105 protein-coding genes, 1 tRNA gene, 2 rRNA genes and 1 other annotated feature (2 of these 109 running past the window's edge) are annotated in these 115,343 nt (G+C 38.5%); of the genes, 20 read left to right on the forward strand and 88 right to left on the reverse strand.

Annotated elements, in window-relative coordinates; translation table 11 throughout:
• The 6 genes from IGL17_RS11195 to IGL17_RS11220 all read right to left on the reverse strand — a co-directional run.
• A 23S ribosomal RNA gene (locus IGL17_RS11195) occupies nucleotides 1–860 on the reverse strand (it extends 2,053 nt beyond the left edge of the window).
• A 176-nt stretch (nucleotides 861–1,036) separates the two neighbouring features.
• Nucleotides 1,037–1,109 (reverse strand) — tRNA-Ala (locus tag IGL17_RS11200).
• A gap of 79 nt (nucleotides 1,110–1,188) precedes the next feature.
• Nucleotides 1,189–2,749 (reverse strand): 16S ribosomal RNA (locus IGL17_RS11205).
• The 16S and 23S rRNA genes sit together here with 1 tRNA gene alongside, the layout of an rRNA operon.
• A gap of 433 nt (nucleotides 2,750–3,182) precedes the next feature.
• Nucleotides 3,183–3,431 (reverse strand): hypothetical protein, encoded by a 249-nt coding sequence (locus IGL17_RS11210; RefSeq protein WP_002392518.1) that lies wholly within the window; start codon nucleotides 3,429–3,431, stop codon nucleotides 3,183–3,185.
• The gene (locus tag IGL17_RS11215; RefSeq protein ID WP_002385270.1) at nucleotides 3,415–3,786 is read right to left on the reverse strand and encodes a hypothetical protein; all 372 of its coding nucleotides are present in this window, start codon (nucleotides 3,784–3,786) and stop codon (nucleotides 3,415–3,417) included. Before IGL17_RS11215 ends, IGL17_RS11210 begins: the two co-directional genes overlap by 17 nt.
• Nucleotides 3,787–3,850: 64 nt before the next feature.
• The gene (locus IGL17_RS11220) at nucleotides 3,851–4,219 is read right to left on the reverse strand and encodes a CvfD/Ygs/GSP13 family RNA-binding post-transcriptional regulator (RefSeq protein WP_002365178.1); all 369 of its coding nucleotides are present in this window, start codon (nucleotides 4,217–4,219) and stop codon (nucleotides 3,851–3,853) included.
• A 183-nt stretch (nucleotides 4,220–4,402) separates the two neighbouring features.
• On the opposite strand from IGL17_RS11220, the gene IGL17_RS11225 reads away from it, so the two are divergent.
• Nucleotides 4,403–5,569: a MalY/PatB family protein gene (locus IGL17_RS11225; protein ID WP_002368299.1), complete on the forward strand. Its 1,167-nt coding sequence runs from the start codon at nucleotides 4,403–4,405 to the stop codon at nucleotides 5,567–5,569.
• Nucleotides 5,570–5,631: 62 nt separating this feature from the next.
• On the opposite strand, the gene IGL17_RS11230 is transcribed toward IGL17_RS11225, so the two are convergent.
• The 3 genes from IGL17_RS11230 to IGL17_RS11240 form a co-directional block, all read right to left on the reverse strand.
• Nucleotides 5,632–6,776, reverse strand: a protein-coding gene (locus IGL17_RS11230; RefSeq protein ID WP_202255333.1) for an IS3 family transposase whose coding sequence is annotated in 2 segments (ribosomal slippage) — nucleotides 5,632–6,503 and nucleotides 6,503–6,776 — 1,146 coding nt in all. Because the reading frame shifts where the segments join, the coding sequence is not laid out codon by codon here.
• Nucleotides 6,777–6,934: 158 nt separating this feature from the next.
• The gene (locus tag IGL17_RS11235) at nucleotides 6,935–7,141 is read right to left on the reverse strand and encodes a DUF3955 domain-containing protein (RefSeq protein ID WP_002355151.1); all 207 of its coding nucleotides are present in this window, start codon (nucleotides 7,139–7,141) and stop codon (nucleotides 6,935–6,937) included.
• A gap of 164 nt (nucleotides 7,142–7,305) precedes the next feature.
• Entirely contained in the window at nucleotides 7,306–7,896 is a 591-nt protein-coding gene (locus IGL17_RS11240; protein WP_002355150.1) for a peptidylprolyl isomerase, read from the reverse strand.
• Nucleotides 7,897–8,100: 204 nt separating this feature from the next.
• On the opposite strand from IGL17_RS11240, the gene IGL17_RS11245 reads away from it, so the two are divergent.
• Both IGL17_RS11245 and IGL17_RS11250 read left to right on the forward strand, forming a co-directional pair.
• Nucleotides 8,101–9,111, forward strand: coding sequence for an NAD(P)/FAD-dependent oxidoreductase (locus tag IGL17_RS11245; RefSeq protein ID WP_002368301.1), 1,011 nt, complete (start codon nucleotides 8,101–8,103; stop codon nucleotides 9,109–9,111).
• Between the two features lie 148 nt (nucleotides 9,112–9,259).
• Nucleotides 9,260–10,222, forward strand: coding sequence for a phosphoglycerate dehydrogenase (locus tag IGL17_RS11250; protein ID WP_438760351.1), 963 nt, complete (start codon nucleotides 9,260–9,262; stop codon nucleotides 10,220–10,222).
• Nucleotides 10,223–10,286: 64 nt separating this feature from the next.
• Here IGL17_RS11250 and IGL17_RS11255 read toward each other — a convergent pair whose 3' ends face one another.
• From IGL17_RS11255 to efrA, 19 genes are all read right to left on the reverse strand, one after another.
• Nucleotides 10,287–11,840, reverse strand: coding sequence for a bifunctional metallophosphatase/5'-nucleotidase (locus IGL17_RS11255; RefSeq protein ID WP_016617846.1), 1,554 nt, complete (start codon nucleotides 11,838–11,840; stop codon nucleotides 10,287–10,289).
• A 97-nt stretch (nucleotides 11,841–11,937) separates the two neighbouring features.
• Complete coding sequence (locus IGL17_RS11260) at nucleotides 11,938–13,218, reverse strand: extracellular solute-binding protein (protein WP_002359172.1); 1,281 nt, start codon at nucleotides 13,216–13,218, stop codon at nucleotides 11,938–11,940.
• Nucleotides 13,219–13,241: 23 nt separating this feature from the next.
• Nucleotides 13,242–14,531 (reverse strand): MBL fold metallo-hydrolase, encoded by a 1,290-nt coding sequence (locus tag IGL17_RS11265; protein ID WP_016617847.1) that lies wholly within the window; start codon nucleotides 14,529–14,531, stop codon nucleotides 13,242–13,244.
• Complete coding sequence (locus IGL17_RS11270) at nucleotides 14,515–15,333, reverse strand: carbohydrate ABC transporter permease (protein WP_002355144.1); 819 nt, start codon at nucleotides 15,331–15,333, stop codon at nucleotides 14,515–14,517. Before IGL17_RS11270 ends, IGL17_RS11265 begins: the two co-directional genes overlap by 17 nt.
• A gap of 4 nt (nucleotides 15,334–15,337) precedes the next feature.
• Nucleotides 15,338–16,213 carry a carbohydrate ABC transporter permease gene (locus tag IGL17_RS11275; protein WP_002355143.1) on the reverse strand — a complete coding sequence of 292 codons (876 nt, stop codon included), beginning with the start codon at nucleotides 16,211–16,213 and terminating at the stop codon, nucleotides 15,338–15,340.
• Nucleotides 16,213–17,346, reverse strand: coding sequence for an ABC transporter ATP-binding protein (locus tag IGL17_RS11280; protein WP_002385276.1), 1,134 nt, complete (start codon nucleotides 17,344–17,346; stop codon nucleotides 16,213–16,215). The genes IGL17_RS11275 and IGL17_RS11280 overlap by 1 nt, the downstream gene beginning before the upstream one ends.
• A 146-nt stretch (nucleotides 17,347–17,492) precedes the next feature.
• Entirely contained in the window at nucleotides 17,493–18,431 is a 939-nt protein-coding gene (locus tag IGL17_RS11285; RefSeq protein ID WP_002373102.1) for a glycosyltransferase family 2 protein, read from the reverse strand.
• Nucleotides 18,432–18,638: 207 nt separating this feature from the next.
• Complete coding sequence (locus tag IGL17_RS11290; RefSeq protein ID WP_002355140.1) at nucleotides 18,639–18,968, reverse strand: HesB/YadR/YfhF family protein; 330 nt, start codon at nucleotides 18,966–18,968, stop codon at nucleotides 18,639–18,641.
• A 54-nt stretch (nucleotides 18,969–19,022) separates the two neighbouring features.
• On the reverse strand, nucleotides 19,023–19,688 hold the full coding sequence (locus IGL17_RS11295; protein WP_002355139.1) for a potassium channel family protein: 666 nt from the start codon (nucleotides 19,686–19,688) through the stop codon (nucleotides 19,023–19,025).
• Nucleotides 19,689–19,791: 103 nt separating this feature from the next.
• On the reverse strand, nucleotides 19,792–20,424 hold the full coding sequence (locus IGL17_RS11300; RefSeq protein WP_002355137.1) for a response regulator: 633 nt from the start codon (nucleotides 20,422–20,424) through the stop codon (nucleotides 19,792–19,794).
• On the reverse strand, nucleotides 20,399–21,502 hold the full coding sequence (locus tag IGL17_RS11305; RefSeq protein ID WP_002365182.1) for a sensor histidine kinase: 1,104 nt from the start codon (nucleotides 21,500–21,502) through the stop codon (nucleotides 20,399–20,401). The genes IGL17_RS11300 and IGL17_RS11305 overlap by 26 nt, the downstream gene beginning before the upstream one ends.
• Nucleotides 21,499–22,230, reverse strand: a complete 732-nt coding sequence (gene liaF, locus IGL17_RS11310; RefSeq protein WP_080119813.1) for a cell wall-active antibiotics response protein LiaF — start codon at nucleotides 22,228–22,230, stop codon at nucleotides 21,499–21,501. The genes IGL17_RS11305 and liaF overlap by 4 nt, the downstream gene beginning before the upstream one ends.
• A gap of 150 nt (nucleotides 22,231–22,380) precedes the next feature.
• Nucleotides 22,381–22,860: a transcription elongation factor GreA gene (gene greA, locus IGL17_RS11315; RefSeq protein WP_002355133.1), complete on the reverse strand. Its 480-nt coding sequence runs from the start codon at nucleotides 22,858–22,860 to the stop codon at nucleotides 22,381–22,383.
• Nucleotides 22,861–23,120: 260 nt separating this feature from the next.
• Nucleotides 23,121–24,506 carry an endolytic transglycosylase MltG gene (gene mltG / locus IGL17_RS11320; protein ID WP_002415850.1) on the reverse strand — a complete coding sequence of 462 codons (1,386 nt, stop codon included), beginning with the start codon at nucleotides 24,504–24,506 and terminating at the stop codon, nucleotides 23,121–23,123.
• Between the two features lie 207 nt (nucleotides 24,507–24,713).
• Nucleotides 24,714–25,391, reverse strand: a complete 678-nt coding sequence (locus tag IGL17_RS11325) for an HAD family hydrolase (protein ID WP_016617849.1) — start codon at nucleotides 25,389–25,391, stop codon at nucleotides 24,714–24,716.
• 72 nt (nucleotides 25,392–25,463) lie between these two features.
• On the reverse strand, nucleotides 25,464–26,615 hold the full coding sequence (gene wecB / locus IGL17_RS11330; RefSeq protein ID WP_016617850.1) for a non-hydrolyzing UDP-N-acetylglucosamine 2-epimerase: 1,152 nt from the start codon (nucleotides 26,613–26,615) through the stop codon (nucleotides 25,464–25,466).
• Nucleotides 26,616–26,628: 13 nt separating this feature from the next.
• Nucleotides 26,629–27,120, reverse strand: coding sequence for a gamma carbonic anhydrase family protein (locus IGL17_RS11335; protein WP_002355129.1), 492 nt, complete (start codon nucleotides 27,118–27,120; stop codon nucleotides 26,629–26,631).
• Between the two features lie 243 nt (nucleotides 27,121–27,363).
• A complete protein-coding gene (gene efrB, locus IGL17_RS11340) occupies nucleotides 27,364–29,133 on the reverse strand; it encodes a multidrug efflux ABC transporter subunit EfrB (RefSeq protein WP_002365186.1) in 1,770 nt (589 codons plus the stop codon).
• A complete protein-coding gene (gene efrA, locus IGL17_RS11345) occupies nucleotides 29,130–30,857 on the reverse strand; it encodes a multidrug efflux ABC transporter subunit EfrA (protein ID WP_033624311.1) in 1,728 nt (575 codons plus the stop codon). Before efrA ends, efrB begins: the two co-directional genes overlap by 4 nt.
• A gap of 228 nt (nucleotides 30,858–31,085) precedes the next feature.
• On the opposite strand from efrA, the gene IGL17_RS11350 reads away from it, so the two are divergent.
• The 3 genes from IGL17_RS11350 to rnjA all read left to right on the forward strand — a co-directional run bounded on the left by IGL17_RS11350 (nucleotide 31,086) and on the right by rnjA (nucleotide 33,676).
• Nucleotides 31,086–31,472: a YbaN family protein gene (locus IGL17_RS11350; RefSeq protein ID WP_016617852.1), complete on the forward strand. Its 387-nt coding sequence runs from the start codon at nucleotides 31,086–31,088 to the stop codon at nucleotides 31,470–31,472.
• Nucleotides 31,473–31,776: 304 nt separating this feature from the next.
• Nucleotides 31,777–31,989, forward strand: coding sequence for a DNA-directed RNA polymerase subunit epsilon (locus tag IGL17_RS11355; RefSeq protein WP_002355123.1), 213 nt, complete (start codon nucleotides 31,777–31,779; stop codon nucleotides 31,987–31,989).
• A gap of 1 nt (nucleotide 31,990) precedes the next feature.
• Nucleotides 31,991–33,676 carry a ribonuclease J1 gene (gene rnjA / locus IGL17_RS11360; protein ID WP_002355122.1) on the forward strand — a complete coding sequence of 562 codons (1,686 nt, stop codon included), beginning with the start codon at nucleotides 31,991–31,993 and terminating at the stop codon, nucleotides 33,674–33,676.
• Between the two features lie 105 nt (nucleotides 33,677–33,781).
• On the opposite strand, the gene IGL17_RS11365 is transcribed toward rnjA, so the two are convergent.
• From IGL17_RS11365 to IGL17_RS11380, 4 genes are all read right to left on the reverse strand, one after another.
• Complete coding sequence (locus IGL17_RS11365; RefSeq protein WP_002355121.1) at nucleotides 33,782–33,982, reverse strand: cold-shock protein; 201 nt, start codon at nucleotides 33,980–33,982, stop codon at nucleotides 33,782–33,784.
• Between the two features lie 153 nt (nucleotides 33,983–34,135).
• Nucleotides 34,136–34,834 carry a RadC family protein gene (radC, locus tag IGL17_RS11370; RefSeq protein WP_078126865.1) on the reverse strand — a complete coding sequence of 233 codons (699 nt, stop codon included), beginning with the start codon at nucleotides 34,832–34,834 and terminating at the stop codon, nucleotides 34,136–34,138.
• A gap of 55 nt (nucleotides 34,835–34,889) precedes the next feature.
• A complete protein-coding gene (locus tag IGL17_RS11375; protein WP_002398690.1) occupies nucleotides 34,890–35,549 on the reverse strand; it encodes an HAD family hydrolase in 660 nt (219 codons plus the stop codon).
• A complete protein-coding gene (locus IGL17_RS11380) occupies nucleotides 35,533–36,855 on the reverse strand; it encodes a bifunctional folylpolyglutamate synthase/dihydrofolate synthase (RefSeq protein ID WP_002355117.1) in 1,323 nt (440 codons plus the stop codon). Before IGL17_RS11380 ends, IGL17_RS11375 begins: the two co-directional genes overlap by 17 nt.
• Nucleotides 36,856–37,103: 248 nt before the next feature.
• Between IGL17_RS11380 and IGL17_RS11385 the strand changes: the two genes are divergently transcribed.
• Nucleotides 37,104–39,668 (forward strand): YfhO family protein, encoded by a 2,565-nt coding sequence (locus tag IGL17_RS11385; RefSeq protein ID WP_016618038.1) that lies wholly within the window; start codon nucleotides 37,104–37,106, stop codon nucleotides 39,666–39,668.
• Nucleotides 39,661–40,260 carry a TVP38/TMEM64 family protein gene (locus tag IGL17_RS11390; protein WP_002355114.1) on the forward strand — a complete coding sequence of 200 codons (600 nt, stop codon included), beginning with the start codon at nucleotides 39,661–39,663 and terminating at the stop codon, nucleotides 40,258–40,260. Before IGL17_RS11385 ends, IGL17_RS11390 begins: the two co-directional genes overlap by 8 nt.
• Before the next feature lie 45 nt (nucleotides 40,261–40,305).
• On the opposite strand, the gene IGL17_RS11395 is transcribed toward IGL17_RS11390, so the two are convergent.
• From IGL17_RS11395 to IGL17_RS11425, 7 genes are all read right to left on the reverse strand, one after another.
• Nucleotides 40,306–42,948, reverse strand: a complete 2,643-nt coding sequence (locus tag IGL17_RS11395; protein WP_002397611.1) for a valine--tRNA ligase — start codon at nucleotides 42,946–42,948, stop codon at nucleotides 40,306–40,308.
• Nucleotides 42,949–43,050: 102 nt separating this feature from the next.
• Nucleotides 43,051–43,290: a binding site (T-box leader), on the reverse strand.
• 49 nt (nucleotides 43,291–43,339) lie between these two features.
• Nucleotides 43,340–43,828, reverse strand: coding sequence for a thiol peroxidase (gene tpx, locus IGL17_RS11400; RefSeq protein ID WP_002367321.1), 489 nt, complete (start codon nucleotides 43,826–43,828; stop codon nucleotides 43,340–43,342).
• 63 nt (nucleotides 43,829–43,891) lie between these two features.
• Nucleotides 43,892–44,539: a redox-sensing transcriptional repressor Rex gene (locus IGL17_RS11405; RefSeq protein ID WP_010817644.1), complete on the reverse strand. Its 648-nt coding sequence runs from the start codon at nucleotides 44,537–44,539 to the stop codon at nucleotides 43,892–43,894.
• Nucleotides 44,540–44,668: 129 nt separating this feature from the next.
• Nucleotides 44,669–45,883 carry a tRNA uracil 4-sulfurtransferase ThiI gene (gene thiI, locus IGL17_RS11410; RefSeq protein ID WP_010707108.1) on the reverse strand — a complete coding sequence of 405 codons (1,215 nt, stop codon included), beginning with the start codon at nucleotides 45,881–45,883 and terminating at the stop codon, nucleotides 44,669–44,671.
• A 158-nt stretch (nucleotides 45,884–46,041) separates the two neighbouring features.
• On the reverse strand, nucleotides 46,042–47,355 hold the full coding sequence (locus tag IGL17_RS11415; RefSeq protein WP_002355107.1) for an NCS2 family permease: 1,314 nt from the start codon (nucleotides 47,353–47,355) through the stop codon (nucleotides 46,042–46,044).
• A gap of 180 nt (nucleotides 47,356–47,535) precedes the next feature.
• Entirely contained in the window at nucleotides 47,536–48,273 is a 738-nt protein-coding gene (locus IGL17_RS11420) for an SDR family oxidoreductase (RefSeq protein ID WP_002359155.1), read from the reverse strand.
• On the reverse strand, nucleotides 48,273–48,854 hold the full coding sequence (locus IGL17_RS11425; RefSeq protein ID WP_002375707.1) for a DapH/DapD/GlmU-related protein: 582 nt from the start codon (nucleotides 48,852–48,854) through the stop codon (nucleotides 48,273–48,275). Before IGL17_RS11425 ends, IGL17_RS11420 begins: the two co-directional genes overlap by 1 nt.
• A gap of 107 nt (nucleotides 48,855–48,961) precedes the next feature.
• Here IGL17_RS11425 and IGL17_RS11430 point away from each other — a divergent pair, with 107 nt between their 5' ends.
• Nucleotides 48,962–49,846, forward strand: coding sequence for a LysR family transcriptional regulator (locus tag IGL17_RS11430; RefSeq protein WP_002370030.1), 885 nt, complete (start codon nucleotides 48,962–48,964; stop codon nucleotides 49,844–49,846).
• Nucleotides 49,847–49,865: 19 nt separating this feature from the next.
• On the opposite strand, the gene rbsU is transcribed toward IGL17_RS11430, so the two are convergent.
• From rbsU to rbsR, 4 genes are all read right to left on the reverse strand, one after another.
• Nucleotides 49,866–50,753, reverse strand: coding sequence for a ribose/proton symporter RbsU (rbsU, locus tag IGL17_RS11435; RefSeq protein WP_002414144.1), 888 nt, complete (start codon nucleotides 50,751–50,753; stop codon nucleotides 49,866–49,868).
• A gap of 20 nt (nucleotides 50,754–50,773) precedes the next feature.
• Nucleotides 50,774–51,169 (reverse strand): D-ribose pyranase, encoded by a 396-nt coding sequence (gene rbsD / locus IGL17_RS11440; protein WP_002355102.1) that lies wholly within the window; start codon nucleotides 51,167–51,169, stop codon nucleotides 50,774–50,776.
• A 15-nt stretch (nucleotides 51,170–51,184) separates the two neighbouring features.
• The gene (rbsK, locus tag IGL17_RS11445) at nucleotides 51,185–52,102 is read right to left on the reverse strand and encodes a ribokinase (protein ID WP_002381157.1); all 918 of its coding nucleotides are present in this window, start codon (nucleotides 52,100–52,102) and stop codon (nucleotides 51,185–51,187) included.
• Between the two features lie 91 nt (nucleotides 52,103–52,193).
• Nucleotides 52,194–53,189: a ribose utilization transcriptional repressor RbsR gene (gene rbsR / locus IGL17_RS11450; RefSeq protein ID WP_002370032.1), complete on the reverse strand. Its 996-nt coding sequence runs from the start codon at nucleotides 53,187–53,189 to the stop codon at nucleotides 52,194–52,196.
• A gap of 211 nt (nucleotides 53,190–53,400) precedes the next feature.
• On the opposite strand from rbsR, the gene IGL17_RS11455 reads away from it, so the two are divergent.
• Entirely contained in the window at nucleotides 53,401–54,375 is a 975-nt protein-coding gene (locus IGL17_RS11455; protein WP_002410038.1) for an alpha/beta hydrolase, read from the forward strand.
• A 62-nt stretch (nucleotides 54,376–54,437) separates the two neighbouring features.
• Here IGL17_RS11455 and IGL17_RS11460 read toward each other — a convergent pair whose 3' ends face one another.
• The 26 genes from IGL17_RS11460 to IGL17_RS11585 form a co-directional block, all read right to left on the reverse strand.
• Nucleotides 54,438–55,805: a PTS ascorbate transporter subunit IIC gene (locus IGL17_RS11460; RefSeq protein ID WP_002355097.1), complete on the reverse strand. Its 1,368-nt coding sequence runs from the start codon at nucleotides 55,803–55,805 to the stop codon at nucleotides 54,438–54,440.
• A gap of 14 nt (nucleotides 55,806–55,819) precedes the next feature.
• Complete coding sequence (locus tag IGL17_RS11465) at nucleotides 55,820–56,119, reverse strand: PTS sugar transporter subunit IIB (protein WP_002367331.1); 300 nt, start codon at nucleotides 56,117–56,119, stop codon at nucleotides 55,820–55,822.
• Nucleotide 56,120: 1 nt separating this feature from the next.
• On the reverse strand, nucleotides 56,121–58,130 hold the full coding sequence (locus IGL17_RS11470) for a BglG family transcription antiterminator (RefSeq protein WP_010713778.1): 2,010 nt from the start codon (nucleotides 58,128–58,130) through the stop codon (nucleotides 56,121–56,123).
• Nucleotides 58,131–58,295: 165 nt separating this feature from the next.
• The gene (locus tag IGL17_RS11475; RefSeq protein ID WP_002415869.1) at nucleotides 58,296–58,520 is read right to left on the reverse strand and encodes a hypothetical protein; all 225 of its coding nucleotides are present in this window, start codon (nucleotides 58,518–58,520) and stop codon (nucleotides 58,296–58,298) included.
• A 46-nt stretch (nucleotides 58,521–58,566) separates the two neighbouring features.
• The gene (locus IGL17_RS11480) at nucleotides 58,567–58,968 is read right to left on the reverse strand and encodes an LPXTG cell wall anchor domain-containing protein (protein ID WP_016616802.1); all 402 of its coding nucleotides are present in this window, start codon (nucleotides 58,966–58,968) and stop codon (nucleotides 58,567–58,569) included.
• The gene (locus IGL17_RS11485) at nucleotides 58,949–60,082 is read right to left on the reverse strand and encodes a DUF916 and DUF3324 domain-containing protein (RefSeq protein WP_010707083.1); all 1,134 of its coding nucleotides are present in this window, start codon (nucleotides 60,080–60,082) and stop codon (nucleotides 58,949–58,951) included. Before IGL17_RS11485 ends, IGL17_RS11480 begins: the two co-directional genes overlap by 20 nt.
• 87 nt (nucleotides 60,083–60,169) lie before the next feature.
• Nucleotides 60,170–60,859, reverse strand: a complete 690-nt coding sequence (locus IGL17_RS11490; RefSeq protein WP_010713776.1) for a WxL domain-containing protein — start codon at nucleotides 60,857–60,859, stop codon at nucleotides 60,170–60,172.
• A gap of 426 nt (nucleotides 60,860–61,285) precedes the next feature.
• Nucleotides 61,286–62,257, reverse strand: a complete 972-nt coding sequence (locus IGL17_RS11495; RefSeq protein WP_010707081.1) for a dimethylarginine dimethylaminohydrolase family protein — start codon at nucleotides 62,255–62,257, stop codon at nucleotides 61,286–61,288.
• Between the two features lie 111 nt (nucleotides 62,258–62,368).
• Complete coding sequence (locus IGL17_RS11500) at nucleotides 62,369–63,814, reverse strand: alkaline phosphatase (protein ID WP_002381148.1); 1,446 nt, start codon at nucleotides 63,812–63,814, stop codon at nucleotides 62,369–62,371.
• 87 nt (nucleotides 63,815–63,901) lie between these two features.
• The gene (locus tag IGL17_RS11505; protein WP_406943509.1) at nucleotides 63,902–65,815 is read right to left on the reverse strand and encodes an endonuclease MutS2; all 1,914 of its coding nucleotides are present in this window, start codon (nucleotides 65,813–65,815) and stop codon (nucleotides 63,902–63,904) included.
• Nucleotides 65,816–66,161: 346 nt separating this feature from the next.
• Nucleotides 66,162–66,905 (reverse strand): 2-dehydro-3-deoxy-phosphogluconate aldolase, encoded by a 744-nt coding sequence (dagF, locus tag IGL17_RS11510; protein ID WP_002361094.1) that lies wholly within the window; start codon nucleotides 66,903–66,905, stop codon nucleotides 66,162–66,164.
• A 3-nt stretch (nucleotides 66,906–66,908) separates the two neighbouring features.
• The gene (locus IGL17_RS11515; protein WP_002389182.1) at nucleotides 66,909–68,012 is read right to left on the reverse strand and encodes a DgaE family pyridoxal phosphate-dependent ammonia lyase; all 1,104 of its coding nucleotides are present in this window, start codon (nucleotides 68,010–68,012) and stop codon (nucleotides 66,909–66,911) included.
• A gap of 11 nt (nucleotides 68,013–68,023) precedes the next feature.
• Entirely contained in the window at nucleotides 68,024–68,875 is an 852-nt protein-coding gene (locus tag IGL17_RS11520; RefSeq protein WP_002359140.1) for a PTS system mannose/fructose/sorbose family transporter subunit IID, read from the reverse strand.
• Nucleotides 68,875–69,624, reverse strand: a complete 750-nt coding sequence (locus tag IGL17_RS11525) for a PTS mannose/fructose/sorbose/N-acetylgalactosamine transporter subunit IIC (RefSeq protein WP_002355079.1) — start codon at nucleotides 69,622–69,624, stop codon at nucleotides 68,875–68,877. The genes IGL17_RS11520 and IGL17_RS11525 overlap by 1 nt, the downstream gene beginning before the upstream one ends.
• A gap of 23 nt (nucleotides 69,625–69,647) precedes the next feature.
• Nucleotides 69,648–70,142, reverse strand: coding sequence for a PTS system mannose/fructose/N-acetylgalactosamine-transporter subunit IIB (locus IGL17_RS11530; RefSeq protein ID WP_002355078.1), 495 nt, complete (start codon nucleotides 70,140–70,142; stop codon nucleotides 69,648–69,650).
• Between the two features lie 19 nt (nucleotides 70,143–70,161).
• Nucleotides 70,162–70,563 (reverse strand): PTS sugar transporter subunit IIA, encoded by a 402-nt coding sequence (locus tag IGL17_RS11535; protein WP_002367343.1) that lies wholly within the window; start codon nucleotides 70,561–70,563, stop codon nucleotides 70,162–70,164.
• Nucleotides 70,564–70,634: 71 nt separating this feature from the next.
• Nucleotides 70,635–73,448, reverse strand: a complete 2,814-nt coding sequence (locus tag IGL17_RS11540) for a sigma 54-interacting transcriptional regulator (RefSeq protein WP_025193355.1) — start codon at nucleotides 73,446–73,448, stop codon at nucleotides 70,635–70,637.
• A gap of 121 nt (nucleotides 73,449–73,569) precedes the next feature.
• Nucleotides 73,570–74,097: a histidine phosphatase family protein gene (locus IGL17_RS11545; protein WP_002359138.1), complete on the reverse strand. Its 528-nt coding sequence runs from the start codon at nucleotides 74,095–74,097 to the stop codon at nucleotides 73,570–73,572.
• 65 nt (nucleotides 74,098–74,162) lie between these two features.
• Nucleotides 74,163–75,611: an amidase gene (locus tag IGL17_RS11550; RefSeq protein ID WP_016618233.1), complete on the reverse strand. Its 1,449-nt coding sequence runs from the start codon at nucleotides 75,609–75,611 to the stop codon at nucleotides 74,163–74,165.
• 96 nt (nucleotides 75,612–75,707) lie between these two features.
• Nucleotides 75,708–76,373 (reverse strand): helix-turn-helix domain-containing protein, encoded by a 666-nt coding sequence (locus IGL17_RS11555; protein ID WP_002359135.1) that lies wholly within the window; start codon nucleotides 76,371–76,373, stop codon nucleotides 75,708–75,710.
• A 379-nt stretch (nucleotides 76,374–76,752) separates the two neighbouring features.
• Nucleotides 76,753–77,961: an ABC transporter permease gene (locus tag IGL17_RS11560; protein WP_002367350.1), complete on the reverse strand. Its 1,209-nt coding sequence runs from the start codon at nucleotides 77,959–77,961 to the stop codon at nucleotides 76,753–76,755.
• Nucleotides 77,958–78,632, reverse strand: coding sequence for an ABC transporter ATP-binding protein (locus IGL17_RS11565; protein ID WP_002365285.1), 675 nt, complete (start codon nucleotides 78,630–78,632; stop codon nucleotides 77,958–77,960). Before IGL17_RS11565 ends, IGL17_RS11560 begins: the two co-directional genes overlap by 4 nt.
• Nucleotides 78,625–79,791, reverse strand: coding sequence for an efflux RND transporter periplasmic adaptor subunit (locus IGL17_RS11570; RefSeq protein WP_016618235.1), 1,167 nt, complete (start codon nucleotides 79,789–79,791; stop codon nucleotides 78,625–78,627). The genes IGL17_RS11565 and IGL17_RS11570 overlap by 8 nt, the downstream gene beginning before the upstream one ends.
• 171 nt (nucleotides 79,792–79,962) lie before the next feature.
• Nucleotides 79,963–80,262 (reverse strand): rhodanese-like domain-containing protein, encoded by a 300-nt coding sequence (locus IGL17_RS11575; RefSeq protein ID WP_002355066.1) that lies wholly within the window; start codon nucleotides 80,260–80,262, stop codon nucleotides 79,963–79,965.
• Nucleotides 80,255–81,904, reverse strand: coding sequence for an FAD-dependent oxidoreductase (locus IGL17_RS11580; RefSeq protein WP_078126722.1), 1,650 nt, complete (start codon nucleotides 81,902–81,904; stop codon nucleotides 80,255–80,257). Before IGL17_RS11580 ends, IGL17_RS11575 begins: the two co-directional genes overlap by 8 nt.
• Complete coding sequence (locus IGL17_RS11585; protein ID WP_002367354.1) at nucleotides 81,905–82,219, reverse strand: rhodanese-like domain-containing protein; 315 nt, start codon at nucleotides 82,217–82,219, stop codon at nucleotides 81,905–81,907.
• 168 nt (nucleotides 82,220–82,387) lie between these two features.
• On the opposite strand from IGL17_RS11585, the gene IGL17_RS11590 reads away from it, so the two are divergent.
• Nucleotides 82,388–82,648 carry a metal-sensitive transcriptional regulator gene (locus tag IGL17_RS11590; protein WP_002355063.1) on the forward strand — a complete coding sequence of 87 codons (261 nt, stop codon included), beginning with the start codon at nucleotides 82,388–82,390 and terminating at the stop codon, nucleotides 82,646–82,648.
• Nucleotides 82,649–82,696: 48 nt separating this feature from the next.
• Here the strand turns inward: IGL17_RS11590 and IGL17_RS11595 are convergent, their stop codons facing one another.
• Nucleotides 82,697–83,956, reverse strand: a complete 1,260-nt coding sequence (locus tag IGL17_RS11595) for an MFS transporter (protein ID WP_002368361.1) — start codon at nucleotides 83,954–83,956, stop codon at nucleotides 82,697–82,699.
• A gap of 97 nt (nucleotides 83,957–84,053) precedes the next feature.
• Nucleotides 84,054–85,262, reverse strand: coding sequence for a pyridoxal-phosphate-dependent aminotransferase family protein (locus tag IGL17_RS11600; RefSeq protein WP_002355061.1), 1,209 nt, complete (start codon nucleotides 85,260–85,262; stop codon nucleotides 84,054–84,056).
• A gap of 171 nt (nucleotides 85,263–85,433) precedes the next feature.
• Between IGL17_RS11600 and IGL17_RS11605 the strand changes: the two genes are divergently transcribed.
• Nucleotides 85,434–87,059 carry a PucR family transcriptional regulator gene (locus IGL17_RS11605; protein WP_002361079.1) on the forward strand — a complete coding sequence of 542 codons (1,626 nt, stop codon included), beginning with the start codon at nucleotides 85,434–85,436 and terminating at the stop codon, nucleotides 87,057–87,059.
• A 117-nt stretch (nucleotides 87,060–87,176) separates the two neighbouring features.
• Here IGL17_RS11605 and allE read toward each other — a convergent pair whose 3' ends face one another.
• The 11 genes from allE to sylA form a co-directional block, all read right to left on the reverse strand.
• The gene (gene allE, locus IGL17_RS11610; RefSeq protein WP_002384779.1) at nucleotides 87,177–87,962 is read right to left on the reverse strand and encodes a (S)-ureidoglycine aminohydrolase; all 786 of its coding nucleotides are present in this window, start codon (nucleotides 87,960–87,962) and stop codon (nucleotides 87,177–87,179) included.
• Nucleotides 87,963–87,983: 21 nt separating this feature from the next.
• Entirely contained in the window at nucleotides 87,984–89,207 is a 1,224-nt protein-coding gene (gene allC / locus IGL17_RS11615) for an allantoate deiminase (protein WP_010707067.1), read from the reverse strand.
• Nucleotides 89,208–89,388: 181 nt separating this feature from the next.
• Complete coding sequence (allB, locus tag IGL17_RS11620) at nucleotides 89,389–90,753, reverse strand: allantoinase AllB (protein WP_002367359.1); 1,365 nt, start codon at nucleotides 90,751–90,753, stop codon at nucleotides 89,389–89,391.
• Entirely contained in the window at nucleotides 90,754–92,250 is a 1,497-nt protein-coding gene (allW, locus tag IGL17_RS11625; protein WP_078126723.1) for an allantoin permease, read from the reverse strand.
• Nucleotides 92,251–92,830: 580 nt separating this feature from the next.
• Nucleotides 92,831–93,067: a hypothetical protein gene (locus IGL17_RS11630; protein ID WP_256856917.1), complete on the reverse strand. Its 237-nt coding sequence runs from the start codon at nucleotides 93,065–93,067 to the stop codon at nucleotides 92,831–92,833.
• A 183-nt stretch (nucleotides 93,068–93,250) separates the two neighbouring features.
• On the reverse strand, nucleotides 93,251–93,850 hold the full coding sequence (locus IGL17_RS11635; protein WP_016618241.1) for a hypothetical protein: 600 nt from the start codon (nucleotides 93,848–93,850) through the stop codon (nucleotides 93,251–93,253).
• Nucleotide 93,851: 1 nt separating this feature from the next.
• Entirely contained in the window at nucleotides 93,852–95,309 is a 1,458-nt protein-coding gene (locus tag IGL17_RS11640) for a T7SS effector LXG polymorphic toxin (protein WP_104674554.1), read from the reverse strand.
• Nucleotides 95,300–95,662: a hypothetical protein gene (locus IGL17_RS11645; RefSeq protein WP_078126725.1), complete on the reverse strand. Its 363-nt coding sequence runs from the start codon at nucleotides 95,660–95,662 to the stop codon at nucleotides 95,300–95,302. Before IGL17_RS11645 ends, IGL17_RS11640 begins: the two co-directional genes overlap by 10 nt.
• 9 nt (nucleotides 95,663–95,671) lie before the next feature.
• Nucleotides 95,672–95,926 carry a hypothetical protein gene (locus IGL17_RS11650; protein ID WP_002372909.1) on the reverse strand — a complete coding sequence of 85 codons (255 nt, stop codon included), beginning with the start codon at nucleotides 95,924–95,926 and terminating at the stop codon, nucleotides 95,672–95,674.
• Between the two features lie 277 nt (nucleotides 95,927–96,203).
• The gene (locus IGL17_RS11655) at nucleotides 96,204–96,716 is read right to left on the reverse strand and encodes a GNAT family N-acetyltransferase (protein WP_002403403.1); all 513 of its coding nucleotides are present in this window, start codon (nucleotides 96,714–96,716) and stop codon (nucleotides 96,204–96,206) included.
• Nucleotides 96,717–96,734: 18 nt separating this feature from the next.
• Nucleotides 96,735–97,187, reverse strand: a complete 453-nt coding sequence (sylA, locus tag IGL17_RS11660; RefSeq protein WP_016618045.1) for a transcriptional regulator SylA — start codon at nucleotides 97,185–97,187, stop codon at nucleotides 96,735–96,737.
• 192 nt (nucleotides 97,188–97,379) lie between these two features.
• Between sylA and IGL17_RS11665 the strand changes: the two genes are divergently transcribed.
• Complete coding sequence (locus IGL17_RS11665; protein ID WP_002406031.1) at nucleotides 97,380–98,072, forward strand: hypothetical protein; 693 nt, start codon at nucleotides 97,380–97,382, stop codon at nucleotides 98,070–98,072.
• Between the two features lie 71 nt (nucleotides 98,073–98,143).
• Here IGL17_RS11665 and IGL17_RS11670 read toward each other — a convergent pair whose 3' ends face one another.
• Nucleotides 98,144–99,805, reverse strand: coding sequence for a SulP family inorganic anion transporter (locus IGL17_RS11670; RefSeq protein WP_016618047.1), 1,662 nt, complete (start codon nucleotides 99,803–99,805; stop codon nucleotides 98,144–98,146).
• A gap of 176 nt (nucleotides 99,806–99,981) precedes the next feature.
• Between IGL17_RS11670 and IGL17_RS11675 the strand changes: the two genes are divergently transcribed.
• Nucleotides 99,982–101,049 (forward strand): choloylglycine hydrolase family protein, encoded by a 1,068-nt coding sequence (locus IGL17_RS11675; RefSeq protein ID WP_010823971.1) that lies wholly within the window; start codon nucleotides 99,982–99,984, stop codon nucleotides 101,047–101,049.
• A 103-nt stretch (nucleotides 101,050–101,152) separates the two neighbouring features.
• On the opposite strand, the gene IGL17_RS11680 is transcribed toward IGL17_RS11675, so the two are convergent.
• Entirely contained in the window at nucleotides 101,153–102,565 is a 1,413-nt protein-coding gene (locus tag IGL17_RS11680) for a glycoside hydrolase family 1 protein (RefSeq protein ID WP_010713756.1), read from the reverse strand.
• Nucleotides 102,558–103,859: a PTS sugar transporter subunit IIC gene (locus IGL17_RS11685; RefSeq protein WP_010713755.1), complete on the reverse strand. Its 1,302-nt coding sequence runs from the start codon at nucleotides 103,857–103,859 to the stop codon at nucleotides 102,558–102,560. Before IGL17_RS11685 ends, IGL17_RS11680 begins: the two co-directional genes overlap by 8 nt.
• Before the next feature lie 111 nt (nucleotides 103,860–103,970).
• On the opposite strand from IGL17_RS11685, the gene IGL17_RS11690 reads away from it, so the two are divergent.
• Nucleotides 103,971–104,723, forward strand: coding sequence for a helix-turn-helix domain-containing protein (locus IGL17_RS11690; RefSeq protein WP_002372894.1), 753 nt, complete (start codon nucleotides 103,971–103,973; stop codon nucleotides 104,721–104,723).
• A 46-nt stretch (nucleotides 104,724–104,769) separates the two neighbouring features.
• Here the strand turns inward: IGL17_RS11690 and IGL17_RS11695 are convergent, their stop codons facing one another.
• Nucleotides 104,770–105,978, reverse strand: a complete 1,209-nt coding sequence (locus IGL17_RS11695; protein ID WP_016618049.1) for a chloride channel protein — start codon at nucleotides 105,976–105,978, stop codon at nucleotides 104,770–104,772.
• Between the two features lie 207 nt (nucleotides 105,979–106,185).
• Nucleotides 106,186–107,844, reverse strand: a complete 1,659-nt coding sequence (locus tag IGL17_RS11700; RefSeq protein WP_016618050.1) for a PucR family transcriptional regulator — start codon at nucleotides 107,842–107,844, stop codon at nucleotides 106,186–106,188.
• A 127-nt stretch (nucleotides 107,845–107,971) separates the two neighbouring features.
• On the opposite strand from IGL17_RS11700, the gene IGL17_RS11705 reads away from it, so the two are divergent.
• From IGL17_RS11705 to IGL17_RS11725, 5 genes are all read left to right on the forward strand, one after another.
• The gene (locus IGL17_RS11705) at nucleotides 107,972–108,838 is read left to right on the forward strand and encodes a DUF2877 domain-containing protein (protein ID WP_010713751.1); all 867 of its coding nucleotides are present in this window, start codon (nucleotides 107,972–107,974) and stop codon (nucleotides 108,836–108,838) included.
• Nucleotides 108,816–110,375: an acyl-CoA synthetase FdrA gene (gene fdrA / locus IGL17_RS11710; protein ID WP_016618051.1), complete on the forward strand. Its 1,560-nt coding sequence runs from the start codon at nucleotides 108,816–108,818 to the stop codon at nucleotides 110,373–110,375. The genes IGL17_RS11705 and fdrA overlap by 23 nt, the downstream gene beginning before the upstream one ends.
• On the forward strand, nucleotides 110,362–111,786 hold the full coding sequence (locus tag IGL17_RS11715; protein ID WP_002355045.1) for a DUF1116 domain-containing protein: 1,425 nt from the start codon (nucleotides 110,362–110,364) through the stop codon (nucleotides 111,784–111,786). The genes fdrA and IGL17_RS11715 overlap by 14 nt, the downstream gene beginning before the upstream one ends.
• A gap of 43 nt (nucleotides 111,787–111,829) precedes the next feature.
• The gene (locus IGL17_RS11720) at nucleotides 111,830–113,011 is read left to right on the forward strand and encodes a hypothetical protein (RefSeq protein ID WP_078126726.1); all 1,182 of its coding nucleotides are present in this window, start codon (nucleotides 111,830–111,832) and stop codon (nucleotides 113,009–113,011) included.
• 100 nt (nucleotides 113,012–113,111) lie between these two features.
• A complete protein-coding gene (locus tag IGL17_RS11725) occupies nucleotides 113,112–114,551 on the forward strand; it encodes a helix-turn-helix domain-containing protein (RefSeq protein WP_016618053.1) in 1,440 nt (479 codons plus the stop codon).
• Nucleotides 114,552–114,556: 5 nt separating this feature from the next.
• Here the strand turns inward: IGL17_RS11725 and IGL17_RS11730 are convergent, their stop codons facing one another.
• On the reverse strand, nucleotides 114,557–115,343 hold the final stretch of the coding sequence (locus IGL17_RS11730; protein ID WP_016618054.1) for a cation-transporting P-type ATPase. It continues 1,766 nt past the right edge of the window; 787 of the gene's 2,553 nt are visible here — the last part of the coding sequence; its start codon lies beyond the right edge, outside the window; it ends in the stop codon at nucleotides 114,557–114,559.

Consider the following 115,343-nt stretch of genomic DNA (forward strand, 5'->3'; position numbering starts at 1 on the left):
TTTCGGAGAGAACCAGCTATCTCCAAGTTCGTTTGGAATTTCTCCGCTACCCACACCTCATCCCCGCACTTTTCAACGTACGTGGGTTCGGTCCTCCAGTGCGTTTTACCGCACCTTCAACCTGGACATGGGTAGATCACATGGTTTCGGGTCTACGACTACATACTCATTCGCCCTATTCAGACTCGCTTTCGCTGCGGCTCCGTCTCTTCGACTTAACCTCGCATGCAATCGTAACTCGCCGGTTCATTCTACAAAAGGCACGCCATCACTCATTAACGAGCTTTGACTTGTTGTAGGCACACGGTTTCAGGATCTATTTCACTCCCCTTCCGGGGTGCTTTTCACCTTTCCCTCACGGTACTGGTTCACTATCGGTCACTAGGGAGTATTTAGCCTTGCGGGATGGTCCCCGCGGATTCCGACGGAATTTCTCGTGTTCCGCCGTACTCAGGATCCTCCTAGGTGTTGTTAGCATTTCGTCTACGGGGCTTTCACCCTCTTTAGCGGAATTTTCCAAATCCTTCAACTATACTAACAGACTACCATATTGGAGTCCTACAACCCCAACAAGCAAGCTTGTTGGTTTGGGCTCTTCCCGTTTCGCTCGCCGCTACTCAGGGAATCGAATTTTCTTTCTCTTCCTGCAGGTACTAAGATGTTTCAGTTCTCTGCGTCTACCTCTAATCAGCTATGTATTCACTGAAAAGTAATATCCTATAAAAGATATTGGGTTCCCCCATTCGGAAATCTCTGGATCATAGCTTACTTACAGCTCCCCAAAGCATATCGGTGTTAGTCCCGTCCTTCATCGGCTCCTAGTGCCAAGGCATCCACCGTGCGCCCTTATTCACTTAACCTTATCAACCTTACGGTTGGGTCTTGATCACTTCTTCTAGCGATAGAAGGTTAATCAATAAATAAGCAATTGAACTTATTAAAAAACTCATTCAACGCGGTGTTCTCGGTTTGTTTTGATTCTTTTTACTTCAATATCCAGTTTTCAATGAACGAATCTGATAGCAAAAGCTATCAATGGAGCCTAGCGGGATCGAACCGCTGACCTCCTGCGTGCAAAGCAGGCGCTCTCCCAGCTGAGCTAAGGCCCCGAATTTATTTGATTGAGAGTAGACCTCTCAAAACTGAACAAAGTAAAGACGAAATGTGTATTTCCGTAATATTCCTTAGAAAGGAGGTGATCCAGCCGCACCTTCCGATACGGCTACCTTGTTACGACTTCACCCCAATCATCTATCCCACCTTAGGCGGCTGGCTCCAAAAAGGTTACCTCACCGACTTCGGGTGTTACAAACTCTCGTGGTGTGACGGGCGGTGTGTACAAGGCCCGGGAACGTATTCACCGCGGCGTGCTGATCCGCGATTACTAGCGATTCCGGCTTCATGCAGGCGAGTTGCAGCCTGCAATCCGAACTGAGAGAAGCTTTAAGAGATTTGCATGACCTCGCGGTCTAGCGACTCGTTGTACTTCCCATTGTAGCACGTGTGTAGCCCAGGTCATAAGGGGCATGATGATTTGACGTCATCCCCACCTTCCTCCGGTTTGTCACCGGCAGTCTCGCTAGAGTGCCCAACTAAATGATGGCAACTAACAATAAGGGTTGCGCTCGTTGCGGGACTTAACCCAACATCTCACGACACGAGCTGACGACAACCATGCACCACCTGTCACTTTGTCCCCGAAGGGAAAGCTCTATCTCTAGAGTGGTCAAAGGATGTCAAGACCTGGTAAGGTTCTTCGCGTTGCTTCGAATTAAACCACATGCTCCACCGCTTGTGCGGGCCCCCGTCAATTCCTTTGAGTTTCAACCTTGCGGTCGTACTCCCCAGGCGGAGTGCTTAATGCGTTTGCTGCAGCACTGAAGGGCGGAAACCCTCCAACACTTAGCACTCATCGTTTACGGCGTGGACTACCAGGGTATCTAATCCTGTTTGCTCCCCACGCTTTCGAGCCTCAGCGTCAGTTACAGACCAGAGAGCCGCCTTCGCCACTGGTGTTCCTCCATATATCTACGCATTTCACCGCTACACATGGAATTCCACTCTCCTCTTCTGCACTCAAGTCTCCCAGTTTCCAATGACCCTCCCCGGTTGAGCCGGGGGCTTTCACATCAGACTTAAGAAACCGCCTGCGCTCGCTTTACGCCCAATAAATCCGGACAACGCTTGCCACCTACGTATTACCGCGGCTGCTGGCACGTAGTTAGCCGTGGCTTTCTGGTTAGATACCGTCAGGGGACGTTCAGTTACTAACGTCCTTGTTCTTCTCTAACAACAGAGTTTTACGATCCGAAAACCTTCTTCACTCACGCGGCGTTGCTCGGTCAGACTTTCGTCCATTGCCGAAGATTCCCTACTGCTGCCTCCCGTAGGAGTCTGGGCCGTGTCTCAGTCCCAGTGTGGCCGATCACCCTCTCAGGTCGGCTATGCATCGTGGCCTTGGTGAGCCGTTACCTCACCAACTAGCTAATGCACCGCGGGTCCATCCATCAGCGACACCCGAAAGCGCCTTTCACTCTTATGCCATGCGGCATAAACTGTTATGCGGTATTAGCACCTGTTTCCAAGTGTTATCCCCCTCTGATGGGTAGGTTACCCACGTGTTACTCACCCGTCCGCCACTCCTCTTTCCAATTGAGTGCAAGCACTCGGGAGGAAAGAAGCGTTCGACTTGCATGTATTAGGCACGCCGCCAGCGTTCGTCCTGAGCCAGGATCAAACTCTCATAATAAAAGTTAGAACAATCTTGCGATTGTTAAGCTCAATTTGTTTGCTAGCATATTGCTTGCTTGTTAAAAATGTTTGTTGTCTTGAATTGAATCAAGACGCCCTACACATTTGGTTCGTCTATTCTTTGTTCAGTTTTCAAAGGTCTACGTTACCTCGCAGCAACTTTTATATCATAACAAACTTTCGTTTGAATGTCAAGAACTTTTTTTAAAAAGTCTTTTAAGTCGTTTTGCTCGGTTGTTGTTGTCTGTTGTGACAACTTCTATATCTTATCATCTCGTTTGTTATTTGTCAACAACTTTTTTGTTGTTTTTTCAAACTTTTTTAGAGAGATTTGAAATCAAGAATTGTTATTTAATTATTGATTTCTGAATCGCTCAGCTGTGTGACCCGCCTTGCGACATGTAATAATATATCAAGATTTTGATGTTTGGTCAACACTTTTTTTCAAAAAAATTAAAAGAAGTTTTCAATCTGTTTTCATTCTTTTCAATTATTTCGTTTTTAAACTTTTTAAATCCTAATTGTCTATCAAAACAGTTTAATTCCTTACTAAAAATCGAACAATTTGAATCATATATTTGAAATAGTTCGATTAACTTTTTTACGTACAACATAAAAAAAGAAAGAATCTGTTCGATTATCGACAGATTCTTTCTTTTTTGTTTAAAACATTGGGACACCTTCAATATGATATTTTGACCAAATCGTTTTTAATTCTGCAGGTGCTACCCATGTATAGTCTTTATCCATTTCATTTTTAAGTGCTTGTTCATCCATCTCGAAGACAAACAGCGGAACATTTTCTTTATTGATATGCGCGTTAGTTAATTCTACTAAGCTAATTGAAGTAACGTCCAATTGAACCTCTTCTTTGAACCATTGTAGCATACTAGCTAAACCCGTCATCTCATCAGAAACTTTTGCCATCGCAAACTCAATCGCTTCACCTATTGGATGCATCAAAAATTTTTTACTACCATCGTTTAAGTTCAGTATGATTGTTCCAGCGACTTTTTTGTTAGACACGACATCCACCTCAATTAATTTTTAGATTCACTAACAAAAGAAATTGTAACACACTTTCTGAAAAAATACAGAATTATTTTTCAAGCAACTTATCCATTGCTTCATCAATCCATTCTGGAAGTTCTTTGTCTAAGGTTGCAAAGCCAATTTTTTTATTCTTATCCGTAAAATATTTTTTGCGTCGATGGTTCACTGAATGAACTTTGTCTTCAAGGGTTCGTAAAGATAAGCTAATCTTTTGAGAATATTCATCAACATCAATAACTTGAACGGTTACTTTTTGTCCAACGGTTAAGAGTCCATGGATATTTTTAGTAAAGCCAGCTTGTACTTCCGAAACATGAATCAGTCCTTGTGTTTCTTCGTCTAAAGAAACAAATGCGCCATATGGTTGAAGTCCGGTAATTGTGCCAGAAAGTACCATACCAATTTTGTACTTCATCAAATTTCCTCTTTTCATACGATAAATTTCTTTTTCCGTTTCTACTCATTTAAAATAATAGCATTTTTTCAACGTTTGTGCATTATTTCTTCCCTAGTTGTTAAAACTATTGTTTCATCTTTTAAGCAAAATCTACTATACTATAGGAAGTAAGACTTTATATAGAAGAAAAGGAGTTATCTTATGTTTAATTTTAATGAAACCATTGATCGTCGCCACACGAATTGTGTTAAATGGGACACCGTTGAAACGAGTTACCACGAAAAAGATTTACTACCTTTATGGGTTGCTGATATGGATTTCAAAGTGCATCAGCCTATTCTTGATGCTTTGTCACAAGTTATTGAACAGGGCATTCTAGGATATGCGATTGCACCTAATGAACTGTATCAAGCAATTCAAGATTGGCAACGGCAACACCATCAATTGATTGTTGAAAAAGAAGAAATTTTGTTTAATAGTGGCGTGGTACCCAGTTTGGCCACAGCCGTTCAAGCGTATACAGCACCTGCTGATTCTGTCATGATTTGTGATCCAGTCTACCCCCCTTTTGCAGATGTGGTAAAACAAAATGAGCGTAGACTTGTGCGCCATTCTTTACTAGAAGTTAACGGACATTATGAAGTTGATTTGGTTAAAATGGAACAACAGATAATCGAAGAAAAGGTGAAACTGTTACTTTTTTGTAATCCCCATAATCCTGGTGGACGTGTTTGGACAAAAGAAGAATTGCTAGCAATTGGCCGTTTATGCCAAAAACACCAAGTAACTGTGGTTAGCGATGAAATTCATCAGGATTTGATTTTCAAACCGCATACCTTCACTTCCTTCACTGTCGCTGATGAAGCATTTAAGGAATTCACTGTTACCTTAACCGCGGCAACGAAAACCTTTAATTTAGCGGGGATTAAAAATTCAATGCTGTTCATTCCTAATGAAAAACTACGGCAATCTTTCGTATCTTTACAAGACAAAAATCATCAAGGCGGTATCAATACTTTTGGCTACGTGGGAACGGCAGCTGCCTATCAAACAGGGGAAGAATGGCTAACGGCGTTACTGGATTATTTAAAAGAAAATATTGATTTTGCCCTTTCCTTTTTCCGTGAAGAGATGCCTAGCGTTCGTGTAATGGAGCCTGAAGGAACCTATCTTTTATGGTTAGACTTTAGTTCTTATTCGCTAACGGATCGGGAACTTCGCGATACCTTAATTCATAAGGGGAAAGTGGTTCTAAATCCAGGAATTAGTTTTGGTCCCCAAGGTTCTCAACACATGCGTTTAAACTTAGCTTGTTCAAAAGAAACTCTCGAAGAAGGCCTTTTACGTATCAAAAAAGCCTTTAATTAAAAACAGCTGTCCTAGTTTGGAACTGACCTAAGATTGTGAGACAGGAATAAAAAAGCATTTTCCTAGACTGCTGATTTCCGATAATCTATCGGCGATTGGTAGTCTAGTTTTTGTTGAATTCGACTTTCATTATAATAAGTAATGTATTTTTTTACAATTTCTATTACAATAGATGTAGGTTCATTTGTGAGCCCATCTAAGTAGAACGTTTCAGACTTTAGTGAGGCATGAAACGATTCGATGCAGGCATTATCTGAAGGTGTCCCTTTGCGGGACATACTCATGGTAATGCCTTTTGTTTTTATTTGATTCTGGTAGTCAAAAGAAGTATAAACAGAGCCCTGATCACTATGCAATAGACAATCCGTTGTTTGGGGCAATTGATCAAGTGTATCCAGAACAAAAGCCGTATCTTGCTTATCACCGATGGTATAGGCGATAATTTCACCATTGTATAAATCCATAATTGAAGACAAATACAATTGCTTTTGACCAAAAGGCAGATAAGTAATATCTGTTACCAATTTCTTTAAAGGAGCGTCTGAAGAAAATTGTCTATTTAGCTTGTTCTCGACAACCGTGTAAGGTTGTCCCACTTTACTGCGTTTCTTCATTTTCACGCGACAATTCCAATGATATTTCTGCATAATCTTTTGTACGGTGTTTTTGTTTACTTTGTATTCCTGATTAATCAACGCAGTAATCTTTCGATAGCCATATCGAAACTTATGCTGGAAGCAAAGTCGACGAACGGCTTCTTCAAGAGGTGTTAACTTTCCCAAGTCTTTTCGATGAGTCCAACGATAATAAGTAGCTCGCGAAACGCCGAAAAGTTGACACAATGCAGTAATGGTTATTTTTCCTTTCATTTTTTTAACTAATTCTACAAATATTTCTGGCTCCACGTCCTTTCCAATTCTTTGTACTTTTTTAGCACCTCAATATGCATTTTTAAATAGTTATTTTCATTTCTAAGCTGTTGTTCATTTGATCGAATTTCTGGACCTTTTCCATAAGCATATTGTTTTCCAACGGGTTGAACCAGACGATGATTCTCGCCATTACGGTACCAACGCCACCATGTTTCAATTTGTGTTTTGTTTTTAATGCCTAATTCTTCCATAATCATTTTTACAGGAATATTCTCTTTTTTCATCTGTATAGCCATTTCTTTGATGTGAATCGGATAAGACACTCGATTTCCCATTGAAAAAGCACCTCCTAGTTAAATTCATTTTAACGTGAATTCAACAAGAGGTGCTTTTTTATTTTGTCTCAGTTTATTGGGTCAGTTCAATTCAACAAGAGGTGCTTTTTTATTTTGTCTCAGTTTATTGGGTCAGTTCATTTTTAGGACAGCTGTTTTTAATTCTTTCTTTTGCGTTTAGCTAAATAAACTCTGACGAACCAGATACCTGAAAATAGAAGTAAAATTTCTCCAATTATGATTGTATAAAATCCTGGTTCATGAACGATTCCTTGCTGATCTACATACGTAAAAAACGTTCCTATAAATGGGAGTATTACTGCAAACAAAGCCAAGGCCATTGGATATCTGTATTTTTCTAACAAATTTGCTTCCTCTCCTTCTATTCTTTCACTCAGTATCCTATAAAGACTTCATTAAAAGAAGCGATTTGGACGCTTTTAAAAAAAAGTTAGTCGTTTTAAGAAAAAAATAAAGAGTACCAACGAATTTGTCCCTCGTTGGTACTCTCTTTTTCAATTGGTTAAACTTATTCACCAATGATTTCAACTGTGTCCATCACGACGTCAAATGTTGGACGGTCTTGGGCATCCCGTTGGACTCCACCAATTTCATCCACTACATCCATACCATCAACCACATGACCAAAAACAGTATGACGGAAGTCTAACCAAGGTGTTCCGCCTTGTTTGTAAGCTTCAATAATTTCTTCTGGAAAACCAGCATCTTCTAACTGACTCATCATTTGAGCTGGAACATTTTGATTAGTAACAACAAAGAATTGGCTGCCATTTGTGTTAGGACCAGCATTTGCCATTGACAATGCGCCACGCAAATTGAAAACATCCCGAGAAAATTCATCCTCAAATGCTTCTCCATAAATACTTTCGCCGCCCATTCCTGTTCCGGTTGGGTCACCGCCTTGAATCATAAAATCAGGAATCACACGATGGAAAATAACGCCATCATAGTAGCCCTTTTTCGCTAATTCAACAAAATTTTTAACCGTTTTAGGCGCTTGTTCTGGGAATAATTGAACAGTGATGTCGCCTCGGTTTGTTTTAATGACAGCTTTTGGGCCTTTAGCATTTTCTAAATCTAATTGTGGAAATTGTGACATGAGAATGTCCTCCTAGATAATTATTTTATAGTTCCATCATATCGAAAAATGCTGAAAATTGCTATGATCTTTTTCCAATGATTAAAGAATGCTTTGATTCGTTAGCCAAACTTGCTTTTTTCGAAAAGCCGTGCTATTTTGTGAAGTGTTCGCAAAACGATCAATAGTTGTCTCAACCCTAAATGAATTAGGAGGAATTTTCAAATGTCTGATGAAAAAGATATTTATGATTTAACGATTATCGGCGGCGGTCCTGTTGGATTATTTGCCGCTTTTTATGCGGGAATTCGTAAAGCGAAAACGAAAATCATTGATAGCCTGCCACAATTAGGTGGTCAGCTAACAATGCTGTATCCCGAAAAATATATTTATGATATTCCTGGATTCCCTGCTATTAAAGCCGGTGAGTTAATTGCCAATTTGGAAAAACAGATGCAGCCATTTCAGCACGATGTTTGCTTGGAAGAAGAGGTCACACACCTTGCACAGGAAGCAGATGGACTTTTGCGCTTAGACACAACTAAAGGCACACATTATTCTAAAACGGTTATCTTTGCGATTGGTAACGGCGCTTTCCAACCTCGACGTTTAGCTATCGAAAATGTTGAAGCCTTTGAAGGTGAGTCAATCCATTATTATGTGACTGACATGAAAAAATTCGCTGGCAAAAAAGTTGCGATTGCTGGTGGCGGCGATTCCGCAATTGATTGGGCTTTAATGCTAGAAAACGTTGCAGAAGAAGTATCTATTATCCATCGTCGCCCACAATTTCGCGGCCACGAACATAGCGTGGAACAACTGGAAAAATCTAGCGTTTCTATCAGAACTCCTTATATCATTAGTGATATTTTAAAGGAAAATGAAACGTTCACAGGCATCCAATTAACGGAGACAAAAGGTGACCAAACATTGGATCTCCCTCTGGATGATTTAATTATCAATTATGGCTTCACTTCTTCTTTAACACACCTCAAAGAATGGGGATTAGACGTTTCTAGAAATGCTATTAATGTTCATTCCGATATGTCAACTAACATTCCTGGTGTATACGCTGTAGGGGATATCTGTTCCTATGAGGGAAAAGTGAAATTAATCGCTACAGGATTTGGTGAGGCACCTACTGCCGTAAATAATGCTTTACATTACTTACGGCCCGATGCTCGACGTCAACCAGTTCATAGTACAAGTTTATTTGAAAACGGCGTACCTAAATAAGGTTAGCACTGGACTTTAGCAGTTTTTAAGCCAAGGACAAAAATCTAAATCGGATTTTTGTCCTTGGTTTTCTGCTTTACTGAAAAGCCTTTCTTTTTCTCTTTTAAATTTATTTTTGATACAATAAAAAGTGCTAGGAGGAAGAAAGATGAACCAACCAATTATTTATTTAAATGAAGTATTCAACGAAGAACAACTGGAACAAGTGAAAGCTGTGGCACCCAATTATCTAGTTAAAACATCTACCGATTATTTATCCTCTGCTGAAGAAGAGGCCATCGAAATTATGTTAGGCTGGCATAAAGAAATTGGTCCGCGTTTATTAGCCTCTGATACTAGTCACCTAAAATGGATTCAGCTCATTTCTGCTGGTGCTGATTATATGGATTTTGATAAATTAAGAGAAAAGGGCATTCTGTTGTCTAATGGTAGCGGAATCCATAGTGTTTCTATCTCAGAACATGTTTTAGGCGTTTTATTAGCACATACCCGCGGACTGCAAGAAAGTATCCAACAACAAATGCAACACACATGGAATCAAACAGCCCCTTCCTATCAACAACTTTCTGAGCAAAAAATGTTAATCGTAGGCACCGGGCAAATCGGACAACAATTAGCTAAATTTGCTAAAGGTTTAAATCTTCAAGTTTATGGCGTGAATACCTCTGGACATGTGACGGAAGGCTTCATTGAATGCTATTCACAGAAGAATATGAGTAAAATTATCCATGAAATGTCCATTGTTGTGAACATTCTTCCTTTGACTGAAACAACAAAACATTTATACAATCAGGCACTTTTTGAAAAAATGGCTCCTGAAACAATTTTCGTAAATGTTGGTCGCGGCGCCTCAGTAGCAACGAACGATTTGATAACTGCCTTAAACAATAAAACCATTGCTTTTGCTGCCTTAGATGTCTTTGAAGAAGAACCTCTTCCCGAAGATAGCCCTTTATGGGAGATGCAGAATGTTTTATTAACACCTCATATTTCTGGCATGACACCGAAGTTCAAATCAAAATTACTGGCGATTTTTATTCCAAACTTAAATCAATTTGTGACGGATCAGACCCTCGTCAAAAACCAAGTTTCCTTAAAAAAAGGCTATTAACTCAAAAAAGGCCTTCAACCATCTTTCAAGTAATTGCATGGTTGAAGGCTTTTTTTGCTATTTTTTACCAGATAACCTTGAAGTTATCATTTGTCGACGCTTGAATGATTGGATGTTTTTTTAAATATTCTGCAATCAGTTCCGTCATATCAATTTGGATTTCTCGAATAATTTTTTCAGGTTGGAACATTTGATAGTTTCCGCCACCGACTGCACGGTATTGATTTGTCACGATTTCCAAAACATCTTCTGCTTGCACTGCATTACCATGATAATTAAGTTTCGTCACTCTTTCACCAAACGGTTGTCTTAAATCAAGCGTATACTCAATGCCTTCATACATATCATAATTATAGTATTGTGGTTTTGGATCAACATATTTCGGGTTAAAAATTGGTTGGCCTTTTTCTAACACAAAATAAGTAGCGCTTTGTTCTAACGCTTCACGGAGGTCTTGTCCAGTGACACGCAATACAGCCAAGGTATTTGGATAAATATAGTTAGTAATGATATCGCGCATCGTAATTTGGTTATTAAACCCTTTGCCTTCATTGTTAAAAAGTGCAGTCCCTGAAATATCCGTTCCGCTTGAAGCCATTTGGACGTTATTAATAAATTCTATATATGGATGTTCTTTGAGGCGTACGGCATTCGGATTTTGAATCGTCATATCCCCTTCCACATTTCCCACTGGTTGATCAAGCCACTCTTCTACCTCGTCATGTAACGCTGTTGTCAAAGCTAAAACTTCTGCATCTGGTTGTTCGTTTCCAACAGGATGAATAGCTGCGTCACTTCCAATAACGCGATAGCCTTTAGCCATAGGTTCAATTTCTAAAGTAATTTCTCCAACGAAAGCTCCTCGAAAACCTGGTTGAATCACAGGTATTCCATTCAGTTTTGTAGCAATTTCTCGATGTTGGTGACCAGTGACTAAGGCATCAATCCCAGGAACTTTTTCCAATAAATCGTAGCCTTCATTTTCTCCTGTTAGTAATTCCGTGGGTTCCCCTGTTTCTAAATCTTTTTCAAAACCGCCATGGTAAGCGACAACAACTAGGTCCGCTTCTTCCCGCAGTTTTGGCACGTATTCCGCCGCTGTTTCAACGACACTTTTAAACGTTAAATCTTTGACTGTTGCCGGCTGTTCCCAATGAGGAATATATTGAGTCGTCACGCCAAGGATGGCTACTTTAACCCCTTGTTTTTCTATGATGACATACGGCTGACCGAAATAAGGTTGTCCATCTTTACCAAGAATATTGGCAGCTAAAACTGGCTGTTGATAACTGGCAATTGTTTCCTTTAAATAATCTAATCCGTAATTAAATTCGTGGTTACCTAAAATGCTAACATCATAATTCATTTGATTAATGATTTTAGTGATGGCTTCCACTGAATGTGTTTCTGCTTTTCTTACGTAGTAACTAAGCGGCGAACCTTGAATAAAATCCCCATTTTCAATTTGAAAAACTGGTCCTTTGGCAGACGCCCGTAACTTTTTCAGCATGGTTGCTGCTTTTGCGGTTCCAAAAGGTAAATCCATCTTTTTTTCACTATAACTTGTTGGCATAATGTACCCATGCATATCACTTGTTGCTAAAATTTTTATTTGCATTTTGTTTCTCTCCTTCTTCCGCCCAAAAGAACAGGAAGGTTAGAACACGAGCCATAACGACTCAGATCCCAACCTCCCACGTCTGTTTATTTATTGATTATTGGTTCCATGCTTGTTCAAATTGTGATGTTGCATCTTTCAATAATTTTTTCGTGTCTTTATTTGATGAAGCAAAAATACTTTCCATAATTGTCCGCATTTCATTATAGGCTGAATCAGCATTTTCTTCTACTGGGATAGCGAATAAATCTTTTACTGCGTTTTCAAGTTGTGCAGGTACTTTGGTTGTCTTAGAATTTTTGTACTCATCACTGTGTAAAACAGATTCTAAAATTGGCATATAACCTGTTTGTTGTGCCCAGTACAATTGTGAATCAGGAGTAGCTAAGAATTTCATGAATTCAAATGCCGCTGTCCGTTGTTCTGGCGTAGCACTATCGAACATATAAATATCTGTTCCTTGTTGTAAGTTGATTTTTTCAGGACGTGGTGCAACACCGTATTCATAGCCACCAGCTTCAGCATCTTTTTGAACAAAACCAGCACCAGCAATACTACCGACAAACATTGCTACCTTTTTGTTTGCAAATGGGCCAGATAAATATTTATCTGAACCAGCTGTGCGGAAGTAACCTGCTTCGATACCATCACGGTAATAGTCCACGACTTCTTGTGAATCTTTGCTTGTTAAATCTAAGTCTTTATTAAAATCAACGCCTTTGTTTTTCATTCCAATTGCGTAATAGTTATTTAACGAGTCAAAACCAGCACCAACGACTTCTTTGTTGGATTTTTCGTAAATTGTTTTAGAAGCTTCTTTTAATTCCTCTAATGTTTTCGGTACTTCAACACCATATTCTTTCAACAAATCAGCATTATAAAATAACATTTCTGTCGATTTATTAAATGGAATGCCGTATTGTTTGCCGTCGATTTTGGCGCCGTCTAACAATACTTCACGAATTGGTTCTGCATCTTTCCAGCCGATTGTGTCATCATCCATATATGGTTTTAAGTCCACTAACATTTCATCTTGTGCAGCATTCCATAACCAGCCTGGGTACGCTTGCGTAATTGTTGGTAAATCTTTTGGTGAAGTTAAAGTCGAATTGATTTTGGCTTGTAAATCAGGGTAAGCAGATTGATTTTGTAATTCCACTTTAATTTTTGGATTTTCTTTCATGAAGTCTTTCGTTAATTTTGTTAACGCTTCTTCTTGAACCCCATTCATTGCATGCCAGAAAGTGATTGTCGTATCTTCCTTCACTTCTTTCACAATATCGTTTGATTCTTTGGCCCCATTACCGTTACCACAAGCCCCCAATGCGAAAATAGCTGCGGTTGCTAACACTGTTGTTGCTAGAGTTTTGAACTTCATTTTTTTCTCTCCCTTAAAAAAATTTATAAAACAATTTGCTCGCCACGTTCTGGCAATATTCTTTCACCATACGGGTTTTCCAGTTTTTCTGGTTTTAACGTATGGATTGGAACCAATACTTGAGGTTCAATCAATGCAATAATTTTATCCAGATCTTCTGGAATTGCATGTCCTGAACAAGCTAAACGGACAAAAGTAATGTCTTTTTTAGCCAACAAATCTAAAAACACGCGATACTGTGGATCAAAGTCCCCTAACGGTTGCGCATCACTGTGAATGTATAAACTACCTTCTTTGAGGTTGTCAAACTGGTTCACAACTTGCCACAAATAGTCTGTTTTGTCCTTTAGTAACGTGTCATACGGGATTTCTAACGCTGGATTCAATTCTGGTATTTTACCAGATTCAGCATAATAATAACGAACTTCTATTCCAAATACTTCAAGTAACAACGCAGCCATATTTGCTTCTAAAACGACTGTACGTGGTGACTTTTCAATAATCTTAGCAAAACGTTCCACGTTTGCTGGATAACCATTAAAGGTAATTTGTCGATTCGGGTTTTCTAGTTCTAAACGAACCAAGTGCTGAACAAGATCTTCTTCACTGACAACCGCTATTTGGGCTGGATCTGGTTCACGTTCTGGGAAGCTAATGCTTACGCCTTCCATCATTAATAATTCAGTATGTTTAGCTTTTTCACAAAAAGCTAAAGTCTCTTCACGATTATGGCCATGTAAGCGCAAATCACCTGTGTATGTGATGAAATGGTCAGGCGTGCGAATCAGTAATGCCGAAGCACCGTACGCATCATGATCAACAGGCACGATTTCCACTGAAATTTCGCCAACTTTAATCACATCGTTTTTATTAAGACCAATCATTTCTCGGGTAAAATTCTTTTCTTCAAACGGTGATGGAATCAAAAAATCACCTTTGCGATTTAAACTATTTAGAATCATTTTCGTTTCTTTTAGGGTGTACAACGGAACAGCTGGGTCTAAATAATTAATCATGCGTGAATGATCTAAGTGGGCATGAGATAAGAAAACAGCGGTGTGTTGATACTCTTTGTCTTCTGCACCATGATATTCATAACCTAAACGTGGATCATATAAGTCTTTTAATTCTGGCACTAAACGATTATTAATTAAGGTTTCAATGTGATCATCGGGCAAATCTAATTCTGGTCGAAATTCTGTACCAAAATCAAAGAAGATGTGGGCATCTTTATACGCCACTTCAATCACGGTTCCTCCAATTGTTAAAATGCCACTGTGAAAAGTCACAGTTGTTTTAGCCTTTGATTCCATTTTTTGCAACTCCTCTGATAATTTCTTTTCTGAAAATCAAGTAAATAATTAAAATTGGAATAACGGTTAATGTTGCAGCAGCCATTTGTAAATGTACGTCACTACCGCTCTCTGTCGCAAAGGCCGATAGTCCATTATTCAATAAACGGTATTTTTTCTCGTTCGTCACCAACAATGGCCACAAGAAAGAATTCCAACTAGAAATAAATGTTAAAATCCCTACTGTTACCAACGCTGGTTTTGACATTGGTACTAAAATACGCCAAATGTATTCTAAATCACTAGCGCCATCAATCTTGGCAGCCTTGTAAAAAGTATCAGGAATACCTTTTAAATAACCGTTTAAATAGTAAATATAAAAAATACTAGTTAAAAATGGAATAATTAAGGCGCTGTAAGTATTTAACAAACCTAATTGCGCAATCGTTTGATAATTGGTAAAAATAATAGATTCATACGGAACCATTAACAACGAAATCATCAAAGCAATGACCACATTTTTAAAACGGAACTTCAAACTCGTTAACGCGAATGAAGCTAAAACGGCGGTGACTACCGTAGCAATCGTTGTAACGCCTGAAACAAAGACTGTGTTCAAGAAATACCGAAGAAAGGGTGCTTTTTGAAAGACCTCTGTGTAGTTTTGCCATTGTGGTTGTTTCGGAAACATGGTTGGCGGCATGCTGGTCGCTTCAGAGTAACTCATTAAACCAGCTAAAATCATATAGACAAATGGAAATAACGTAATAACGGCTAAAATGCCTAAGAAAACAAATGCGATAATCGTTAAAACTTTTTTCATTGGCTTATTGCCCCACTTTCTTTAAGAGTTTATTTTGTAAGAAAGTGACCACTAAAATAATCACAAATAAAATCACTGTGGCGGCCATCGCAATTCCGGGACGCCCTGCAATGTGGAATTTGTCATAAATATAGTACACTGCGGTTGTGGCACTGTTGGCAATCCCCGCACGACCACCGAATAAAGCATAAACTTGTGTATAAACTTTAAAGGCGCCAATTAAATTGACCGTTAATAAAAAGGCAATGGTCGGGACTAGCTGCGGAAACGTAATACGTCGGAAAATTTCGCCGTCTGAGGCGCCAAACATTTTTGCAATTTTAAAATGTTCTTCATCAATATTTCTCAAGCCCGCCAACAAAATAATAATATTAAATGCTAAACTCGTCCAAACCCCAAAAATAATCAATGTCGGCATACTCATTTGAACATTATCTAGCCAGTTGACAGAAGGAATGCCGAAAAAGCCTAAGACGTAATTGACAATTCCATAATCGCCATTAAAGAAGTAACGGAAGACAATCCCAATGGCAATCGTACTCGTTACATAAGGCATAAAGAAAATCGTTTCAAAGAAACTCTTATGTTTAACTTTTTCAAAGATAATCCAAGCAATTGCTAGGGAAATTATCAAGGCAATCGGTACCACAGCAAATGCATAGAGCGCTGTATTTTTTAACGCTTTATAGAAGATTGGATCATTCAATACACGTTGATAATTTTCTAAACCAGCGTAGCGTTGGTTAATTAAGGAACCTTTTTGGAAGCTCATCCACAAAGAACGAAACAGCGGATAAACGCTAAACAGTAAAATGATTCCTAATGATGGCAGAAGGAAGAGCCATGCTTTTGGTTGATTTTCTGGATTGTATTTTTTCATTAGTAAACCCGGTCTCCCGCTTCGTTAAAGATAAATACTTTTTTATATGAAAAATCAAAAGATAAAGTGTCTCCTTCTTCAATCGCTTCTTCTACACTTACAATTGATTTCACTTGTTCATTTCCTAATGTAAATCGTAAAATACGTTCTCGACCAATCAATTCCACTAAATCTGTCGTTGTGGTAAAGAGACCTGTTTCAGTTGGTACCACATCTTCTGGACGAGAAGCAAACGTATATTTCCCGTCAGTCATTGGCATTTTAAAGCGTGCTTGCTCAAAACGCTCAAGCGGAATTTCAAAACTTTCGTGGTACATTTTGCCGTCTTTCACTTCAACAGACAATAAATTAATAATTGGGTTACCTATGAACTGAGCAACAAATAAGTTATTTGGTTCTAAGTAAAGGTTTTGAGGTTCATCATTTTGTTGAATAACCCCTTCGTTTAATAAAATAATTTTATCACTGATTGATAGCGCTTCCTCTTGGTCGTGCGTTACAAAGATTGTTGTAATGCCTACTTCTTTCACCAAGCGGCGGATTTCTTCACGAATTTTCAAACGCAAACGTGCATCCAAGTTACTTAAAGGCTCATCTAATAATAAAACATCTGGTTTTTGAACTAACGCCCGGGTAATCGCAACACGCTGTTGTTGACCACCAGAAAGTGTGCCTGGCTTTTTATGGCTTAACTCTTCAATATTCGTTAGTTTCATATATTCTTCGGCAATAGCTTGTGCCTCTGCCTTGGGAACTTTCTTACTTCCTACCGTCAAAGGAAACATTACGTTTTCTAGAACAGTCATATGTGGATATAAGGCATAGTTTTGAAAAACGAACCCGATGTTCCGATCTTTTGGTGCTGTTTTGACAACCGATTGCTGTCGAAACTGAATATCTCCATCACTTGGATGTAATAAACCTGCAATTAAGTTTAAAATTGTGGATTTCCCACACCCACTTGGTCCTAACAAACAAACCAAGTCCCCTTGCTCAATCGTAAAATTGACCGATTTTAACGCTTCAAACCCATTATCGAATACTTTTTTCAAGTCGATAACTTCTATCATGACCCAACCTCCAAAAAAACATTTAATAGCATACCTTTTGATTTTAACATTTATTTCTTGCAACCGCGAGAGCAAAGCTGTTTCATTAAGATAAAAATAGGTAAAGTTAATGTATTTTTTATGTAAAAAATGTTGTTTTTCTGAAAAGTCTATTCACACTTTTTTTAATGCGCAACAAAAAAACAGAGAATTTTTCTCTGCTTTTTTGGTTATTTTTTAGAATCTTTTTCTGATTCCTTTACAATATAAATTGGTCGTTTTTTCGTTTCTAAGAAAATTTTGCCGATATATTTGCCAATAATTCCTAAACATAATAGTTGCAAACCACCTACAAAAAGTACAATACAAACCATTGAAGGCCAGCCGCTCGTTGGATCACCATTAACTAATGTTCGAAAGATAATCACTAACATTGCTAGTGCAGAACCAATACACGAAAAGGCGCCAACGTATGAAGCAATATTCAATGGTGTTTCTGAAAAATTGACAATCCCGTCAATTGAATAACTTAATAGACTCCAGAAAGACCAAGAGGTTTCTCCAGCAATTCGTTCTCGATTTTTAAATTCAATATATTCTGTTTTAAAACCGACCCAACTAAAAATCCCTTTTGAAAAACGATTATACTCAGATAACTCTAAAATCGCATCGACCATTTGTCGGGTCATGACACGGAAGTCACGGGCACCATCCACCATTTCCGTCTCAGCAATTCGATTAATGAGTTTATAGAACATCCGTGCAAAAAAGCTACGAATGGGCGGTTCGCCGTCTCTTGTTATGCGTCGTGTGCCAACACAATCTAAATCTGTACTGGTTTCAATCATCTCAATCATTTGAGGTAATAACTCAGGCGGGTCTTGTAAATCAACGTCCATGACTGTCACTAAGTCACCTGTTGCTTCTTTTAAACCAGCGTATAAGCCCGCTTCTTTCCCAAAATTTCGTGAAAAAGAAAGATAACGGACCTTCTCTGGATGTTCGCGATAAAGCTGTCTTAAAACAGCTAACGTATTATCTTTTGAGCCATCATTCACAAATATATATTCTACTGAATGAGATAGTTGCTGGCTAATTTTTTCTACTTCTTCAAAAAACAGCGGAATCGCTGCTTCCTCATTATAACAAGGGACAACAATTGATAGCATTTTATTTCCTCCACACTTCAGTTAATTATCATTATACCATATGATAGCCTTATTAAATAACGATATCCAATTAAGAATAGCTTAATTAAATAGAAAGAACCTGAGAAAAAATCCAAAACGATTTTTTCTCAGGTTGACTAGCGGTTAAACGAAAGCAACAGAAATAGTCCTACGCACTACTTCAGCCTCTTTTGTTTAGCACTAAATTTATTTTGTTAAATCTTCTTGGTTCGCTTCAAATTGATAACGCGGTTCATCATTCTTTTCATCATAATCAACAATTAAATCATACCCTTTAAAGAACCAATCATCTGTTTCTTCAATAAAATAGGTAATCCCATCTAGGTTCTCTTTAATCATTGGCTCATCTGGCGCTTCTACAGACATCGCAATGGAAAAACCATCATGAACAGGTGTTTTTCCATAAATTTTTCCGAAAAAACGAATGCCTGTCTCAGGCTGAACCCCGGTTTCTTCTTTAAACCATTGTTGGGCTTTCGGTGTCACTTCTAATTTCATTCTTTGTTCCTCCTTCACATCTCTGTCGCCATTTATTGTAGCACAGCGCAGTGCTTTTAGAGAATAAAGTGCTTAGCCATTCATTTTTTCATCTAATAAATCCACGTCTGCGGTATCACCGATAACTAACAAATTGTCGTTTTCTCGAACAATTTCAGAAGCATCTGGCGAAGCAATTACTTCTGTTTTCGAGCGGCGAATCGCTACCACAGTTAAACCAAATCGTTGACGGAAATTTAATTCTGCTAAGGTTTTATTGTAAAATTTAGGATTGGTGACCCGAACCTCAGCTAATGAAAATTCGCTAGATAATTCAATATAATCTAAAATATTGCGTGAAACAAGTTTGTGAGCAATTCGAATACCCATATCTCGCTCTGGGTGAACGACCATGTCTGCCCCAATTTTATCTAAGACACGGGCATGATATTCATTGACTGCTTTGGCTAAGACATTGGGAACCCCCATCTCTTTAACCATTAGTGTCACTAAAATACTCGCTTGAATATCTTCACCAATTGCCACCACTACGTGATCAAAATTCCGAATTCCTAAAGAACGCAACGTCATTTCATCTTGGGCGTTAGCCACCACTGCATGCGTTGCAATATTCATATATTCATTGACACGGTCTTCACTGCTGTCAATGGCCAAAACTTCTTGACCAGCTTCCACCAAAGTTTGGCATATGCTGCCGCCAAAACGTCCTAAACCAATAATTGCAAAATTTTGTTTCATTTCTTCTGACCGCTCCTGTCTGTTCGTTAAAATTAGTATAACAAATCCATAAATAAATTCCTAGAAGGATTTCCTAGAATTTATTTATGGATTTATCTGATATTTATTTGGCTAAACCATGTTGAAAAGCATAAATCGCCGCTTGGGTCCGATCATCCACATCTAGTTTTGCTAAAATGTTTGAAACATGTGTTTTAACTGTTTTCAAAGTGATAAAGAGTTCATCAGCTATTTCCTGATTACTTTTACCTTGTGCAATCAACATTAAAATTTCGTGTTCTCGATTTGTCAAATCTTCATGCAACACCGGCTCTTGTTTTTTTGTTAACCGTTCCATCATCTTATGCGTCACTTCAGGCTCCAACACACGCTCTCCGCGATAAGTCGCCCGAATTGCATCAGCAATCTCATGTGCTGTTGATGTTTTTAATAGGTAGCCCGCTGCACCAGCTTCAATCGCCGGATACACTTTTTCATCATCAATAAAACTCGTCACAATAATAATCTTGGCTTCTGGCCAATCTTTCAAGATCGCTTTGGTTGAATCAATGCCATCCATTTCTTCCATTACCAAATCCATCAAAATAACATCTGGACGTAGTTCCAATGCTTTTTCATAGCCAATCTTACCGTTTTCTGCTTCGCCTACGACTTCTATATCCTCTTGAATAGATAAATATGATGAAACGCCTAAACGGACCATTTCATGGTCATCCACTAACATTACTTTGATCACTTGCAGTTTCCTCCTTTATGACAGGAACTTTAATTTCAACGCTGGTTCCCTGCCCTTTAAAACTAATAATTTTAACTGTACCGCCCATGCCGACAACACGTTCTCGGATATTATTTAAGCCATAACTACCGGCTTTATTACTTTGTTCCTTCATATCAAAGCCGACACCATCATCAACAATACGCAATAACACGTTTTTATCGACTTGGTGTAAGTATACCTCTAATTCCTTTGCTTTGGCATGTCTTAAGGTATTTGAAAGTAATTCCTGCACAATTCGGAAAAGATGATCCTCAATGCTGCTATTTAAATGAACATCTTCAACATCCCAAATCAATTCAATTTTAATTTTTGTTTGTAGTTCTTTCAGTAATTGTTCAATACCTTTACGCAAACTTTTTCCTTCTAGACTGATAGGACGCAAGTGCAATAGTAACGCGCGCATTTCCGATTGGGAGGCATTAATGATTTCTGCCACCATGGCTAGTTGTTTACGATATGGTTCCGGGGTTTCTGTTCGTTGTGCTTGTTCATTTAAGGCAGACAACATCATCATGGCTGCAAAAAGTTGTTGACTGACTGAATCATGCAACTCCCGCGCCAAACGATGCCGCTCGTTCTCTAAAATTTCTTCTTTTGTTTGCCCATCCATTAATTGCGGCCGACTGTTTAATAATTGCAATTCTTTAGACATCTCTAATAATTTATTTTTAATCGACCAAATATCTTGTTCGACTTCGGTTAGATAATGGTCTTGATTTTCACTGGTCGTTGGTTTGTTTAAGACTGGACTTTCATAATTACCGTTGGCCAATAACCGAAGTTTTTCTTCAATCCGTCCATATTGCCCTTTTTGAACCAATGAAATCAGTAAAAAGGTCAATAAGCCTATTAGTAAGGATATGAGAACAATGTGCACAATTAGTGGTAAATAAAAGACTTTTCTCTGAAGAAGCTCTAATAACCACCGGTTTTGTTTAATCGAATGAAAATATGAAAACAATGTAATTAAGATAACAATAAAGGTGCTAAGGGACGCATATAATGAAATCATGCGCCTTGAAATCCGATCGGTCATACACGGATCACCTCAACATCTCCTACTAAAGTGTTCGTCATAATTTTCAAACGACGAAGATTGGTATCGTAATCATTGCTGTAAATTTTTAATGATTCGTTTTTCAATTGATATTTTTCTTCTTCAAAACGTACCGTTCCGTAAAACGTTGAATGTTCTAACAAAATAGCTACACCTAACGGTACTAGGATTCGCGTGCGGCCAAAACCTTTACGAATAATAATAATATTGTTTTCTTTCGGTAGTAGCGTATTACCTAAATCAATAATGGTGTCCCCAGAGATTAAATCAATATTGATGTCGTCCCATTCATAGATATTGTTGCCAATACGTTCGTTGGCAAACCAACGGCGTTTAAATCGTTTGCCATTTTTCGGTTCTTTGGCCGCCGTTTCCACCATAATCATTTGTTTTTTACGCCAAGGTGCTCGTTCAGCTATATCCACGCCTGAAATCTCAAAACCTTTTAAGCCGATAAAGAGTACGCCAAAAATCAACATAAACCAAACAGCCGTGCTGTTCATTGCACCAATGACAATAAAAACAACGCCGAGGACGAATTGAAAGTTGTTAAAATGTGTTTTAGATGCTTTCCTGGAAACGTAGGCCACAAGTAAAACGCCAATTGTTAATAAAACAGCTAATCCAGGATTATGTACAATTTGCCATAACGCCAGAATAAAAAGTAATGCTTCTGCGACGATAAAAAAGCGCCAAGGGTTATTCATAGATTTGCCTCCTCCCTCTGTCATTTATTTTACTCGTTTATTTTATTTAATCATAGTGGTTTGCGCCTCAGGTTACCATAGGACTTTAGCCCTAAATGTCTTAGATTGCGAAAGGACAGGCCTTGGAAGCTGCCTGCCCTACTCAATTATTTAGTTTGCTTCAACTTTTGTAATTTTAACTGTCATGTCGCCACCAGGTGTTGCAATAATCACTTGGTCGCCTAATTGTTTACCAATTAAGGCTTGTGCAATCGGTGAATCGTTAGAAATTTTACCAGAAAATGGATCGGCTTCGGCACTTCCTACGATTGTGTATTCCTCTTCTTCTCCGTCAGGTAACTCTTGGAAAGTAACTGTTTTACCGATGGAAACTTCGTCTTGGTCCACGCCATCATTATCGATGATTTCTGCAAAACGAATCATATTTTCTAACGTTGTAATACGTCCTTCAACGAAAGCTTGTTCATCTTTAGCTGATTCATACTCTGAGTTCTCTGAAAGATCCCCAAAGCTACGAGCGATTTTAATACGCTCTACGATTTCTTTACGTTTAATTGTTTTTAATTCTTCTAGCTCTTGTTCTAATTTTTCTTTTCCTTCAAGAGTCATTGGATATACTTTTTCTACCATGTTAATTCTCCTTTTTCGCTTAACGATACGTAGTTCTTGGTTGGTTATTGAAAAAAATTCCGCTTTCAATCCACAAAAGAGTACCACGCTTTTTCTAAATTGTAAATATAATTATTGAATTTTTGTGATTTTGCTAAATTTTATTTATATAAATTTCTAGTTGCTACTCTTTCCCTCTGCTAAACAGATTACTTTTTGAGTATCTAAAAGCTTGGTGAATCATACAAAATTGATTCACCAAGCTCTTTTATGTTTTCATTTTATTCACTACTTGAATTATTGACATACTGATCTACTAATACTTGATGTTCTTCATATGTTTTTGAGAAGTATACTTTTCCTGTAGAAATATCTGCTACAAAGTATAAATAGTCACTTGGTGTCGGATTCAAGACTGCTTTAATTGACTCCTCACTTGGGCTATCTAATGGTCCTGGTCCATAACCAGTATTTTTATACAAGTTATAAGACGAGTCCACTTCCAAGTCAGCATACGTTACAGTTTCTTTGTGTTCTCCTAGAGCATACAAAATAGAAATATCTGATTGGATTGGCATATCAGCAGCCAAGCGGTTAAAGAATACTTGCGCAATTTGTTTGCGGTCTGCTTCTTTGACTCCTTCTTTTTCAACCAATGAAGCTAACGTTAAGACTTGCTGATTGGTTAAATTCTTTGCATGAATTGTCGGCGTATATTGTTCCATTACTGTGTTCATTTTAGCAACCATCTGTTCGACAAATTCAGGAAGTGTTGCTTTTTTGTAGTAATCATAAGTCGCCGGGAATAAATAGCCTTCTAAGCGATAACGAACACCTTCTGCGGTTGCAGCACTTTCAAGTAAATCAGGATACTTAGCCTTCATTTGATTGAAGAAGTCTTCATTTTTCATTAATGCAATGAAATCTGCTTTCTTGAAATCCGTATTTTTTTCAATGGCTTCGCCAATTTTATCTATATCGTAGCCTTCAGGAATCGTTACTTTGCCATCTGCGATTTTAGTTGGTTCTGGCGTGCCTCCTTCTTTTAGCATTTCACCAATTTCATCGAGTGTCATGCTTGGAGACATTTGATAATAGCCCGCTTGAAAATCTGTTAAGTTTTTAAATTTTACGTAGTAGTTAAAAACCATTCCGCTTTTAATGACGTTGCTTTCTTCTAAAACCGCAGCAATTTGCTTATTAGAAGATCCTTCTGGGATATGCACTTGAACAAGCTTCTTATTGTTCTTGTCTAGTGGTTGTAGCCCAGCGTCTACATATTTATAAAAAGTAAACCCAAAGATTGCCATCATTAAAACCAATACAGAAACTACAATTAACACGATACGACCGACTAAACGATCTTCTTTTTTACGTGTTTGTTTTTTTGTATTTGTTGGCTTTTCGTCTGTTTCAATCGGGGTTGGCTCTTCGACTGTCTGTGTTGTCTTGTCTTTCCCACGTCTTCGAGCAGCTCTAGAACCTGCACGTGTTTGTGTTGTGCGGCTCGCTGTTTCTTGTGATTCATCAGATGAAGGTTGGGGAGACCTATCATTTTTTTCAGAGGAATCAGGTTGATCGCCATCATTTCTACCTTTTAAAGACCCAGTTACTTGATCTCTAAGCGAAGATTTGGGATCTTGGTTATTTTGGTTATCATTAGCCAAAACTAACCCTCCTTACTATTCTATCGTTTATGACTGAAACTATTATACATGAAACCTCTTTAAAATTAAATGTTTTTAATAAAAAGACCGTCATTCCCCGATAAAAAATTCATCATTGACAACGTTTAAAGCCTATGATGGCGCTTTTCTATTGAAACGATAATAATTCTTAAAATCCTCCTAAATTTATCGAAAATCCATTTTCTATTAAGAATTTTGTAGCAAAATAGCACCTAAGTCTTTAGGCGATTGTACTAGGAATGTCGCTCCCGCCTCTTGTAATTCTGTTTCTTCACCAAATCCATACAAGACACCTATACTATCTAAGCCATTTTGTTGAGCACCAATAATGTCATAATTACGATCACCAACCATGATAATTGCTTCTTTGGTTGGGTCTAATTGAGCTTCCGTTAATGCATACTGAATCACATCTGCTTTTTTAGAACGATGACCGTCCATACTCGCTCCATAGATGCCTGTAAAATAACGATCTAAATCAAAATGAGTAATAATCTTTTTTGCAAATTCTTCTGGCTTGGAAGTCGCAATGTATAACTTTGCTCCCGCTTCCTTTAACCTTGTTAGTACCTCTGGGATCCCTGGATACACATGATTTTCAAACATACCTTTTCTCTGATAATACGCTCGATAATGACCCACGGCTTGTTGCGCTGCTTCAGCTGAAGGCGCCATGTGCAAAAACGACTCATATAAAGGCGGCCCTATGAAAGAACGTAACGTCTCCTCGCTAGGAGCTGGCCAGCCTAATTGTTCTGTTGCGTATAAAATAGAACGCATAATGCCGCTACCAGAATCCGTAATTGTGCCATCTAAATCAAATAAAATCGTTTGATACATCTTCACTTCACTACTTTCTAGCATTTTTGTCTAATTGATTCTTCAAAATAAGATACGCAAAAGAAGCACCTTTTCAGCGCTTCTCTGCCTTTTTATTTATTTTGCTGTAAACGTATCTGGTTTTTTATCTGATTGCTGCATTTCATAGGCAATGGCTTCAACGATTCGGCGGCTAGCTTGACCATCCCCATACGGATTTTGTGCATGCGCCATCGCGTGGTAAGCATCAGAATCAGTCAATAATGTTTTCGCCTCTTGATAGACTACTTGTTCGTCTGTACCAACCAATTTCAATGTTCCTGCCGCTACGCCTTCTGGACGTTCCGTTGTATCTCGTAAAACTAAAACTGGCACACCTAAGGAAGGAGCTTCTTCTTGCACACCGCCAGAATCAGTTAAAATTAAAGCACTTTTCGCTGCAAAATTTTGAAAATCTTTGACGTCCAATGGTTCAATTAAATGCACACGAGCTAATTCACCTAAGTGTTCCGCTACTATTTCACGGACTTTGGGATTTTTGTGCATAGGGAAAATGACTTCAATTTCTGGATGTTCCATTACAAGTCGACGAACAGCTTTAAACACATTTGCCATTGGCAGGCCTAAATTTTCACGACGATGCATTGTAATTAGCACGATGTGCTGGTCTGTAGGGATTTTTTCCAATAAATCATTTTGATAGTGGGCATCAACGGTGTACGCCATCGCGTCAATCGCTGTATTGCCAGTCACATAAATATGTTCTTCTGGATGATTTTCTTTGATTAAATTGTCCTTACTTTGAGTAGTTGGGGCAAAATAAATATCAGTTAACACGTCTACCAGTTGACGATTCATTTCTTCCGGAAACGGAGAATATTTTTGCCAGGTCCGCAATCCTGCTTCCACATGTCCCACTGGAATCTGTTGATAAAAAGCAGCCAATGCAGCCGCAAATGACGTGGTTGTATCGCCATGAACCAAGACAATATCCGGCTGTTCTGTCACAAGAACCTCAGTTAATAAATTCAAAACACGACTTGTAATATCTGTTAAGGTTTGCCCATCTTTCATGATATTTAAATCATGATTCGGTGTAATTTGAAAATCTTCTAACACTTGATCCAACATTTGGCGATGTTGCGCTGTTACGACTACTACAGAGTCAAATCCTTGACTTTGCTCTTCTAAAACTTTGATTAAAGGGGCCATTTTGATTGCTTCTGGCCGTGTTCCAAAAACCGTCATTACTTTAATTTTCTTCATCATTTTCCTCCTAATTCTATGTTAGTTTCGGGTATTTTTGTTGGCGAAATTCTTCTGCTCGTTGAATATAATGTAAGGCGTTCGTATGATTACTGGCTATTTCTGCTGCCGTTAACGGACGGATAACCTTCGCGGGTCGACCAAATGCTAAAACATTTGGCGGGATAATTTTGCCTTCTGTCACTAAAGAGCCCGCACCAATCAGGCTGTTTTCTCCAATAATGGCGTTATTTAGAATGGTTGAACCCATGCCAATCAAAGCACCATCACCGATTTTACAACCGTGTAACATGCATTGATGGCCCACCGTTACATACTTGCCTACAATTGTCGGGGCATCTTCATCAACATGAATAATCGTGCCATCTTGAATATTACTACCTTCACCAATGGTAATTGTGTTACTGTCACCTCTTAAGACCGACTGAAACCAAATATTACTATCCTTCGCTAGTTGTACGTTTCCATAGACATCTGCACTAGCAGCAATAAAATACTCTTTTTTCAAACTCTGTCACCTCTTTTCATTAAGTATAGACAAGAATCCCTCACTTTCATAGTAAAAAAGACAAGAAAAGAGCGTGGGACAAAAATCACTTTGGATTTTTGCTCCACGCTCAAAAACTGATAAACGGCGGGAACAAAAGCAACTCCTTCGGAAATAAGCCGGAATTCTCCAAAAATTACAGAACAATTTTCGGAAATTCCTTCTTATTTCTCGGAGTTAAACGCTTCTGTCCCGACCTCATTTTTATTCCTCATAGTCGCCTTCTTCAGCAAATTGACTATTGTATAGTTTTTCATAGAAGCCACCTTGTTCCAGCAACTCATGATGCGTTCCTTTTTCAATGATTTCTCCTTGTTTCATAACAAGAATTAAATCAGCTTCACGAATAGTTGATAGGCGGTGGGCAATAACGAAACTCGTTCGTCCTTCCATAACACGATCCATTGCTTTTTGAATTAAGGCTTCCAAGCGTGTATCGACTGAACTAGTCGCCTCATCTAAAATCAAAATTTTTGGATCAGAAATTACCGCTCGGGCAATGGTCAACAATTGTTTTTGACCAAGGGAAACGTTATCTCCCTCAGAATTGATTTCCATTTCATACCCGTCTGGCATTGTCCGAATGAAGTGATCCACATTGGCCGTTTTCGCTGCATCCACAACTTCATAATCCGTGGCATCCAATTTCCCAAAACGAATGTTATCGGCAATGGTACCTTTATACAACCAAGCATCTTGCAATACCATTCCAAATACAGATCGGACATCACTACGGTTCATTTTTTTTGTGTCAATACCATCAATTTTAATGGCGCCTTCTGTTACATCATAAAAACGCATCAGTAAGTTGATTAAGGTTGTTTTCCCAGCGCCAGTTGGTCCCACAATCGCAACCATTTGGCCCGCATCAACTTTAAAGTTCAAATTACGAATTAACGGTTTTTCTGGGTCATAACTAAAGCTGACATTTTCAAATTCAACAGAGCCTAAAATAGGTTCTGGTAAAGGAACATCTTGTTCGTTAAGTTCTTCTTCTGGTTCATCTAGGATTTCAAAAATCCGCATGGTCGAAGCTGAAGCGCTTTGTAAAGCTGCAGACAACTGCGTAATATTCCCCATTGGTTGGCTAATTTGCCAAATATATTGAATAAACGCTTGTAACTGCCCCACTACGATCACACCAGCAACCACATAGTAACTACCAAGGACAGCTACCCCGATATAGGTCCCATAAGCGGTCATTTGAACCAATGGCAACATTAATCCTGAGATAAAGGATGCTTTGAAACCAAAACCATTTAAACGATGATTGACTTGTTTAAAGCCTTCAAGGGTTTCTTTTTCCCGACCATATAGTTTTAAAACACTGAACCCAGTCATATTTTCTTGGACATAACCATTTAAGTCTCCTAAAGAATTTTGCATTCCTTGGAAATATTTCTGGGAGATTTTAACAATTGTTCTGGAAATAATCAGAGACAACGGAATCATAATCACTGAAAAAATCGCCATCAGCGGATTGATTAAGAACATCATCACTACCGCCATCACAATCCCTAGGACTGCCGAAACAATATTAATAAAACTTTGTTGCATCGCATTGCTGACAGCATCCACATCGTTCGTCACCCGTGACAAAATATTTCCTTGTTGGTTCTTATCAAAATAAGAAACTGGCAAACGATTGATTTTTTCTTCAATATCGCGACGTAAATCGCGCATGGATTGTTGAACGACATTCGTCATTAAAAAACCTGACAAAAATTGTGCCACACAATAACCTGTTCCCACAACTAAAATCCAAATTAAACATTGGATTACATAATCAAAGTTGATTGATTCACCGGCCGCAATATTACGGCTAATTTCTGTCGTTGGTAATCCAGTCAAATAAGGCAGCGCTGCATTAAAGGCAACGGTTAATATGGTAAATAAAATAACTAAATAAAACGTCACTCGGTACGGTTTAATATAGCGACCGATTCGTTTCATAGAAGAAAAGGCGTGTTTCATGCTAATTCCTCCTCTGACAATTGAGAAGCCGCAATATCATAGTAAATTGGACAAGTCTCAAGTAATTCACGATGTGTGCCAATTCCGACCACGTCGCCTTCGTTTAAAACAACAATGCGGTCCGCATGCATAATTGTTCCAACACGTTGTGCCACAATTAAAACAGTGGATTCTGTTGTTTCTTTTTTCAGACGCGCTCGTAAATTTGCATCTGTTTGATAATCTAACGCAGAGAAACTATCATCAAATATATAAATTTCCGGATTGCGAATAATCGCCCGTGCGATAGCTAAACGTTGTTTTTGACCACCAGAAAAGTTCGTGCCACCTTCTGAAAGAGGTTCATCATAGCCTTGCGGTTTTTGTGAAACAAATTCTGTAGCTTGAGCAATGTCAATTGCTCGTTCCATTTCTTCTAACGTCGCATCTTCCTTACCGTAGCGAAGATTATCAGCAATTGTACCAGTAAAAAGTAACGCTTTTTGTGGAATATAGCCAATCTTATTGCGTAATGCACTAAGTTGGTAATCTTTTACGTTCACTCCATCGATTAAAATTTCACCTTCTGATACATCATAAAACCGTGGAATCAATTGAATTAATGTTGATTTTCCACTACCTGTGCTCCCAATGAAGGCCACTGTTTCACCAGGTGACGCCTTAAAACTTACATTGCGGATGACTGGGCTTTCCGCATGTCCAGGATAGGCAAAGGTTACATTTTTAAACTCTAGATAGCCTTTAGTAGCTGTTTCTGTTACGCCTTCTTCTTCACGAATAGCTGGTTCCATGTCTAAGGCTTCTTGAATCCGTGAAGCCGAAACCGCAGCCCGTGGATACATCATAAAGACACTGGCAAATAACATAAACGAGAACAGCGCATGGAAAATATATTCAATAAAAGCAATTAAATTCCCAACTTCTAAATCCCCATTGCTGATTTGAACAGTCCCGCTCCAAATGATTAAGACCATCACAATATTAAATAAGAAAAAGAAGCCTGGTTGGGCTGCTGCCATTAAACGAAACAGACTTTTTGAACTTTTAGTGTAAGTTTCATTGACTTTATTAAAACGAGATTCTTCAAATTTTTCATTAACAAATGCACGTATTACCCGCAATCCAGAAAGATTTTCTCTTAAAATCCCATTGATTCCATCTAAGTTCTTTTGTTGCTTTTTAGATAACGGTTCTGACAAACGAGCAATTCCGACAACTGCTAGCAGCAGAAAAGGCAAGGCACCTAAAACGTACATTCCTAACGACGGACTCGTTCGCATCACCATGTAAAGACTGGCAATAAACATCACTGGCGTCATAAAGCCAAGACGTAAAATATTTCCCATGAAGAGCATAATTTGGTATGCATCATTGGTCGTTCGCGTAATTAAGGAAGAAACCCCAATACTTTCATATTCACTATGTGAGAAAGTTTGAATCTTTTCAAATAAATCATCACGAATATCACGAACAATGTTTGTTGTAATTCTGGCACCAAAGTACCCCAGCAAAATATTCATTGCGACACCAATAATCGTAATTACAACCATCCAAATCCCTTGCTGATAAATATAGTCCATATCTTTAGGAATAATTCCTTTGTCAATCATTCGTGCTAAAATGGTCGGCAAGCCTAATTCAATTAAAATAAAACCAAACACACAAATAAAATCAGCGAAAAGTAATTTCTTATAACGCATTGTGTAACGCCACATTAACTTCAATTAATCATCTCCTTCTTATCTTACTTTAAATTTTCTAGTACCCCCACTGTATCAAAAAGAAATCGGTAATACAAGCTGTCTGGCTAGAAAAAACAGCCTTTCTCTTTCTATCCTTTCTCTTTTAGATTTTCTAAAAAATAGATAATTTTAATGATTTACTTATACGATTAAAATTGCTACTTCCTTTTGATTGTGCCATAATTGGGAAAAACTGAAAGGACCCTTTGAATGAAAAAATTATTCTTCATTTTTCTCGGTTCCTGTACGTTTGCTTTAGGCACGTTAGGAATCTTTTTGCCGCTTTTACCCACCACTGGTTTTTATTTATTAACGGCCTTTTTTTGGATGCGTAGTTCAGATAAACTTTATAACAAATTTTTAGCTTCTTCTTATTATCAAAAATATATCCAAGAAGCCTTCTTTGAGAAAAAAATTACTCGTAAAGGCAAATGGAAACTATTTATTTCCATGTTTCTTTTATTTGCCATTCCGTGTTTAATTGTCCGAAATACGTTGATGACTACGACTTTAGCGATTGTTTATTTAGCTCACGTGATTGGCTTAAGTTTGTATTGGCGTCCTAAAAAAAAGGCACTCGAGCTTGATCAAGAATAAGGCGAAACAAGAAGTTTGTTTTTTTTAAAAGTCCAGTGAGTGTTTCTATACTTCCTTATCATTCTATGATAAAATAAGCTTAATTGTTGTTATTCACAACACACGGGACGGTTGAAAAAGAACACATAAAATCAAATACCCAGAATGAAGCAAAGTCGAGGCTTCATTTCATCATTAACAGATGTTTTTGATGAGCATTCTTTTTTAGGTGATCAGCACCTCGTTTTGTTGTGTTTAATTTTCTGTCTTAAAATGAAAAAAACTATAAATTGCTACTATTAGTAGCTGAAGGAGAAATGAATCGATGATTTACAAAGTATACTATCAAGAAACAAAAATCAGAAACCCAAAAAGAGAAGACACAAAATCTCTTTACATGGAAGCCGATAGCGATGTAATCGTGCGCCAATTAGTTGAAGAAAATACCCCATACAATATTGAATACGTTCAATTATTAGACGAAAAACATCTTGCTTACGAGCAAGAACATGCGGACTTCACTCTAACGGAGTTTTAACATGAAAGTAAACATAAAAAATAACGAAACTGGCGTTTTTGCAATCGGTGGTTTAGGCGAAATTGGAAAAAACACATATGGGGTACAATTCCAAGATGAAATTATCATTATTGATGCTGGGATCAAATTCCCAGAAGATGATTTACTTGGGATTGACTACGTGATTCCAGATTATAGCTACATCGTTCAAAATTTGCATAAAGTCAAAGCACTCGTTATTACCCACGGTCATGAAGACCATATTGGTGGCGTTCCTTATCTTTTACGTCAAGCGAATATCCCAATCTATGCGGGACCACTAGCCTTGGCTTTAATTACCAACAAACTAGATGAACATGGTTTATTGCGAGAAGCGGAATTACACGAAATTAATGAAGATACGGTGATTCGTTTTAGAAAAACAGCGATTAGCTTTTTCCGGACGACTCACAGTATTCCTGATGCCTTGGGCGTTGTGGTTAAAACGCCTTCTGGTAACATTGTCGCAACAGGTGACTTTAAGTTTGACTTTACACCCGTTGGTGAGCCAGCCAACTTACACAGAATGGCGAAATTAGGTGAAGAAGGCGTCCTTTGTCTTCTTTCAGACAGTACCAATGCTGAAATACCCACCTTTACAAAATCCGAAAAAACAATTGGGACCTCTATTTTAAAAATCTTTGAAAAAATTGATGGTCGGATTATCTTTGCCAGTTTTGCTTCAAACATTTTCCGTTTACAACAAGCTGCTGATGCAGCCGTGAAAACAGGTCGCAAAATTGCTGTTTTTGGTCGTAGCATGGAAAATGCCATTGTCAATGGCGAACGCTTAGGCTACATCAAAGTGCCAAAAGGAACGTTTGTCGATGCGGCGGAACTGAATCAATTGCCAGCAAATGAAACAATGATTTTATGTACTGGCTCTCAAGGAGAACCTATGGCCGCGCTTAGTCGGATTGCTAACGGTACACACCGCCAAATTAGTATTCAACCAGGCGATACGGTTGTTTTCTCAAGTTCACCAATTCCTGGGAATACGACAAGCGTTAACCGTTTAATCAACTTATTATCTGAAGCCGGTGCAGAAGTTATCCACGGAAAAATCAATAATATCCATACTTCTGGTCACGGTGGACAAGAAGAGCAAAAATTAATGCTTCGTTTGATGAAGCCTAAATATTTCATGCCTGTTCATGGTGAATTTAGAATGTTAAAAATCCATGCTTCGCTCGCTCAAGATACAGGGGTTCCTGAAGAAAATTGCTTTATCATGGGCAACGGCGATGTCTTAGCTTTAACGGCTGATAGCGCACGTCCTGCTGGTCACTTCAACGCTAATGACGTGTACGTTGATGGAAATGGTGTCGGTGATATCGGGAATGTTGTTTTACGCGATCGTCGTATCTTATCTGAAGAAGGTTTAGTTTTAGCGGTAGCAACGGTTGATATTAAAAATAAAGAAATTATGGCTGGTCCAGACATTCTTTCCCGTGGTTTTGTCTACATGCGTGAGTCTGGTGATATGATTCATGAAGGCCAACGTCTTTTATTCAATGCTCTACGTGAAGCAATGAAAGATAAAAACTGTACCGAAGCAAAATTAGGCGAAGCCATGACGACCGCTTTACAGCCTTTCTTGTTTGAACAAACAGAACGTCATCCAATGATTCTGCCAATGATTATGACTGCCACAGTTAGTGATCAATAAAGCTCTCATTTAATAGAGAAGAAAAATGGACAAACATTTTTCTTCTCTATTTTTTCTAACAAAAAAACACCTAACATGCGTTAGGTGTTTTTGGATTATTTTTTATTAGTTTTTTTCTACGTTAACTGCTTGAGGGCCACGGTCTGAATCTTCAACATCAAAAGTCACTGCTTGACCTTCTTCTAAAGTTTTGAAACCATCACCTTGGATAGCTGAGAAGTGTACGAATACGTCGCTTCCGTCTTCGCGTGAGATAAACCCAAAACCTTTTTCTGCGTTAAACCATTTTACTGTTCCTTGTTCCATTCTTTTGTTCCTCCTCGTGCATTTGCACATAAATAGTCGTAACTTTGCTCGCTTCCAATAGAATATTTAAAAAAATTTAAAAAGTCTACATAATTCCAAACAAGATTACCCTTTCATTTTACACGTGATAAAATATTTTTGCAAGAATTGTCCTCATTCTGAAGCAAAAAAATTCTCTTCTCTCAAACTAATGTATCCGCTATCACCAACAATAATATGATCCAACAATTGAATCCCCATCATTTCGCCACATTCTTCCATTCGTTTGGTAAATTGAATATCTTGTGGAGACGGTGTCGGATTGCCAGATGGATGATTATGAGCTAATAGTATGCGAGCAGAAGAATATTTAACCGCTTCCCGAAAAATTTCGCGTGGATGAGCAATACTTTGATTCAGTGATCCTTTGAAAATCGTTCTCTGTTGGATAATGTCATTCTTGGTATTCAAGTAAATACAAATTAAATGTTCTTGTTGCAGCCCCTTCATCTCTTGGAGTAATCGTTGAGCGACTTGTTGACTGGACGTAACTTTGCCAAATTTGATTTGACTACTTTGATAAATTCGACACCCCAATTCAATGGCCGCACGTAATTCAATGGCTTTCACTTGGCCAATGCCTTTAATAGCCATTAACTCGTTCAATGTGGCTTGCTGGAAATAAGAAAGTTGCTTAAACTGTTTTAATAGCGTTGCGGCAACAGTCATCACGTCTGCTTCTTTTGAGCCAGTTCGTAACAGAATCGCCAACAACTCTTGATTCGATAATGCTTTTTCTCCTATCGCTAAGAGCCGTTCTCGTGGTAAACAATCACTCGGCATCTCGCGAATAAACAGATCCGATACTTGCATAAAAAAACCTCCTTTGCTAGTCATTAATAAACTACGCAAAGGAGTGTTGTTTTTATTATTTTAAATAATGTGGCGCTTGATGTAAACTCTCCAAGACATGTAATGTTTTCTCTTGGATAACTTCAGTTGGTTGCAATAAATCAGGTACCATGATCACTGGAATGCCCGCACTATGAGCCGCACTTACCCCATGAAATGAGTCTTCGAAAATCAAGGTTTTCGGGGCTTCTGTTCCTAAAAGTTGACGAGCTTTTTGAAAAATTTCTGGGTCCGGTTTTGCTCGTTTAACATCCTCTGCTGAAACAATTCCTACAAAACGATCCTGAATCCCAGCATGGCTTAATAACATTTCAATTGCTGGACGGACGTTACTTGAAGCAACCAATCGAGGAATTTTTTGATCATCTAAAAAGTCGAGGAATTCCACCACCCCTGGTTTTAAAGGGACGTTACCAGATTGAAACTCTTGCAAGGTATCATCATAAGAACGGCGGATAAATTCTTCCACTGTGTCGTGACCATAGGATGCATAAATACGTCGGTAATTCTCTTGTACTTCTTCATCGGAAATCCCAACATAGTCTAAATAGACTTCTTTACTATATGGTAACCCCATTGCATCTGCTACTTTTTGAGTAGATGTATAGTAAATCAACTCCGTATCAAAAAGCAACCCATCCATATCAAAAATTACGCCATCAAATTTCTTCATCATTTCCTCCTATAGTTAAAAGTAATTCTCTTACTTGAGAAACAAAATATAATGAACCTGTTACTAATAATAAATCATCTGTCGACATTTTTTCTAAAATTTCGCCTAAACCAAATTGCCATAAAGACACAATTTCTGTTAAATCGTCTTCATATTTTTCCATTTCTGTAAGTGCAATAGCTTTAGGGTAATCAAAGCTAGTTAAGTAAAGATGCGCATTCGGTACTTGCTTTAAGTCCTGAATCATCTCATCCACATCTTTAGTTGCTAAAGCTGAAAATAAAATATGAATCGTGTGTTGCGGAAACTCTTTGCGCAAGTTTTCAACTAAGCGTTTTACTGCATGATCATTGTGGGCACCATCTAAAACAATCAACGGTTCATCACTAAGACGTTCCATTCGAGCTGGCCATTGCGCTTTAGCTAACCCTTGAGTAATGTCTCGTTCTTTAAACGGCAAATGTTGTAGTTGGCAATACTTGTCAAATAATTGAATAGCTACCGCCGCGTTTTCTACTTGGTGACGCCCCAACAAGGGAACTTTAATTTTTGTCAGTTTGCCCATTTCTCCATAGAAATTAAATACTTCCCCCCATTGTGTGTCAGGGTGTAGATATTCCACTTGATACTCTTTGCCAAAACGAAAAATTGGACTCTGTTTTTCTTGTGCGACTTTTTCAATGACTGCTAGCGCATCAGCACAAATATTGCCTGTTACTACTGGGACTTTTTCTTTAATAATACCTGCTTTTTGATAGGCAATTTCAGCAATTGTTTCACCTAAAATTTCTGTGTGATCCTTCCCAATTGTCGTAATTCCCGTCAATAATGGCTTCACGACATTGGTGCTATCAAGTAATCCACCTAAGCCAACTTCAACAACTGCGATATCCACTTGTTCATTCACGAAATAGTCCAAGGCCATTCCTGTCAATGTTTCGAATTCTGTAATTCCAGCCACTTCAGTGATCTGGTCTAATTCTTTAATGATTGGTTGATACTTTTCCACATAGGTAATCAATTGTTCGTCTGAAATTGGTTGACCATTTATCGCAATTCTTTCATTAAATGATTCAATATAAGGAGAGGTAAAGGTTCCGACTTTCAAGCCCATTTCTTCTAATAGGCAGCGTAAATATGTCACGGTTGAGCCTTTACCATTGGTTCCTGCGATATGAATCGTTGGCACTTTGTTTTCTGGATGATCAATTTTTTCTAATAACGCATTGATCCGATCCAAACCAGGTCTTGAACCAAAGGGTAACCGGCTATGAATCCATTCAATGGCTTCTTCTATTGTTAATTGCATCTTGTCCAACTCCTTGTCTTCTTCTACATTATAACTAAGTTAGGTGACTTTTTCACTAATAACCAATTGAAACTTTTTCTTGAAAACTTTTTGCATTTTTCATAATTTTGCGTTATTAGCGGATACATTAATGAACTTATGGTAAACTAACATTCTGGATGGTTCATTCCAGCCAGCCAATTAAAAACTATTTTTAGAGCGTTCAACACGCTTATTCATGATTTTTTTATAAAGGTGGACTTATTTTGATGAAAAACAAATCGAAGCTTTTATGGTTAGGAAGTTTTTTCTTGCCGTTTTTACTTCTGTTGCTTGTATGGATGACATTACAACTTGCGCCTTTTGGTGACAACAACTTATTAGTTAGTGATTTAGGCACACAATACATGCCTTTCTTGAGTTTTTTAAAACGCTCTTTTCACGAGGGAATAACTACATTCTACTCTTTTTCCAATGAGATTGGTGAGTCGATTGTTCCTTTGGCAGCCTATTACTTACTGAGCCCTTTTAATGTGTTGGCTTTCTTTTTTCCTTATGAACAATTACCTATAGCAATTTTATGGATTATTACCTTAAAACTTGCCTTGATGGGCACGACGATGTTTAGCTATTTAAAATACACCTATCAAAAAGTTGATGGCACCACGTTACTTTTTTCAACGTCCTATAGTTTCTGTGGCTTTGTCACCGTCTATAGCCAAAACTTTATGTGGTTGGATGCACTGATTCTATTCCCGCTTATCTTATTGGGACTCCAACGTTTATGGGATCAACGCAAATGGGGTTTATACAGTATCACCCTGTTTTTAGCGATTGTGACAAATTACTACATGGGTTATATGATTTGTCTCTTTGCTGTTTTGTACAGTATCTATTGGTTCTTTAAAAAGAATACCCAAGCCCATGCTATTCGGCAATTTTTTAAACAAAGTCCGTTATTCATCCTCGTTTCTTTTTTAACAGGAACCGCAACTAGCTTTTTATTATTACCTGCAGCAGAAGGGATGCTCTATACAAAAAAAGCAGATTTTGATGTCTCGACGTTCTTTTTAACGCCTAAGTTCAACACTTCGTTCTTCTCGCAATTAGGCTTAGGTTCTATTAATTATGAGTTGCGTTTAGACCATTTACCAACCGTTTTTGCTGGATTATTTGTGACACTCCTCTGTGTTGCCTATTTTCAAACGAAACAAATTGCGTTAAAAGAAAGAATAGCTTCAGCAATTCTTTTATTCATTCTCTTTTTAAGCTTTTGGTTAGAAGCCTTTAACACTGTGTGGCACATGTTTCAAAGCCCAGCTGGGTTCCCTTACCGAAATGTCTTTATCTTTAGCTTTTTATTGATTGTCTTTGCCTATGAAGTTTGGCTTAAAAAAGTGACCATTCCTTGGACCGCACCTATTATTTTTAGTCTGCTGTTAGTCATTGGCTACGGATCTTTGTATTATGGTCCACAAAAGAATCTCTTAATTTCGATCAATTATTTATGGCTAAGTTTACTTTTTATTTGGTTGATTTTCGTTTGCTTGCGTTTAGCACACAAAAAGGCCTTAAGAAACTATGTAGTCGTGGCTTTATTCTTACTGGTCAGCACAGAATTAACAACGAATTTCTGGATTTCTTTTAAACACATGCCCTTTGGTAGCCAAGCGACATTTGCCCAAGATTACCGAAAACACAGCCAATTAATCGATGAAAAAATGGCCTCAGCACCAGAACTTTATCGCATGAAACAAGTCATTCCTTCCAAAGAAACAGGGTTCCGTGAAATCAATAACGGCTACAACAATCCTTTACTTTATGGCTATGCTGGCGTTTCTAGCTATACTTCGACTTTAACTGCCACTACCCAAGACACATTAAGTGCGCTAGGTTTATATCGAAAAAATGATCGCCGGATTGCCTATGTGGATAATTCACAACTAACCAATTTACTTTTAAATGTGAAATATGACTTTTTACCAATTGAAAAACCTACGAGTGAAAAATTGCTAAAAACAGTTGGTTCCACGAAAATCATGGAAAATGATGAAGCGATCGGTATGGGCTTTTTGGCGCCAACCGCATTAACCAAGTTAAAATTAGCAAAAAATAATCCTTTAGATGCCCAAGAAGAACTCCTGCAAACGCTCGTGCCGACGGATAAACCTTACTTTAAAACAGCTTCGTTGATAAATGAACCTCATCATACCAACGAAACAATTGAAGCAACCTTTAAAGTGAATAGCACTGGTGACTTGCATCTTTATATTCCGAATTTAAAATGGAAAAAGGTTACACAATTGAAGGTAAACCAACAAGTTATCTCGACGCCGATTTATATTGCAACCAATCAACTGTTCAATTTAGGGCATTTTGAAAAAGGAACTACCGTGACCCTGTCACTAACTGCTGAACAAGTGGTTGATTTAACCAATTGGCAACTTCAAACTTTAGACCAAACAGCCTTTAATCGTGCGGTTGACAAATTACGTCAACAAGCTCTTCACGTGAATGCAACTAAAAAAGGCCATTTAAATGGCGCACTGAATGTACCTGGAAATGACACTCAGTTACTGTATACGTCCATTCCTTATGACCAAGATTGGCAAGTCAAATCGTCGGTACAAAAAGAACCCTTAAAAACACAACGCATTCTAGGTGGCTTTTTAGCTGTTGAAGTCCCAGCTGGCAAACAGCAGTTAACCTTTGCCTATCATCCAAGAATGATTTATCTCGGCACTGCCGTCAGCGGAACGATTTTACTGGGAACGGCTGGTTATCTTGGCTTTAAAAAATACCGTCGAAAACGTCAGGAGGCCACTCATGACTAATCAGAAAAAATTTTTAAATGGACTCATTCGGTGGTTACCCCTAGTTGGACTGGTGCTTTTCTTCGGCTTAATTTTATGGGGATATTCCAGAGGAATTTTTCATTCTGTTGCTTCCTTGCAAGCTTTTATTAAACAGTTTGGTAACTATGCGGTTCTATGTTTCATTCTTTTACAAATCGTCCAAGTGATTATCCCTATTCTACCTGGAGGAATTTCTTCTGTTGCAGGAATGTTGATGTTTGGCAATTTGCAAGGCCTTTTGTATAGCTATCTTGGATTGATTATTGGTGAGTTTATTGGCTTTTTACTGGTTCGTTACTATGGACGTAGCTTTGTAAAAATAATCCTTTCACCCAATAAATACAAAAAATTTGAAGAGATTTTAGACAAAAATGAACACAATGTCAAAAAGCTCTTAATCTTTACTATGTTAGTCCCCTTCGCTCCAGATGATATTGTTTGTTTAGTGGCGGGAATTACAGATATTTCTTTAAAAGAATTCATGAAAATTGTTCTTTTATTGAAATTCTGGTCTGTGGCTACTTACAGCTACTTAATGTTGTATTTGTTTCAATTATTTGGCAAATTATAACAAAAAGACAACAAAACCAACGTTTGGTTTTGTTGTCTTTTCTTTTTAGATTGAACGTAATTGGGCAATCCGTTCTTTGACAGCCTCTTGTTTTTCAAGGTAGTCTTTTTCTTTTGCACGTTCTGCTTCCACGACCTCATCTGGTGCATTTGACACAAAACGTTCATTTGAAAGTTTGCCTTGCACACGTTTGACTTCTTTTGTCCATTTGTCTAATTCTTTTTCTAAGCGAGCAATTTCTTCCTCGATATTAATCAACCCAGCTAATGGTAGGAATAGTTCTGCGCCTGTTAATACAGCGGACATGGCTAATTCTGGCGCTTCTATTTCACGACTGATGACTAATTCCTCTGGGTTACAGAAGCGTTCCAAGTAGCTAGTATTAGCTGTTAAAAATTCTTCTACTTCTGTATCGTTTGTTTTAATTAACAAGGTAATTGGTTTAGAAAGTGGTGTATTCACTTCTGCTCGAATATTCCGAACCGAACGAATAACTTCTTTCAGAACTTCCATTCCTCGAGCTGCTGCTTCATCGTTAAATTCTTCATGAACAACTGGGTACTCTGCCACAACCAATGACTCACCTTGATGCGGAATTTTTTCCCAAATTTCTTCTGTTACAAACGGCATAATTGGATGCAATAAGCGTAAGATTTGATCCAATGTGTACACCAAGATGCTCCGTGTTGTTTGTTTAGCTGCTTCATTTTCTCCGTAAAGAATTTCTTTACTCATTTCAATATACCAATCACAGAAATCATCCCAGATGAAGTTGTATAATTGGCGACCTGCTTCACCGAATTCAAAGCGATCAAATAATTCTGTCACACGGGCGACTGTTTCGTTTAAGCGCGTTAAAATCCAACGATCAGCGACAGTCTTTTCACCACTAAAGTCAATATCTGCAGCAGTCATACCTTCTACATTCATGATAACGAAACGACTTGCATTCCAGATCTTATTGATAAAGTTCCAAGAAGCATCCATTTTTTCATAACTAAAACGAACATCTTGACCAGGTGCTGAACCATTTGATAAGAACCAACGTAACGCATCTGCGCCATATTTTTCGATGACATCCATTGGATCAATCCCATTCCCCAATGATTTACTCATTTTGCGTCCTTGCTCATCACGAATTAAGCCGTGAATTAAGACATTTTGGAAGGGACGTTCACCTGTAAACTCTAAGCTTTGGAAAATCATACGACTTACCCAGAAGAAGATGATGTCATAGCCAGTAACTAATGTGCTTGTTGGGAAGTAACGTTGATAATCTTCGCTTGCTTCATCTGGCCAACCCATCGTTGAAAATGGCCATAAAGCAGAACTAAACCATGTATCTAAGACGTCACTATCTTGAACCCAGTTTTCACTGTCGGCTGGCTCTTCCATCCCAACATACATCTCGCCCGTTTCTTTGTGATACCAAGCAGGAATTTGGTGGCCCCACCATAATTGTCGCGAAATAACCCAGTCATGTACATTTTCCATCCAACGTAAAAATGTTTGATTGAAGCGTGGTGGATAAAATTCAACAGCGTCTTCTGTTTCTTGATTTTTCATTGCTTTTTCAGCTAATGGTCCCATTTTTACAAACCATTGGGTCGATAAACGTGGTTCCACGACAACACCTGTTCGTTCTGAATGACCCACGCTGTGATTCATTGTTTCGATCTTAATTAAGCGACCTAGTTCTTTCAAGTCAGAGACAATCGCTTTACGTGCGGCAAAACGATCCATTCCTTCGTATTTTCCAGCCAGTTCATTCATCGTGCCGTCTTCGTTCATAACATTTACTCGAGGTAAGTCATGACGATTACCGACTTCAAAGTCATTTGGATCATGGGCAGGTGTGATTTTTACAACCCCTGTTCCAAATTCCATATCTACATAGTCATCTGCAATAATTGGAATTTCTTTATCGACTAATGGCAAGACAACTGTCTTACCAATAAGTTCCTGATACCGTTCATCTTCTGGATGGACCGCAATCGCCGTATCTCCCAACATTGTTTCAGGACGCGTTGTCGCAATTTCAACAACGCCAGAACCATCTGATAATGGGTAGCTCATGTGGTAAAAAGCTCCTTCAATATCTTTATGGATTACTTCAATATCAGACAATGCTGTTTTCGCTTTTGGATCCCAGTTAATGATATATTCACCACGGTAAATCAAATCTTTCTCGTAAAGAGAGACAAACACTTTACGAACGGCCTCAGATAGCCCTTCATCTAAAGTAAAACGTTCACGGCTGTAATCTAAAGAAAGGCCCATTTTTGCCCACTGTTCACGAATGTGAGAAGCATATTCTTCTTTCCATTCCCACACTTGATCAACAAATTTTTCACGACCTAAGTCGTAACGTGAAATTCCTTGTTGTGCTAGTTTCTCTTCTACTTTTGCTTGCGTGGCAATTCCGGCATGGTCCATTCCTGGCAGCCATAACGTATCAAAGCCTTGCATTCTTTTTTGGCGGATAATCATATCTTGTAATGTTGTATCCCAAGCATGCCCTAAGTGTAGCTTCCCTGTTACATTAGGTGGTGGAATAACAATTGAATAGGGCTTCGCTTTTTTGTCGCCACTTGGTTTAAATAAATCTTGATCTAGCCATTTTTGATAACGGCCAGCTTCGATTTCTGTCGGTTGATATTTCGTTGGTAAGTTTTTTTCTTCTGACATTTTTTCCCCTTCTTTCTTAAAATACGCGATTTGGAGCGGTAATTATTTTACAAATGAGTTTTTTGGGCTAAACACTAAAATACGCCCTAAAATACTTTCGTATTTTAGGGCGTAGATTCATCTTATTTACGCGGTACCACCTAAATTGCATTTGAATTGAATTCATTCAAATGCCACTCATTCGTGAGATAACGTTCACGAAACGAATCGTTTTACTAACGTACTGTGTTCAAACCATTGACTCACAAGCTACCTTCTCACTGGTTGTGTAAAAGTCTTGCACCTGAACGACTTTTTCTCTAAAACGACGCCAATGATACTCCTCTTGTTCGCTGTCTTTGCTTCATTCTACAATGAAGCGCAAGCAAAGTCAATTTGTAATCTAGAGGGATTACACTTTTTTTGCAGCTTCTAACGCTTGTTGATAATCGGGTTCCGACGAAACTTCTGAGACGATTTCTTCATAAACTAACGTTCCTTCTGGATCAATCACAAAAATAGCACGTGCTAAACGGCCCATTTCTGGAATATACAAACCATAAGCTGCACCAAATGAGTCTTCAGTATCATGAAGCATTTCCATTTCGACACCCTCAGCGGCACACCAATTTGCTTGTTCTTCAACTGTGTTATTGGAAATCGTGATAATCTGAACACCGTCTAATTTCGCCGCTTCTTGATTGAAACGTTTCGTTTGCAGTGAACAAACACGTGTGTCGATATCAGGAACCACACTAATTAAAACCGTTTTACCTTTATAATCTGCCAAGTTGATTTCTTGGTTGTTTAAATTTTTCAAAGAAAAGACGGGGGCTTTTGTGCCAACTTCGGGCTGTTCACCTGTCAATTCTAATACGTGCCCTTTTCTTGTAACATTCATTCTGAAATCCTCCTTTTCCACTTTCAATAATAAGTATAGTAGAGGATTTTTATGAAGACAATTTTATTGCTTTGGGCTATTTGCTAGTGAAAAAGTTTCATTAAAATAAATCAGTGTTTGCAGTTCCGTTGTTAAATCAATATACTGCACACTAACGTTGGCTGGCACACTGACACGGTCTGGCGCAAAATTTAAAATCGCAGTCACACCCGCTTGAACAATTTTGTCGATGGCTTTTTGGGCATGGTGACTTGGTACTGTAGAAATGGCTACCGTGACCCCTTCTCGTCGAACGAATGCTTCTAACTCAGACATATCATGAACTAATAATCCATTAATCGTGGTACCAACTAAAGCTGAATCATTATCAAAAGCACAGACAATATTCAAATTCTCGTTGCGTCTAAAATTATTTTTTAATAATGCCTTGCCTAAATTGCCACAACCAATCAGAGCAATTCTTTTTTCTTCTTGCGTATTTAAAATATTACTAAATACCTCAATTAAATACGGCACATCGTAACCATAACCGCTTCGGCCCAGTTCACCAACGTGGGAAAAATCACGCCGAATCGTTGCAGAAGGAATCTGGATCATTTCACTAAACTCTCGTGATTTAATGCGTTTAACACCAGAATCCCCTAACATTTTTAAATAACGTAAATAAACCGGCAAACGTTTTGCCGTTGCTTTAGGCATTTTTTTCTCCATCCTCTGTCCTCCTTGTTACCTACTTCACATATTCAGTTTATCACGGTTCCCCTCTCCGAGCAACTTGTTTGTGAAATAAGTACAAAATAAATACAGTGACGTCTAAGCGACCGTCACTGTATTTATTTCTTATAGGAAATCTGCAAATTCGTCTTCTTGTTTATCTTTCGCTGTTTCTGCTGAAATCTCTGTAATTTTGAGTCCTTCTAAGGCCCGAGCCATTAAACCTTCCAAGTCTAAGCGCGCTTCATAATCTTGCGCTTTATCCAAGCGAGGTCGTGTTTTCGGTTGCGGTGGCGCAAAAATTGTACAACAATCTTCGAAGGGTTGGATGGCTAATTCAAACGTGTCAATTTTTTCGGCAATTTCGATAATTTCTGTCTTATCCATTGAAACAACGGGTCGAATTATCGGTGTTGAGGTAACCTCATTAATTGCTACCATACTTTGAAGTGTTTGCGAAGCCACTTGTCCTAACGATTCACCATTAATAATGACTAAACCTTTCCGCATTTCACGAATTGCATCTGTTAAGCGTAACATTAAACGTCGTGTAATGGTCATTAAGTAGCCTTGGGGAACAACTCGTTTTATTTCTTCTTGAATTTCTGTAAAGGGCACTTCAATAAATTGAATAGTTCCTACATAAGGGACTAATTTTTCAGCTAAATCTTTAGCCTTTTGTAACGCTTGTTCACTTGTATAAGGCGGACTAGCAAAATGGACAGCTTCCACTTCCACGCCACGTTTCATAGCTAAATAACCAGCAACTGGTGAATCAATGCCTCCTGACAACATCAACATACCACGACCACTGGTGCCCACTGGCAATCCACCCGCACCGCGAATCGTTTCATAAGATAAATACGCCGCGTCTTTACGAATTTCAATTCTTAAGTTAATATCAGGCTTTTTCATTTGTACTCGAATTTCCGGAATGGCTTCAATAACAGCCCCACCTAATTCTTGATTCAAGCCATTTGAATCAAGTTCAAATGAATGGTCCGAGCGTTTAGCAGTAATTTTGAACGTCTTACCTGGCGTATAAACTTCCCGAACAACCTCTTGAACCATTGCACGAATCGCTGGCATTTCTTTTTCAATACGAATACTTGGCGAAAAATTTTGAATCCCAAACACTTTACTTAGTTTCGGAATCACTTCTTCACTATCTTCCCCATTTAATAAAATATGCATTCTGTCTCGATCTGCATGGATTTTCAATGCTGGAAAATCAGCTAACGCACGTTTCACATTTTGTGCTAACTGCATGATAAACGTTTTACGATTTTTTCCTTTAGTTGATAATTCGCCATAGCGAACCATAATTTCTGTATATTTCACTCAATTAATTCCTCTCTGTTCCTGTATCTTCACAGGTCAATGTCTTTGCAAATTATACATCAAATAAGGGGCGTTTTTCTAGTGCTTAGTCGAAAAAAATAGTTGATTCATAAGTTCATTGTCTTATGAATCAACTATTTGATAACTTTCTCTCTTGCTTATTGCGCATTCAGGATCCACATGAATCCGACAAAAACAAAGAACAAGCCATACATAATTGGCGAAACTTCTTTCCCGCGTTTTGCCGCAATCATTGTAATTGGATAGAAGATAAAGCCTAAGGCAATCCCATCTGAAATGCTGTATGTCAATGGCATTCCTAACAAGATTAAGAAGGAAGGAATCGCAATTTCCATCTCGTTCCATTTAATTTTGCTTAAGGATTGTGCCATCAAAACACCAACAATAATCAACGCTGGTGCTGTAACTTGCGAAGTGACAACTGCTAACAAAGGAGAAAATAGCAAGCTGAAAATAAATAAAATCCCGGTTGTAATAGCTGTGATTCCTGAACGACCACCCACAGCAATCCCCGCAGATGATTCAACATATGCACCAACTGGCGATGTCCCTAGTAGAGAACCAGCTAACATCGCTGTTGAATCAGCGGCTAAAGCTTTCCCCACACGCGGCATTTTATTGTCCTTCATAAAACCTGCTTGATTGGCTAAGCCCACCAACGTACCAGCCGTATCAAAGAATGTTACTAATAGGAACGTTAAAACCACGACCCACATTTGAATCGTATTGATATCTTTCACATGTCCTAATGCCACTAAAAATGTTGGTTCTAAACTTGGCGCGCTTGAAATAATCTTATCAGGCATTGGAATAACCCCTGTCGCTAAACCAACAATCGTTGAAATCGCCATTCCAATAAAAATACCACCTGGTACTCGACGAACTAACAAAATTGCAGTTACGACTAAGCCGACAATGGTGACCCACGTTGAACCAACATTCAAAGGTCCTAAGCCAACAAGTGTCGCATCATTAGCCACAATTAAGCCACCTTGGCTTAAACCAAGAAAAGCAATAAACAACCCGATTCCACCTGAAATAGCAAATTTCAAGTCTGCAGGAATTGCATCAATAATTAGCTCGCGTAATTTAAAAATTGTAATTAAAATAAATATCAATGAAGCCACAAAAACGCCTGCTAATGTCGTTTGCCAAGGAATCCCCATACCAACAGAGACTGAATAAGCAAAGAATGCATTAATTCCTAAAGCTGGTGCTGTCGCAATCGGATATTTCGCCAACACACCCATTAAAATACAACCTAAGGCACTCGCTAAAGCGGTGGCAGTAAAAACAGCGCCTTCGTCCATGCCAGAAGCACCAAGTACGGTTGGATTAACGAACAAAATATACGCCATTGAGATAAATGTGGTGAAACCAGCTAACATTTCTCGTTTCATATTCGTATTCAATTGTTCAAGTTCAAAATATGAACTTATTTTTTCTTTCATGTTCCGTCCTCCTAAAATCTAAATATTTTACAATGTTCGTAAAATATTCAATTTATTAATGAAACAACGTGTTTAATCATATAATAAACCAACAAATAAGTAAATATCAAATTCTAAATTCTGTAAAAAACGAACAATCACGATTAAAAAAAGTATTCCTTTCTAGGAATACTTTTTAAATTAAATCGTTTGTGTGGTCGGGCGAACAACCATTTCACTGATTGACATACGATCTGGCGTGTCTATGGCAAAGACCACTGCTTGCGCAATGTCTTCCGCCTTTAAGCCCCAACTTAACTGTTCTAGATGTAACGTTTCAGCTACTACTCGATTAGAAATTGTTTGATAAAGTTCTGTTTGTACAGCACCTGGTGAAATAATCGTTGATTTAATGTTATTCTCTCTTTGTTCTTGTCGCAATCCTTCCATAATTGCTCGAACAGCAAACTTTGTTCCACAGTAGACAGCCGAATCTGGATAAACGACATGTCCTGCCACAGAATCAGTAGCAATAATCTGCCCTGATTTTTGTTCAACCATAATTGGAAGAACTGCCGCAATGCCATTTAAAACACCCATAATATTAATATCTAGCATTTGACGCCATTCTCCTTTTGGTGCTTCAATAAGAGGCGCCGTTGGCATAACTCCTGCATTGTTAAAAAGAACATCAATTCGTCCATATTTTTCCATTGTAAGCTTGATTACACGCTGAACTTCCTCTTCTTTCGTTACATCTGCTTGTTGCACGAGAATCGTTGCTTCAGGAAGTTCTTTTTTTATAGCAATTAAACGTTCTTGTCGACGTGCTGCAATGACTAACTTCGCTCCTTTTCTGGCAAGTAAACGGGCTGTTGCCTCACCGATGCCACTGGAAGCGCCCATGATAACAATAACTTTTTCTGATAATGATTTCATTATATTTCCTCCTTATCTTCCTGAATCCAACGAATAATTTTAGCTGGTGTTCCTGCAACAATAGCGTTAGCTGGCACATCTTTAGTTACAGTCGCATTAGCTGCTACGATAGCATTTTCACCAATCGTAATACCTGGTAAAACAGTGACACCCGCGCCTAACCACGCAAATTTTTTAATGGTAATTGGTGCTAGCAATACGCCTCGCCGTTTCATTGGCATTTCCGGATGATTGACACTTAAGAGATTAACGCGCGGACCAATTAAAACATTGTCTTCAATTATAATGCCCCCTAAATCAACAAACATAGCTGCCCGATTAATAAAAATATTTTTACCAAAATGTATATTGCGTCCAAAATCTGTATAAAAAGGCAATAAAATCGTAACGGTTTCGTCAATTTTGTCTTGGATAATCGTGGCAAGAAGATTCCTTACTTCATTATGTGTGTAGGCTTGTTGATTTAATTCTATTAAATAGCGACTATTTTCCTCTTGAATCTGATGAATAAGTTGAAATAGTGGTTCATCTTTATCAATGCTACCTGTTGCAATTAGTTCTTGGAGATTTTTTGTAAGCATTCCTAATCGCCTCCTTTTGCTAAATTTATCGTAATACGTGACAACTCCTCTGTCTAATACTTATAATAAATAGATAAGTATGCGTTTTAGTTATAGGAGGGAAAGTAATGGAATTACGAGTGATTCACTATTTCTTAGCAGTGGTCCAAGAAAAAACGATTAGTGGCGCAGCCAAACAATTGCATGTATCACAACCAACATTATCTAAGCAATTAAAAGAATTAGAGGAAGAATTAGGCGTGACATTATTTATACGAGGAAATCGACAAATACAATTAACACCTGAAGGAGAATATTTAGCTAAACAAGGGCAAGATATTTTAAGCTTAGCGAATAAAACAGTCACCAACTTGTCGCAAAATGAATTCATTAATGGCGAAATCACGATTGGTGGCGGCGAAACAAAAGCTATGTCTTTTTTAGCGAATGCACTACAACAAATAACAAGCCAGCACTCAGCTGATATTCACCTTCATTTATACAGTGGGAATGCAGATGATGTAATAGAACGGCTAGACAAAGGATTATTAGATTTTGGTTTAATTATTGAGCCTGCACCTAAACAAAAATATAGCTATTTAACATTACCAGTTGTAGATACATGGGGCTTAATTACTGTAAAGGACCATCCCTTAGCCACTAAAAATGTTATTACTGCAGCCGATTTAAAAGAAGAACCTTTATTTATTTCTCGACAAGCACAAGTTCCGAGCCAACTCTCTGATTGGCTCGAAGCAAGTCTAGATCAGTTCCGAATCGTTGGGACCTACAACTTACTTTACAACGCTTCACTGATGGTAGAAGCTGGGCTAGGTAGCGCCCTAAGCATTGATGGTATTCTAGAAACAAAGCAAACAAATTTACGTTTTATCCCGCTATATCCTGCTTTAACAGCCAAAATTAGTTTAATTTGGCGCAAAAATACGGTTCTTTCCACAGCTGCTGCATTATTTTTAGAACAAATAAAAAAAAGTATTCAACGCCCTGAATAATAGGTCGTTGAATACTTTTTTAAATCATCACTGTGATCGTAGCTGCTGCCAAAATCAAAACTAAGCCGATAATCGTTACGGTCATTTCCTTGGCTGTTTTCTTTTGACCTAAGAACCAAATACCTGTCAACGTTGCAAGCACAACTGATGTTTGGGATAGAATAAAGCCCGTTGCCAAGCCGTTCATATCTGGCTGCGCTGAAATTAAATAAGTTAACGCTGCAAAGGCGAAGAAAAAGCCTGAAAAAATTTGTTTGTAAGAAACAGCTTCTATAAATGGCGATATTTCCCCACCCTTAATAGTGACAACTGCTGAGTAAATAACTGCGACAATTACCATGCCTATTGCTTGTGGTAAAAAGGCATGCATGCCATCAATTGCCGTCGCTTGGGGTGCTGCAGAGTACGCCCAATAGCCGATTTCACCAACGGCTAATAGAAGAACTGCTTTTTTCATAATCCCAGCACTCTCAGCGGACTCCGTTTCCGACCAGACCGTCATTTTGGCACCAATCATGATTAACACTAAGGCAAATGCGCCTAACAATTTGGCTGTCGCACCTGGCCAGTTTCCTAAGAAAAAGACACCCCAGAGAGAAGCACCTAAAAGTTGGAACGCGGTCGTTACTGGCATAGCACGTGATGACCCAATCATCGTGAAGCATTTAAACGTAATGATTTGCGCACAGGCCCAACCGACACCAGATAAAATTGAAAAGAATAAATCCATGCCCGTTGGAAAAGCTAAACCATTAATCATTGAAAAAATAGCGGCAAAAATTAATGTTCCTAAACTGGTCCCGAGAATTTGATTCACTGGACGACCACCAATTTTGGAAGCGATTGTTGGGAAAAGCCCCCAACCTAGAAGCGGTCCTAAACCGATTAATAATGCAGTCGCATTCATCTCTATTTCCCCTCTCTCGTTTAAAAGACAACGTTACTTTCTAATAAAATATTTGCGTAAGGGGTCATTTCCCCTGTCCGAATAAATGCATGGCAGTTGTTTAATTCTTGTTTCATTTCTGTATGAGGAATAAAACTGATGGGAGTTTCTGGTAAACGAGTTTTAATTGCTGTCAACATATCAGGATTTTCTGTTTTAATTTCTTCTGCTAAATAAATTCGTTGAACTGCCAATTCCTCAAGAACATTGTTTAAAACTTCCATAAAACTAGGGACACCATTGGTAACTGCTAAATCAATTTTTTCTGTAGTTCGAGGCACTGGCATGCCCGCATCACCAATACTTAATTTATCAAAATGACCCATTTGTGCGATAACGCGGGAAATATCTGAATTAATAACTTTTGTTTTTTTCATGTCGCTCGCTCCTTTTTATTTGTCTGCCAATTCGTGTTGATAAGGAATCGAAGGTTGGGCTCCAAAACGTTGAACAGTCAACGAGGACGCCTTGTTTCCATAACGAATAGCTTCTTCCAAATTGCTAAAGTCTTTCTCTAATATACTACTTAATGCGCCAATAAAAGTATCGCCAGCAGCCGTTGTATCAACCGCTTTCACTTTAAAAGCAGGCACAATACCACTTCGTCCATTGACGTCATAAAAGGCTCCTTTACTACCTACTGTAATAATTACTGCTTCAATCCCTAATTGATGAAGTGCTTCTGCAGCTTTACGCATACTCGCTTCATCTGTGATTTTAATACCTGTCAAAATTTCGGTTTCTGTTTCATTTGGTACAATCATATCTGTCACGTTTAGTAATTCTTCAGGAACTTGTTCTAACGCAGGTGCGGGATTTAAAATCGTTTTGACGCCTGCTTTTTTAGCAATTTTAAACGCTGCAATCGTACTATCAATCGCACTTTCAAATTGGGCAATCACAAAATCACTTTTTTCAATAATTTCTTGATGTTCCTGTACTTGTTTTGGCGTAAAGGCATTATTGGCTCCCGCGTAAATCATAATGCTATTTTCACCAGCGTTATCTACCATAATAAAGGCTTGGCCAGTAGCTGTTTTCTCTAAAGTGGTGACCCCAGTTAAATTAATTTCATCTTGACTCATTAAATCAGTCATCATAGCTCCAGCGCCATCATTTCCCACAGCACCAATAAAATATGTTTCTGCGCCTGAACGTTTCGCTGCAACTGCTTGGTTTGCTCCTTTACCACCACCCGCTGTAAAATGTTCAATGGCGTGAATTGTTTCGCCTGGTTTTGGCATTTCTTTGACTCTTAATGTTGTGTCTAAATTGATACTTCCGATAATTGTAACCGCGTTCATTTTCATCCACCTCAATAAAATTTATTTTTTCATTCTAATTAAAACGTTTTAGTAAAACGTTTTAATTCCACAACAAAAATATAGCACACCTTGAAAGCTATTTCAAGGGTGCTGTCGAAAATCGTTCAATCAGTTGGACAGGCAAGGTTTGCTCCTCCCAATCTTTTGCAGGCTGATGGATTCTTTCCAATAATAGAGTCGCCGTAGTTTGCCCCAATTGAAAAACAGGTTGAGCAATTGTTGTTAGCGGCGGCGAAACATACTCGCACATATCAACATTGTCATAACCAATAATACTATAATCCTCAGGAATTTTTTTGCCCGCTTCTGCTAATCCTCGATATAAACCAAAAGCAATTTCATCATTGATAGCAAAAATTCCGGTGCTCTCTGTTTTTAAAATTTCGGGGACAGCTTGGTAGCCGCCAGTTTTTGATAATTCTGTTTCGATTAACTGGACCTTTTCCGTATAAACAGAACAAAAACCTTTTAACCGTTGCTGAATATTGACTGGCGCATGTGGTGGCATTACCACGACGACCTGTTTATGTCGTTGCTCTTGTAAATGCTTTGCTGCTAGTTGCCCACCTCTATAATCGTCTGTCAAAACAGCATCGCTAAAGCCTTCTGCTTTTTTTTGGTCAAGTACAATAAATGGAATCTTTTTCGCACGTAGCGTTTCATTAATCGTTTGATTGGAAATTTCAGAACTTGCAATCACAAAACCATCGACACTGCGACGAATCAACTCTGTTAAATATTCATGTTCTCTTGTAACATCTTGGTCCGCATTGCATAACATCAGTATAAAATTTTCTTTGTATAAAACACTTTCAATTCCTCGAATCAATTGCGCAAAAAATGGGTTGGTAATATCAGGTACGATTACGCCAATTGTCTTACTTTTTTTCATCACCATACGTTGCGCAAAATAGTCGGGTTGATAGTTTAATCGCTCTTTTGCAGCTAATACTTTTTCGACCGTTTTCCCACTAAACCGTGCCCCATTCCCGTTTAAAATTTGTGAAACGGTAGTAATAGAGACACCTGAGTCATTGGCAACATCTTTAATTGTAACCTTTTTATTTGTCATCCTACTTCTCTCCTTGCCGTGAACGCGCCCATTCACCGGACCTCTTAATCTCATTTAATTTACTACAATCATTTACTTTACGCAACCACAAATAAATACGTACATTCGTTTAAACCGTCCTTTCATCCCTTCAACAAATTTCGTTGTTCTACTTTTAAAATGTTATACTGTAGAAAAAATGATTTACTTTTTGCTGAATGGAGGGCCTTAATTGAAAAAGAAATCGATTGGTTTGTTGTTAGCTAGCGCATATTTGTTCCACGCACGTTCTCGTCAAAAATCCTTAAAAGCCTGTCTTTTTGAAGATTCTTTACGTCTTTCCCAAATTGCTCGCCTTGAACGAAATCCGAAAGTCACCAAGGCTTTTTATCATTGGCAACGATCATTAAATGAACAAGTAACTTTGCCAAAACATTTACGTCATCTTTTTCCTCTTCAAGAAATGACTCAATTTCCTACGATGTATCGCATGTCAAACTCCGTTATTGCGCCTACCAAGAAAGCTGTACTGTACCTGCATGGTGGGGGCTTTACATTGAATCTCGCCTATAGCCAATTAGACTTTAGTTATAAACTAATTGAAGATCTCCCTTTTGCAACAGATTATTTTATCCCTGTATATCCATTAGCACCAAATAAGTCTTTTGCTGATATTTATAATCATTGCTATGCTGCTTATCAAGAAATTTTACAGCATTATGATCCCGAAGATGTTATTTTATTAGGTGATTCTGCTGGTGGCACATTGGTTTTAAACGTATTACAGAATTTAGCCACCGATTTCCCTGAACGCTTACCCAAAGCTGCTGTTTTAATTTCTCCTTGGTTAGATGGACATTTAGACATTCCTGTTGCCAAAAGTTATCAAAAAAAGGACAAAATGATTGGCATGAACTATTTACAATTAATTGCCCAAGAGATTGATGACACGGCTAATCACTCCACGCTTTCTTTAAATTGCTTGTCCTTTGATTATCAAAAATTTCCGCCACTTTTTTTCGTGGGCGGCACACATGAAGTTTTTTGCCCTTCCTATCACCAATTTTTAAAACAATTAGGGCCACGACCACAAGATACTTGCCGATTGGTGCCTGGCATGCAACACGTTTTCGCAATGAAACAATACTTGCCAGAAGGACGACAAGCGCGGAAACAAATTGCACAGTTTATCCAAGAACAATGGTAAAAGGCAAATGGGACAGAAGTCAAAACGACTTCTGTCCCACTTGCCTTTTTAGAACAAAGCACTTAGTTTTCTTCGGCGACTTTTTTCTCCCGCATAGTCAAAACAGCGCTAGCCAAAAGAACAACCACTACAAAAGCAATGATTCCTCCTACTAAAAGACTCGGACCTGCCTCACCTAATTTGCCTAAAAATAGGCCTGGGATTAAATAATCTGTATCCGCAAACGTTGAGGATGCTAACTGTAGATCACCCAAGACTGGTAAAATGAATAACGGTAACCAACTAATTAATAAGCCATTAAACGCAGCCCCTAAAATCGCTCCCCGACGTCCCCCTGTGGAATTTCCAAAAACGCCTGCCGCGGCACCACAGAAAAAGTGCCCGACAACACCTGGTATAATCACGGTGGTATTCAGACCAACCATCGCTAACATTGAAATAGTTCCCACAATAAAGCTCACAAAGAACCCAATCAAGACAGCATTTGGCGCATAAGGAAAGATAATGGGAACATCAAGTGCTGGTTTAGAATTAGGCACTAATTTTTTAGCAATTCCTTGGAAAGCTGGCACAATTTCTCCTAAAACCATCCGCACACCCTGTAAAACCACTACGAAACCAGCCGTAAAGGTTCCTGCTTGAATTAATGAAAAGATGATCGCATTTTCGCCATTGCTTAACTCATGCTCGACATAGCCTGTCCCAGCCAGCAAAGCCAAAATCACATAGACAATCGACATCAAAATCATAATTGAGATGGTTGAGTCTCTTAAAAAACCAAAACTTTTAGGAATTTTAATATCTTCCGTTGACTTTTCTTTATTCCCAAAGACTTTTCCAATAAAGCCACTTGCCGCATAACCAATATTCCCTGTATGCCCCATTGCTACTTTATCATTTCCAGTAATTTGTTTCATAAAGGGCTGACAAAGAGCAGGTGTCACTGTTAATAAAGTTCCTTCAAATAAACCACCTAAAAGAATCATTGGTAAACTAACGCTAAAACCGGCCCCCACTAAAATAACGGCTGTCAAACACGAAACGTACATCATCGCTTGACCTGTCAAAAAGATATATTTAAAACGTGTAAAACGCGCCAACAGAATATTAACAACCATGCCTACCAACATAATCAGAGCAGTTGGTGTCCCATATTGTTGCAAGGCAATCGCTACAACTGCTTCATTACTAGGCACCACGCCTTGTGTATTTAATGCGGTTTGAAACATCTCCGCAAAGGGCGTTAATGAGTTCGCCAATAGCCCTGCGCCACCAATTAAAACTAAGAAGCCGACGAATGTTTTCAACGTTCCTTGAACAACATCAGAAAATTTCTTTTTCTGTAAAACTAATCCCAACAAAGCAATTAATGAAACCAGAATCGCTGGCTGGCTAACAATTGAAACAAATAAATTCAATAAAGTTTCCATGTTTTTCCTCCTTCTTATTGATGTGCAATGCCATTGTCATCTAAAACTTTCAAGACTTTCTCCTTCGTTTCATCGTAATCAATAATCGCATTTAAAGGAATGATTTTTTCAGCAGGAATTGACCCTAAAGCATCTTGCAATGTTTTTTCGACAAAGAAGTAATCAGCCATATCACCACTGGCACTCCCGACATCTGTGTGATCAATTTGAAAATTATCTGTATCAACACCGACTTCCTCTAAAATTTGTTGGATATTCATTTGCACCATAAAACTTGTTCCTAAACCACTTTGACAAACTGTAAAAATCTTCATCTTATTTCTCTCCTTCTTGGATAATTGATAGTATTTCTGGGACGGTTTCAGCCGCCACTAAGCGATGTAATGATTCTTTTTTTGATAGAATTTTTGTCAGACTAGATAAGGCCCGTAAGTGTGTTTCGTTATCTGAAGCAGCTAAACAAATAAAAAGGTGAATTTCATGCTTAGGATCTTCTAATAAATCGACACTTTTTTGGATTTTTAGTAATGACATGCCTAACTGATTAACGCCATCTTCTGGTCGCGCATGAGGCAATGCTACGTCTGGACAGATATGGATAAATGGCCCAAACGATTCGACTTTTTGAATCATTGCATCAATGTACTTTTCCGTAATACTGCCATTTTTTAATAACGGCTTGGCAGCTTCTGTGATTCCCGCTCGCCAGTCTGCAACTTCAGGCAGGACTTGGACTGTTTCTGTTGTTAATAATTCCGATAACATTGGACGCAGATCCTCCTCTTTTTCTAAAATTTTGTTCATTTTACGATGTAAAACACGATATAACTGCGCTTCTGTGACTCCTTTTTTTAAGGAAATGTAAGGTTTTAACGCATCTAAAATATCTTTAACATCTGGCATGGAAATACCTGGCAATAGCCAATCTGATTGAACTTGGTGCATCAATTGATTTTTCTCCAAAGAGCTCATAATGGGCTTGGTAAGATAAACCTTTTTGGCTGTTTCAATAGGAACCGTTGAGAAAATGATGTCATAACTTTTTTCAGATACATTCTCTATTTCCCTCACCGCATTCGTTTCTTTAAATTCAATCATTGGAAATAGCCGACGCAATTCCGATTGCAAAATCAACGAAGAACTGATGCCACTTGGACAAACAATTAGCGCTTTTAGCTTTTCTTGCCGCTGTTCATTTTTTTGGCCGAAAATTTCTCCACCAAATAGTATGGTAAAAAAACCAATTTCCTCTGACGGGATTGAACGTTTCGTTAATTTTTCTAAAGGAGCTAACGCTTGTTCACAAAGATGATAAAGCGACCGATACGATTGTCGAATATCCTTGATTAAAACATTGGGCAAGTAAAAGCCATAGTTAATCCGAAAATAAGCAGGAACCAGATGATAATACACATTCATGAGCAATTCACGAGGCTGTTCAAATTGAACGACGGCCAATAATTCCATTTTCCGAATAATTTCACCAGAAATATCTAATAAAAACTCTAACTTCGTATCTCGCAATTCTCCTTGCAAGGCTGTCATTAAACAAATCGTGAAAAAAAGACTCTCAGTTTCTGCATTCGCCACTGGCCCAACTAAATCACTTAAAATACGACGACTGACGGGATAAGCGCGTAAGGACTGAATTAACTGGTTCTCAGGCCAGACGACTGTTTCATATTTGCCTAATCTTTTTTGAGAAAAAGCAAGAAAGTAACTAATTTCATCCAATCTGCTGGGTACCAGTTGAAGCTGCGCTTCCTGGACGGCTAATTGAATGCCGTCACGCATTTTTGCGTATTGGCTCATTTGATGCTGACTGAGCCAGCAAAATAAAGCAAAGGTGCCCGACTTTTGTTGTAAGAGGCGGGCAAGCCAATTTTTCCCGAAACGACGAATCCGAAATTCATCTCCTTCTAGGTAAAACCCTCGTTTTCGTTCGTAGGATAAAGCAATATTTTCAGTTGCTAGTTGGTGTCGTACTTTTTTGATGTCCGCTAAAATAGTACCTTTCGAAACATCTAAAAAATTTTGGTAATGATACACCGATAGTTCTTCGATTTCTGAATAAGTGAGTAAAAAAATGAGTGCTTGTCTTTCTGTTTCGCTATAAATCACTTGACGTTGTTGAAAAAGTTGTTTTCCCCATTCATTTGCGGAAAGGTTTGGAATACTGACGGTATTCTGTTGAACTTCTCCGCCTATTGTCGAAAGTTGCGTCACTAATTCTCGTTGCGAAAGATCGGTTATTTGTTGAGCCAAAGAGAGCGCAATTTTTTGCCCTGCATACTCGTCAAGGAGATAACTTATTTTATAATTCACAGCTGTGTCCTCCTCCTGTAATTATCATATAATGATAGCGCTTTATTTTCTATCTAAGTTGGGTACAAATGTCTACTGTACTTTTTTGATAAATTGTACCGTTCTTTATTTTAAAGTTAACAAAAACCCGTTGCAAGTTTCTTAAAAACTTACAACGGGTTGTCATTATGTTAATTGTGTTTGTAATGCGATATTCAGTAAGATGGCTATCGCTACCCAGCCGCCACACATCACCAGAAGCAGCCAACTAAACATTGATTGTTTTACTAAAGACTGCTTAGGCTTTGCTTGGTGAACAAAATTCATGCTACTTACTAAGAATAGTAAAAATAAAGCAAAACAAAGGACGGCCAAGCCAGCACAAATCCAAATCCACATCGTAATCTCCATCTATATTCCTCCTTCTACAATTGACTCTGTTTATAAAAACAGCACATTATTTTTCCTTTTTCCTTTTTTTATTCAAATAATAGAAACTTATTAGTACTACGAGTAAACATGCAATACCAAGGCTGTAAAGCCACGTGCTATTTCGTTCACCTGTCCTTGGTAAGGACGTCTGTGCAGCTGTGGGATTCGTCTTAGCAGTGGTTTTTCTGCTCACTTTGTCTTGTTGTTGTGACGTTTTTTTACCTTTATTAGTGACTGGTTGTTCTGTTGACTTAGTGCCACCTTTCGTTTTTAGAGGTGCCTTCCCTCCATAAAACGTCACACCGATATTCGTTTGTCCCGCTTCTTCTGCAAAGCTCTCAGAAGAAGCGGTCAGAATCGCAATGCTGACGGTTAAAAGTATTCCCAATGTCACCAGAAGTGATCCTTTACTTTTCGCTGTCATCATCGCGCACTCCTTGTCTATTTTTCAAGGCTGCCTGTTTTTCTTGTTGTAAATAGGCTTGTTGTTTTAGTATCGCTTTCTGTTGTGTAAAACGCCAAATAGCTAGAATTAGACTCACAATTGTTGCAGCTAACAATCCATAAAAAGCTTGATTCCACCAAGTCGGTAGGACCAATTTCACTACTGCTTCTTTGTTTAATTTCTTGGCTTCTTGACTACTGATGGTAAATTCTTGCTTAAACGGCCACACTTGTTGTTCATCTTCTTTCAAGACCGCTTCTCCTTCAAAAATATAGGTTCCTGGACGTACATCTTCTTTTCCAAAATCTAAGTGGAAGTTCATCGTTGAATTCGGTGCAAAACGAACACTTGGTAAAATCCGTTTGGCATATTCTTTCGTTTCGCCTTTTTTCGTTACTTTTCCTTCTAAACGTACTTCAGGAAAAATAGCGGATGTCGGATTCTGAATAACCGCTTGGACCGATTTATTTCCTAAAGCAATGGTCGGAACTAATTTAACTAATTGAAGAGTCTCTGCTAGATACATCGGTGTATCTTCTGACATTCGTAAAGCAATTGCTACATTAAATCCATATCGACTGGTTAAACCCGTTGATTTTCCTTTTTCTTCCTTTTCATCTTCTGCAAGCGAAGCATAAACACCACCCAAAACTAATCCTTGGAAACCATTCGCTGGAATTTCGACAGTCATTTTGGCTGTTACGGTTTTCTTAGCGGGAACTTTTACATGTTCCTCAGGTAATTTAATTAATGTTGTCAAGGGTACTTTTAAACTTGAATCTGGTTTTTTCTCAAAATCATTGTACACAATTAAACCATTGTCATTCGTCACAGCATTCGCCAAATTTAAATCAATCGTTAATTCTTCATTTGTTTTATTAATTAATGACAGTTCTACTTCTTGTTTCTGTCCTGGTTTCACAATGAGATCGTAGTAGGATTGCGTATTTTTCGCTTGATTCTCTGGAATATTGGGTTTAACTGTAAATTTTGTATTCATGTTGTCATCCGCTTCTTCTGCTTGTACAGCAGAAGGGATGCTTAATGCCATCACACAAATAAAAACTGTGACGATTAGCCAGCGCATTGTCTTCATTATTTGTTCCTCCTATGTATCGAAAAGGAGCCGTGCACCAGTGCGCAGCTCCTTTTCTAGTAATGCAGTATTCTCGTTAGTAACTGTTTATGGCGCAGCCACTAATGTCCAAGTTACGTTACCTGTATACGCACCATTTGTAATTTTTGAACTAGGTGTTGTAATGTTTAATTTTACATTTGATAATTCAGAATCCCATGTACCTTGACCTTTACCAACTGCTGCTGTAGCAATTGATACAGCTGCTCCACCTACTGGAATAGTTGTTCCAGCAAATTCAGGGCTTCCTGGGTCTGCTGCAAAGGCAGCCACATCACGTGAGTATGTTTTTGCTGTTTCATCGTATTTAGCTACCGCACCTGTTTGCGCAAAGGTAATTGAACCTTCTAAAGTAGCAGTACCATTTTTCATTTCAGCAACGCCTGCAGTAACTGACCAACCAGCTTGTGTTCCACGAACATCCCCGACCGCATAACGTTTTGTTTGTGTACCATTTGCATCTAATGAAATCGCTGATAAATCAGAACTAACTTCTGTCGAAGCAAATTTGAACTCTGTTGGAACATATAACAAATCAAAATTTGTATTCGAGCCTGGTTCTGGTTCTTGTGTGCTTCCGTCATCTCCATCACCATTACCACCTGGCAATGAACCACTTGTCATCTCTACGTTTGCTGGTGTTGTACCAGTCGTTGTTGCATGTGCTGCTGCAGGAGCGATGCTTGCCCCTAAAATTGCCGTTCCTGCAAATAAAGTTACCAATGTTTTTTTCTTCATTTTACTCTCTCCTTTATTATCTTGGTTGATTAATGAATAAAAAAGTGAAAAACTTTTCTATCTCAGTAGAACGTAAACTAAGTATAGCGAAAAAAAGACTACTTGTGATTTCAAATTTTAAACACCTCATGCAAAAAAAATGAATTTACTATAACATCACGGTTCCAACGACTTTTCGTGTCTTTGAAAACGTAATTTTCAAAAGAGATATTGTTTTTCCCCATTTATAAAGTGGTAATTTTATAAAAAAACAGCGAGAAAACGTCAAAACATTAGTAATGAACACTAACATTTTGACGTTTTCTCGCATTTATTAAATCAAAATTTCCTCAATATTTTAAAAAAAAATAGTGAAAACTAAAATTATATCGTTTTCATAGACAAAACGTACATTTTTTCTTACGAAAATTGATAATCACTCGCTGACTATTCTCTAATCAACGCTTGCGTTGTACAACGGAAAGAACCACCTAACATTCTAGAAACATGGTAATCAATTGCCTCAACTTTGATACCTTTTGCTTCTATTTGAGGAATTAAGGTTGTAAACGATTGGTCCGTTATATACGTTTCTTCGTTAAGCGGTAGACCATTTGTCACTAAATACGCTGCTTCTTCCAAAGTAACGTGAATTTTTCCCCAGTTTGCTAATTGCGCAGGAAGTCCATCCAAAAAGGCCTCTTCACAAACAATCATCAAGCCATCTCTCAACAAGCTTAACGCACAATCTAAGTGGAGAATATGCGGATGTAACCGAACCGGCACCACTTCATAACCAAAATGACCAATCATATTGGCTAACCACTGAATTCCTGCTAGGTTACTTGCCAAGCCGGAGTATCCCACAAAAATTGTTTTTCCTAGAACTAAAACATCGCCGCCTTCAATAAAGGGACCTGCTTCACTTAAAATGCCTTCAGAAGTGTCAGGTTGTGGCGCAGCAAAATAATAGCCTTCTGCTTCTTGTGTCCACTGCTGAATAATCGGACGAATTGGTAAAATTTCTTGTCGACGGTGTTGAAATCTTAAGTTTCCTTCTATTAAGAGATTGCCAATTGTAAAAAAAGGGTCTCGTGAAAAGAAGTTACTATATCCTACACCCAATTCCTTGCCATGTTCTTTTTCATAGGTTGTCAATAAACGTGGACGAAATACTTCTACGCCATAAGATTCTAATACTCCTTGCATGACTTCTTTTTCTTTTTCCCAACGCACTTGTTGTTCTGGTGCAAAGTCTGCTAAATCACGCCCTTCATTATTCTGTGTTAAACGGGCATTTTCCTCTGTTAAAAAAGTCGTATCCGCTTCATCAAATTTATCTGGTAAACAAAATTGCGATTGTGCTAAAACAACTGAACGCAACGGTGCAAATTCACTTTCAACATGCATTTTTTTCATTATTTGACCTCACTTTTATCTGGTTACCTTCATTATAACAGAGATAAATTTTTTATGCCTTCAATGAAGAAAAAGCAGAACTTCTATACGTTCTGCTTTTTCTTCATTTTGTTATTTACCAATACCTTTATCTTTAATCTCAGCTTTTTGCCCGGTGCCATCTACTAAGCCAAAAATAATCTTCGCTTGGTCTGTATTATCAATTTGTCCTGAAAAAGCTTCTGCTTGTGGGCCATAAGCATAGACATTTACATCTTCTCCTGTGTGTCCGCCAGTAGTCCAACCAGTATTCGAACGTTCATCAAAAATCTTTCTTAATGCCTGAGCGATTTTTTCAACATCTTTTGACTCCGCCGCTGTTTTCACTGCTTTCAATTCAGCCTCACTTAATTGAAAATCAATATACTCAGTCACTGTTTTTTCCACATTACCATTTTTAATGATTTCTTCTGCCATGAAATCAGGCGTGCGTTTTGCCGCATGTAAAGGCTCCGTCAACCAGTTGTATTGATCTCCTTTGCCTAAAGACAAGCCCCCTGTTGAATGATCTGCAGTTGTAACCACCAATGTTTCACCATCTTTTTTGGCAAAATCGATGGCCTTTTCAAACGCCGCTTCGAAGTCTTGCATTTCGCTCATCGCGCCAACAATATCATTGCTATGCCCGGCCCAATCAATTTGGCTACCTTCAACCATTAAAAAGAAGCCTTTTTCATTTTTATCTAACCGTTGAAGAGCCGCTTCTGTCATATCAGCTAATGAAGGAACTTCTTCCGTTCGGTCAATCATTTTAGGTAGCCCGCCTGGTGCAAACAAGCCTAAAATTTTGTCGTCTTGGTTCTCATTTAACGACTTTTTATCTGTGACATGACCATAACCCGCTTGGGAAAATTCTTTGACTAAATCACGATCTTTCCGCGCAAATAATTCGGAGCCGCCGCCAAGTAACACATCGACTTTGTGTTGTCCGTCGATTTGATCATCAAAATAGTCATCGGCGATTTCTGCCATATTTTTGCGTGAAACATTATGTGCGCCATATGCAGCAGGGGTTGCATGTGTTATTTCAGATGTTGCTACAAGCCCCGTTGATTTCCCCACTTTTTTCGCACGTTCCAGCACTGTTTCTGTTTTGGACTTGTCATTATCGAGTGCTATAGCATTATTATAGGTTTTTACTCCGGCAGCCATCGCTGTCGCTGCGGATGCTGAATCGGTGACATTCTCTTCTTCATCTTCTGGATAAGTGGCTTGCTGTCCGACTAAATAGGTATCAAAAGCTGTTTGGGGAACACGCTTGTCTGAGTGATTGGCTTTGAAATAGCGATAGCCCGTTGTATACGGATTCCCCATGCCATCTCCAATCATAAAAATAACATTTTTTACTGGTGCTTTTTCGGATTCAGTTGCCTTCGCTTCAGCAACCTCTGTTTGTTTTTCGCCGCTTTTCTGTTCAGATAAATTTGTACAACCCGCTAATGTTGTGAATGTTAATAAGGTAACCCCTAGCAAAGCTCTTTTCTTCATTTCCTTGTTTCCTCCTTCATATCTACCCATACATTGACTATAACAAGTCTTAGTTGATTTCTGATAAATAACAAGTAAACAAAGTGTTAAGTTGTTGTGTTGCTTCTGTTAAGTTCCTTATTTGTCGCGTCTTGCTGCTCTTTTTTCGGCCTCTTTGAGTAATTGTTTCTGCGCTTTTTTTGAGCCGCGTTCAATATCTTTGAGTTTCTTTCGTTCATGGAAATCTGTAAATAAACTTTCTAAATCATAGTCTTGCGGATATAGATCTTGTGCTTTCGCTTGTAATTTCAACCGTCTTCGTGGTACATTTTCAATTTTATCATTCACAAATACTTGGATTTCTTGTTCACCCTCATCTGTAAAAACCAACCCAATTTGTTGTGTTTCTGTCAATAGGACACGATCACCTTTTTGATAACGGTGTGTTTCTTCTACAAACGTGGCAAAGGTCGTTTCTTTTGCTTTCAGGGGTTTAAATAAACTTCGATTAGTAGGGTATTCTTTCCGCTGAATATAATGAGCCGCCTTTTCAATGAGCTGTGGCTCCATCTTCATTTTACGTGCAATCCAAAGCGCCTGACTATCGCCAACTTCACCAATTTTCAATTGATATTTGGGCGTTAATGTTTCACGATCGAAGGCCATTGCAGCGGGCACAAAATCATCATGTTCTTGGGCAAAACGTTTAATTTCACCATAATGGGTCGTCGCAACTACCAAGGCACCCTTTTGATACATCGTTTCCATGATCGCAATCGCTAAGCCAGCTCCTTCGTTTGGCTCGGTGCCACTGCCAATTTCATCTAATAAAACAAGTGTGTGTCGCTTAACGTTACGCAACATTTCCGCAATATTTTTCATGTGCCCAGAAAAAGTGCTTAACGCATTTTCCAGATTTTGTTGATCACCAATATCGACAAAAATTTCATCTAATACTGGAATCTCTGTGCCCGCTTGTGCTGGAATTTGCAACCCAAATTGTGTCATGACAGTCAATAAGCCAACTGTTTTCAAGACAACCGTTTTACCACCAGCATTGGCACCTGTAATGACAAGTCCTCGATACTCTGCTCCTAAAGAAAACGTCAATGGTACTGCGTGCTCTAATAAAAGAGGGTGTTTTCCTTGAACAATGCGCAAGCGTTCTTCTTTGTTTACTTTTGGCGTAATCCCACCAATTTCGCGACTATACTTTCCTCGTGCAAAAATAATATCTAAGGTGGTCATTGTATCGACGGCTTGATCGACAAGTCGTTCTTGCTCATTAATTAACCCAGTTAGTTCTGCCAAAATTTGATATTCTTCCGCTGTTTCTTCCGCTTTTAAGAGTGTCAGTTGTTCATTTAATTTACTAATTGCTACAGGTTCAATAAAGACCGTTTGTCCTTTATTGGATTGCTCAATGACTGTGCCTGAAACCTTATTTTTATAGCTAGCTTTGATTGGTACCGTGTAATGTTCCCCTTTTTTCACCATCATATTTTCTTGAATATACAGTTGATTATTTTTATTGCGTAAAAATTTGGTGACTTTTGTTTCAATTTCTTGTTGGCATTCATTGATTTGACGCCGGATTTTCCGAAGTTGTCGAGAAGCATCGGTGGCAACTTTTTGGTTATGGATTTTCGTATAAATTTGTTCTTCGATTGCTCTGAAATCAGCTAAGTGCTGACTGTAACTAAATAGGCGTGGTGTTTGGTATTGATTTTTTTCAAAAAACTTCTGGATTCGCTGACTACTTCTTAAAAAGTCAGCCACCTCAATCAATTCGTTTGGTGTAAGGATTAAGCCTTTTTTCACTTGTTGAAGCAAGCGGGTAATTTGGCTCAAGCCCATGAAAGGGACGTGTTGTCCGCTATCAATAATTAAGCGGGCCTCGGTTGTTTCCGTTAAGCGGGACTGCACTGTTTCTAAACGTGTTGCAGGGACCATTTTCGCCAACCGTTCTTTACTATACTCGCCAATCGCACGTGCTTGAACTTCTTTAAGAATTGTTGTAAATTGTAATTTTTGAATGGTTTCATGATTCATTTGTTTTTTCTTCCTTTCTATCACGAAAAGAATACCTGGCGCCTTTAAATAAAAACCAGTTTCTATAGAAAAAAGAGGACAGCGTTCTACCGCTGTCCTCTTTATCATTGGATAAAGGTTACTAAAGAAACCTCTTCTAAAGGAGGTATTTAGTAAATGAGATGACTGACAGGTATCACTTTCTAAGCACACCAAATAAACCTTGCTTGGTTCACTGGTTATTCAACTTATCAATTAGATACCTACGACACTCACCAAAATACCCCACATTCATTTGTTGGTTTTTATTTATTCTCCACTTGAGAGTAGCAAATCTGGTGGAGAAAGTCAACTAAAGATTGGCCCTTTACTTATTCAATGTGTTTTTCATCATGGTTAGTAACGTTTTCACGTCTTCTGTTCTAGTGTCCCCTGTTTCTTGATCAATAATTGAGCTGTAGACATGAGGAATGATTTTTTTAACGCCGGCATCCACCGCAATTTGAACAATTTCTTCAAAGTTTTCTAAATCAATGCCCCCTGTTGGCTCTAAATAAAAGTCATACTTGGCACAAGCTGCTGCTACTGCTTGGTATTCTTCTTTGTGAGCCAAGCCTTTCATCGGGAAATATTTAATGGAACTGCCCCCCATGTCTTTCAACAATTTGATGGCGGTTTCGATAGGCACTTCCGCCGCTGGCGCACCAGAGCTTAACGGACCTGTCGCAATGTTGACATAGCCAACTTTGCCTGTGGGTGAAACCAAGCCATTAATCACTGTTTCGTCTTGACGAAGTAAGGCCCGCGAAGCGCCGACACCTGTGAAGACTTGGTTCACGTGTTGCGGTTGTAAAACTTCTGATAAGCGAGCCACCATTTGACTTTGATTTGGATCACCAGCTCCTAAACCGACAGATAAAGCGTTGTTGGTTGCTGCTTGGTATTTTTTCATATCGTCAATGGCTGCTTCATCGGTTTCATAGTTTTTTGAAAGGACGCCTAACACAACATGCCCTTCTGCTGCTTCATAACAGGCTTGGGCATTTTCTACTGAATTGGCTAAAACGTTTAAACAAATGCGTTCTTCTAAATAATTAGGTTTTAATGACATGGCTTATTTCTCCTTTGTGTCCATAATTTCTTGTAATCGTTGCACGATTTTGTTCATTTCTTCTTGATTGACAGAACGAATGTCAAACTCAATGATGCCATTGTTTGCTTGATATTCTCGCGTATAAATGGCTGGACTTTCTGCTTTTAACGCTTGGATGACTTCCTTGGCGGTTTTTCTGCCGTCCACTTTGACACTGGCGCGATAAATGTCTCGTCCGGCGCCATCTTGGACGATTTTAGCGGTTAAATCTGACAGGTTGTTGATGGCTTCAACAAACGGTTTTAAGCGTTCTTGCATCGAAGCCCCTGATTCACTGCCATGTGCCAAATATTCTTCCACTGCTTGCGTAAAGCCCAGGATATTGTCTTTGCCAATTTTCATTGCTCGACCAATGCCTTTGCCTTGTAGGCGCACCCAGTCAATGTATTCTTTTTTCCCGACCACTAAACCAGCACTTGGCCCTTCAATGGCTTTGGCGCCGCTGTAAATCACCAAATCAGCACCTGCTTCGGTGTATTTGAAAAGATCTTCTTCTGCTGCCGCGTCAACAATTAGCGGCACCTTGTGGCGTTGCGCCACTTTGGCCGCTTCGGCCACCGTCAGCATACTTTTTTGCACGGTATGGTGGCTTTTGATGTATAGAATGGCCGCTGTTTTTTCGGAAATCATCATTTCCACGTGTTCTGGACTGCACATGTTGGCGTAGCCAGCTTCCACCACTTGGCCGCCGCCTTGCGCTACCATGACTTCTACAGGCGTGCCGTAGTCCACGTTGTGCCCTTTAGGTAAAACAATCTCCCGTTGTTCGATCTTTTCTGTATAGGGATGATATGCGTGGTACAAGCTGCCTTTTCCAATCAAGGCAGCCACCGATTGGGCAATCCCCGCCGAAGCCGAGGAAACGATTTGGGCATCTTCTACCTTCAACAAGTTGGCTAAAAAGGCCCCTGTTTGCACACTAAGTTCACTCATTTCAAAGAAATGTTCGCCGCCGAATCGTTGAGCCGCGAGGACTGCCTCCGAAACTTTGGAGACACCTAGAATGGTCATTTTGCCAGAAGCATTAATGACTTCTTTTAAATGGAATTTTTCGTAACTATTCATTATTTTCTCCTTTATAACAAACCAAAGAATGAAGTGACCAAACTAACTAAGACTATCGTGCCGATAATGATACCGTAACGTGGGCCTTTTTTTACCATGAAGAAATAAATAGCCATGACTGCTGCTAAAGGAAGCAACCCTTTCATAATTTGATCTAGGATATCTTGTAAAACAATCGTGGCACCGCCAGTAACTTTAAACGTCATCGGGCTAGCAATTTTAACATAACTCGCACTTAAAGCGCCCATCATCATCATTCCTAAAACATTTGCTGAATAAATGACTTGCTTAATTTTGCCGTCTTTTAACAAACTTAAGATTGAATTACGCCCTAATGTATAGGACTTATTCACTAACGTCCAACTGATGTATAACGTAATGGCTGTGTACAGAACCAACGGACCGATACTTCCAATCACGTTACCTCCTTTAGCCATTGGAATAAAAATGGAAATGATTAACGGCATTAATGCTGCCCAAATAATTGAATCGCCAATCCCAGCCAGCGGACCCATCAGCCCAGTTTTAATCGATGTGATCGCCGTATCAGAGATCGCTGCGCCATTGGATTTTTCTTCCTCCATAGCAATTGCAATCCCTTGAATTGAAGCCCCTACTGTTCCTTCAGTATTAAAAAAATTCAAATGACGTTTCAGAGCTTCTCTTTGTTGTTCTTCATCGTCTGCGTAAAGTTTTTTAATTGCAGGAATCATCGATGCACAAAAAACTAAACTTTGAAGACGTTCATAAGAATTTGATAATTCACAGCCTAGTTGATAAATCCAAAAGGCTTTGGATAATTCTTTTTTAGTAATTTTTTTCTGTTCCAATTGTTGTTCATTTGCTTGTGTCATTTGTTCCATTATGCTGCCTCCTCACTCAATGCCTTGTTTCTAACTAAAAAGGCAATACAGATTCCTAAAATAGCGACGGCCATAACTTCTGCGCCAAAATATACTACTGCAACAAAACCGATTAAAAAATAAGGAATCAAATTTTTCTTGCCAATTACCATAATTGTTAAGGCGAATCCTAACGCTGGTAAAATACCACCCATTACTTCAAAGCCGTGCATCAACCATGCTGGGATAACTTCTAAGACTTTATTCACCACGGATTGACCAAAAAAGTTCGCCGCAAAAACCAACGGAAAGCGAATTAAAAATCCCGCTAAAGCTGGATAAACAAACGCAGCTCGGTAAATCCCCCCATAATTTAACTCTTCTGCATATTTATCAGCCATATGCACCCACGTCGCATTGATGGTCCGCCGTAATTGATCCATAAAGACGCCTAACACACCAAAAGGAACAGCTAGTGCAACAGCCGCCTCGGCATTCATTCCCACACCTAAAGCAATTGGAATCGCAATTGCTGAAGCTAAAGCCGGATCACTAGGCACATTGCCGCCCGGTGTGGAGGTGACTCCTAGATAAACAAGTTGAATCCCCGCACCTACAACCATTGCTTCACTAAGTTTTCCTGTTGCTAAACCAGCCACCAACGCTGCACCTAATGGCTGAGACAGCATGCCTGAAAATGTGTACCCAAAACGCAAACGTGCAAACCAATAATAAAGTCCCATAATAATTGAAACACCTAAAACGCCCATATGATTCTCTCCTTTTTCTCTGATTATAGTGATTGATATTTTTCAATTAATTTTTGAATTGGTAGGGGATTTTCTTCGGGAATCGCTTGGAAGAAAACATGGATGCCCTTCGTTAAAAGTTCAGTCAAAATTGCAACATCTTCTTCAGATAAATTGATATTTTTTAAAACATTTTTCCGATTTGGTCCGCCACCTAAGCCACCAACTTGAATCTCCTCTTTAATAATTTCTTGGTCCACCATCGCTTTTAAGGTCGTTAAATCTGGCACTAAAAATAACACCTTTTTCTCTTCCTTTTCTTGCGATTCCCAATATTCTTTGGCACTTTCAATCCCTTTAATTACTACAGAAACCCCTGGAGGCGCCGCCATTAAATAAATACTTTGTAAAAATTCATCTTGCTCTAGTTCATCACTCACTACCAAAATTTCATTTGCACCTGATTGTTGTAACCATTTAGTCACTACTTGTCCATGGATTAAACGGCTATCGACTCTTGTTAATACGATTTTTGACATTCTGTTCACCTGTACTTTCTTATTTTGGAATTTCTAAAATTTGACAACTGTCTACTGCTGCTTGTTGAATCATCTCTGCATCTTGTAAACGAAACCCAGGACCACTTTGTTTCATGACGGATTCTAATAATAACGATGTGCATAATCCGGACACAATCAAGAGATCATAATCTTTTGATAAACGCAATGCAACATTACTAGGTGTGCCGCCTTTAACATCTGTTAAAATTAGCAACTGGTTGTGCCACGTTAATTGTTCAATTTTTTCTGTGACTCGTTCTAAATAATCCCCCAGTGAATCCTCTGCTTGTAATGCTACTTCATGTACATTTGTGACTTCTCCAACAATCATCTGGACGCTTTTGACTAATTCCAAGCCCCAACCATTGTGTGTTAAAAGTAAAATTGGTTCATTTTCCATAAACAAACTCCTTTGCTAATTAATCATTTTATTAAAAGCAATAAGTGTGCCAACTTTCATTTTCGTTTGAATTAAGCCTTTTCAAAGAGCAATTCATAAATATAACGCACTTCCAAAGGTGGAATCAACAAATTATAGGACACTTCAATCGGTCGAAACGCCATTTTTATGACAGATACTGCTTCTGGCAACTCTCGGTATGACACTTCATAAGCTGTCGGGTCATATTCTGGATTCAATAATTGCCGCTCTAACATACAGGCACAATGAATGATAAAACGAAGTAAAATCTTTTCGTCACTTTTTATTTTGGTTTGCAAGCAAATGTCTGAATAAATCTTAGCTAATTCGATTGAAATGGTTGTAGGATTCAAAACCGTTAGTAAGTCTGTAATAGCTTCGATTGATAATCCTTGAATATATTTAGCTGAAACTTTTTTTAGTAACTCTTGGTTTTGTTTTTCTTCTAAATGATGGCCTAATAATTCGAAAACTAGCTGAATGCCCCGCTTCGATAGTAAATCTTGTAAAGAAATAAACGGAATATCTGGCACTTCTGTCTTTACGGTGCCAATGATACCAACGATTTTCTCTTCTTTCCGAACAAAAGAATGCAAACGATCAATGTCTTCCACTTCTCTTTTCTCTAAAGTAATGATGCGTACATTCGTTAGTAATTCATTAGGAAAAGTTTTTAGTAACAACTGTTCAATTTTAATAGCAGTCCCCATGCCAGTTAGACAGGAAATAATGAGAACTTTTGCCTCGTTGAAGCGACCTTTACTGCAAATCAAGGCGCGATGATTTTTTTCTTTTAAGACTGGTAATAGATACTCAAACGCCGTCGATTCATAAATGACTTCTCGGGCCACTTCTAGCAATGTTAAGAGATTGATATTGCTAATTAGCAGCACTTCCATTTGAAACGTTTGACTGATAGCATTACCAAAGTAAACCAAGGAACCGATGTCCACCATTAAAATAATTTTTTTATACTGATTTTGCTTTACAATTGTACGGACTTTTTCTAATGTTTCTTCCACGGATTGATTAATCGGCATATCAACTGCACGCATGACCGTTGTTGAAAACAGAAGGTTGGTGTACTCAACCATACTGCTGGCCGTCGCGGTACCATGAGCAACGACGATAACGCCACAGTTTTCTTCAACTGAGTGCGCTCTTTTTTTAGCTGTGACTTTACGAATAAATAGATCAAAAAAGAGGATTTCCGTATCAGCAAAAGAAATCCCAAACAATGTTTGTAGAAAGTCCACCATGGTCTTAGCAGCTTGATACTGGGTTACTTTGCCAGAATAGATATTTTTGGTATCTGAATAAAATGTTTCATTCATTTGTGCAGAATAAAAAACAGCAGAATAAAGGTGGACAATTAAAATATTCTGGAAATCCTCTGTCAATTTTTCTTGGATTAATTGTTCAAAAAAGACAATGGCTTCTTGAATTTTTGGCTGCAATGTTTCGTCAATGGCCTCTAAGGCTAGCGGTTCTTGAGCAAAAATGTCCATATCATAAAGTTGCTCGACTTTGTTTTGCATGATTGCTAGCGCATCCTCTGTCGAAAGAGTTAATTTTTTCAAATCCGCATATTCTTTCAATAGAAAATTATAAAAACGATCATTTTTCAGACTTTCCGATTTGAGTAACTCTTGACTGCTTAAATAAAAATGGTTGTATTGAATCGTGAGGCCATCGTTAGGTATCCACTCATTAAAAGCCAGCAGACTTTCTACATCAGGTTGCTCTTTGACTGTCCCCTCGTTTGCTTCAATGCAAATAGTTTCCGTTAATTGATCGAACACTTCTAAATAGGCTTGTGCGCTCATAAATTGAATCGCCGCTTTCAATTCGCCAACGTTGGCTTCAAAATGAGTAAACGTTAATTGTTTCAACGCCTCATAACGAATATGGATATTCTTTTGAATCCGTTGACTTTCTTCTAAGAAAAAGGACAAAATCAATTGAATTTTTTCTTTCATAGAGCGCTCGGCTAAAGCTGGAATGGCTAATGTCACAGGGATCCTTCTTAAAAACGTTTTCAAAAAATGTTGATTGACGGCTTCGGTTGTTGCAAAAATAAATTTTATCGATACATTTCTTTGTTTTTCGGCTTCGCCCATCCGTGTAAAATACCCTTTATCCAAAACTGTAAACAATTTTTCTTGGCCTTCGCTCGTTAATCGATGGACTTCATCTAAAAATAAAAAACCGCCATCTGCCAACTCCACTAAGCCTTTTTGGTCATTGACGGCACCAGTAAAACTGCCTTTTTTATAGCCAAACAGATGCGAAGTTAATAATTCTGGATTGTTGAAATATTCTGCACAATTAAAATAAATAAACGGGACTTCTTGGTTCATTTTAACTTGATAAAATTGGTGTAATTGTTCTGCAATTAAGGTTTTCCCCACCCCAGATTCTCCAGTAAGTAAAATATTCAAGCCATTAGGCGGATATAAAATAGCGGCTTTCAACTTCTTGATGGCGTCTGCTAAGCTCCCATCAAAACCAATTACGTTCGCAAATGGATTCATTTTCAGTAGCTGCTTTTTCTTATGTATCTGTTCTGTCTGTTGATAAATGTCCTCTTGCAGCGAAGCGAGGGAATCGTAGCACGTGCTACTTTTAAAAAAAGGAAACTGTTCCTCTAAGTAGTCTTTATCAAAAAATAACACCGGTCTTGATTTAACTTTAACGACTTGGTCTTTTCTCACTAATTCTGAAAGCTCTTCACTAACAGCGGTTCGGGTATAGCCAGAGGCCTGACTTAATTGCGAAGCCGTTGCGGGCAACAAGGTTACTTTGCTACTTGGATTTTGTACGTGAAACTGTTTTAACGCTTGATGAATATTATCAATTCTCATAGTCTTTTCCCCATTTCTTTTTTGATCCAAAAGTTAATTTATTATACATTAAAACGGAAGCGGTTTCTTATTTACCATAAAAAAAATCAAGTCTTTAACCAAAAGATTAAAGACTTGATTTTTATTCTCCGTATTGTACAAGTTGTGTATTTTCACAATGAAAGTCCAAGAAATCTTGGATTTTTTTACCATTGAAGTAGTTATCAATGACTCGCATGACCGCATTGTGGCAAACAAATAGGTAAGTTTCCTCTGAAGCCAAGGCTTCCTCAATCAGGGGATAAATTCGACCCGCGACATCTAGGACTGATTCCCCTTCTGGAAACGGCAAGGAAATCTCAGAACGATTTTCTTGGAAAGCCGTTGTTTCAATCGGTTCACCATCATAAATGCCAAAATTCATCTCAATTAAACGAGGTTCTGTTTCAATCGTCAATTGATTTCGTTCCGCAATTTTACGTGCTGTTTCTTGCGCCCGTTTTAAAGGCGACGCCAGTAAACGGTCGATTTGAATTCCTTGTTTGGCAATTTTTTCAGCTACCAATTCCGCTTGTTGATAGCCTTTTTCGGTCAATTGCGCTTCCGCATGACCACAAATTCTACGGGCCACATTATAATCTGTTTCACCATGTCTCACTACGTACAGCATTTTTCCACCTCAGTTTTTTGTCTTGTGTCTATTTTATCTGAAATTTGGTCACAATAACACCCTATTTAGCGGTAACTTTCTGGTAATTTAAATTTTCCTTCTTGCTCAAACTGTTCGCCTACTTGGAATAAGAGATCTTCACGTCCACGAGCAGCCAGCAATTGAATGCCTAAGGGTAACCCCGTTGCCGTAACATGTGTGGGCAAGCTGATGGCTGGTTGTCCTGTCAAGTTCGCTAGTTGAGTATACGGTGTTAGCTGTAAACTTTTATCAAAATAATCATAGATTAATTCAGCTAATTCTGCTTCTGTTAATTCTGCTGCTTGCGCCATTCGTTGACGAATGTGCTCACTTTGCAAATCTTCGTTAATTTTTGGTGCTGAAAAAGCCGTTGTTGGTGATAAAAACAGATCAAATTTTTGAAAAAGTTCTTCCATCGTTACTGCTGCTTGATCCCACAACTGTAATGAATGAACATAGGTGGCTGCTGGAATCTTTTGGCCAAATTGATGCATGGTCCATGAAAAAGGTTCGATTTCTTCTTTGCGAATTGGGCGCCCGAGCCCCTGTTGAATGCTGTTCATCATCGCTGTAGTTTCTGCGCCGTTCATTTGATAATAGGAGCGAATCAGCGCTGCACCATCGACTGGATAAGGAATCTCAATGATTTCATGGCCAGCGGCTGCCAGAAAATCAGCCGCTTGTTTCGCCGCTTGTGTTGCTTCTGGCGAAATCAGTGAGCCGATAGGCGAAGCGGTACACAGAGCAATTTTTAGCCGTTGTTTTTTAGGGTGTGTTTGCCATTCTGCCAAGGGCGCTTGGTAGGGGGCGCCACTGTGGCTACCACGTAGGCCATAAAATAACGCTTTGGTGTCTCTCATAGAAATAGTCAACGCAAAGTCAATCGAGGCACCTTGCCAGCCTCGCCAGCCTTCTGGGCCGACAGGCATGGAGCCACGGCTAGGTTTTAAGCCAATTAAGCCACTAAAAGAGGCGGGAATTCGGATGGAGCCACCGCCATCGCTAGCGCCGGCGATAGGAACAATCCCGCTAGCGACAACTGCGGCAGCGCCGCCACTGGAACCGCCTGGCGAATGTTCCAGGTTCCAAGGATTGCGGGCTGGCCCGTAAAGCGCAGGATCCGTAATATTTTTAAAGCCAAACTCTGGGGCGTTGGTTTGTCCTAAGGGCATCAAACCAATCGTTTCAGCTTTTTTGACAAAGTTAGAGGTCGTTGTTGCAGTACTATTTTTAAAAAGTTGCGAGCCGGCCGTTGCCGACCACCCCGCTTTTTCTTGGCCTAACATTTTCAAAGGAAATGGCAAACCAGCAAATAGTGTGTCCTGCTGTTTATTTTTTTGATAAGTTGCTTCTGCTTCTTGGCTATCAAAGGTTACAAAGCCATTGATCTTTGGATTTAACTTTTGGACTTTTTTCTCAATATCCTTTAAGAGTTCTGTGCGACTTACTTTCTGTTCTTTTAATTGTTGTACCCAATATAGTCCGTCTTTCATACAGACCCACCTCCTATACTATTCCGTATTAGTATAGCATGGTTTTTAGGGGTCATCCTGTAATGGTGATTTTCATTCGTCAAGTGCTTCTCTATTTTAAGTAAATAATTCGCCAATGTAAGGAAGCAACTGCGGATGCAGTTTGTAGCCTTTATAACGTGTATTTTGGATACCTTGTTTTTTAAAGCCCCCTACTTGAATTTTTTTATTTAATTTTGTCAGCTGTTTGGTCATTTTTTTTCGATTATTGGCTGTTTCTTCTGTGTCATATATTAATTTACACAGGCGCTCCATTGGTAAGTGTTCTTTTGGCGTACTATACAAGACAGCCAGTAGTGCACGTTCTGCGGCTGTTAGCTTTATCCCCTCTACATCTAACTTTTCATCTTCTCGTTGGATGGGTTTATTTAATTCTGCCAAAAGGAGATTTTCTCTTAATGTATCCAAAGTCGCATCCAATCGTAACCAATTGAGAATGCCATATTGATAGCTAATGCTCAATTCTTCCGAGGTAGGAATGTCTTCCGAGCGAAGAAACAACGGCGTTTTAACTCTGGCTAATTCCTTTAGATATAAATATTGTTCTTTGCGAGGAATCGTTTCGCTGAGAATGATTGCATCAAATTTTCGATAAAACAAATGACTTTCCTTAATTTCACCAATCAAACACGTCGTACAAAAAACTTGGTGATCTAAATGCTGTAAGCGGTTTTGAAAAGCAGTTTCTGATAAAATATTTTTTGTGATGACCATTATTTTCATTCTTGATTCCTCCTTAATTCTTTTTTAGTTCAAAATTTTCTCAATTTTCGTGTTTTGTTTTGATATATTTAGTATACTGGAAATTTTTCGAATTAAAATTTAGAAATTTACAAGCAAATCAGTCATTAACAGTCATTCCTATAATCCCTGATTTATAAAGGCTTTCTAATAGTCTTATTTAAAAAATATTTGTTATTTAATCCTCAACGTGCTATTTTTTCAATTTTTTTCTTTTTATTTAGCTGACAAACGTCAAAAGGTTGGTAGCTAATATCAACCTTTTGACGTTTGTCAGCTATTTTCTCTTGAAATCTTTGGATTTTTTTCTACTTTCACTAAAAAAAACAGCCAAAAGTGGCTGTTTTTTTGCTGTTTGTATTTATTTCATAATATCGATCAAGTCTTTTTTCGAAGCTGCCGAGGCAGGGAAATAGCTAAATACAACCCCGATAAAGACAGAAATCCCAATGGCTAATGAAACGGTCATTAAATCTGGACGAACAGAAAACGGTAGTGCCATTGATGCTAAGTAGGCAATAATCATTCCTAAAAGATAACCAGTAATTCCGCCGATTAAGGTCAAGGCAATTCCTTCTGTTAAGAATTGCTTTTTAATATCACTGGCTGTCCCGCCCAATGCACGTCGGATACCAATTTCCTTAATCCGTTCTGAAACCGAAATGTACATCATATTCATAACGCCGACCCCAGCAATTACCAGTGAAATGGCCGCAATTGCGGAAATAAACAAGGTTAAATTATTTAATAAAGAGCCCATTTCTTTGATGGTATCTTTAACATTATATTCTTGATACGTCCCGCTGTTTTTCATGGTTCCTTGTTGAGAGAGAGTTTTTATTGTTTCTTTCAATACTTGATCTGGTTGATAGCCAGGTGCTACTGTTAGCTTCAACGTAGATGTATCTTTTAGCTTGCCGAAATAATGTTCATAGGTCTTTTTGGGAAAATAAAGCAATGAGTCATCATTACCTGGACCAATGGCACCGCTGGTATTGGTTGTCACGCCAACAATGGTAAAAAGTTGATCTTTATACGGAAAAGTTCGATTAACTGCTGCAGTTGGGTCTTGGTAGAGTTCTTTGGCAACCAGTTCATCCACCACCACTGTTTTATCCAGTTTTGCATTGTCTCCATCATTCAGTTGGCGTCCCGCCAACAATTCTTTGGTGGTTTTGTTGGCAAGTTCATAGGTTACAGAAAGATTTTTCGGTCCTGCTTGAAAATTCAGTGTACCTTTTTGGGCGCCATCAACTTCTCTTTGATCAAAATCAATTTTTTCTACGCCAGGAACCATGCGCACGACCCCTAAATCATTGTCGGTAAACATCGCTTGGTCACTAAACATATCCGAAGTGTTGTAGGCCGAAAAAGAAATCTTTTTCACATTTTCTTTTTGTTTTTCAGCAGATAATTTATCGACCATGTCTTCTTTAAAGCCGTTACCGATAGCCACGATGGTAATCACCGAAGCGATCCCGATGACAATCCCTAGCATCGTTAACAAGCTGCGTCGCTTATTTTTCAAAATGGAACGGAAGGCGGTTTTCCAAATAATTGAACGTTTCATGTCAGCACCTCCTCTAAAATCTTTCCATCACGAACTTTAATCAAACGATTGCAGTATTCAATTGTTTCTTCATCATGTGTCACTAAAATAATGGTGACACCTTCATTGTTTAATTGCTGAAAGAGCGTTAAAATTTCTTCCGATGTTTTACTATCTAAAGCCCCAGTTGGTTCATCTGCAATAATAAAACTTGGCCGATTGACAATCGCACGTGCAATGGCAACACGTTGTTGTTGTCCGCCCGAAAGTTGTTTTGGATGCTTCTTGCCTTTATCTGGCAAGCCGACTTTTGTCAGAACTTCGTGGACACGATCTTTGGCTTCTTTTGGGGTTAACCCACTATATAAAAGAGGTAATTCAATGTTTTCTTCAACTGTTAGTGTTTCAATTAAACTAAAATTCTGAAAGACAAAGCCGACTGCTTCATTTCTAATTCGGGATAGTTCCTTATCAGAAAAGTCGCCAATTTCACGGTCTTCAAATAAATACGTTCCTTCAAACTTTTTATCAATAAAGCCTAGCAAATTAATCAAAGTCGATTTCCCAGAACCAGAAGGACCCATAATCGCTAAAAATTCTCCAGCGTCTACTTGGAGGTTAATATCATCTAACACATGCAGTGTTTCTTCTTCGGAATAATAATATTTATGAATATGGGCTAGCTTAATCATTGGCAGCTACCTGAACATCTTGATTATCTTTTAATTCTTTATTGGGATTGGCAATCACTTGGTCTTTCCAGTTCAAGCCACTTTTGACAACTTTACGACCTAAATTTGTTTCTGTTTCAATCGGTGTTTTTTTCGCTTTGCCCGCTTTGTAAACATAGACAAATTCTTTTTCGCCTTCTTTTTGGATTGCTGCTGTCGGTATAATCATTTGCTTTTGCGGCACAGCGATGCTAGTAGACAAGCCTTCTGCCCAAGGAAAATCACCTTCTACTGTAAATTGATAACTCACTACTGGATTACCTTCATTTTTAGCTATTGGGGTTTGCGCAATGGAAACAATTTTGCCTGGCGCTGATTTGCCTGAACCAACGGTCGTCACTGTTACTTCTTCCCCTGTCTGTAATTTATCGTAATCATATTCGGTTACTTTTCCTTGAATATTTTTCTTTTGTGTTGCAATTTTAATGACTGGTTTGTCGGTACTACTCATGGCACTAGCATCGACAGTGACTTGGCCATCAATTGGTGCTGTAACAACTGTGTTGACTTTGCCACGTGTTTGTTCAAGCGTGTTTGCTGCTCCGACGGCATCACTGTTGGCTAATTGAAGGGCTTGGTTAGCTTGGGCGACTTCACTATTCGCAGCACTAACAGCTTCATTCAATTGCTGAATTTCCGCATTTAGTGTTTCTTTCTCTTCAGCCTCTTTTGTGGTGTTTAATTTTTGCTTGGCTGCAGCAACTTTGTTTAAGGCTTCATTGTATTTTTGAGTTGCTAAGTTAACGTTCTCTTGTGCTTGTTGGACTTGAAGATTGTTTCGATTAACAGCATTCGCTTGTTCTGTTTCTGTGGCTTGGATGTCTGAGTTATTGTACGTTAACAATGGGCTATCTTTCTTGACTTCTTTACCATTTTCAACATTTATTTCGGCAATTTTTCCTAAAGAAGGATCAAAGAAAATATCCCGAGTATCTAGAAAACTCACTTGACCATCTAATTTTAATGAGGCCATTTCTGTAATGGTATACGTTGTGTATTCAGGTTCAACTTCTTTTGAAGAAAAAACTGTTTTTGCTCCGATAAATCCGACGACGACCACTGCGGCACCAATACCGAACCACACTTTTTTATTTCGCTTCTTCTGGCCTGACTTTTTCATTTATTTGTTCCTCCTTGATTTCTGTTGACGAGTTTGTCATTTTATTTAGTATATAATGAATAAAAAAACTGGTCCCTTCATCTTCCTATCATTCCTCTTACAGTTTTGACACATCTTTATCTAACAAAAAAACGTTTATCCTGTGTAAAAGGATAAACGTTTTTTGTTATTTTATTGTTCTAATTGACCCAACCAGCCAGATGTACCACCTAGAACATTGGTTACTTGATACCCTTGTTGACTGAGAAACGCACACGCTTGTGCGGAGCGCGATCCCATTTGACAAATCAGATAATAGGGTTGGTTTTTATCTAATTGCTGATAATTTTCGGTTAAAGTACTTAAAGGTAAGTTGATGGCCTGGGGGACATGCCCCAGTTGGTATTCCATTTCTTCTCGTACATCAATAATCGGTAATTTTTTTCGTTTTGCTTCCTGATAAAATTCAGGCATGCCAATCGTGTTATACATTTTCTAGTTCCTCCGGTTTTACCATTCGATATAGCGCAAAAGCACCATCTAAATTTTTGGCTGAGATGCCTGCTTGTTTTAGCATCCGTTCTGCAATATAACTACGCAAACCGCTGTGACAACTAACAATGTACTCCGTTGACTTGTCTAATTCCTCCAAACGTTCTCTTAACTCATTTAAAGGAATAGAGACAGCATTTTTAAATTGACCATTGGCTCGTTCGGCGGGATTACGGACATCTAATAAAACAGCCCCCTTAGCTAATTCGTTGGATAACTCATGCCATTGAACGTTTTCACTCAATCCTTCTACAAGGTTCATCGCTGCATAACCTAACATGTTCACGGGATCTTTCGCTGAACCAAACGGCGGCGCATAGGTAAACTCTAATTCAGGCAAATCAAAAATAGTTAACTGTCCTTTAATAGCGGTCGCAAGAATATCAATCCGCTTATCTACGCCCTTTGCCCCAATTCCTTGTGCGCCATAAATTTCCCCTGTCGTAGGATGGAAAACTAATTTTAACTGAAGATCTGTTGCACCAGGATAATACCCCGCATGGTCTTTTCCACTGATATGCACAACAGCTGTTGTTAGTCCAGCAGCTTTAGCAGCTCGTTCGCTTAAACCAGTTGAAGCGGCGGTTAAATCAAAGACTCGCACAATGGCAGTCCCAATGCTCCCTTGATTTTTTCTCTCTAACCCAGCAATCACATCCGCTACTTGACGTCCTTGGCGATTGGCAGGAGAAGCTAAAGAAATCAGCGCATCTTCTTGAGTGATTTGTTGTTTCACTACAATAGCATCCCCAACCGCATAAATATCGGGTTGATTCGTTTGATAGTGTTCATCAACAACAATACCGCCACGTAAACCAGTTGCTACACCTGCTTCAACTGCTAAGGTATTTTCTGGTTGGACACCCACCGACAAAATGGTTAAATCAGAAGCTAATGTTTGACCGTCTTCTAAGCGAATCACTTGCCCTTCTTCTTCAAAAGCAACCGCAGATTGTCCCGTAATTACTTGAACATTGTTTTTGCTTAATTCAGCTTTGACAAAAGCGGCCATTTCTTCGTCTAATGGCGGTAAAACATGGGGTGCCTTTTCCACGAGAGTGACTTCTAATCCGCGTTTTTGCAAGTTTTCTGCCATTTCCAAGCCAATGAAGCCTGCGCCAATCACGACGGCTCGTTTTGTTTCTGGTGTCAATGCTGTCATAATTTGATCTAAATCAGGAACATTTCTTAATGAAAAAACATTTTTGGCTTCTGCCAATCCTGTAATTGGTGGCACAAAAGGTTTCGCCCCTGGTGATAAAATTAATTTGTCATAGTGTTCTGTTAAAATTTCTGTTTCATGTTTCACTGTGATCACTTTTTCTATTGGATCAATCGCCACGACTTCATGGTGAGGACGAACATCTAAATTAAACCGTGCCTTTAACGCTTCGGGTGTTTGAACAAGCAGTTGCTCTCTTTCTGCGATTTCGCCAGAAACGTAGTAAGGCAAACCACAGTTTGCAAATGAAACAAAAGGGCCTTTTTCCATGACAACAATTTCAGCATCTTCCATTAAGCGACGTAAACGTGTCGCTGCTGACATGCCACCAGCCACGCCACCGATAATTACAATTTTCATTTATTTTCCTCCTTTAATTTGACCAGACCATTGGGACATCCCGCCACGAACGTTAATCACGTGATAGTTTTTTCTCGCTAAAATTTTGGCCGCATTTTTACTGCGCATGCCGGACTGGCAAATCACATAGACTTCGTTAGCGGATTTGTTGTAGGCGGGAATTTTGTTAAGTGGGACATTAGTCGCTTGTGGAATATGCCCTGTGCGGTATTCGCTAGGTGTTCGGACATCTAATAACGTTATCTCTTTAGATAAACGTGACTGCAATTCCTTTGTTGAAATACTTGGCGTTTTTTTAAACAATTGAAATAACATCTTTTTCTCCTTCTCTTATATACCTTATGGGGTATATTTAACATGAAAAAGTTAGACTTGTCAACTGAAGAGATTTCTGCCATTTTTAGATTCAAAGAAAAGATAGTTGACAAAAATACCTCGTGTAGGTATATTTTAAACCAATCACTACTCTTAAGGAGGGGCAAAATGACTGAAGAAAAAAAGAAAGTGCTGAATCGTTTACGCCGCACAGAAGGTCAAATTCGCGGGATTCAAAAAATGATTGATGAAGAAAAAGAATGTATCGATGTTATCACTCAGTTGAGTGCGGTCCGTTCTAGTATTGATCGCGTGATGGGGATGATTGTTGCGGAGAATTTAAAGCATTGCTTTGAAAATCCTGAAAAAGACCCTAAAGAACAAGAAGAGCGATTAGCACAAGCAATCAATATGATTGTCAAAAAGTAAAACAACGCAAACTTATTCAGCGAAAGATAAGTTTGCGTTGTTTTATTTTTATTTATTAGACGAATCTGCCCCGCGTTTTTTTAAATTGACAAGCATAAAAAGAATCGTGCCAATTAGTAAAATCACGACGGCGATATAAAAGCCCATGACTTTCGAACCCGTTGTGTCAGAAATTTTCCCAGTCAAAGCTGGGGCGATCACAGATGACATCATGCCGAAAAAGTTAAACACGCCCAAAGTAGTGCCAATTCCAATTTTTGGTGCATTTTCACCTAGCCAAGAAATAATAATCGGTTCTACAGCTAATTTTCCTAAGAACCCATACATAATTAAAGCAATTAATAACAACGTCGCATTACTTACTTGTACAGTTAACAAGAGCATGGCTGTTGCTAAAAATTCTAAAACAACGATGAATTGAACTTTTTTATGCATGTACTTATCCGCCAACCGACTAAAAAATAACGCTCCTGGAATAGAGGCAAATGCGACCAGCGAAGAGGATAATCCTATCGCCGCTCCTTGGAAACCACGTTCGGTACTTAAAAAATTAGGTAACCAAGTCACAATCATATAATATGCATAACAAGTGCCAAAATATAAAATATACGCAAATAGCATATGTGGCGCAAACAGTTTTTTAAAGGGCACTTTTTCTTTTACCGCTCCGTTATCTTTTTCATCAACAACGGTTGGCTGAATCAAGGCCATGTCTTCTTTATGATTGCGAATAATCACTTGAAAAGCCACTAACATACAAATAATCATAAAGGCGGAAATGTACATCATCACTTGCCAAGGCAATCCTTTTTGGGCAACTAAATAACTAGATAAAATCATCCCTAAACCTGAACCAACGGCTGAACCACTGTTGACAATAGCTGTTGCAAAACTTTTTTTGGCTTGAGGAATGTTTTGCGACGTCAACGAGTAAGCCGAGCCATAGAAAGAACCACATCCTAAGCCTGCCAATAAGCTACCTAAGTAAATTGTTCCAATCGTTTGGGCTTGGGCAATCAGTAATGCTGCCAGCGCAAACAAGATAAAGCCTGGAATTAATACACGTTTTTTCCCAATCTTGTCTACCAAGAAGCCTGCAGGAATCTGCATGACTACGTAACCGAGAAAATAAAAGCTAGAAATGGACCCTAGGGCTGTATCGGAAGCGTTACCATTGAGAGACGCACGAATTTGTGGATAAACAGGAGAAAGCGCGGAACGATAAATCCAGATTGTTACCCAGCCCATACATAGTAAAATAACGATTTTTTTCCAATAAGCCAACGAACTTTTTGTCTTGTCTGTCATTTTCTTTTCCTCCACCAATCATTTTTTTGGTTAACATTTCACAAGGAACAAAAGCACTACGCTTTTTTACGTAGTGACCTTTGTCCTACCTTCTTTTTTAGTTTAAATACTCAGCCAATGCATGAGTACTACCGCTACCGCCTTCAAATTGATAACCTTGGTGTTTCAATACAGTCTCAAAGGCACTTAAGAAATGCAACACATTGTCTTCGCGACTGCTGTAACCCATATTACCGACCCGCCAAATTTTTCCTTTTAAATCACCGAAGGAAGAGGCAATTTCAACTTTAAAATGATCCAGTAATAAGCTCCGCACTTTTTCACCATCAATTCCTTCTGGAATGACCACAGGAATGACTGTTGGTGTTTTTGTGTCTAACTTCCCGAAAATTTCTAAGCCCATTTTTTGCAGACTTTCAACTAAAATACGATCGTTTTTCCGATGACGTGCGTAGACATTTTCCATGCCTTCTTGAAGTAACAAGCGCAACCCTTCATGTAGACCATAAATCATTGTAGTCGCTTCTGTATGGTGATTTAAGCGCTCTGGCCCCCAATATTTTTCTAATTGCGATAAATCCAAGTAGTTACTTTGAATGAACCGTTCATTCCGCGCATCCGCGCCAAGCCCTAACTCTTTTTGGTAACGGCCCGCCAGATAGTCGGCCACACGTTGGTTGTAAGTAATCAAAGAAAGACCTGAAGGTACGCTGACACATTTTTGAGTGCCTGCTACCGCAATATCAATCTTCCAATCATCGACCTTTGTTTCGACACCGCCGTAAGTCGCCACCATATCTACTACGAAGAAAATTTCATTTTCCCGACAAAAGGCGCCAATTTGATCCAGCGGTTGCATTTGTGCATTCGCCGTTTCGCCGTGGACCATCGCAACAATTTTTGGTTGATGTTCTTTAATCGCTTCAATCACCGTTGTTTGTTCAAACGGTGCGAGCCAGTCCTTTTCTAAATAAATGACTTCGGCCCGGGCGCGTTCGCAAATTTCACCTAATAAATAAGCAAACCGGCCGTACGCAGGCACAAGCACTTTGTCACCTGGCTCAATCAATGCAAATAACCCCGCTTCTAAGCCTGAACGTGACGTGCCATCAATGGCAAAGGCTTGTTGATTCTTTGTGGCAAAAGGTACTTTAATCATTTCCCGAACTTCGTCCATAATCTGTAGAAATTCTGGATCAAATTGCCCTAAAATTGGTTGACCCATTTGACGAAGTACCGATGGATGGGCTTCGACTGGTCCCGGCGTCATGATTGTTCGCCGTACAAAATTTGGTTGTTGATACATAGTAATCCCTCACTTCATTTTTAATTCTTCTCTTTTATTATCTTTGGAAAAACCCAGAAATTCATTGTTCAATTTGCACTATTTTGACTTTGTTTTTTAGACATATTCAATAACTATCTTTTGTACTCCTTTTTATTCTTCGCTATACTATAAAAAAAGGAGGTTGTTGTGATGAAAATATTAGCTGAGGTCTTGGCTTTACCAAGATTTTCTGACTTACAATTATTATCGTCTCACTCAAACTTAACGCAGCCCTTGGAAAGTGTAGAAATCACGGAAACACCTGATGTGGCTGATTTTATCCCTAAAAATGTCATGATTTTAACAACGGCAATGATTTATAAAGATGATCAAGAAAAATTGAAACCTTTTATTGACTCGCTAAAACAAGCAGAGTGTACGGCTTTAGGAATCAAAGTTGGGCGGTTCCTTGACGAAATTTCACCAGAAATTGTTGCCTATGCCAGTGCCGTTGATTTGCCCCTGATTAAAATTCCTAGCACACAGCCACTAGGCGGGTTGTTGCATGAAATTGTAGGCTATCTTCGTGATAGCAAAACCGAACAGATGTCTGTAGCATTTGACATCCAAAAGCGTTTTTCAACATTATTAATGCAAGATGTTGATGCTACGCGCTTCATCGCTGAATTTGCGAAAATTTTAAATGCGCCAATTATTTTATTAAGTCCTTGGCAACAGGTGATTGCCCACTCGAATTATTTTTATGGCAATCAAAAATCAGCGGAGTTTTTTATCAAACAATTATCAAAAGACCACTTTCAACAATTGGCACAAGAAAAGAAAATCTTTCGTTTACAGGATGAGCGACAAGAAAACATTCAAGTAGCTGGCTTTCCAATTCGTGTGAACGATTATTTTCCCTATTATTTATTGGTCTTATCTCCTGAACAGATTCCTTATCCTATTTCTGAATTTGCCATTGATCAGGCCATTTTAGTTTTGACTTTTATGTTATTTAAAAACCAGAAAATTGCTGAATCTTTTGAACATCTCAAAACAGACTTTTTGGACCGCTTGCTTGATACACATCAAGAAGCACTGAGTAAACATCAAAATTGGTTGGAACTTTGGAAAAATTATCGTTTAATCAACAGTGATTATTATCAATTAGCGATTGTCTACGGCGTGACTAAACCAGAAAATGAAACCCATATTCGTTATCAGCAAGCGGAAGGGCAACTAATTTTCCAATGGCTCAAAGAACAATTGCCGGAAATCCTGCCAGATGTCGCCTTGTTTAAATTAAAAAATCAAAATAAAAGTATCTTGATTTTTCAATCTAAGAAAAATGACCATTTGATGATTTTGCAAAACCTCGCTGAACGTTTGCAACAGGCTTTGCCTATTACCATTCGCTTTGCTTTAGGCAATGCTTATGAAAACCTAGAAGATTTGCCTAATTCTTATATTGAAGCTTCCTCGACATTAGAGGCTTCTTTACACGCTCAAAAACCAGCAACTGTGCAATTGTTCCATCCCAAAGGCCTAGCTGGACTTTTTGAAAAGATTGGCACTGAAGATGTTGAATACTTTTGCCAGCAACAATTGAAAGAGTTGGCCTATCCGACGGAACCGACGTTACAAGAATTACGAAAAACCTTAAAAGTTTTTTTAGATTTCAATTGCGAAATTACTAAAACGGCCAACGCTCTTTACCTTCACAGAAACACCATTAAATATCGCATGAATCAATGTGAAAAATTATTAGGTACCTCTATTCAAGAGCCTGAGACGAGTTTACTCTTACGGGTAGCGCTGGAACTTTCAGAAAAATAATTAACAGGAAAATAGCCGAATAAAAGTAACGTCTACCAAGAAGAAGGACTCTACCGTTCACCACTGCGTGTTCAAATCCTATTGTTCCGAGGTCATTACTTTACATTCGGCTTTTCTTTATAATTCTGGTTCACGATTGGCATCTTTGGAATAAACGTACATTAGCGGTTCTTCACGGCCAACCGCATAGGCTGCTTGTGGCACATAGGCACTCATGAAAATATAGTCCCCTTTTTCCACTGGATACCATTCATTGTCCAAATTGTACATCCCTTGGCCACTAATTAAATACGCACCATGCTCTTGGACATGCGTTTCAATGTAGGCGTGACTAGCGCCTGGTTCAAAAGATAAGATATGCATATTCATATCAAAGTCAAACTCTTTCGGCAATAAACTCCAAAGTAAAACGTCTGTCATTCCTTCATATTCTTCGGGTTGTTGGTCATGAATTGACCCAACCACTTTATAAGGTTGATGGCCCGCCAACGGCTGATAGCGTTTTTTATATAAGAAAACTTCTGTGTCCGCTTCCTGTGCATTCGCTAAATACATTTTCATTTCAGGCGTAAAGTAGGCATAGCCCCCGGCTTCAAGCTCATGGGTTTCTTGACCATCCGAAACGCGCAAACGACCGTCAATGACATAAACCAACGTTTGAATCCCGTCGCCACCAAAACCAGTTGTTTGTTGACCATTTTTATGAAACGTAGCAATGTAATCCACAAATGTCGCACCTAATTTAGGTGATCCCAAAATGGAAATATCGACATTTTCAAAACCAGGTACTGCATTTTGCACCAAACCATCATGGGGAATAATGGCGTAATTGTCTTTTTTTATCACAGCTCTTGATGTTAACAATTCTTTTTGGTAACCAACTCGATTATTTTTATAACCCATCACAATTCTTCCTTTTCTATCTTATTTATACGCTAATTCATATAAGGTATCTGCTAAAAGCTTGACGCCTTCAACCAAATCTGGAAATGCCGTTGCTTCTGCAGGATTATGACTAATCCCACCAATACTTGGCACAAATATCATCGCTGTCGGGTAATGAGGCGCAATAATTTGCGAATCATGCCCAGCACCACTATGCATCATACGATACTGATACTTGCCTTCTTTGGCTTTTTGTTCAATAACTTCTACAATTGCTTGATTCATCGGTACAGGGGCTTCATCCATCCAGCGGTCAATCGCAATCGTCAAGCCTAATTCTTGAGCAATTGTTTTCATCCGTTCTTCTAATTCACCGGTAAAATGTCGTAAAAAAGCAGCGTCGGTATGACGGCAGTCAATTGTAAATTCCACTTCTCCAGGCACCACGTTGACTGTATTGGGTTTCGGAATAACTTTGCCGAATGTTAAAACTAACGGATCCCCAATTTCGTTCGCACGATCAATGGCTTCTGCACAAATTTTAGCAAAGCCATATACCGCATCATGACGGTAACTCATTGGCGTAGTGCCTGCATGATTGGCTTGCCCTTTTAAGGTAACCGTGTAGCGACGTTGCCCTACAATACTATGAACAACACCGACTTGGAGCTTTTCGTTCTCTAAAATATTGCCTTGTTCAATATGAATTTCGACAAATGCTTCAATGTCCTCACGTCTAGTTTGCTCCTGCCGAAAATCAAAGCCTTGGCGATGCATCTCATCAACAAACTTTTTACCTTCGTTGTCAGAGATGTCGACTACTTCTTCACGTTTGGCTTCACCAACGACATTTTTACTTCCCCAGAAAACCGTTGGAAAACGACTCCCTTCTTCTTCAGCCATGGAAAGCACTTCTAGAGAACGCCGTGGTTTCCCATATTTGTCTAATAAATATTGAACAGCCGTCATGGAAGCAATAACACCATATTGACCATCTAAGGTCCCACCATTAACTACTGTGTCGATATGTGACCCAGTTAAAATCGTTTCCTGAGGAAATTCCGTTCCTGCCACTCGACAAAACAGATTCCCGACTTCGTCAAATTGCGTTTCCAGTCCAAACGCCTCAGTTTGGCTTTGCACATACTTTTGTGCTGCCAACCACGAATCTGTATAAAGTAAGCGTGTCATCCCTCCTGCAGGATCACTCCCAATTGCTGACAACTCTTCGATTCTTTGTTTTAAAACTTTTTCCAAGTCCATCACAAAACCTCCTGACTGATTACACTCTGATTGTAAACGTTTCCCTAGCTATCTTCATTGTACTTATCAAACAAAATTAAGCCTTTTTTTGTGCAAAACAGCCAACGAACATCCTCTAACTCGTGGACAGAGGCGCTAATTCAATCACGCTTCTGTCCCTTTCCATTTCTAAAATAGGTGTTTAATTTTTGATAAATACGCCGTTAAATGCCTCAGTTACTCCAGTTTCTTGTGCGTAAATTGTTTCGCCTCTTAAAATTGTTTGAATCACTTGGGCCCCAATTTCACGACCAATGTAAGGACTAATTTTATTTCGGTATTCTAAATCTTCTGCTTTTAAGATATACGGCGCATTAGGTTTAATTAGTACAAAATCGGCATCCTTACCAATGCTGATGCGGCCTTTTTGCGCTAAGTGATAACGGTCAGCTGGGTTTGCTGCAATCATATCCGCGAATTGTTTCAAGGATAAACCACGTTTTTGGACGGCTTCATCGAATAACACATCGACGTTATTTTGAACACCAGAAATGCCGCCCCAAGCTTCAAAAGCATTGGTTGTATCTTTTAAGTCTGGCGTACAAGGAGAATGGTCAGAGGTTACAAACGCGATGCCGCCTGTTTGCACGTGGTTCCATAAGGCGGCTTGTTGATCCGCGTCACGAATCGGCGGCGAACATTTGACAACTGGACCAATGGCATCAAGTTCATCCGTAGTAAAATATAAATAATGCGTACATGTTTCACAAGTCACATCTACCCCTTCTGCTTGGGCTTTCAAAACTTCTTCCACGCCTTCTTGACAAGCCACATGACAAATATGAATCCGACAACCTGTTTCTTTGGCAAATAAAATGGCTTTTTGAATCGCTTCAACTTCGGTAAACACAGGACGTGTAGCTACATATGCCGCTAAAGTCGTTTCACCATTTTGATAAGCTAACGCGCCTAATTTATCCGTAATTGGTGCATTTTCTGCATGGATTGCTAGCACTTTGCCAGTCTTGGCGACTTGTTTCATTCCTTCATATAGTGAATAATCGTCGACATTTTGAAAGTCTCCTTCAATTGAACGATCGCCACACGTTCCTAAAAAGCATTTATAGCCGGAAACGCCTCCTTCATCAAGTTCCTGAATCCCACCAGCCAAATTGGTCGGGACCACGCCGCCAAATGACCCTACATCTACTTTTAGTTTATTTTCTCCTGCCTTGTATTTGATCTCAAGAGAGGTCTTATCCACAGTTGCTGGAATCTGATTTAAAGGCATTTCCATAAAGGTCGTCACGCCCCCTTTGGCACAAGCGGCCGTTCCTGTGACATACCCTTCCCATTCATCGCGGTAACCACCACCAGGATCGGTAATATGAACATGAGCATCCACCATCCCAGGACTAACGACTAAACCCGTCGCATCAATCACACGTTCTCCTGACAAGTCTTGCCCAATCGCTACGATTTTTCCTCCTTGAACGGCGACATCCGTAATGACTTCTCCAGTTTCTAAAATAACTAACCCGTTTTTAATCACTAACTCTGCTTGCATTTATTTTCCCTCCTGATAAGCTGTTTCTTTCACTTTTTTTGAATCCCAAGTCCATTTTTTTAACACTAAGTACAGCACAAAACCTGTGGCAAAGCCCACAAACCACGAAATATCAGCAATGATTTTAACCTGTGGAATAAATTGACCACTTAAGGAAAGAACCAACGCCAGAATAGTAGCGACATACGCCGGCTTGTTTAATCCGTAAAAAGGATTGGCTTCCTCTTTTTTGCGTTTATCTACATATAAAGCATTTAAATCTATTTGTTGCTTTTGAACAAAATAATAATTCGCAATCATCACGCCAGCGACTGGTCCTAAAACAGCCCCAATTGCGTTCAGAAAAATAAAAATACTATCGGCGTTTTCCATCAGTTTCCAAGGCATAATGAGAAAGCTGATAACACTGGCAATCATGACGCCTTTTTTATACGTCATTTTTTTAGGAAATAGCGCCGCCAATTGATAACCTGCCGGAATGATGTTCCCCGTTGCATTCGTTGAAATAGTCGTTAATAAGAAAACCGACATGGCTAAGACCACCACTGCCACATTATCTAAACGATCAATAATGTTTAAAATATTCCATTCTTGAATCCCAAAATACAGCGAACCACCTAACAGAATAACCACACTGGAAAAAGCGAAAATCCCATAACCAACAACTAAACCTGCTGTTTGCCCCACAACCTGAGCACGTGTCGAGCGCGCATTCTTAGTAAAATCCGCTATACTCGCACCAGGCGCTGACCAAACGGCCACAACCGAGTTAAAAATAATCAGATACGCCACCAGTGGATTGACTGAACGAATCGCACCAGAAACTTGATAGGACAAAATCGGTGTTAAACCGCCCCCAGCTCGAATGGCCCAAATCGTTAATCCAATAATAACGACATAAATCAACGGACTTAAAATGGCGGTAAACCGGTTCAAAATTTTGCTACCACCGAAACCTATTGCCACATTTAAGAGCCAGAAAAGAGTAAACGCCATTAATTCAGGTAGCCTGAGACCAAAAAACTGGAATGACCCACCAATTTCTAAAAAGTTCGGCCAAAATTTCCCGAGAATGATTAATAAAGCCAGCGATCCTGTAAATGTTTGCAGACCAAACCAAGCAATTGCGGCCACACAACCTCTTAAGAACCCTGGCAGTTTTGCCCCGAGACTGCCGTAAGTAGACTGTAAGTGCATCGCAAAAGGAATGCCATATTTAGAGCCAGCCACGCCATTCAAATTCATGAAGGCTGCTACAATGAATGAGCTTAGCACAACTGCCAGCATAACTTGCAGCGGCGATAAACCTAAGAAAATAAAGCCGCCCACTGCTGCATAATTCGGGATATTATGAATCGAACCCATCCATAATGTAAAAAAATTGCGCGCGCCCATTGTCCGTTGTTTCGGGCTACTTGGCAACAAATCCTCATTGTAGCCACGTGCTTTCAGCGCTGTTTCTTCTTGAGCTGTTACTTGAGACACATTTTTCTCCACGACAAACTCTCCTTTTTATTAAAATTTTTTTCTATTAAAACACCCTACCTTCTCTTTTTTGTCACTTTTGCACAAACATGCGTACTACTCTCATCACACGAATTGTAAGCGCTTTTTATAACAAGAATCATTAGTTACCCCAACTAAATAACAAACGATTCTTTGTTCACTTTGAACGAAAAAATAGCAACCTTTTTTATATCGTCTTCTCACTCTAGAAAATAAGAAACAAATCTTTTTATTCACATATTATGTACAACTTCTCTTTTCAAATGCTAAAATACGTTTATTATTAAAAATGACATAAATAAATTATACAGTTAAATGAAACCCAACACAACATTTTTTAATCAAACACACACAAAACAGATAAACTGAAGTGGATTTTCAGGAAGAGACCCATCCTGAAAAAAGACACTGACAAAAGAGTTTTCTCACAAGATCGACAACTTTTCACAGATTCAAAATCTTCTTTTTCAATTTTTACGTTTTTAAAAATAACATTTTGAAAATAAAAAAATGCTTAATTTTAATCAAAAAAATAAACAAAGATTTCTGATAAAATCAGAAATCTTTGTTTCTAATGCATTTCCTCTAAGCTAGTGGCGAATAAGTTTTTGGTTTGTCGATCAAACTCATTGAGCTTTTGTATTTGCTTGTGGAGCTTGTCAATGTCCTGTTGCATGCTTTCTGCCATCTTAATAAAGGTCCGTTGAGCATTTTGTAAGAGTTCATAAATTCCTGGAATTGGCTGACTATGGGCTAATGTGGCGACTGCTCTAGCAGAATCGTGCAATAATTGTTGGTTGGCTTTCATGATTTTTATTTTTAATTTACTTTAAATAGAGTGATTACAGTTAATTCAAACCGCAATCACTCTATTTCTTTTTAATGAATATACAGTTATCTTTTGTTAGTTATTGGCAACTTGATTAGTGAGTTATTGCTTAATAGTCAAGTCTTTACTATCCGACCTTAATCAGATAGTAAAGCGCCTTTTTTAATTATAATTGTTGAAATACTCAATAATTATATTTTGCATAGAATCATTATTAATTGTATCATCGCTAATAAAATTTAAAAATAAATCATAAACTTCTTGGTTCTGATACTTATATAAAAGTTTACAAATAGGCAACAACATTTCTGGTTCTATATTGTGATTATTTTGAAAATATTTAGCTAATACTTTGGCTGATGTATCATTTATTTTATTTTCCATCGCTTCAATAAATATAATTTTTTCATCACTTGAATAAACTTCTGATGTAATTAGTTCAACAAGCTCATCTTCATTTAAATCCTCTTCAAAGATGTTTAATCGACTCTTATTTACATTATCTCTAGCTTTTTTGTCATCATTATAATAATTTTCTAAAAAAGTGGGATAATCGACTAGCTCATAAACTAATAAATTCATATCTTTAATATACGAACCAACATTTTCTTTGTAAACTTGAAAGTCTGTAAGTTCATATATTGATAACCCTCCAAAATCATCCACTATTCTAATTTCATTTTCTTTTTTTATAAGAACTGGATAGAGTTTATTAAGAGTAATATCCCTATTTTCTTTGTTAGAAATTACTTTTACAATCATATTATCTAACCCCCTTCGGTATAAAATTATTATCCAAGTCTATGATCCAAAAATCATCAATAAGTCCATTCCTAATTTTAAGGTCTTTAGGAATTGGTACTTTCATTTTCACATCATAAAAACTAGTTTCACTAGTTTTTAAATTCTGATAATAGTGAACCTTTCCTTTCCCCATTGACGTTTCATAACTATATGTTGATTCCATTTTTGCCCAGTCTGACATGGAACTCCCGTTCTTAGTAAGTTCAGAAATTACCTTAGTGTCTTTTAAATCAGAACCAGATATAATAGGTTTTGAGTTTTCGATTATATCACCTTTCATTAATTCATTTTTATATTGTTGATATTGGGTACTATTTCTTGAGTTCTTTGGAACACTAGCCACACTGACTTTCTTAGAAAAAGTCTGCGCATTTCTTGCCGAAGCAACGCCCATTCCTACTGACCACAAGGAATCCCAAACGCCTGATTCTTGGATTTCATCCATAATGCCTTGGCCTTTTGACAGGAGACCTAATCCTAAAACTCTGTCATCTTTTTCAAAGTAATTATAGCCTTTTTTCTGTTGGTTATTGGCTCGTGTTGTCAGTTCTTTCGGGGTCAATTCTACTACATCTAAGTCGTATTTTTTTACTAGATAAGCTAAATTTCCTGATAGTTTTTTCTCGTCTATTCGGTAGGAATAGCCGTCCTTTTCTAACATGTAATACTCAAAGCCGCGTGATCTATCATGAACACGAATAATCGTACAGCCTTCTAATAATTGTTTGTCAGTCACTTCATTTTTAGTATCTTTTTTAATTTCCGTAAAGTAACTTTTATCAACCCCACTTGGCAAGGTGTAGAGACCGTTGCTTTTGACAGTTGTTTCATTCAGGACTAAGATGCCTTGCATCGCCAACTGCATTTCCTCTAAGCTAGTGGCGAACAGGTTTTTAGTTTGTCGATCAAACTCATTGAGCTTTTGTATTTGCTTGTGGAGCTTATCAATGTCTTGTTGCATACTATCAGCCATCTTAATAAAGGTCCGTTGGGCATTTTGTAAGAGTTCATAAATTCCTGGAATCGGCTGACTATGGGCTAGCGTGGCGACTGCCCTAGCAGAATCGTGCAATAATTGTTGGTTGGCTTTCATGATTTTTATTTTCAATTTGAGTTTGTCTTCATCTAAAAAACCTTCACTGGCAATAAACGCATCCGCAGCGCTGTATTTGGCCAAATCACTTTGGACATTATCAACGGCGGCAGTCATTCGATGAATCGTCGGAATCACTAATTCTGAAAATAGCCCTTTTCCCGCATTATAGGCAGCACCAGACAATGTATGACCGTCGATAGCTGCGATTAGTTGCTGACAACCTGCTGTTAGCTCACTGGTGGTTGTTCGGGCAACTGCTAGGTTGCTGGACAGCGCGCGCATCATTGCTGAAGAATCGCTACTGGAGTAGATTAATCCCATGACAACCGACTCCTTTCTCTTTGGAGCTGTAGTCGTTCTTCATTCGATTGTGCGGTTGCTTTTGTGTATCTTTGACTTAATTCATGTGTCTGTTGTTGTAAAAAGACCCTTAAATAGCGTTGTTTTCCAGAGAGCTCCTCTTGCTCCCAACGCGTCGACTTACCGCCTTTATGAATCACTTCGGCGTTGAGTTGCTCAAGTTCGCGAAAATTTCTGGTTAGTTCAGACTCTAGTGTACCAAAAATGGTTTGGATTTGCTTCTTTTCCTTCGACAATTGATCCATCGCTCGTTCTTTTTCGACAATCTGTTCCGCATAGTTCCTTCTTAATTTTTCATTCGTATCCTTTTCCATCGTTTCTCCTTATTTAAACGTTGTTTGGCTATCTCTAGCCGCCATCGTTGCCGCTAATTTGGGGAATTTATTGGCTTGTGCGTTGACACCATTGACTACTTTTGCTAATTGATTGAGCAGTTGATTACTGACTTTAACCCCTTTTTTCATACTTGAAATATTGCTTTCTCCTAAACGACATGTTTGATTTTTATTCACAGATACACTCTTGATCCCGGCAATTGCCTTTTGAGCAGCGCCTTGATTGGATGCAATTTTTACCATATTTCCTCATCACTCCTTTTCATTTTTTTACCCACATCAAACTAAATCAATTATAAATAAAATGATAACTAAAATCAAAACGTTTTTCACTAACAACAAATTTAATAAGGTTTAAAATTATGTTTTAAAAAACAAATAAATGTTATATAAACAAAAAACTTAACTAAATAGCCTTTTAAATATAAACGAAACCTAAAAAACAAAAAAATATAATTTTTTTATATAAAAATAAAAAAAGTGAAAATAATCACCTTTTGATTATTTTCACTTTTCTCTACTATAATTCCTTTAACAAAATAAAATCCGTCTGTTCATCGTCTCCCATAAAAAACGAATGTTGACTGTAATAGCGGTAGCCAATCGTTTTATAAAATGCCCGCGCCGCATCATTGTGTTCCCAGACACCTAGCCACAGTGCGTTTTTACCAAATTCACGAGCTTTTTCTTCCGCCAGTTCTAACAATTGTGTTCCCAGCTTCTTTCCTTTAAACGCAGGCAAAATATACAATCGCTCAACCTCGAGCTTTTCTGGCCCCATCGGTTCCGTTTGTGCCTTCTCACGATTTAATTTCATGTAGCCAGCTAATTGATTATCGACAAAGATAAAATAAAAGTCAGAGTGGGGATTAGCCAATTCCTTTTGTAATTTTTCTAAATTGTAGGCTTCTACTAAATAGGCTTGCATATTTTCTGGGGTATTATATGGTCCGAAAGTATCTGTATAAGTTTCAATGCTGATTTCTTGTAACGCTGGTGCATCTTCTATTGTTAATTGTTTTATTTCTCCCATCAATCAGTCGTCCTTTCCTTAATAATTTCGAGCGTTCCCTTTTTTGACAAATTCCCAATCTTCGCTGACATTTTTACGCATCCGGACTAAGTAATCTGCCAATTGTGAAATTTCCACTTCTGACATACCTTGCAAAGCAACTTGATTCGAGTGTTGATTTTCGCGCACAATGATTGGATAAACGTTTTTCCCTTTTTCTGTGGCATAAATCCGCTTAATTTTTTTGTTGCTTGCATCTTCTTGACGATAAATAAAGCCTTGTTCTTCCAAACGCTTAATCGCCCGCGCCGCTGTGGTTCGATCAACTTTAATCAGTTCGGCGATCTTTTCTTGGATAATTCCAGGATTTTCACAGACCCTGACCAAATAAAGATATTGTCCTCGTGTTAAAGATAATTCCTTAAATTCGATATTACTGATTGAATCTAAGGCCCGCGCAATCATGCCAATTTCTCTTAAAATATCTGTCACTAGGACACTTCCTTTCGCTAATATTTTATGATTGTCATTACTTTAACTTATTTTTGTTGCAAATGCAACAAAAATAAGTATAAAAACTATAGATTTAAACAATTTGAGCATTCGTGAAAGTAAAATAATTATTTCTTTTGTTATATTAACAAGTAAGATAAAATTAGTTATAGCGTCTATAGGAGGAATAGTATGAAAAAATTATTTTGTGTTATTTTAGTTATTTTTTTAACAGGTTGTAGTTCTCAAAAAGCGAATGAACCTAAAAAACAAGAAAATTCTACCAATCATACAACATCAATAAAAAGCAGTACTAATCATTACAGTTCTAGCACAGAAACAAGCTCTAATAATAAACTAAAAGAAACTTCAGAAAGTGCCAGTACCACTCAGGCTTCGGCAAAGTCTAAAAATGAAGTATCCACAAATGTCGAAGAAGCAAATTCTTTAGAAGCAACACCTTATGCTGTCGATCTTAGTAGTTTAAACAATCCACTCGTATTTAATTTTAAAGGAATGAATGTGCCAACTTCAATTACGTTAGAAAACTTAAATTCAACACCAACTGCTACCTTCCGAACTAAATTGTTTGGGGCTGAAAATGGTCAAGTGAAAGAAGCCATTAATAAATATGAGCTATCTATAAATACAATTCCTACAAAAGAGATTAGAATATTTTCAGCGGCCGATAACAGTATTCGCACCGTTAAAGTAAATACAGAGTTAATTTTAGGAACTAATATTTCTTCAAACGATGAACAAAATAGATCGGGTACTTTATACTTATTCAACAATAAAAATGGTTCGATATCTTTAATCACTCCTAACTACGCAGGCAATGTTACGGATGATCAAAAAGACGTTATGCTAGAAGTAATTCAATAAATAACCTAAAAAAATAATAAAGAGAAAACTTCATACTTAGAAGTTTTCTCTTTATTATTTTTGAAAATGAATTATTGTTCTGCAACATGCACCGTTTGTAAAAATTCTGCGACTGAGAAATGGTATTCTTTCTCTTGATTTCCTTGAATGGTTCGAATCATTTTCTCAACTTCTGGTTGCAGAGCGGCAAACTGAACTTGTTGTCCGCGACCTTCTGCTGCGAGACAAAATTCTTCTAAAATATCTAACGCCGTACTATCAATGCTAGGAACTCCTCGCATTGAAAATACTACACCACTTTTTGTTTCCAATTGCAGTAACGTTTGTTTCAATCGTTCAGAAGACATGAAAAATAACGGGCCACTCAAATAAACCACCACCCAATTTTCTGTACACTCGGTCGGTACTAGCCCCATTCTTGACCAATCGACTTCCTCAACATTAATCGTAATCACGGCACTTTTCACAATGAAAAACAGGCAACCAGCTAAGACCCCTAAAACAATCGCTAAACTCAAGTCAAAAATAACGGTCGCTACCATCGTTAAAAAGAATAAACATAAGGCTGTGTGGAAACGTTTCTGGAAGAATTCTTTAATCACCGACCATTCATTCATTCGCCACGCTGTCACCACTAAAACACCAGCTAACGCAGGCATGGGAATTTTAGACATGACTGGCGATAAAAGCAACATCGATAACAATAAAAAAACCGCATGAAAAATACCCGCTAAACGTGTTTGTGCACCAGATTTAATCACTACGCTCGTGCGGGCAATCGCTGCCGTTGCAGGTACGCCACCGAAAAACGGCAAAATTAAGTTGCCAATTCCTTGTGCCACTAGTTCCTGATTACTGTCTAATGGTTTCCCTGTCATGCGACCAGCCGAAGCGCCACAAAGCAAACTTTCAATCATACCTAACATAGCAATGCTAATCGAAGGCACCAAAATATCCTGAAACGCACTTAATTGAAGTGAACCAAGTTCCAAACGTGTATCACTAAAAATACTTGTCGGAATTTTCCCTACAGTGGCCACTGGCAGTTGAAAAACCACTGTTGCTAACGTAGCTAAAATAATCATCACCAATGAAGCTGGTATCATCGCATTCCACTTTTTCGGAAAGAATACTAATCCAAGCACCACTAAAATCGACATAACCGTCGTTGGTATACTTAAATCAAAGCCCAATGAACGATAACTGCTGATTTTCTCAATTAAATTGTGTCCTTCTGAACGAACCCCAAAGAAATTATCAAGCTGCCCCAACGCAATAATAATAGCAATTCCTGAAGTAAACCCGGTAATGACCGGTGACGGAATAAAAGAAGTCAAGCTCCCTAAACGCAAAATCCCTGCCAAAAGCAAGAAAATTCCCGCCAAAAAGGTGGCCAACAAAATCCCTTGCATGCCATGCACTGCCGCAATTGACATTAAAATAGCTGCCATCGCACCTGTTGGTCCTGAAATTTGATAAAACCCACCCGAAAGGCTCCCAATCACAATTCCAGCGATAATCGCCGTGATCATGCCAGCTGCTGCAGTGGCGCCGCTGGAGACCCCAAACGCTAACGCTAACGGCAACGCGACGGCTGCGACAGTCAAACCTGCCAAGAAATCTTTTTTCAATTTTTTTTGATTATACCCTTTAAATTCATCCCTTATCATTTGTGTGTACTTTTTAAACATTCGCATCCTCTTTTCATGAAATTTCCATTCTAAAGATATCATATTTTCGGAAAGATAATAAGGTGTTTTGTGAAGGAAATCGCTAAAAAATTTTTTTCACCTCATTTAGACAAAATTGTCTAATATTTTAAGAATTTAGCCACCGCTGTTTCCTAGAGTATGATATGCTTAACTAGTAAACAGGCTTCACAAACTTACATTAATTGGGGGAAACTATTATGTGTACAGGCATCAAGATTATTTCCAAAACAAATGATATTTTTTATGGACGTACGATGGATTTTACGTTTGACTTTTTTGGCAACGAAGATCCAATTGCACCAAAAATCCCTACTCTAATTGCTCAATTTCCAAAAGGTACAGTTCTAAATAGCCAACTAAATCCTTGGACGGCAAAATATGCCTTTATGGGACTAGCAATGTCAGGCACAGATCAACCAGCGAACGATGGTAAAACCGTCAGCCTTGCTATCACAGATGGTATCAATGAAGCCGGCTTATCTGGTGATATTCAATATTTAATGGAATCTTCAACAGCACCTGCTGAAAGTTTAGCAGATCGTGGTTTAACACCTCATATTGCAGAAGAAGTACTCGCTTATATTTTGAGTAATTTTGAAAGCGTTGACGAAGTAAAAATAGCTTTTGAAAAAATCGGCCTGTTAGATCAAAAATTCCAACTTGATTCATTGGGGGAAGTTCATTTCACCTTACACTGGACCATTAATGATAAAAATAATAATAGTATCGTTTTGCAACCAACAGATAACGGAGCGTTCGTCATTTATGATTCGATTGGCGTAGTCACAAACAGCCCAGAATACAATTATCATTTAACCAATGCACGAAACTATATCGGGATGCGCAACTATGCTATTAAGGAACCTTACACTTTAAAATCAGGCGCAACACTTGACCCAATTGAAGGTGGGACTTCTTACGGACTATTAGGAATCCCAGGAGACTTCACTTCGCCGTCACGCTTCATTCGTGCGTTATACTATTCTGACAATCTCCAAGAATTTGATAGCTCTGAAGGGATTATGCAACTCTATCGCGCCTTCCAAACAGTGATGATTCCTCGGGGGATTGGCCATTTAGGTCAAAGTAATTCTCTGTCTGATTTCACACATTATTGGTCAGGATATGATGTGACTAATTTAACCATGTATGTCCAACCAGAAAGTACTACCTCATTTACAAAATACACTTTGGATCCAGCTTTAACAGAAGTTACTACTTTTGCTGTTTCTAACGAGCTACTACTAACAGATTTAAATCAATAAAAACACAAACAACGTCTCTGACCAGGTACTTAGTCAGAGACGTTATTTCGTTCATGCGTTTAGTTGTTCAGTTATTTTATCATACCACTCCGGAAAATAGAGCTTACAACTCTGCACCATTGGACTCAATGATCTTTTGATACCAGTAAAAAGAGGCTTTCTTTTTTCGAGCCAGCGTCCCCTGACCTTCATCATCTAAATCTACATAAATCAAACCATACCTTTTACCAATTTCTCCAGTTGAAGCACTAATTGAGTCGATGGCACTCCAGACGGTAAAACCAATTACTGGCACACCATCTAAGACAATCGCTTGTTTCACTGCCAGCAAATGTTGTTGTAAATAATCAATGCGATAATCATCATAAATTTCACCATTTTCTGAACAATGATCAACTGCTCCTAAGCCATTTTCAACAATCATAATTTCTTTCTCATATCGTTGATACAAACGATTTAAACTAATCCGCAGTCCCAGTGGATCCACTTGCCAGCCCCATTCAGATTGCTCTAAAAATGGATTTTTCCCTCCTGTTGCCATATTTCCTGCTGCTGTTTCTGGTGCAGTAGTCCAACTCATATAATAACTTATACTAACAAAGTCCACCACACCTTCTCGTAAGTCTTGTTCATCTTCTTCTGTAATAACTAGTTGGACACCCAGTTGCTCCAACATTTTTTTAGCCCACGGAGAATAATATCCTCGAATCTGAATATCACCAAAATAATAGGTTTCCTCATCATCCATCATTGCTTGAAAAACAGATTCAGGGTGACAATTGTGCGGATAAGTCGGGCCATACATAAGCATTGTTGCAAAACGATAGTTACTTGAATATTTCCGACCTAATTGAACCGCTTTTGCACTTGCTACTAACTGATGATGCGCCATTTGGAAAATTTCTTGATAATTTTCCGTATGAATCCCAGTAGAAAAATAAGGCATATACGTAATAACATTAATCTCATTAAACGGAATCCAATAGCGGACACGATCACTGAATCGTTGAAATAGCGCTTCACAAAAGCGTAAATAGAACGTAATGACTTGGCGATTTTTCCACGAACCATATTTTGTCACTAAATTTTCTGGTAAATCAAAATGTGAAATCGTTATAATTGGTTCGATTCGATGACGCTCTAGCTCGTCCAAAATTTTTTCATAAAATAATAAACCTGCTTCATTAGGCCGTTCCTCTTCTCCAGTTGGAAAAATGCGTGACCATTGGATTGAAAATCGAAGACTTTTAAATCCCATATCAGCGAACAGTTGGATATCTTTTTGATAACTTTCATAAAAGCCAATCGCTCGATGAGAAGGATAGTATTGATTTACATCCACTTGTTGAGTTATTTGACGTTTCTCCCCTTTTTTACAACGCAAAGCTAAATCTAAATTACTCAAGCCTTTTCCGTCACGGTTATAGGCACCTTCTACTTGAGTAGCAGAAATTGCACCACCCCACAAAAAATCATTTGGCATACTGCTCAATTGTTTTTTTTCGCTGCTACTCATTTTCTTGTTCTCCTGTCGCTAAGGTCTGCTCTTCTTTCACTGCTCGTTCATCAGCCATACGGAAAAACGGATAATATAACAACGTCAGAGCAATTACCACAGCAATCATTGCCAACCCAAAGCGAATGCCGCCATAGAAAGTTTCTGCAACAACTGGTGGTGTCACCCAAGGTAATTCAACCGTTGGATTATAGTAATTTAAGAAACCAACTTTATAGAATAAATGTAACACCAAACCACCGACAGCTGTTGAACTTACCAACGGAATAAAGAAAATAGGGTTCAGCATAATCGGAACACCGAAAATCAATGGCTCATTAATATTGAAAATACTTGGTACAACACCTAATTTACCAAGGGATTTGTATCGTTCTGATTTTGCTCTTAACATACAAAAGGCTAAACCAATCGTATTCCCAGTTCCGCCAACCATAATAATACTAGAGAAAAACATAATTTCTGGATAAGGCAACGCTTGACCAGCAATAAATGCATTAATATTAGCTAGAAAGACTGGCGCCATCACAGCAAAGAAAATATTAATAATTGGACTTGGATGAATACCAAAAAACCATAATAGATTTGCTAGTGTAAAGACTACAATAACCGTCATTGGTGATTGACCTAATGATGCAATTGGTTTACTCACTAGCTCGGTTAAAAAGCTCATCGCATCCCCCGAACCAGTATATGTGAAAATAGCTTTGACTAATAAAGCTACCACAAAAATTATCATGGCTACAAAGGTTGGACTTAACGAATCTGTCACCATCGTAGGAACGGAATCAGGTAATTTAATTCGTAAAAATTCTTTTTTCATTAAATAACTATATAACATAGTTACACCTAACCCGACTAGAATAGCTACAAAAATCCCGTCAGTTCCAATTGATGCTGTTTTAATGACAATTGTTTCTTCTCCACCTAATTTAACGGCAAACTGTGGTACCAAGATCAAGAAAAATGCCAAAGATAATATAACACTAGTGATGGGATTTTGTTTTTCAATCTTCGCAGTTTCATACGCAATGGTACAAACAATGTAAACAGCGTACAAGCCACTGGTCATAGCAATGACTTCTTGAATGATTGGAGCTAACCCAATGGATGTTAAAAATTCTTGCCAAATTGGAATAGGAAAATTCCCTACAATTGCGATAAAAGCAACCCCTAAAGAAACGGGTAAAACAGCCATCATCCCATTAGTTAGTGCTTGAATGACCTTACTTTTTTGCATTCTTTCAGCGATTGGACCAATAAACTTTTCTAAAAAACGTTGAAACTTATCAAACATACAATTCTCTCCTCTTTCTAATTTACGTTGAGTATACACCTTAAAGTTACTTCAAGGTAAAGCGGTTTTATAAACTAATTTTGTGTTATACTAAAATTGAGGTGAATGCTGATGAACCAAGACCATCTTTACTCGCTAGAAACGATTGCTTCCTTGTTGAAAATTCCTAAGTCCACATTGCGCTATTGGGAAAAAGAACGGTTGATTCATTCTGTTCGAGGCGATACAAATGATTATCGACAATACACAACAGAACAGCTGATTGCTATCTGTGAAATCAAGTTTTATCGCGACTTAAATTTTTCCATTAAAGAAATTAAAAACTTATATACCAACCCATTATCAGATACCCAGAAATTACTAGAAAATGCACGTCAAGATTTAGAAGAACGCATTACACAGTTAAAACAAATTCACAGAAACTTAATCACTTATCAACAAAAATATGAAGAAGTCAGCCAACTACAAGAGGAAGTCTTGAAAGAAGAAATACCGCCGTTTAAAACTCTTTACTATTTCCACCCTGCAAAAGCAGAAAATCTTTTGCTTTACTTGAATGATCCAAGTATTTTAGGCTTTGTTTTATCACCAGATGAACAAACTATTGAACATTTTTCAACGACTAATAAAGACAGCGCCGCTTTCCCTTTAGTCTTACACTGGGAATTCGATGCTTCTAAAAGCTACTATAGTCAACTGATTCGTATAGAAGAAAGTAGCAATCAGTTGCAGCCACAACAAATTCAGAAAAATCTAATTTACTTAAAAGAACAAGGCTATCAAGTCCATCAACTATTGGGCCGCTATCTGCTTTCAAAAAAACATCAAGATTACTATCAACTATGGTTTGAGTGTTCTAATTAGAAAAACGTCAAATCGGCTTAATCCCCTAAGTCGATTTGACGTTTTTCTAGTTACTCTTAATAATTTTATTTTTCAATAGCCATTGTAAAAATAACACAAGGACTACAACTGGCCAAAGCGTGATTGGGAAAAAGAGCCCCACAAAAATGCCTGGTACAAGAATCGTCCCTAAAATCTGGGTTGTTAAACTCGTAGCAAAAATTGCGACAACAAAAAGCGAGTCAATTGTTGGGAAAAATTGTGCGACCGCAAACCCGATTAAAATAGCTGAAAAAACGACGGGAAAAATATCGCCACCTATCCAACCTGTCTGTAAACAAACTTGTAAAAATACTAGTTTCATTATCGCAGCGACCACCAAGATATACCAGGCTTGTTGACTACCAAAACTAGGAACTAAATGCATAAAAGATTGTCCTGAAAATAGTAATCTTGGCATTAAAATAACAAAGAGAAAAATACAAGCTGCGCCTAAACTTACCAGTATGCTTTGCTTTTCTTCAAAAGGTTGGCATAGTTTAGCCAGAGCAGCTTGCAACCATTGATAGGCGTTACCAATCACAAAAGCAGTTAATAAAGCGGGTAAAATCAGCCATAACGAAGCCATTTCAACTTTTCCAGTTCCTAACTTCGTAATAAACGATGGGTGTCCCACCAATTTCATTAAAAAGGTAAACACCACCAACCCGTTCACAATAAATAACCCGTTCATCACTTGTTTCAGTTTCTTTTTATCTACAGGAGCGAGCATCGTATCGTAGCGCTGAACAAACTGTTGCGGATGCAGCAAGCGCTGAATTTTTGTCCTAAATGCTTGCTGTTCTTGCTCGTCATAATGAAAATAAAGGTACCTTAACTTATCAGATTGCCAGACTGACAACGAAATAATTGCTCCCAACAATGCGGCTTCAGGACCGACACCAGCCCCGAAAATTAAAATTACCAAGGCAGCCAATAAATTTCTAAACACTCCTGAATAATCGACCGATTGTTTCGCCTTCAATTCTGTCAGCGCCTCGTGCGCCGTTTGTGGTACTTGTCCGAAGCGTTTCTTCAGATAACTTAATACCAACGCTCCTAGCACACACAAGATAAAATAATAGAGGATTGGCCATTTCATTTGCGCTGGCAACACCTCCCAGAGCAGAGTCGTTAGCTCTCCTTCAATGATTAAAAACGCTCCTGAAATTCCCGCGATGATACTACTTAAAAATAACCCACTGACGATAATTGTCCACATTTTTCTGTTACGCATACTTCCTCCAAATGATAGTTGTTTCTTTATAGTAGCAGATAGTTAGTGGTTTGTGTTTGAAGATTTTGGGAAGGATTTATTTTTTTGAAAAAAATTGAGGTTATGAAAAGATTCCATTTTTTATTGATTAAATTATCCTTCTTGTATAATCGTTTCTTTTAGCTATATATATTCCATTAAATTAAAAACCGCCACTTATATTGCTTCTTAAGTTCCCACAAACAACGCCACTTCCAGCGCCAACAAGCCCACTTCCTTATCAAAATCCAACAGCACTAGCTGTTCAATTTTCTCCAATCGTTGTAACAAAGTATTACGATGAATAAAGAGCTTTTTGGCTGTTTGAGACAAGTTTCGTTTTGATTGAAAATAGACATTCAGTGTATGGACAAAATCGGTATGTTGCTGTTGATCACTTTTCTGCAATGGTTGAAGATATTTTTTTCTGAGGATTGCTTGTCCTTCTGCTAAAAAATAACGTTGCAATGTCTGTCTAAGATGAAAATTCGCGTAGGAAGCAATCCTCATTTCAGGTTTTTCTGCAACGAATTGGCGTTGAAAGGCTAAAACGTCAATCGCTTGTTGATACGATTCATGAATCTGGGTCAGACCTTGAATCTTAGGTCCTATTGTTAGGAAAAGTTCCACATCTTCTTGTACTTTCATTAACTGATTTATACTACTTTGTGCTAGGCGTTGCATCATTTTCAGATAATCGCCTTCTTTTTCAGGTGGATTTTCAACTAATAAGACAAAGGAACTGTCAATTTCAATACAAACAATTTTTTGTTTGTCCCCTAAGATAACTTGGTTTAGCTGGTTACCTAAAATAGACATTCTTTCTTGCCTTTGGCGTTCATTTAAGGTTAATGAAATTAGCAAAATCGCATAGGGCTTATCTATTGCCAAGCGATAATACTGTTGAAATTGTTGGAAAACAGCTTGATCCCTCTTTTCATGCGCAATCAGCTTAAAAAATAATTCGTTTCGTTGTTGGTATTCTTCAAATTTCCGTGAGTATTCCAATTGCAATTGTAAAAGTAAGTAATGAGCTGTGATTTTAAAATGAGCCACGTCGACTGGTCGTAATGGGGCCAAGGTGTTCCAGACGAGTAAATAATATAAAATAACATTTTTCTTTTTAATTGGATAAATTTCAATTGGCACCACTTGGTTCTGGAGTTTCAACTGTAAATGAATCGGTTCTTGATAAAAGCGTAGTAATGGATGACTTTGTTCCAGCAATTGTTTTTGGAACTCTGAGGTTTCTTGTCTATCTTCTAAAATGCTAGAAATACGAATTGGATTTTTAGGCAAGTCAAAAAAATTAACTCCTTCAAAGTGGTCATTCAATAACAAGACAGGATTTTGAATAGTTTCTGCTAGATCCTGCAGCAAATGAAAACTGCTACTTCCCGTTTCTAAGATTTGGTAAATTTTATTATGCAATGCGGTTTCTTGCGCATTCATGTCAAATTGTTCTAACGTGACACGACTTTTCAACACGTCAGCAATTTGCGAAAAGGTGTAATTGTAAGGAATTGCTAAAATAGGAACGTTCATTTCATCTGCTAATTTGATTAGGTCTGGTGGAACTTCTTCAAAATAACGTTGGGTTTTAAATCCTAAGGCAGCACAATGGTGTTTGGCTAGTTCTTTCAAAAAATTTTTCTGTAATTTCCGATCATCTTTAAATATGTACCCTGTCGTTAACAGCAGCTCACCTGCTGTTAGCCAATCTAAAATATCAGGATTTTCTAAAATATTGACTTTTAAAATCGGTTGGTCCTGATTTTTATGTCCTGCCACTAAGGTAATGCCAGGTAATTCTTCTAACGTTAATAAATCACTCACTTTTAACATCATTTATCCTCCCAATGTACAAATTGTCCATTCAAACTTGTAAATCAATGTCATTTTTAGCAATTGTTTAGCGTGCTGGATTCTTTTATTATGAAGTTGTGAAAGCGCTATTAAAAAGGAGGTCGTTGGAATGACAAAAATTTTAGCTTATGACCAAACGATTTTATCGAAACTCCCTCATCAAACATTGACTAGCTTGCAATGTTTTACGCACGCTATTAATTATGGTCATGTAGACACCCAAGAAATTCTCTTGACCATTTCAACGCATCCCGAACATATAGCACCTAACACGATTATACTCGATGAAAAAAAACTTAGCCATTTCGCTGATTTACCTGTCCAAATTGAGCCCCTGTTTATCCGGTTAGGCCGACGACAATTAACCCTAGCCGATGCCCAAATTTGGCAACCAACGCCACTTTATTTAACACCCAGTAAAACAAAAATAGCTATTTTTTTAACGTATATTCAGCAAACTCGTTTCAATCCTTGGCAAACGCTTTTTCCTGCTTCGTCGTCAACCTTTCTTTTTGATTCTTATAGTCGGACCCAGATTCAAAAAGAAATGGTTCATTTTCAACAAGCTTGGGAGCAAAAATCTTTTAAAATAGCTCTTGATTGTTTAACGAAGATTTTGGGATTGGGGATTGGTTTAACTCCCACTGGCGATGATTTTATCACAGGATTAATTGCTAGTTTTTCTGCATTACAGCAGCTTCCCTCGAATTTCCAACAGCTGGCTGTGCTAGCCAAGGAACGAACGAATGCGGTCAGTTATGCGGAAATCCATGAAGCAGTGAACGAGCGGTTTTCTCAGCTAGTTCAGCGTGTTTTTTTATCAATTGAAAGTGGAAATACAAACGAAATGGCTCAAGCGGTTTCAGCTTTAGAGGAGGTGGGCTCAACTTCAGGAAGCGACATACTTTGCGGCATTATTTTTGGTTTAAAACTATTTTGTGAGGAGAATAATCATGACAATTCAAACAGTAATTAAAGAGAACGCCTATTTTGATTCAGTTACTTTAATGACCATTTCAACACGAGCCAATGAACTGGCTGGAGTTAAAACCGCAATGATTGGGATGGGAACCGACATGAATCTTGAAGTGATTCGGAATGTTGGTTTATATACACCCGCCTTGGATCATGTTACAACGGGTGATTTATTAATTGTTTTAGATCTTGATGACCAAGCGAACTCAGAAGAAATTTTACAGCAAGTCGACGAGTTATTTACGAAGAAAAAGAAAACCGCTTCTTCTGAAGTAACCTATAAGACGTTAGATTCAGCCCTTCATGAAGAGCCTGATGCCAACTTAGTTGTAATTTCTGTCAATGGAAAATTTGCTGCACGGGAAGCGCATAAAGCTTTAGATCAGCAAAAACACGTCATGCTCTTTAGTGATAACGTGACGGTTGACGAGGAATTAGCGTTAAAACAAAAAGCACACGAAAAAGAACTGTTTGTGATGGGTCCTGATTGTGGAACAGCGATTATTAATGGCGTTGGGTTATGTTTTGCTAACGAGGTACGTTCAGGAGATATTGGAATTGTCGGCGCTTCTGGTACAGGTAGCCAAGAAGTTAGTGTCCAAATCCATAAATATGGTTATGGGATTTCACAATTAATTGGTACTGGTGGCCGTGATTTGTCTGCTGAAATTGGTGGGCTGATGATGCTTGACGGGCTGGATGCTTTAATGGCTGACGAACAAACTAAGACAATTTTGCTTATTTCTAAACCGCCTGCTCCAGAAGTAACAGAGAAAATTTTAAAAAAATTAGCTGTTTCAACTAAACCAGTTGTTATTTATTTTATCGGCAGTGAACAAACGGAACGAAAAATAGACAACGTCACTTTTGCTACTTCTTCTCTGGATGCAGTTCAAAAGGTGATTCAATTTAGTCAAACACAGGAAGCGGAAACCAGCCTCTATCAAAATCCGACAGGCGCAACGTTAACAGCCATCCAACAGCAACAAGCCCCTTCTCAAAAATTTGTTCGTGGGTTGTTCTGTGGTGGCACTCTTTGTGATGAACTTTTATATGCTTTAACAGAAGTCTCTGATGATGTTTATAGTAATATTCATAAAATTCCTGAACGGCAATTAGCAAATCCTGACCACAGCCAAGCACATACATTGATTGATTTCGGTGATGATCGTTTCACAGAAGGACGCCCACATCCAATGATCGATCCGACTTTTCGGATTACTCGCATTCTTCAAGAAGCCAAAGATCCTGAAGTGGCAGTTTTAGCGTTAGATTTTGAATTAGGTTATGGTTCTCACGAAAATCCTGTTGGCGTGTTAGCGGAGGCGTTAAAGGAAGCCAAAGCAATAGCGAAAGCAGATGGTCGTGAGTTAGCCATTATTGGCTATGTTTTAGGGACCGAAGAAGATCCACAAGATATTCATGAACAGCGGAAAATTTTAGAAGATTTAGAGGTTCTCGTTGTCGACAGCAGTCATCAACTTTGCGAAGCCACCAAAACTTTTGTAAAAGGAGCGAACGAACATGAGCAGAAATGATCTTTTTAAACAGCCTTTAGATACGATCAATGTAGGCATTGACTTTATTCATGAAGATATGAAAAAACAAGGGATTCCTTCACATCAAGTAAATTGGGCACCGCCAGCCAATGGTGACCCAGAGCTATTGAAATTATTGGATCAATTAAAAAATCCAACACTTTATGAAAAAATCCAACAAGCCAACGAAGAAGCGGTTACCCGCATTATTCAATCAAAACCTATTTTAGTAGGATTTGATAAAGCAATTAATGTCATGCCCGATATGACTGAAACGACCATTTTACATGCTGGGCCACCCATTACTTATGAAAATATGTGCGGACCGATGAAAGGTGCCGTTCAAGGAGCGCTTGTTTTTGAAGGATTAGCAAAAGATCTAGCTGATGCCGATCGGGTTGCTCGTTCTGGCGCGATTACGTTTTCTCCTTGTCATGAACATGATGCCGTTGGTTCCATGGCTGGCGTGACTTCTCCGAATATGTACGTTCATATTATCAAAAATGAAACGTACGGCAACACGGCTTTTACTAATTTAAGTGAACAATTGGCGAAAGTTTTACGATTTGGTGCAAATGATCAATCCGTCGTGGATCGCCTGATTTGGATGCGCGATGTTTTAGGTCCATTACTTCATGATGCCATGACTTTTTGTCCAGAAGGCATTGATTTACGCTTAATGCTTTCGCAAGCCTTGCATATGGGTGATGAGTGTCATAATCGCAATGTAGCTGGAAGTACGTTGTTAGTCCAAGCATTAACACCTTACATGGTTCAAACTGATTTTTCTCGTGAACAATTAAAAGAAGTATTTGAATTTCTTGGCAGTTCTGACTATTTTTCTGGTCCGACTTGGATGGGCGCCGCTAAATGTGCGTTAGATGCTGGGCATAATGTGGAGAATAGTACAATTGTCACCACCATGTGTCGCAATGGGGTCGAATTTGGGATTCGTGTCAGTGGGATTGGCGGAAATCACTGGTTTACGGGGCCTGCCCAACGGGTGATTGGTCCGATGTTTGCTGGTTACACACAAGAAGATGCTGGTTTGGATATGGGCGATAGTGCTATTACAGAAACATATGGTGTTGGCGGATTTGCTATGGCAGCTGCACCAGCAATTGTCCCATTAGTTGGCGGAACAGTGGCAGAAGCATTGAATTATTCAAAAGAAATGCTGGAAATTACTACGAAAGAAAATCCCAATGTCACGATTCCTGTTTTAGATTTTATGGGGATTCCTTCAGGCATCGATGTCTTAAAAGTCTTAGAAACAGGGATGCTGCCTGTCATTAATACTGCTATTGCTCATAAAGAACCGGGGATTGGTATGATTGGCGCTGGATTGACTAATCCGCCAGCAAATGTCTTTAACGAGGCACTAAAAGCTTTAGTAGCTAAAATAAACTAATTTCAAAAACTTAGTAAAATGTCATTTTTTTTGGAGCGATCATATGAAAAATAAATCGATCAATTACGAAGCCGTTTTAGCTCTTGTTGTAAAAATTTTTTTGGGAATGTTCCTGTATTGGATCATGAATGGCTTTCGACATGTGTCTAACTTTTTTCCTTACAATGACGTAGTTACCAAAGTGAATCAGCAGGGATTTTACAAATTTATCTATTTTGTTATGAACTTCACGGAAGGGGAATTTTACGGTGGACTTTTTACAACGCTTTTCTTACTAATCGGCGGTCTGATTGCTTGGCAACTTTATCGGAAAAATTCAAAATGGCAGGGATTTGCAATTGCTGGTGGCTCTGGTGCTTGGCCTTGGGTACTTGCTTCTCAGCTACTTTCCATCTTTTTAACTATTTATGTTTTTGATTTTACACGCTTTTTTACAAAAGAAGTGTTGTGGTTACCAACGTTTATTGTGGTGGTCGGCACGCCGCCAGCTTTAACGCTCGTTTATGGTCCTGGCTGGAAAAAATTAGGAACGATTTCTCTGTTGAGTGCGCTTTTCACCTTTCCGTTTGCCAATTGGCTGAATGCGCAATTGATGCCCCTTTTAAATGTACCTGGGACAGTTTCCAACGTTACCACAATGGCTTTTGTTGGCTGGATTGTTTCAGCCATCTGTCATCAACTTCCTTGGATGGTTCCTTCTGTTGCACCAATCGCTCAGAAGCGGCAAAAACAACCTAAAATTGAAAATACGCAAACCTTTCAATGGTCAATACGACGCACTTTTGCTGACTTCTCCGAAGCTTGGTTTTATGGAAATGAGTTAGTTGGAGGTTTGGTAATTCTAGGCGTTTTAACAGATTGGTTTGTCAATATTAATCATATTACAAATGGTTCTGGCTTGGTTCCTGACATTTTAATGGGACAAATGATTGCTTCGGCTGTTGGTGTTTTTCTTTATCGAAAACATTTCGCTGAAGAAGGTTGGTATCCAACGTTTATGCCACTGGTCAGTATTGTTCCTGGTGTGATTTTAATGATGGGTGGTGGCTTTTGGCTTTCCCTGACCATCGCCGTTTTAGCAGGAATCAGTGCGGCCCCTGTCGGTAGCTATATTGCTAAACGATTACCTCCGTTTGTTCCTGGTGCTGTCGGCTTTGTATCAGGAATGGCTGTTGTAACCATTTTATTGTCAGCCGTTTTGCATACATTTGATATTTTTGTATAGTGAATAAAAAGAAGCGAATGACGATTCGCTTCTTTTTTTAATTGACCAATCCCCTTTTTATCCGTATTCTTAAGCAAAAGGAGGTTTTGCCATGTACTCCATGTTAAAACGTGTGATAACGGAAAAAGATTTGCTTCGGCAAATTCGTTTGTTGGAACAGTTGTTAAATGTTCCCCAGCTGACAGCCAAGCGTTTAGCCGCGCAAATCCAAACGACAGAGCGAACCGTTTTTTCGGATTTACAGTATATTCGCAGTCAATTACCCGCCGACTGGTCCATTGAAACCGATAGCAGTGGTATTCGGTTACGTAATCAGGGGAATGCGCAAACCAATGAGCTTTGGTCATTATTTTTACCTCAATCCATTAGTATTCAGCTATTAAAAGAGCTACTATTTACGAAAGAGTTAGTGACAACTTCTTTTTTGAGCACTAGTGGTGTTTCTTATGAAACTTTGAAGCGACATATCAAAAAAATGAATCTGGCCTTACGTGATTTTCATTTAACGATTCAGCTAACCACGACGACCATTCAGCTAATCGGGGCAGAAAGCAATATTCGGATTTTTTATCACCGTTTGTTGGTGCCTTTTACTCATAATAATTATTTTTTTGACGATTATTCTATTCATGAGGAGCATTATTTTCAATTTTTGAAACAAGTTTACAATAGTGAGTTGACGGTGGAAACGGAAGAAATTTTTGGCGCTTGTTGGTTTTTTATTAACACGATTCGCAACAAAGCCAATTGCCGAGTGAGTCAATTTTCTTTTGACTCAAAAGATGTCTTGTTTCAACTTTATCAACCGTCCTTGGCAAAACTTTATGCTTCTGAAGGCATCTATTTGCAAGGAGAAGAAAGTTTTTTCGCCTTCTTTTGTTTCTTAGAAAGTTGGAATTACGATAATGTCTATGGCGAAACGTTGGCTTCTGCGCTCCACACTCATTACAGTCAGCTGCGAAAGTCGTTACAACAGTTTGTCACTAATTTGTCCACTGAAGAAGCCCGGCCTGATTTAATCCAAACAAATTTATTGGATAATCTGTTATTGTTATTCATTAAATATACCGAGTCCCCAACACTTTCTGAGCAATTTCAATTGGAATATCAAGAATTAATGACTGAACAAGCCGCGGAGGACCTTGCGTTATCAAAGAGCAACCAAGAACTTTTGGAGATTTTATCTCGCTACACCACGATTGAAGAACCAACTTATTTTCTTAGTTTGGCTTCTTTGTTAGAAAAACAAGCCAGTTATTCTATTCAGACGCAAACGATGACTGCCTATTTCCTCTTTCAAGGGGAACCTGCTTGGAAAGCTTTTTTACAACAAGAATTAGCTGCTTATTTAGGTACTCGTGTGAAATTACAAGCCATTGAATATGTGGAACTAAGCCAGTTGACGTTAAATGAAGCCGACATAATTATTTCCAATTTCCCCTTGGATCATCTTGATCTTCCTGTCTTTTATCTCTCTTTAATTCCAACAAAAAATGAACTCCGCCGACTAGCAGAGCTCACTCTTCATTCTTATTTTTAAAGGAACTAGCGAGGACATTCGCTAGTTTTTTGGCTTTCTTTCGTCATGAATCGTTTGGTTATATATTTTTCCCCTTCAACAAGGAAAAACAGACTCACAACATGGACGAAAATCATTGCTAATTGAAGGCCATTTAAAGAAGTTGTGCCAATTAATTGCTGCGCTACTGGCCAGTAAACTACTAGCGCTTGTAGTAAAAAGAGGATTCCTAATGAAGCAAACAACACTTTATTTTGGAAAAAGCCTGTGCTTAACGACGGATCAACCAACTTACGACAGTTGATCATATACGCTGCTTGCGCTAAGACGATACTTTGTAAGAGGAACGTTTGCTGTAAGGCTTGGCCCTCAAATTGTAACGCCATAAGGTAACCTGGTACCATAATGAGTACCGACACATAGACGATTCTAAAAATACTGTACTTTGTTAAAATGCCTTCGTTGACATCTCTTGGTGGTCGTTTCATGGTATCAGCACTCGCTTTTTCAAAACCTAATGCATAAGACAAAGTAATCGTAGTTACCATGTTTACCCATAATATCTGGACAGGTGTCAACGGTAGAGGATGATTCATTAAAAGCGCCCAGACAACAATTAAACCTTGTGCTAAAGAGGTTGGCAAGAAGAAGGTAATCGTCTTTTTCAAGTTATCAAAAATGCGGCGTCCTTCTTTCACAGCTTTAGCAATCGTATGGAAATTATCATCTGCCAAAACCATATCTGCGGCTTGTTTGGTTACTTCACTTCCTTTAATTCCCATGGCAATTCCGACATCGGCTTTCTTTAGTGCT

The sequence above is a fragment of the Enterococcus sp. AZ088 genome, assembly GCF_051714845.1.
GTDB classification, from domain to species: Bacteria; Bacillota; Bacilli; order Lactobacillales; family Enterococcaceae; genus Enterococcus; species Enterococcus faecalis.

What these genes read in the sequence shown, in the direction of transcription:
- IGL17_RS11285 (WP_002373102.1), bottom strand. Translation starts at nt 18,431, where the DNA reads ATGCTATCAATTGTTGTCCCTTGTTATAATGAGGAAGCAGCGATTCCG.
- IGL17_RS11325 (WP_016617849.1), bottom strand. Translation starts at nt 25,391, where the DNA reads ATGCTAGAAAGTAGTGAAGTGAAGATGTATCAAACGATTTTATTTGAT.
- IGL17_RS11425 (WP_002375707.1), bottom strand. Translation starts at nt 48,854, where the DNA reads ATGCTTACAAAAAATCTCCAAGAACTAATTGCAACAGGTAGCATTGAT.
- wecB (WP_016617850.1), bottom strand. Translation starts at nt 26,615, where the DNA reads ATGATGAAGAAAATTAAAGTAATGACGGTTTTTGGAACACGGCCAGAA.
- greA (WP_002355133.1), bottom strand. Translation starts at nt 22,860, where the DNA reads ATGGTAGAAAAAGTATATCCAATGACTCTTGAAGGAAAAGAAAAATTA.
- IGL17_RS11225 (WP_002368299.1), top strand. Translation starts at nt 4,403, where the DNA reads ATGTTTAATTTTAATGAAACCATTGATCGTCGCCACACGAATTGTGTT.
- rbsU (WP_002414144.1), bottom strand. Translation starts at nt 50,753, where the DNA reads ATGAATGCGACTGCATTATTAATCGGTTTAGGACCGCTTCTAGGTTGG.
- IGL17_RS11385 (WP_016618038.1), top strand. Translation starts at nt 37,104, where the DNA reads ATGAAAAACAAATCGAAGCTTTTATGGTTAGGAAGTTTTTTCTTGCCG.
- IGL17_RS11665 (WP_002406031.1), top strand. Translation starts at nt 97,380, where the DNA reads ATGAAAAAATTATTTTGTGTTATTTTAGTTATTTTTTTAACAGGTTGT.
- IGL17_RS11695 (WP_016618049.1), bottom strand. Translation starts at nt 105,978, where the DNA reads ATGCGTAACAGAAAAATGTGGACAATTATCGTCAGTGGGTTATTTTTA.
- IGL17_RS11495 (WP_010707081.1), bottom strand. Translation starts at nt 62,257, where the DNA reads ATGAAAAAAATGCATGTTGAAAGTGAATTTGCACCGTTGCGTTCAGTT.
- IGL17_RS11585 (WP_002367354.1), bottom strand. Translation starts at nt 82,219, where the DNA reads ATGTTATTTCAATTGTTTAAAAAAACGCCAAGTATTTCAACAAAGGAA.
- IGL17_RS11245 (WP_002368301.1), top strand. Translation starts at nt 8,101, where the DNA reads ATGTCTGATGAAAAAGATATTTATGATTTAACGATTATCGGCGGCGGT.
- IGL17_RS11255 (WP_016617846.1), bottom strand. Translation starts at nt 11,840, where the DNA reads ATGCAAATAAAAATTTTAGCAACAAGTGATATGCATGGGTACATTATG.
- IGL17_RS11465 (WP_002367331.1), bottom strand. Translation starts at nt 56,119, where the DNA reads ATGAAGATTTTTACAGTTTGTCAAAGTGGTTTAGGAACAAGTTTTATG.
- IGL17_RS11590 (WP_002355063.1), top strand. Translation starts at nt 82,388, where the DNA reads ATGACTGAAGAAAAAAAGAAAGTGCTGAATCGTTTACGCCGCACAGAA.
- IGL17_RS11475 (WP_002415869.1), bottom strand. Translation starts at nt 58,520, where the DNA reads ATGGAGATTACGATGTGGATTTGGATTTGTGCTGGCTTGGCCGTCCTT.
- IGL17_RS11555 (WP_002359135.1), bottom strand. Translation starts at nt 76,373, where the DNA reads ATGAAAATAATGGTCATCACAAAAAATATTTTATCAGAAACTGCTTTT.
- IGL17_RS11535 (WP_002367343.1), bottom strand. Translation starts at nt 70,563, where the DNA reads ATGGAAAATGAACCAATTTTACTTTTAACACACAATGGTTGGGGCTTG.
- IGL17_RS11265 (WP_016617847.1), bottom strand. Translation starts at nt 14,531, where the DNA reads ATGGAATCAAAGGCTAAAACAACTGTGACTTTTCACAGTGGCATTTTA.
- IGL17_RS11520 (WP_002359140.1), bottom strand. Translation starts at nt 68,875, where the DNA reads ATGGAACAAATGACACAAGCAAATGAACAACAATTGGAACAGAAAAAA.
- rbsK (WP_002381157.1), bottom strand. Translation starts at nt 52,102, where the DNA reads ATGAAAATGAACGCGGTTACAATTATCGGAAGTATCAATTTAGACACA.
- IGL17_RS11500 (WP_002381148.1), bottom strand. Translation starts at nt 63,814, where the DNA reads ATGGGTAGATATGAAGGAGGAAACAAGGAAATGAAGAAAAGAGCTTTG.
- IGL17_RS11675 (WP_010823971.1), top strand. Translation starts at nt 99,982, where the DNA reads ATGTGTACAGGCATCAAGATTATTTCCAAAACAAATGATATTTTTTAT.
- allE (WP_002384779.1), bottom strand. Translation starts at nt 87,962, where the DNA reads ATGGGTTATAAAAATAATCGAGTTGGTTACCAAAAAGAATTGTTAACA.
- IGL17_RS11365 (WP_002355121.1), bottom strand. Translation starts at nt 33,982, where the DNA reads ATGGAACAAGGAACAGTAAAATGGTTTAACGCAGAAAAAGGTTTTGGG.
- tpx (WP_002367321.1), bottom strand. Translation starts at nt 43,828, where the DNA reads ATGAATGTTACAAGAAAAGGGCACGTATTAGAATTGACAGGTGAACAG.
- allC (WP_010707067.1), bottom strand. Translation starts at nt 89,207, where the DNA reads ATGGACTTGGAAAAAGTTTTAAAACAAAGAATCGAAGAGTTGTCAGCA.
- IGL17_RS11305 (WP_002365182.1), bottom strand. Translation starts at nt 21,502, where the DNA reads ATGACCGATCGGATTTCAAGGCGCATGATTTCATTATATGCGTCCCTT.
- IGL17_RS11645 (WP_078126725.1), bottom strand. Translation starts at nt 95,662, where the DNA reads ATGGAAAAGGATACGAATGAAAAATTAAGAAGGAACTATGCGGAACAG.
- IGL17_RS11570 (WP_016618235.1), bottom strand. Translation starts at nt 79,791, where the DNA reads ATGAAAAAGTCAGGCCAGAAGAAGCGAAATAAAAAAGTGTGGTTCGGT.
- IGL17_RS11595 (WP_002368361.1), bottom strand. Translation starts at nt 83,956, where the DNA reads ATGACAGACAAGACAAAAAGTTCGTTGGCTTATTGGAAAAAAATCGTT.
- IGL17_RS11715 (WP_002355045.1), top strand. Translation starts at nt 110,362, where the DNA reads ATGAGCAGAAATGATCTTTTTAAACAGCCTTTAGATACGATCAATGTA.
- IGL17_RS11380 (WP_002355117.1), bottom strand. Translation starts at nt 36,855, where the DNA reads ATGCAATTAACAATAGAAGAAGCCATTGAATGGATTCATAGCCGGTTA.
- rbsD (WP_002355102.1), bottom strand. Translation starts at nt 51,169, where the DNA reads ATGAAAAAAACAAAAGTTATTAATTCAGATATTTCCCGCGTTATCGCA.
- IGL17_RS11530 (WP_002355078.1), bottom strand. Translation starts at nt 70,142, where the DNA reads ATGTCAAAAATCGTATTAACAAGAGTCGATAGCCGTTTAATCCATGGA.
- IGL17_RS11430 (WP_002370030.1), top strand. Translation starts at nt 48,962, where the DNA reads ATGGAATTACGAGTGATTCACTATTTCTTAGCAGTGGTCCAAGAAAAA.
- IGL17_RS11220 (WP_002365178.1), bottom strand. Translation starts at nt 4,219, where the DNA reads ATGAAGTACAAAATTGGTATGGTACTTTCTGGCACAATTACCGGACTT.
- IGL17_RS11480 (WP_016616802.1), bottom strand. Translation starts at nt 58,968, where the DNA reads ATGATGACAGCGAAAAGTAAAGGATCACTTCTGGTGACATTGGGAATA.
- IGL17_RS11560 (WP_002367350.1), bottom strand. Translation starts at nt 77,961, where the DNA reads ATGAAACGTTCAATTATTTGGAAAACCGCCTTCCGTTCCATTTTGAAA.
- IGL17_RS11700 (WP_016618050.1), bottom strand. Translation starts at nt 107,844, where the DNA reads ATGATGTTAAAAGTGAGTGATTTATTAACGTTAGAAGAATTACCTGGC.
- liaF (WP_080119813.1), bottom strand. Translation starts at nt 22,230, where the DNA reads ATGAATAACCCTTGGCGCTTTTTTATCGTCGCAGAAGCATTACTTTTT.
- IGL17_RS11395 (WP_002397611.1), bottom strand. Translation starts at nt 42,948, where the DNA reads ATGTCAGAAGAAAAAAACTTACCAACGAAATATCAACCGACAGAAATC.
- IGL17_RS11690 (WP_002372894.1), top strand. Translation starts at nt 103,971, where the DNA reads ATGAACCAAGACCATCTTTACTCGCTAGAAACGATTGCTTCCTTGTTG.
- IGL17_RS11545 (WP_002359138.1), bottom strand. Translation starts at nt 74,097, where the DNA reads ATGCTGTACGTAGTGAGACATGGTGAAACAGATTATAATGTGGCCCGT.
- IGL17_RS11605 (WP_002361079.1), top strand. Translation starts at nt 85,434, where the DNA reads ATGAAAATATTAGCTGAGGTCTTGGCTTTACCAAGATTTTCTGACTTA.
- IGL17_RS11490 (WP_010713776.1), bottom strand. Translation starts at nt 60,859, where the DNA reads ATGAAGAAAAAAACATTGGTAACTTTATTTGCAGGAACGGCAATTTTA.
- IGL17_RS11270 (WP_002355144.1), bottom strand. Translation starts at nt 15,333, where the DNA reads ATGAAAAAAGTTTTAACGATTATCGCATTTGTTTTCTTAGGCATTTTA.
- IGL17_RS11540 (WP_025193355.1), bottom strand. Translation starts at nt 73,448, where the DNA reads ATGAGAATTGATAATATTCATCAAGCGTTAAAACAGTTTCACGTACAA.
- radC (WP_078126865.1), bottom strand. Translation starts at nt 34,834, where the DNA reads ATGCAAGTATCGGATCTGTTTATTCGCGAGATGCCGAGTGATTGTTTA.
- IGL17_RS11260 (WP_002359172.1), bottom strand. Translation starts at nt 13,218, where the DNA reads ATGAAGTTCAAAACTCTAGCAACAACAGTGTTAGCAACCGCAGCTATT.
- IGL17_RS11565 (WP_002365285.1), bottom strand. Translation starts at nt 78,632, where the DNA reads ATGATTAAGCTAGCCCATATTCATAAATATTATTATTCCGAAGAAGAA.
- dagF (WP_002361094.1), bottom strand. Translation starts at nt 66,905, where the DNA reads ATGTCATTAAAACCTAATTATTTAGAAGAACGCATTTGTTTAAACGTT.
- IGL17_RS11390 (WP_002355114.1), top strand. Translation starts at nt 39,661, where the DNA reads ATGACTAATCAGAAAAAATTTTTAAATGGACTCATTCGGTGGTTACCC.
- IGL17_RS11415 (WP_002355107.1), bottom strand. Translation starts at nt 47,355, where the DNA reads ATGAAAGAAAAAATAAGTTCATATTTTGAACTTGAACAATTGAATACG.
- IGL17_RS11725 (WP_016618053.1), top strand. Translation starts at nt 113,112, where the DNA reads ATGTTAAAACGTGTGATAACGGAAAAAGATTTGCTTCGGCAAATTCGT.
- IGL17_RS11355 (WP_002355123.1), top strand. Translation starts at nt 31,777, where the DNA reads ATGATTTACAAAGTATACTATCAAGAAACAAAAATCAGAAACCCAAAA.
- IGL17_RS11505 (WP_406943509.1), bottom strand. Translation starts at nt 65,815, where the DNA reads ATGAATCATGAAACCATTCAAAAATTACAATTTACAACAATTCTTAAA.
- rnjA (WP_002355122.1), top strand. Translation starts at nt 31,991, where the DNA reads ATGAAAGTAAACATAAAAAATAACGAAACTGGCGTTTTTGCAATCGGT.
- IGL17_RS11250 (WP_438760351.1), top strand. Translation starts at nt 9,260, where the DNA reads ATGAACCAACCAATTATTTATTTAAATGAAGTATTCAACGAAGAACAA.
- rbsR (WP_002370032.1), bottom strand. Translation starts at nt 53,189, where the DNA reads ATGACAAATAAAAAGGTTACAATTAAAGATGTTGCCAATGACTCAGGT.
- IGL17_RS11580 (WP_078126722.1), bottom strand. Translation starts at nt 81,904, where the DNA reads ATGAAAATTGTAATTATCGGTGGCGTGGCTGGTGGCATGTCAGCAGCG.
- IGL17_RS11655 (WP_002403403.1), bottom strand. Translation starts at nt 96,716, where the DNA reads ATGGGAGAAATAAAACAATTAACAATAGAAGATGCACCAGCGTTACAA.
- IGL17_RS11240 (WP_002355150.1), bottom strand. Translation starts at nt 7,896, where the DNA reads ATGTCACAATTTCCACAATTAGATTTAGAAAATGCTAAAGGCCCAAAA.
- IGL17_RS11550 (WP_016618233.1), bottom strand. Translation starts at nt 75,611, where the DNA reads ATGAAAGACGGACTATATTGGGTACAACAATTAAAAGAACAGAAAGTA.
- IGL17_RS11350 (WP_016617852.1), top strand. Translation starts at nt 31,086, where the DNA reads ATGAAAAAATTATTCTTCATTTTTCTCGGTTCCTGTACGTTTGCTTTA.
- IGL17_RS11575 (WP_002355066.1), bottom strand. Translation starts at nt 80,262, where the DNA reads ATGTATAACACGATTGGCATGCCTGAATTTTATCAGGAAGCAAAACGA.
- IGL17_RS11680 (WP_010713756.1), bottom strand. Translation starts at nt 102,565, where the DNA reads ATGAGTAGCAGCGAAAAAAAACAATTGAGCAGTATGCCAAATGATTTT.
- IGL17_RS11525 (WP_002355079.1), bottom strand. Translation starts at nt 69,624, where the DNA reads ATGGGCGTTTTAGGTGTTTCAATTATTATGGGACTTTATTATTGGTTT.
- IGL17_RS11720 (WP_078126726.1), top strand. Translation starts at nt 111,830, where the DNA reads ATGAAAAATAAATCGATCAATTACGAAGCCGTTTTAGCTCTTGTTGTA.
- fdrA (WP_016618051.1), top strand. Translation starts at nt 108,816, where the DNA reads ATGACAATTCAAACAGTAATTAAAGAGAACGCCTATTTTGATTCAGTT.
- IGL17_RS11650 (WP_002372909.1), bottom strand. Translation starts at nt 95,926, where the DNA reads ATGGTAAAAATTGCATCCAATCAAGGCGCTGCTCAAAAGGCAATTGCC.
- IGL17_RS11420 (WP_002359155.1), bottom strand. Translation starts at nt 48,273, where the DNA reads ATGAAATCATTATCAGAAAAAGTTATTGTTATCATGGGCGCTTCCAGT.
- IGL17_RS11295 (WP_002355139.1), bottom strand. Translation starts at nt 19,688, where the DNA reads ATGAAACAAAATTTTGCAATTATTGGTTTAGGACGTTTTGGCGGCAGC.
- IGL17_RS11485 (WP_010707083.1), bottom strand. Translation starts at nt 60,082, where the DNA reads ATGAAGACAATGCGCTGGCTAATCGTCACAGTTTTTATTTGTGTGATG.
- IGL17_RS11705 (WP_010713751.1), top strand. Translation starts at nt 107,972, where the DNA reads ATGACAAAAATTTTAGCTTATGACCAAACGATTTTATCGAAACTCCCT.
- IGL17_RS11640 (WP_104674554.1), bottom strand. Translation starts at nt 95,309, where the DNA reads ATGGGATTAATCTACTCCAGTAGCGATTCTTCAGCAATGATGCGCGCG.
- IGL17_RS11635 (WP_016618241.1), bottom strand. Translation starts at nt 93,850, where the DNA reads ATGATTGTAAAAGTAATTTCTAACAAAGAAAATAGGGATATTACTCTT.
- IGL17_RS11375 (WP_002398690.1), bottom strand. Translation starts at nt 35,549, where the DNA reads ATGATGAAGAAATTTGATGGCGTAATTTTTGATATGGATGGGTTGCTT.
- IGL17_RS11670 (WP_016618047.1), bottom strand. Translation starts at nt 99,805, where the DNA reads ATGATATCTTTAGAATGGAAATTTCATGAAAAGAGGATGCGAATGTTT.
- IGL17_RS11405 (WP_010817644.1), bottom strand. Translation starts at nt 44,539, where the DNA reads ATGGAGAAAAAAATGCCTAAAGCAACGGCAAAACGTTTGCCGGTTTAT.
- IGL17_RS11460 (WP_002355097.1), bottom strand. Translation starts at nt 55,805, where the DNA reads ATGGAAACTTTATTGAATTTATTTGTTTCAATTGTTAGCCAGCCAGCG.
- IGL17_RS11515 (WP_002389182.1), bottom strand. Translation starts at nt 68,012, where the DNA reads ATGAATAGTTACGAAAAATTCCATTTAAAAGAAGTCATTAATGCTTCT.
- allB (WP_002367359.1), bottom strand. Translation starts at nt 90,753, where the DNA reads ATGCAAGCAGAGTTAGTGATTAAAAACGGGTTAGTTATTTTAGAAACT.
- IGL17_RS11600 (WP_002355061.1), bottom strand. Translation starts at nt 85,262, where the DNA reads ATGTATCAACAACCAAATTTTGTACGGCGAACAATCATGACGCCGGGA.
- IGL17_RS11630 (WP_256856917.1), bottom strand. Translation starts at nt 93,067, where the DNA reads ATGAAAGCCAACCAACAATTATTGCACGATTCTGCTAGAGCAGTCGCC.
- efrB (WP_002365186.1), bottom strand. Translation starts at nt 29,133, where the DNA reads ATGAAACACGCCTTTTCTTCTATGAAACGAATCGGTCGCTATATTAAA.
- IGL17_RS11275 (WP_002355143.1), bottom strand. Translation starts at nt 16,213, where the DNA reads ATGAAAAAATACAATCCAGAAAATCAACCAAAAGCATGGCTCTTCCTT.
- IGL17_RS11685 (WP_010713755.1), bottom strand. Translation starts at nt 103,859, where the DNA reads ATGTTTGATAAGTTTCAACGTTTTTTAGAAAAGTTTATTGGTCCAATC.